The organism is Nocardia sp. NBC_01388, from assembly GCF_045040085.1.
In the GTDB taxonomy this organism is placed as follows: Bacteria; Actinomycetota; Actinomycetes; order Mycobacteriales; family Mycobacteriaceae; genus Nocardia.
Genome location: NZ_CP109553.1, coordinates 2,732,931 through 2,845,368, shown reverse-complemented (window position 1 = coordinate 2,845,368; position 112,438 = coordinate 2,732,931). Strand labels below are relative to the sequence as shown.

112 protein-coding genes, 1 tRNA gene and 6 pseudogenes (2 of these 119 only partly in view) are annotated in these 112,438 nt (G+C 66.0%); 58 read left to right on the top strand and 61 right to left on the bottom strand.

Features of this window, described 5'->3' with window-relative positions:
- A protein-coding gene (locus tag OG716_RS13955; protein WP_405138054.1) for an LLM class flavin-dependent oxidoreductase crosses the window boundary here: on the bottom strand, positions 1-366 show its start. It extends 501 nt beyond the left edge of the window; 366 of the gene's 867 nt are visible here — the first part of the coding sequence; its start codon is at positions 364-366; the stop codon falls past the left edge of the window.
- 15 nt (positions 367-381) lie between these two features.
- Entirely contained in the window at positions 382-1,401 is a 1,020-nt protein-coding gene (locus tag OG716_RS13950; protein ID WP_405138053.1) for an aldo/keto reductase, read from the bottom strand.
- A gap of 103 nt (positions 1,402-1,504) precedes the next feature.
- On the opposite strand from OG716_RS13950, the gene OG716_RS13945 reads away from it, so the two are divergent.
- On the top strand, positions 1,505-2,092 hold the full coding sequence (locus tag OG716_RS13945; RefSeq protein ID WP_405138052.1) for a TetR/AcrR family transcriptional regulator: 588 nt from the start codon (positions 1,505-1,507) through the stop codon (positions 2,090-2,092).
- Between the two features lie 76 nt (positions 2,093-2,168).
- On the opposite strand, the gene OG716_RS13940 is transcribed toward OG716_RS13945, so the two are convergent.
- Entirely contained in the window at positions 2,169-2,372 is a 204-nt protein-coding gene (locus OG716_RS13940) for a cold-shock protein (protein ID WP_355127329.1), read from the bottom strand.
- 180 nt (positions 2,373-2,552) lie between these two features.
- Here OG716_RS13940 and OG716_RS13935 point away from each other — a divergent pair, with 180 nt between their 5' ends.
- The 3 genes from OG716_RS13935 (at position 2,553) to OG716_RS13925 (ending at position 4,456) form a co-directional block, all read left to right on the top strand.
- Positions 2,553-3,005 carry a hypothetical protein gene (locus OG716_RS13935; protein ID WP_405138051.1) on the top strand — a complete coding sequence of 151 codons (453 nt, stop codon included), beginning with the start codon at positions 2,553-2,555 and terminating at the stop codon, positions 3,003-3,005.
- Between the two features lie 35 nt (positions 3,006-3,040).
- A complete protein-coding gene (locus tag OG716_RS13930; protein ID WP_405138050.1) occupies positions 3,041-3,988 on the top strand; it encodes an ADP-ribosylglycohydrolase family protein in 948 nt (315 codons plus the stop codon).
- A gap of 123 nt (positions 3,989-4,111) precedes the next feature.
- Positions 4,112-4,456 carry a VOC family protein gene (locus tag OG716_RS13925; RefSeq protein WP_405138049.1) on the top strand — a complete coding sequence of 115 codons (345 nt, stop codon included), beginning with the start codon at positions 4,112-4,114 and terminating at the stop codon, positions 4,454-4,456.
- 162 nt (positions 4,457-4,618) lie between these two features.
- Here the strand turns inward: OG716_RS13925 and OG716_RS13920 are convergent, their stop codons facing one another.
- The 5 genes from OG716_RS13920 to OG716_RS13900 form a co-directional block, all read right to left on the bottom strand.
- Positions 4,619-4,861, bottom strand: coding sequence for a hypothetical protein (locus tag OG716_RS13920; RefSeq protein ID WP_405138048.1), 243 nt, complete (start codon positions 4,859-4,861; stop codon positions 4,619-4,621).
- 612 nt (positions 4,862-5,473) lie between these two features.
- Complete coding sequence (locus OG716_RS13915; RefSeq protein ID WP_405138047.1) at positions 5,474-6,655, bottom strand: cytochrome P450; 1,182 nt, start codon at positions 6,653-6,655, stop codon at positions 5,474-5,476.
- A gap of 568 nt (positions 6,656-7,223) precedes the next feature.
- A complete protein-coding gene (locus tag OG716_RS13910; RefSeq protein WP_405138046.1) occupies positions 7,224-8,417 on the bottom strand; it encodes a cytochrome P450 in 1,194 nt (397 codons plus the stop codon).
- The gene (locus tag OG716_RS13905) at positions 8,414-9,700 is read right to left on the bottom strand and encodes an FAD-dependent oxidoreductase (protein ID WP_405138045.1); all 1,287 of its coding nucleotides are present in this window, start codon (positions 9,698-9,700) and stop codon (positions 8,414-8,416) included. The genes OG716_RS13910 and OG716_RS13905 overlap by 4 nt, the downstream gene beginning before the upstream one ends.
- Positions 9,701-9,773: 73 nt before the next feature.
- Positions 9,774-10,073 (bottom strand): cytochrome P450, encoded by a 300-nt coding sequence (locus OG716_RS13900; RefSeq protein WP_405138044.1) that lies wholly within the window; start codon positions 10,071-10,073, stop codon positions 9,774-9,776.
- Between the two features lie 824 nt (positions 10,074-10,897).
- Between OG716_RS13900 and OG716_RS13895 the strand changes: the two genes are divergently transcribed.
- Complete coding sequence (locus tag OG716_RS13895; protein WP_405138043.1) at positions 10,898-11,377, top strand: GtrA family protein; 480 nt, start codon at positions 10,898-10,900, stop codon at positions 11,375-11,377.
- Here the strand turns inward: OG716_RS13895 and OG716_RS13890 are convergent, their stop codons facing one another.
- A complete protein-coding gene (locus OG716_RS13890) occupies positions 11,378-12,058 on the bottom strand; it encodes an alpha/beta hydrolase (RefSeq protein ID WP_405138042.1) in 681 nt (226 codons plus the stop codon).
- Between the two features lie 99 nt (positions 12,059-12,157).
- Complete coding sequence (locus tag OG716_RS13885) at positions 12,158-13,636, bottom strand: SDR family oxidoreductase (RefSeq protein ID WP_405138041.1); 1,479 nt, start codon at positions 13,634-13,636, stop codon at positions 12,158-12,160.
- A 404-nt stretch (positions 13,637-14,040) separates the two neighbouring features.
- Between OG716_RS13885 and OG716_RS13880 the strand changes: the two genes are divergently transcribed.
- A complete protein-coding gene (locus OG716_RS13880) occupies positions 14,041-14,322 on the top strand; it encodes a hypothetical protein (protein ID WP_405138040.1) in 282 nt (93 codons plus the stop codon).
- A gap of 191 nt (positions 14,323-14,513) precedes the next feature.
- On the opposite strand, the gene OG716_RS13875 is transcribed toward OG716_RS13880, so the two are convergent.
- The 3 genes from OG716_RS13875 to OG716_RS13865 all read right to left on the bottom strand — a co-directional run bounded on the left by OG716_RS13875 (position 14,514) and on the right by OG716_RS13865 (position 16,450).
- Entirely contained in the window at positions 14,514-15,713 is a 1,200-nt protein-coding gene (locus OG716_RS13875; protein ID WP_405138039.1) for an amidohydrolase family protein, read from the bottom strand.
- 317 nt (positions 15,714-16,030) lie between these two features.
- On the bottom strand, positions 16,031-16,285 hold the full coding sequence (locus tag OG716_RS13870; RefSeq protein WP_405139681.1) for a hypothetical protein: 255 nt from the start codon (positions 16,283-16,285) through the stop codon (positions 16,031-16,033).
- Positions 16,286-16,342: 57 nt separating this feature from the next.
- On the bottom strand, positions 16,343-16,450 hold the full coding sequence (locus tag OG716_RS13865; protein WP_405138038.1) for a class I SAM-dependent methyltransferase: 108 nt from the start codon (positions 16,448-16,450) through the stop codon (positions 16,343-16,345).
- Positions 16,451-16,690: 240 nt separating this feature from the next.
- On the opposite strand from OG716_RS13865, the gene OG716_RS13860 reads away from it, so the two are divergent.
- On the top strand, positions 16,691-17,752 hold the full coding sequence (locus OG716_RS13860; protein ID WP_405138037.1) for a fused (3R)-hydroxyacyl-ACP dehydratase subunits HadA/HadB: 1,062 nt from the start codon (positions 16,691-16,693) through the stop codon (positions 17,750-17,752).
- A 425-nt stretch (positions 17,753-18,177) separates the two neighbouring features.
- On the opposite strand, the gene OG716_RS13855 is transcribed toward OG716_RS13860, so the two are convergent.
- Positions 18,178-19,368 carry a lipase family protein gene (locus tag OG716_RS13855; protein WP_405138036.1) on the bottom strand — a complete coding sequence of 397 codons (1,191 nt, stop codon included), beginning with the start codon at positions 19,366-19,368 and terminating at the stop codon, positions 18,178-18,180.
- A 1,091-nt stretch (positions 19,369-20,459) separates the two neighbouring features.
- On the opposite strand from OG716_RS13855, the gene OG716_RS13850 reads away from it, so the two are divergent.
- Both OG716_RS13850 and OG716_RS13845 read left to right on the top strand, forming a co-directional pair.
- On the top strand, positions 20,460-22,091 hold the full coding sequence (locus OG716_RS13850) for an ABC-F family ATP-binding cassette domain-containing protein (RefSeq protein WP_327146273.1): 1,632 nt from the start codon (positions 20,460-20,462) through the stop codon (positions 22,089-22,091).
- 82 nt (positions 22,092-22,173) lie between these two features.
- Entirely contained in the window at positions 22,174-22,428 is a 255-nt protein-coding gene (locus tag OG716_RS13845; RefSeq protein WP_327146274.1) for a helix-turn-helix domain-containing protein, read from the top strand.
- A 114-nt stretch (positions 22,429-22,542) separates the two neighbouring features.
- Here the strand turns inward: OG716_RS13845 and OG716_RS13840 are convergent, their stop codons facing one another.
- From OG716_RS13840 to OG716_RS13825, 4 genes are all read right to left on the bottom strand, one after another.
- Positions 22,543-23,502, bottom strand: coding sequence for a hypothetical protein (locus OG716_RS13840; RefSeq protein ID WP_405138035.1), 960 nt, complete (start codon positions 23,500-23,502; stop codon positions 22,543-22,545).
- A gap of 11 nt (positions 23,503-23,513) precedes the next feature.
- The gene (locus OG716_RS13835) at positions 23,514-23,975 is read right to left on the bottom strand and encodes a hypothetical protein (RefSeq protein ID WP_405138034.1); all 462 of its coding nucleotides are present in this window, start codon (positions 23,973-23,975) and stop codon (positions 23,514-23,516) included.
- Between the two features lie 170 nt (positions 23,976-24,145).
- Positions 24,146-24,562 carry an acyl-CoA thioesterase gene (locus OG716_RS13830; protein WP_405138033.1) on the bottom strand — a complete coding sequence of 139 codons (417 nt, stop codon included), beginning with the start codon at positions 24,560-24,562 and terminating at the stop codon, positions 24,146-24,148.
- Between the two features lie 130 nt (positions 24,563-24,692).
- A complete protein-coding gene (locus OG716_RS13825) occupies positions 24,693-25,190 on the bottom strand; it encodes a cupin domain-containing protein (protein ID WP_405138032.1) in 498 nt (165 codons plus the stop codon).
- Positions 25,191-25,262: 72 nt separating this feature from the next.
- Here OG716_RS13825 and OG716_RS13820 point away from each other — a divergent pair, with 72 nt between their 5' ends.
- Complete coding sequence (locus OG716_RS13820; protein WP_405138031.1) at positions 25,263-25,766, top strand: MarR family winged helix-turn-helix transcriptional regulator; 504 nt, start codon at positions 25,263-25,265, stop codon at positions 25,764-25,766.
- A 4-nt stretch (positions 25,767-25,770) separates the two neighbouring features.
- Here OG716_RS13820 and OG716_RS13815 read toward each other — a convergent pair.
- From OG716_RS13815 to OG716_RS13805, 3 genes are all read right to left on the bottom strand, one after another.
- A tRNA-Val gene (locus OG716_RS13815) sits at positions 25,771-25,842 on the bottom strand.
- A 40-nt stretch (positions 25,843-25,882) separates the two neighbouring features.
- Complete coding sequence (locus OG716_RS13810; protein ID WP_355127309.1) at positions 25,883-26,449, bottom strand: helix-turn-helix domain-containing protein; 567 nt, start codon at positions 26,447-26,449, stop codon at positions 25,883-25,885.
- A gap of 183 nt (positions 26,450-26,632) precedes the next feature.
- Entirely contained in the window at positions 26,633-29,449 is a 2,817-nt protein-coding gene (locus OG716_RS13805) for an aconitate hydratase (RefSeq protein ID WP_355127308.1), read from the bottom strand.
- Positions 29,450-29,695: 246 nt separating this feature from the next.
- Between OG716_RS13805 and OG716_RS13800 the strand changes: the two genes are divergently transcribed.
- The 4 genes from OG716_RS13800 to ald all read left to right on the top strand — a co-directional run bounded on the left by OG716_RS13800 (position 29,696) and on the right by ald (position 36,023).
- On the top strand, positions 29,696-30,250 hold the full coding sequence (locus tag OG716_RS13800) for a DUF6676 family protein (RefSeq protein ID WP_405138030.1): 555 nt from the start codon (positions 29,696-29,698) through the stop codon (positions 30,248-30,250).
- Between the two features lie 342 nt (positions 30,251-30,592).
- On the top strand, positions 30,593-32,011 hold the full coding sequence (locus tag OG716_RS13795) for an NlpC/P60 family protein (RefSeq protein ID WP_405138029.1): 1,419 nt from the start codon (positions 30,593-30,595) through the stop codon (positions 32,009-32,011).
- Positions 32,012-32,186: 175 nt separating this feature from the next.
- A complete protein-coding gene (locus tag OG716_RS13790; RefSeq protein ID WP_405138028.1) occupies positions 32,187-34,709 on the top strand; it encodes a heterodisulfide reductase-related iron-sulfur binding cluster in 2,523 nt (840 codons plus the stop codon).
- A 207-nt stretch (positions 34,710-34,916) separates the two neighbouring features.
- Positions 34,917-36,023: an alanine dehydrogenase gene (gene ald, locus OG716_RS13785; protein ID WP_405138027.1), complete on the top strand. Its 1,107-nt coding sequence runs from the start codon at positions 34,917-34,919 to the stop codon at positions 36,021-36,023.
- Positions 36,024-36,061: 38 nt separating this feature from the next.
- Here ald and OG716_RS13780 read toward each other — a convergent pair whose 3' ends face one another.
- Positions 36,062-36,562 (bottom strand): Lrp/AsnC family transcriptional regulator, encoded by a 501-nt coding sequence (locus OG716_RS13780; RefSeq protein WP_405138026.1) that lies wholly within the window; start codon positions 36,560-36,562, stop codon positions 36,062-36,064.
- 143 nt (positions 36,563-36,705) lie between these two features.
- Here OG716_RS13780 and OG716_RS13775 point away from each other — a divergent pair.
- Both OG716_RS13775 and OG716_RS13770 read left to right on the top strand, forming a co-directional pair.
- A pseudogene (locus OG716_RS13775) lies at positions 36,706-37,074 on the top strand (cytochrome P450); the annotation flags it as partial.
- 97 nt (positions 37,075-37,171) lie between these two features.
- On the top strand, positions 37,172-38,608 hold the full coding sequence (locus OG716_RS13770; RefSeq protein WP_405138025.1) for a lipase family protein: 1,437 nt from the start codon (positions 37,172-37,174) through the stop codon (positions 38,606-38,608).
- A gap of 42 nt (positions 38,609-38,650) precedes the next feature.
- On the opposite strand, the gene OG716_RS13765 is transcribed toward OG716_RS13770, so the two are convergent.
- The 4 genes from OG716_RS13765 to OG716_RS13750 all read right to left on the bottom strand — a co-directional run bounded on the left by OG716_RS13765 (position 38,651) and on the right by OG716_RS13750 (position 41,664).
- Positions 38,651-39,802, bottom strand: a complete 1,152-nt coding sequence (locus OG716_RS13765; protein ID WP_405138024.1) for an FAD-dependent oxidoreductase — start codon at positions 39,800-39,802, stop codon at positions 38,651-38,653.
- Between the two features lie 138 nt (positions 39,803-39,940).
- Positions 39,941-40,636, bottom strand: a complete 696-nt coding sequence (locus tag OG716_RS13760) for a TetR/AcrR family transcriptional regulator (RefSeq protein ID WP_405138023.1) — start codon at positions 40,634-40,636, stop codon at positions 39,941-39,943.
- 25 nt (positions 40,637-40,661) lie between these two features.
- Positions 40,662-41,081: an NUDIX domain-containing protein gene (locus OG716_RS13755; RefSeq protein ID WP_405138022.1), complete on the bottom strand. Its 420-nt coding sequence runs from the start codon at positions 41,079-41,081 to the stop codon at positions 40,662-40,664.
- Between the two features lie 292 nt (positions 41,082-41,373).
- Positions 41,374-41,664 (bottom strand): GMC oxidoreductase, encoded by a 291-nt coding sequence (locus OG716_RS13750; protein ID WP_405139679.1) that lies wholly within the window; start codon positions 41,662-41,664, stop codon positions 41,374-41,376.
- Here OG716_RS13750 and OG716_RS13745 point away from each other — a divergent pair.
- The 9 genes from OG716_RS13745 to OG716_RS13705 all read left to right on the top strand — a co-directional run bounded on the left by OG716_RS13745 (position 41,607) and on the right by OG716_RS13705 (position 49,480).
- Positions 41,607-42,182, top strand: coding sequence for an RNA-guided endonuclease TnpB family protein (locus OG716_RS13745; RefSeq protein ID WP_405138021.1), 576 nt, complete (start codon positions 41,607-41,609; stop codon positions 42,180-42,182). The two genes, OG716_RS13750 and OG716_RS13745, sit on opposite strands and share 58 nt — an antisense overlap.
- Before the next feature lie 238 nt (positions 42,183-42,420).
- Positions 42,421-43,578: an AAA family ATPase gene (locus tag OG716_RS13740; RefSeq protein WP_405138020.1), complete on the top strand. Its 1,158-nt coding sequence runs from the start codon at positions 42,421-42,423 to the stop codon at positions 43,576-43,578.
- Between the two features lie 32 nt (positions 43,579-43,610).
- Complete coding sequence (locus OG716_RS13735) at positions 43,611-44,579, top strand: DUF58 domain-containing protein (protein ID WP_405139677.1); 969 nt, start codon at positions 43,611-43,613, stop codon at positions 44,577-44,579.
- The gene (locus OG716_RS13730; RefSeq protein WP_355131277.1) at positions 44,576-45,580 is read left to right on the top strand and encodes a VWA domain-containing protein; all 1,005 of its coding nucleotides are present in this window, start codon (positions 44,576-44,578) and stop codon (positions 45,578-45,580) included. The genes OG716_RS13735 and OG716_RS13730 overlap by 4 nt, the downstream gene beginning before the upstream one ends.
- Positions 45,581-45,629: 49 nt before the next feature.
- Positions 45,630-46,349, top strand: a complete 720-nt coding sequence (fabG1, locus tag OG716_RS13725; protein ID WP_327138748.1) for a 3-oxoacyl-ACP reductase FabG1 — start codon at positions 45,630-45,632, stop codon at positions 46,347-46,349.
- Between the two features lie 77 nt (positions 46,350-46,426).
- Positions 46,427-47,266 (top strand): NADH-dependent enoyl-ACP reductase InhA, encoded by an 840-nt coding sequence (gene inhA / locus OG716_RS13720; protein ID WP_297625964.1) that lies wholly within the window; start codon positions 46,427-46,429, stop codon positions 47,264-47,266.
- Between the two features lie 16 nt (positions 47,267-47,282).
- Entirely contained in the window at positions 47,283-48,392 is a 1,110-nt protein-coding gene (locus OG716_RS13715; RefSeq protein ID WP_405138019.1) for a ferrochelatase, read from the top strand.
- A 202-nt stretch (positions 48,393-48,594) separates the two neighbouring features.
- Positions 48,595-49,107 (top strand): DUF664 domain-containing protein, encoded by a 513-nt coding sequence (locus OG716_RS13710; protein WP_405138018.1) that lies wholly within the window; start codon positions 48,595-48,597, stop codon positions 49,105-49,107.
- Between the two features lie 127 nt (positions 49,108-49,234).
- A complete protein-coding gene (locus OG716_RS13705) occupies positions 49,235-49,480 on the top strand; it encodes a hypothetical protein (RefSeq protein ID WP_405138017.1) in 246 nt (81 codons plus the stop codon).
- A gap of 18 nt (positions 49,481-49,498) precedes the next feature.
- On the opposite strand, the gene OG716_RS13700 is transcribed toward OG716_RS13705, so the two are convergent.
- The 3 genes from OG716_RS13700 to OG716_RS13690 are packed head-to-tail and all read right to left on the bottom strand — an operon-like array spanning position 49,499 to position 51,380.
- Positions 49,499-50,191 carry a hypothetical protein gene (locus OG716_RS13700; RefSeq protein WP_405138016.1) on the bottom strand — a complete coding sequence of 231 codons (693 nt, stop codon included), beginning with the start codon at positions 50,189-50,191 and terminating at the stop codon, positions 49,499-49,501.
- A 43-nt stretch (positions 50,192-50,234) separates the two neighbouring features.
- The gene (locus OG716_RS13695) at positions 50,235-51,044 is read right to left on the bottom strand and encodes a hypothetical protein (protein WP_405138015.1); all 810 of its coding nucleotides are present in this window, start codon (positions 51,042-51,044) and stop codon (positions 50,235-50,237) included.
- Between the two features lie 33 nt (positions 51,045-51,077).
- Positions 51,078-51,380, bottom strand: a complete 303-nt coding sequence (locus OG716_RS13690) for a hypothetical protein (protein ID WP_405138014.1) — start codon at positions 51,378-51,380, stop codon at positions 51,078-51,080.
- A 530-nt stretch (positions 51,381-51,910) separates the two neighbouring features.
- Between OG716_RS13690 and OG716_RS13685 the strand changes: the two genes are divergently transcribed.
- Positions 51,911-52,606 carry a 2-phosphosulfolactate phosphatase gene (locus OG716_RS13685; RefSeq protein WP_405138013.1) on the top strand — a complete coding sequence of 232 codons (696 nt, stop codon included), beginning with the start codon at positions 51,911-51,913 and terminating at the stop codon, positions 52,604-52,606.
- A gap of 48 nt (positions 52,607-52,654) precedes the next feature.
- Here OG716_RS13685 and OG716_RS13680 read toward each other — a convergent pair whose 3' ends face one another.
- Entirely contained in the window at positions 52,655-53,290 is a 636-nt protein-coding gene (locus tag OG716_RS13680; RefSeq protein ID WP_405138012.1) for a hypothetical protein, read from the bottom strand.
- Between the two features lie 226 nt (positions 53,291-53,516).
- On the opposite strand from OG716_RS13680, the gene OG716_RS13675 reads away from it, so the two are divergent.
- A complete protein-coding gene (locus tag OG716_RS13675; RefSeq protein WP_405138011.1) occupies positions 53,517-55,988 on the top strand; it encodes a CoA transferase in 2,472 nt (823 codons plus the stop codon).
- Positions 55,989-56,059: 71 nt separating this feature from the next.
- On the top strand, positions 56,060-56,347 hold the full coding sequence (locus tag OG716_RS13670) for a putative quinol monooxygenase (protein ID WP_405138010.1): 288 nt from the start codon (positions 56,060-56,062) through the stop codon (positions 56,345-56,347).
- A gap of 115 nt (positions 56,348-56,462) precedes the next feature.
- On the opposite strand, the pseudogene OG716_RS13665 reads toward OG716_RS13670, so the two are convergent.
- The 3 genes and pseudogenes from OG716_RS13665 to OG716_RS13655 all read right to left on the bottom strand — a co-directional run.
- Positions 56,463-56,621, bottom strand: a pseudogene (locus OG716_RS13665) (zinc-binding dehydrogenase); the annotation flags it as partial.
- Between the two features lie 27 nt (positions 56,622-56,648).
- Entirely contained in the window at positions 56,649-58,367 is a 1,719-nt protein-coding gene (locus tag OG716_RS13660) for a GAF domain-containing protein (RefSeq protein ID WP_405138009.1), read from the bottom strand.
- A 698-nt stretch (positions 58,368-59,065) separates the two neighbouring features.
- Positions 59,066-59,710, bottom strand: coding sequence for a response regulator (locus OG716_RS13655; protein WP_405138008.1), 645 nt, complete (start codon positions 59,708-59,710; stop codon positions 59,066-59,068).
- A 217-nt stretch (positions 59,711-59,927) separates the two neighbouring features.
- Here OG716_RS13655 and OG716_RS13650 point away from each other — a divergent pair, with 217 nt between their 5' ends.
- Together OG716_RS13650 and OG716_RS13645 are read left to right on the top strand one after the other, a co-directional pair.
- Positions 59,928-60,455, top strand: a complete 528-nt coding sequence (locus tag OG716_RS13650) for a hypothetical protein (RefSeq protein WP_405138007.1) — start codon at positions 59,928-59,930, stop codon at positions 60,453-60,455.
- 80 nt (positions 60,456-60,535) lie between these two features.
- Positions 60,536-62,482 carry a potassium transporter Kup gene (locus tag OG716_RS13645; RefSeq protein WP_405138006.1) on the top strand — a complete coding sequence of 649 codons (1,947 nt, stop codon included), beginning with the start codon at positions 60,536-60,538 and terminating at the stop codon, positions 62,480-62,482.
- Positions 62,483-62,496: 14 nt separating this feature from the next.
- Here the strand turns inward: OG716_RS13645 and OG716_RS13640 are convergent.
- Together OG716_RS13640 and OG716_RS13635 are read right to left on the bottom strand one after the other, a co-directional pair.
- A pseudogene (locus OG716_RS13640) lies at positions 62,497-62,873 on the bottom strand (response regulator); the annotation flags it as partial.
- Between the two features lie 342 nt (positions 62,874-63,215).
- Positions 63,216-64,178, bottom strand: coding sequence for an alpha/beta hydrolase family protein (locus OG716_RS13635; RefSeq protein WP_405139675.1), 963 nt, complete (start codon positions 64,176-64,178; stop codon positions 63,216-63,218).
- Between OG716_RS13635 and OG716_RS13630 the strand changes: the two genes are divergently transcribed.
- Complete coding sequence (locus OG716_RS13630; RefSeq protein ID WP_405140316.1) at positions 64,137-64,397, top strand: hypothetical protein; 261 nt, start codon at positions 64,137-64,139, stop codon at positions 64,395-64,397. The genes OG716_RS13635 and OG716_RS13630 overlap by 42 nt on opposite strands.
- A 526-nt stretch (positions 64,398-64,923) precedes the next feature.
- On the opposite strand, the gene OG716_RS13625 is transcribed toward OG716_RS13630, so the two are convergent.
- The gene (locus tag OG716_RS13625; RefSeq protein WP_405138005.1) at positions 64,924-65,310 is read right to left on the bottom strand and encodes a hypothetical protein; all 387 of its coding nucleotides are present in this window, start codon (positions 65,308-65,310) and stop codon (positions 64,924-64,926) included.
- Between the two features lie 320 nt (positions 65,311-65,630).
- On the opposite strand from OG716_RS13625, the gene OG716_RS13620 reads away from it, so the two are divergent.
- Complete coding sequence (locus tag OG716_RS13620; RefSeq protein ID WP_405138004.1) at positions 65,631-65,969, top strand: hypothetical protein; 339 nt, start codon at positions 65,631-65,633, stop codon at positions 65,967-65,969.
- Positions 65,970-66,295: 326 nt separating this feature from the next.
- On the opposite strand, the gene OG716_RS13615 is transcribed toward OG716_RS13620, so the two are convergent.
- Complete coding sequence (locus OG716_RS13615; RefSeq protein ID WP_405138003.1) at positions 66,296-66,931, bottom strand: TetR/AcrR family transcriptional regulator; 636 nt, start codon at positions 66,929-66,931, stop codon at positions 66,296-66,298.
- Positions 66,932-67,037: 106 nt separating this feature from the next.
- On the opposite strand from OG716_RS13615, the gene OG716_RS13610 reads away from it, so the two are divergent.
- Both OG716_RS13610 and OG716_RS13605 read left to right on the top strand, forming a co-directional pair.
- Complete coding sequence (locus OG716_RS13610; RefSeq protein ID WP_405138002.1) at positions 67,038-67,694, top strand: peroxiredoxin-like family protein; 657 nt, start codon at positions 67,038-67,040, stop codon at positions 67,692-67,694.
- Positions 67,695-67,832: 138 nt separating this feature from the next.
- Positions 67,833-68,012, top strand: a complete 180-nt coding sequence (locus OG716_RS13605) for a hypothetical protein (protein ID WP_405138001.1) — start codon at positions 67,833-67,835, stop codon at positions 68,010-68,012.
- A gap of 26 nt (positions 68,013-68,038) precedes the next feature.
- Here the strand turns inward: OG716_RS13605 and OG716_RS13600 are convergent, their stop codons facing one another.
- The 4 genes from OG716_RS13600 to OG716_RS13585 form a co-directional block, all read right to left on the bottom strand.
- Positions 68,039-69,307 carry a lipase family alpha/beta hydrolase gene (locus OG716_RS13600; RefSeq protein WP_405138000.1) on the bottom strand — a complete coding sequence of 423 codons (1,269 nt, stop codon included), beginning with the start codon at positions 69,305-69,307 and terminating at the stop codon, positions 68,039-68,041.
- Between the two features lie 170 nt (positions 69,308-69,477).
- Positions 69,478-70,371, bottom strand: a complete 894-nt coding sequence (locus tag OG716_RS13595) for an NAD(P)H-dependent flavin oxidoreductase (protein ID WP_405139673.1) — start codon at positions 70,369-70,371, stop codon at positions 69,478-69,480.
- A 442-nt stretch (positions 70,372-70,813) separates the two neighbouring features.
- Positions 70,814-71,770, bottom strand: coding sequence for an SDR family NAD(P)-dependent oxidoreductase (locus OG716_RS13590; protein WP_405137999.1), 957 nt, complete (start codon positions 71,768-71,770; stop codon positions 70,814-70,816).
- Positions 71,771-71,870: 100 nt separating this feature from the next.
- Entirely contained in the window at positions 71,871-72,455 is a 585-nt protein-coding gene (locus OG716_RS13585) for a flavodoxin family protein (protein ID WP_405137998.1), read from the bottom strand.
- A gap of 141 nt (positions 72,456-72,596) precedes the next feature.
- Here OG716_RS13585 and OG716_RS13580 point away from each other — a divergent pair, with 141 nt between their 5' ends.
- Positions 72,597-73,397: a TetR/AcrR family transcriptional regulator gene (locus tag OG716_RS13580; protein ID WP_405137997.1), complete on the top strand. Its 801-nt coding sequence runs from the start codon at positions 72,597-72,599 to the stop codon at positions 73,395-73,397.
- Between the two features lie 211 nt (positions 73,398-73,608).
- On the top strand, positions 73,609-73,890 hold the full coding sequence (locus OG716_RS13575) for a tyrosine-type recombinase/integrase (protein ID WP_405137996.1): 282 nt from the start codon (positions 73,609-73,611) through the stop codon (positions 73,888-73,890).
- Here OG716_RS13575 and OG716_RS13570 read toward each other — a convergent pair.
- Positions 73,862-75,004, bottom strand: coding sequence for an acyl-CoA dehydrogenase family protein (locus OG716_RS13570; RefSeq protein ID WP_405137995.1), 1,143 nt, complete (start codon positions 75,002-75,004; stop codon positions 73,862-73,864). The two genes, OG716_RS13575 and OG716_RS13570, sit on opposite strands and share 29 nt — an antisense overlap.
- 68 nt (positions 75,005-75,072) lie before the next feature.
- On the opposite strand from OG716_RS13570, the gene OG716_RS13565 reads away from it, so the two are divergent.
- Entirely contained in the window at positions 75,073-75,666 is a 594-nt protein-coding gene (locus OG716_RS13565) for a TetR/AcrR family transcriptional regulator (RefSeq protein WP_405137994.1), read from the top strand.
- A 95-nt stretch (positions 75,667-75,761) separates the two neighbouring features.
- Positions 75,762-77,240 (top strand): FAD-binding oxidoreductase, encoded by a 1,479-nt coding sequence (locus OG716_RS13560; protein ID WP_405137993.1) that lies wholly within the window; start codon positions 75,762-75,764, stop codon positions 77,238-77,240.
- A 7-nt stretch (positions 77,241-77,247) separates the two neighbouring features.
- Here the strand turns inward: OG716_RS13560 and OG716_RS13555 are convergent, their stop codons facing one another.
- Positions 77,248-77,994 carry a S1 family peptidase gene (locus OG716_RS13555; protein WP_405137992.1) on the bottom strand — a complete coding sequence of 249 codons (747 nt, stop codon included), beginning with the start codon at positions 77,992-77,994 and terminating at the stop codon, positions 77,248-77,250.
- A gap of 103 nt (positions 77,995-78,097) precedes the next feature.
- Between OG716_RS13555 and OG716_RS13550 the strand changes: the two genes are divergently transcribed.
- Together OG716_RS13550 and OG716_RS13545 are read left to right on the top strand one after the other, a co-directional pair.
- Positions 78,098-78,589, top strand: a complete 492-nt coding sequence (locus OG716_RS13550) for a pyridoxamine 5'-phosphate oxidase family protein (protein ID WP_405137991.1) — start codon at positions 78,098-78,100, stop codon at positions 78,587-78,589.
- Positions 78,589-79,437: pseudogene (locus OG716_RS13545) on the top strand (helix-turn-helix domain-containing protein); the annotation flags it as partial. The gene OG716_RS13550 and the pseudogene OG716_RS13545, both read left to right, overlap by 1 nt.
- A gap of 22 nt (positions 79,438-79,459) precedes the next feature.
- Here OG716_RS13545 and OG716_RS13540 read toward each other — a convergent pair.
- Positions 79,460-79,852, bottom strand: coding sequence for a VOC family protein (locus OG716_RS13540; protein ID WP_405137990.1), 393 nt, complete (start codon positions 79,850-79,852; stop codon positions 79,460-79,462).
- A 408-nt stretch (positions 79,853-80,260) separates the two neighbouring features.
- Between OG716_RS13540 and OG716_RS13535 the strand changes: the two genes are divergently transcribed.
- The 5 genes from OG716_RS13535 (at position 80,261) to OG716_RS13515 (ending at position 84,630) form a co-directional block, all read left to right on the top strand.
- Positions 80,261-80,392 carry a hypothetical protein gene (locus OG716_RS13535; protein ID WP_405137989.1) on the top strand — a complete coding sequence of 44 codons (132 nt, stop codon included), beginning with the start codon at positions 80,261-80,263 and terminating at the stop codon, positions 80,390-80,392.
- Between the two features lie 599 nt (positions 80,393-80,991).
- Positions 80,992-81,465, top strand: coding sequence for a roadblock/LC7 domain-containing protein (locus OG716_RS13530; RefSeq protein ID WP_405137988.1), 474 nt, complete (start codon positions 80,992-80,994; stop codon positions 81,463-81,465).
- Positions 81,466-81,518: 53 nt separating this feature from the next.
- The gene (locus OG716_RS13525) at positions 81,519-81,890 is read left to right on the top strand and encodes a hypothetical protein (protein ID WP_355130433.1); all 372 of its coding nucleotides are present in this window, start codon (positions 81,519-81,521) and stop codon (positions 81,888-81,890) included.
- 227 nt (positions 81,891-82,117) lie between these two features.
- Positions 82,118-82,648, top strand: coding sequence for a hypothetical protein (locus OG716_RS13520; protein ID WP_405137987.1), 531 nt, complete (start codon positions 82,118-82,120; stop codon positions 82,646-82,648).
- Positions 82,649-83,121: 473 nt separating this feature from the next.
- Positions 83,122-84,630, top strand: coding sequence for an AMP-binding protein (locus OG716_RS13515; protein ID WP_405137986.1), 1,509 nt, complete (start codon positions 83,122-83,124; stop codon positions 84,628-84,630).
- Between the two features lie 24 nt (positions 84,631-84,654).
- Here OG716_RS13515 and OG716_RS13510 read toward each other — a convergent pair whose 3' ends face one another.
- The gene (locus OG716_RS13510; protein ID WP_405137985.1) at positions 84,655-85,338 is read right to left on the bottom strand and encodes a class I SAM-dependent methyltransferase; all 684 of its coding nucleotides are present in this window, start codon (positions 85,336-85,338) and stop codon (positions 84,655-84,657) included.
- A 358-nt stretch (positions 85,339-85,696) separates the two neighbouring features.
- Between OG716_RS13510 and OG716_RS13505 the strand changes: the two genes are divergently transcribed.
- Together OG716_RS13505 and OG716_RS13500 are read left to right on the top strand one after the other, a co-directional pair.
- Positions 85,697-86,008, top strand: coding sequence for a DUF4190 domain-containing protein (locus OG716_RS13505; RefSeq protein ID WP_405137984.1), 312 nt, complete (start codon positions 85,697-85,699; stop codon positions 86,006-86,008).
- Positions 86,009-86,090: 82 nt separating this feature from the next.
- On the top strand, positions 86,091-86,309 hold the full coding sequence (locus OG716_RS13500; RefSeq protein WP_405137983.1) for a CsbD family protein: 219 nt from the start codon (positions 86,091-86,093) through the stop codon (positions 86,307-86,309).
- Positions 86,310-86,339: 30 nt separating this feature from the next.
- Here OG716_RS13500 and OG716_RS13495 read toward each other — a convergent pair whose 3' ends face one another.
- A complete protein-coding gene (locus OG716_RS13495; protein ID WP_405137982.1) occupies positions 86,340-87,155 on the bottom strand; it encodes a hypothetical protein in 816 nt (271 codons plus the stop codon).
- Positions 87,156-87,176: 21 nt separating this feature from the next.
- The gene (locus OG716_RS13490) at positions 87,177-88,004 is read right to left on the bottom strand and encodes a DUF3097 domain-containing protein (RefSeq protein WP_355130467.1); all 828 of its coding nucleotides are present in this window, start codon (positions 88,002-88,004) and stop codon (positions 87,177-87,179) included.
- Positions 88,005-88,133: 129 nt separating this feature from the next.
- On the opposite strand from OG716_RS13490, the gene OG716_RS13485 reads away from it, so the two are divergent.
- Positions 88,134-88,565, top strand: a complete 432-nt coding sequence (locus OG716_RS13485; RefSeq protein ID WP_355130469.1) for an NfeD family protein — start codon at positions 88,134-88,136, stop codon at positions 88,563-88,565.
- Positions 88,565-89,836, top strand: coding sequence for an SPFH domain-containing protein (locus OG716_RS13480; RefSeq protein WP_405137981.1), 1,272 nt, complete (start codon positions 88,565-88,567; stop codon positions 89,834-89,836). The genes OG716_RS13485 and OG716_RS13480 overlap by 1 nt, the downstream gene beginning before the upstream one ends.
- Positions 89,837-89,876: 40 nt before the next feature.
- On the opposite strand, the gene OG716_RS13475 is transcribed toward OG716_RS13480, so the two are convergent.
- Positions 89,877-91,979 (bottom strand): phosphocholine-specific phospholipase C, encoded by a 2,103-nt coding sequence (locus OG716_RS13475; protein ID WP_405137980.1) that lies wholly within the window; start codon positions 91,977-91,979, stop codon positions 89,877-89,879.
- Between the two features lie 151 nt (positions 91,980-92,130).
- Here OG716_RS13475 and OG716_RS13470 point away from each other — a divergent pair, with 151 nt between their 5' ends.
- On the top strand, positions 92,131-92,298 hold the full coding sequence (locus OG716_RS13470) for a hypothetical protein (protein ID WP_405137979.1): 168 nt from the start codon (positions 92,131-92,133) through the stop codon (positions 92,296-92,298).
- Between the two features lie 66 nt (positions 92,299-92,364).
- Here OG716_RS13470 and OG716_RS13465 read toward each other — a convergent pair.
- The 3 genes and pseudogenes from OG716_RS13465 to OG716_RS13455 all read right to left on the bottom strand — a co-directional run.
- Positions 92,365-92,622: pseudogene (locus OG716_RS13465) on the bottom strand (TauD/TfdA dioxygenase family protein); the annotation flags it as partial.
- A 2-nt stretch (positions 92,623-92,624) separates the two neighbouring features.
- Positions 92,625-92,912, bottom strand: a pseudogene (locus tag OG716_RS13460) (LLM class flavin-dependent oxidoreductase); the annotation flags it as partial.
- A 182-nt stretch (positions 92,913-93,094) separates the two neighbouring features.
- Positions 93,095-93,889, bottom strand: coding sequence for an IclR family transcriptional regulator (locus OG716_RS13455; RefSeq protein WP_405137978.1), 795 nt, complete (start codon positions 93,887-93,889; stop codon positions 93,095-93,097).
- A 534-nt stretch (positions 93,890-94,423) separates the two neighbouring features.
- Between OG716_RS13455 and OG716_RS13450 the strand changes: the two genes are divergently transcribed.
- On the top strand, positions 94,424-94,729 hold the full coding sequence (locus OG716_RS13450) for a transglycosylase family protein (RefSeq protein WP_327146552.1): 306 nt from the start codon (positions 94,424-94,426) through the stop codon (positions 94,727-94,729).
- Positions 94,730-94,820: 91 nt separating this feature from the next.
- Here the strand turns inward: OG716_RS13450 and OG716_RS13445 are convergent, their stop codons facing one another.
- The 3 genes from OG716_RS13445 to OG716_RS13435 are packed head-to-tail and all read right to left on the bottom strand — an operon-like array spanning position 94,821 to position 97,575.
- Positions 94,821-95,645, bottom strand: a complete 825-nt coding sequence (locus OG716_RS13445; protein WP_405137977.1) for an ABC transporter ATP-binding protein — start codon at positions 95,643-95,645, stop codon at positions 94,821-94,823.
- On the bottom strand, positions 95,642-96,700 hold the full coding sequence (locus OG716_RS13440; RefSeq protein ID WP_405137976.1) for an ABC transporter substrate-binding protein: 1,059 nt from the start codon (positions 96,698-96,700) through the stop codon (positions 95,642-95,644). Before OG716_RS13440 ends, OG716_RS13445 begins: the two co-directional genes overlap by 4 nt.
- The gene (locus OG716_RS13435; protein ID WP_405137975.1) at positions 96,697-97,575 is read right to left on the bottom strand and encodes an ABC transporter permease; all 879 of its coding nucleotides are present in this window, start codon (positions 97,573-97,575) and stop codon (positions 96,697-96,699) included. Before OG716_RS13435 ends, OG716_RS13440 begins: the two co-directional genes overlap by 4 nt.
- Before the next feature lie 299 nt (positions 97,576-97,874).
- Here OG716_RS13435 and OG716_RS13430 point away from each other — a divergent pair, with 299 nt between their 5' ends.
- A complete protein-coding gene (locus tag OG716_RS13430) occupies positions 97,875-98,300 on the top strand; it encodes a DUF4189 domain-containing protein (RefSeq protein WP_405137974.1) in 426 nt (141 codons plus the stop codon).
- Positions 98,301-98,382: 82 nt separating this feature from the next.
- Positions 98,383-100,191, top strand: a complete 1,809-nt coding sequence (locus tag OG716_RS13425; protein ID WP_405137973.1) for an alpha/beta hydrolase — start codon at positions 98,383-98,385, stop codon at positions 100,189-100,191.
- Between the two features lie 4 nt (positions 100,192-100,195).
- Here OG716_RS13425 and OG716_RS13420 read toward each other — a convergent pair whose 3' ends face one another.
- Positions 100,196-101,068 (bottom strand): LLM class flavin-dependent oxidoreductase, encoded by an 873-nt coding sequence (locus OG716_RS13420; RefSeq protein WP_405137972.1) that lies wholly within the window; start codon positions 101,066-101,068, stop codon positions 100,196-100,198.
- A gap of 56 nt (positions 101,069-101,124) precedes the next feature.
- On the bottom strand, positions 101,125-101,817 hold the full coding sequence (locus OG716_RS13415; RefSeq protein WP_405137971.1) for a CPBP family intramembrane glutamic endopeptidase: 693 nt from the start codon (positions 101,815-101,817) through the stop codon (positions 101,125-101,127).
- 24 nt (positions 101,818-101,841) lie between these two features.
- Between OG716_RS13415 and OG716_RS13410 the strand changes: the two genes are divergently transcribed.
- Entirely contained in the window at positions 101,842-102,048 is a 207-nt protein-coding gene (locus OG716_RS13410; RefSeq protein WP_405137970.1) for a hypothetical protein, read from the top strand.
- On the opposite strand, the gene OG716_RS13405 is transcribed toward OG716_RS13410, so the two are convergent.
- Together OG716_RS13405 and OG716_RS13400 are read right to left on the bottom strand one after the other, a co-directional pair.
- Positions 102,038-103,759: an amidohydrolase family protein gene (locus OG716_RS13405; RefSeq protein WP_405137969.1), complete on the bottom strand. Its 1,722-nt coding sequence runs from the start codon at positions 103,757-103,759 to the stop codon at positions 102,038-102,040. The two genes, OG716_RS13410 and OG716_RS13405, sit on opposite strands and share 11 nt — an antisense overlap.
- 100 nt (positions 103,760-103,859) lie before the next feature.
- Entirely contained in the window at positions 103,860-104,465 is a 606-nt protein-coding gene (locus OG716_RS13400) for an alpha/beta fold hydrolase (protein WP_405137968.1), read from the bottom strand.
- 32 nt (positions 104,466-104,497) lie between these two features.
- Between OG716_RS13400 and OG716_RS13395 the strand changes: the two genes are divergently transcribed.
- Complete coding sequence (locus OG716_RS13395; protein WP_405137967.1) at positions 104,498-104,950, top strand: hypothetical protein; 453 nt, start codon at positions 104,498-104,500, stop codon at positions 104,948-104,950.
- 20 nt (positions 104,951-104,970) lie between these two features.
- Here the strand turns inward: OG716_RS13395 and OG716_RS13390 are convergent, their stop codons facing one another.
- A complete protein-coding gene (locus OG716_RS13390) occupies positions 104,971-105,798 on the bottom strand; it encodes a TVP38/TMEM64 family protein (protein ID WP_405137966.1) in 828 nt (275 codons plus the stop codon).
- Between the two features lie 169 nt (positions 105,799-105,967).
- Between OG716_RS13390 and OG716_RS13385 the strand changes: the two genes are divergently transcribed.
- Genes OG716_RS13385 through meaB form a run of 3 tightly spaced genes read left to right on the top strand, consistent with a single transcriptional unit; the run spans position 105,968 to position 111,194 of the window.
- Positions 105,968-107,827 carry a methylmalonyl-CoA mutase family protein gene (locus OG716_RS13385; RefSeq protein WP_405137965.1) on the top strand — a complete coding sequence of 620 codons (1,860 nt, stop codon included), beginning with the start codon at positions 105,968-105,970 and terminating at the stop codon, positions 107,825-107,827.
- Between the two features lie 2 nt (positions 107,828-107,829).
- Positions 107,830-110,091, top strand: coding sequence for a methylmalonyl-CoA mutase (scpA, locus tag OG716_RS13380; RefSeq protein ID WP_405137964.1), 2,262 nt, complete (start codon positions 107,830-107,832; stop codon positions 110,089-110,091).
- A complete protein-coding gene (meaB, locus tag OG716_RS13375; protein WP_405137963.1) occupies positions 110,088-111,194 on the top strand; it encodes a methylmalonyl Co-A mutase-associated GTPase MeaB in 1,107 nt (368 codons plus the stop codon). The genes scpA and meaB overlap by 4 nt, the downstream gene beginning before the upstream one ends.
- Positions 111,195-111,295: 101 nt before the next feature.
- Here the strand turns inward: meaB and OG716_RS13370 are convergent, their stop codons facing one another.
- Together OG716_RS13370 and OG716_RS13365 are read right to left on the bottom strand one after the other, a co-directional pair.
- Complete coding sequence (locus OG716_RS13370) at positions 111,296-112,126, bottom strand: DUF5753 domain-containing protein (RefSeq protein ID WP_405137962.1); 831 nt, start codon at positions 112,124-112,126, stop codon at positions 111,296-111,298.
- Positions 112,123-112,438 carry the 3' portion of a DUF6879 family protein gene (locus tag OG716_RS13365; protein ID WP_405137961.1) on the bottom strand. The gene runs 215 nt beyond the window's last position, so only the last 316 of its 531 coding nucleotides appear in the window; the start codon falls outside the window, past its right edge — the gene reads right to left on this strand; its stop codon occupies positions 112,123-112,125. The genes OG716_RS13370 and OG716_RS13365 overlap by 4 nt, the downstream gene beginning before the upstream one ends.

The following is a 112,438-nucleotide window of genomic DNA, read 5'->3' as shown; positions in this document are numbered from 1 at the left end:
GTCGTACTCGCGCCTGGCGAGTGGATGGCTGGGCCGGGAACCCGCACCGATGCCGAAGTCGAGCCGCCCGCCGGAGACGATGTCGACGGTGGTGGCGATCTTGGCCAGCAGTGCGGGCGGCCGGAAGCGATTGCTGGTCACCAGCAGTCCGATGCGCAGGCGCTCGGTCTGTGCGGCGAGCGCGGACAGCAGTGTCCAGCCTTCGAAGATCGGCCCGTCCGGGTCGCCGCCGATCGGCATGAGGTGATCGAAGAGCCACGCGTGCTCGATCTCCGGAATGGCGTCCGCCTCGCGCCAGACCCGCAGGATGTCCTGGTAGTCGACTTGCATCGGGGCGGTGATGATTCCGAAACTGGTGTGGGACATGGGAGTCGATCCTCGTCAGCGGCGGCGCAGGGCCGGATCGAGCAGGGCGGGTGGGGTGTCGGACTTCTCGTCGGCGGCGAGATCGACGCCGGGGGCGACGATGGCATCGATCGCGTCGAGCACGTCGGCGGACAGCGCGGTGTCCGCGGCGGCGAGCTGAGAATGCAGGTGGTCCATGGTGCGCGGGCCGATGATCGCGCTGGTCACGGCCGGGTGCGCGGTGACGAATCCGAGTGCGAGCTGAATCATGCTCAGCCCGGCCCCCTCGGCGACAACGGCCAGCTTTTCGACGGCCTCGAGCTTGGCTCGATTGGCCGGGACGGCGGTGTCGAAGCGCTGCGGCATGAATGCCGAACGGCTGGTGGTGATTTCGCGGCCTTCGCGGATCGCGCCCGACAGCCAGCCCGAGGCCAGCGGGCTCCACACCAGCACGCCGAGTCCGTATTCCTGCGTCACGGGCAGGACATGAGTTTCGATGCCGCGCTGCAGAATCGAATAGCCCGGCTGCTCGGTGACGTAGCGGCTCAGATGATGCTCGCGGGCGGCCCACTGCGCCTGCACAATGCGGTACGCGGGAAAGGTGGAGGAGCCGAAGTAGCGAATCTTGCCCGCGCGCTGCAGATCCGTCAGCGCCGAGAGAGTTTCCTCATCGCTGGTGGCCGGGTCCCATCGGTGGATCTGGTAGAGATCGACATGGTCGACGCCCAGGCGCCGCAGGCTGCTATCCAGCTCGGCGATCAGCCAGCGGCGTGAACTGCCCCGATGATTGCGTTCCTCGCTCATCGGAAGGTAGGCCTTGGTCGCCAGTACAAGATCGTCGCGGCGCCCGGCGATGGCCTTGCCGACCATCTCCTCGGACTCGCCCCGGCTGTACGCGTCGGCGGTATCGATGAAGTTGATCCCCGCCTCGAGAGCGCCGTCGACAATGGCCGTGGCCTCGTCCTGGGTGGTGCGCCCGATACTGCCGAAGTTCATCGCGCCGAGCGCGAGAGTGCTGACCTGCACACCGGTGCGGCCCAAGGTGCGGTACTGCATGACGTCCTCCTGTGGCAAACTGGTCAAACGGAACGATGTTCCGATAACCAACATACGGAACGTTGTTCCGTTTGCCAAGGGAAATGACGGAGGTGGCGGCACAGTGGCCGAAATCGACAGCGGATCAGGGTCGGCAGTACCGCGGAAGCGGGCCGACGCCCGGCGCAATGCGGAGACGCTGCTGGATGCGGCGGCCGCGGCGTTTGTCGCCTCCGGCGTCGATGTGCCCGTCCGTGATATCGCCGCCCGGGCCGGCGTCGGCGTCGGCACGATCTACCGCCACTTTCCGACACGCGCCGATCTGATCGTCGCCGTCTACCGGCACCAGGTCGAGGCCTGCGCCGAGGCCGGTCCGGTTCTATTGGCGGACAATGCTTCTCCGCATGCTGCGCTGGCGGCGTGGATCAACCTGTTCGTCGACTTCCTGGTGACCAAGCACGGCCTCGCCGGTGCTCTGCAGTCCGGCGATGCCGCCTTCGCGACCCTGCACGCGTACTTCCTCGACCGCCTCGTCCCGGTCTGCGCCCAATTGCTCGGCGCCGCAGGTGAAGCGGGGGAGATCCGGCGCGATATCGAAGCCGTCGAACTCATGCGCGGTGTCGGAAACCTCTGCATCGGCGCGGAGAACAGCGCCCATTACAACGCCCGTCGCATGGTCGGACTTCTCATCGCGGGACTGCGCGCTCAGTGAGCCGAGCGGGAAATGTGCGGCAACGCAAAAGCTCCGCACCGAAAACGGTGCGGAGCTTCTATCAAGTCGCGCTGAATCAGATGGCGCGGACGTCCTGGGCCTGCGGGCCCTTCTGGCCCTGCTCTACCGAGAACTCGACACGCTGACCCTCGTCGAGGGATTTGAAACCCGAGCCGCTGACGGCCGAGTAATGCACGAAGACGTCGGGGCCGCCTCCGTCTTGGGCGATGAAGCCGAAGCCTTTTTCACCGTTGAACCACTTCACACTGCCTTGAGCCATGCTGTTTACAACTTCTTCTCTGTAGTGAGCCGAGCAAATTTCTTGGTAATGCGCCCGTTCTCAACAGGCAACTATGCCACGTTTGCCGCCGCCGCGCTGAGACTGTGGGCCAACCGACAGTGCCGCCCGGTCTGCCCGCAGCCTGGATTCGCGATCTGAACCACGGAATATACTGGGCCCGTGTACATTCCGTGTTCGGTCTTCCGGCGCAGCCCTTTGGAACGCGCCGACGAACGCCTGGCCTGGGATCGTGCCGACCAATGGTTTTTCGCAGCCGGGGCCTGTCACATCTTGGCGTTCGCGTTTCTCGAGGAGCATCCGCACGGCTTCGCGGCGATGGGACTGTGGCCTCGCGGCATAGTCGACCCGGGCCATGTGTACATCTCCGACGGCACCTGGGCTTTCGATCATTGCGGGTGGACGCTCGAAAGTGAGCTGATAGCGGTCTCGCGGGCAGCCGAACCTGCGATGGACTATCAATCGCAGCCGCTCGGCATGGATATCGATGAGCTGTGCGCCCGGCACTGGTACCCCACGCGCGCAGAATTCGCGTTCGACCCCTGGTCGCGGGCGCACTCCTACATCAAGCAGTTCGCGTATCCGTGGCGATCCGAGCCCGGGACAACGCCGTAGAAGATATCTACCCGGGCCAACTACGATCGGATGCGATGCATGTCGACTTGATGTTGGATTCGCTGGATGGACTGTCCGTCGGAGACGCGGTGGGTGCCGAGTTCCCCGTGGTGGGGCGCTCTGTCGCAGATCTTCGCAGTGGTGATCTGCCGCCCGGGCGGTGGGAGTGGACCGATGACACCGAAATGGCGTGCACGGTGGTAGGTGAACTTCGCGAACACGGTGCGATAGACCAGGATCGGCTGGCCGCGGCCTTCGCCGCACGGTTCGACAAGCGCCGGGACTACGGCTTCATGACAGTGGACACACTGGGCCGGATCCAGCGCGGTGTGCACTGGCGGAAGGTGTCCGCGGCCGTGTTCGACGGCCAGGGTTCGTGTGGCAATGGTGCGGCGATGCGGGTCGCGCCATTGGGCGCCTTCTATGCCGGCGATCCGGAAAAGGTTGTTGCCGAGGCGATCCGGTCGGCGCAGGTAACGCACCTGCATCGCGAAGGGGTGATCGGCGCGGTCGCGGTGGCGCTGGCGGCCGCCGGAGCCGCACAGGCCCGCCTCACCGGAATGCGGCCCGCACCACAGGAATTCATCACCACTGTGCTGGATCGACTCGACACCGGTGACACGACGCAGCTGATCAGGCGCGCCCGGGCGCTGCTCGGCGCCTCCGCCGAACAGGCCGCCGCCGAACTCGGTATCGGAGTCCGGGTCACCGCGCAGGACACGGTGCCGTTCGCGATCTGGGTCGCGGCAACGCATTTCGACGACTACCGCGCCGCGATCGCCACCTGTGTCGCGGCCGGCGGCGATACCGACACCACGAGTGCCATCGTCGGCGGAATCGTCGCCGCACACACCGCCGGTGTGCCGCACACCTGGCTTACCGCACGCGAGCCATTGCCCAGCTGGCTCAACCAGGTTCGCCCGCAACCGCGCAAGGCCGGAACGCCCGGCCGCCTCCGTCGCTGGTTGTCCGGCGGGGCATAGCGCCGCTGCTTTTGCTGCCGACGGCTCGACGGTCGATCGATCAGGAATCGAGAAGCCGAGGGCAGGGCCGCAGCCATAACGTTGGCGGCGACAAAGTTCGGAACTGTGCGAAGGAGTTTTCTGATGGCAAGGACACTGGACGCGATCCTGTACCCGGTGAGCGATATCGCGGCGGCGAAAGCGCAGTTCACGGCATTGCTCGGAGTCGAGCCCGCCATGGACCAGCCCTATTACGTGCACTTCGAGACGTCGGAGGGGCTGGCTGTGGGGTTGGTTCCGAACGGGCAGCAGCGGGGGATGACCGGGGCCACACCGTTCTGGACCGTCGATGACATCAACGGTGAGGTCAAGGCACTGGTCACGGCCGGCGGGACTGTCGCGGAGGACGTTCATGACGTCGGCGGCGGCAAGCTGGTCGCGATCGTCAATGATGCCCAGGGCAATGTGATCGGCCTCGCCGGAGCCTGATCGGCCGCGGTCGCGCGGTTCGCAACCCCGTTGCGAACCGCACCACTGTCACGGTCGGCAGGTGCCCGTCTGCTGCGGCGAGCCCGCAGTCCTGACGAGGTCAACGATGAACGGCTGCACTGTCATCGCTGGACTCGGCATCGCCTGTCATATCCGCTGGAATTATTGGATCGGGTCCTCGGCGGCGAAGGTTGTGTCGTCCCAGTCGGCGTAGTTCAGCCAGGCCTGGATGTAGTCGGGGGAGAATATCGGGCCGGGTAGACCCGCGGAATAGCAGGTGACCAGCTGGTGGACCATTTCCGTATCGGTCAGCCCGACAGGATGCCGCACCAACCGCGTGGCGATGTCGTCGGCAGGGTAGGCGCGTTTGAGCGTGGTCAGTTCGCGCAGCGCCTTGTCGAGCATCGCGTTGACGGTGTCGGTGTCGACCCCTTCGAACAGTGCGGTGCTGGCCTGGGCGACCTGCTGGCCGATGTGCGGGCGGGCAGCCGATCAGCTCGTTGAGCACCACGAAGACCAGCGGCAGTATGTACCGGCCGATCAGGTCGGCAGACCCTGTCTCGCAGAAGGAATTGACGAGCGGGAGCGCGGCCCGCTCCACCGTGCTGCGGAGGGTATAGAGATTGACCCCGGCCAAAGCGTCGCTCGTCGCGGTGCGGTAGCGGGTGTGCTCAGCGCCGTTGCTGCGCAACGCGTTCGGCCGCCACTCGATCATCGGCATGATCGGCAGATCAGCAGGTACGGTCGCTTGCCAGCGGCGTGGATCGGCGGAAAGCGGTGCGTGTCACCGAGGATCCGGACCGCGGTGTGATAGCCGATGACCAGGGTGGCCGGCACCCCCGCCCATATTTCGACCGGCACCAATGATCTGTAGCCCTCGCGCATCGCCCGGTAGAACCGGTGTGGGTCGGCCGCGAACTCTTGGGTGTAGATAGGAATTCGGGGCCCGACGGCTTCTATCGGCACCGGTGGGGCCGAGATTGCGTTTGCGCGGGTGGACGCACGGTGTCGGTCTCCTTAGACGACGGGAAGTGGTGGAGCGGAAGCGAATGTGACCGGCAACGCCGTCAGCGCACGATGGAACGGATCCGGGCGCCACCGCAGCTGCGTCGCCGGAACCGACAGTGCGATGTCCGGAAGCGCGTCGAGCAATTGCTCGAGCGCGACCTCCACGATGACCGTGGCCGGTGCCTGGCCGGGGCACACGTGGGGCCCTCCACCCCAGGCCAGATGCGAACGGTTACCTTTGCGGTCACCGGCCACCGCGGGGTCGGTGTTGCACGCCGCCAAACTGACGATCACCGGTCGATGTTCCGGCAGCCAGACCTCGCCGACGATCTGCGGCTGCCGCGGATAGCTGATGCACGCGTTCGCTACCGGTGGATCGGTGAACAGCACTTCATCGATCGCATCCCGGACCAGCAATCCGCCGCCCAGCAGGTCGCCGCCGAATCCGTCATCGGTCAGCATCGACAGCAGGGTGTTCGCGATCAAGTTCCAGGTGGGTTCCGCGCCCCTCAGGTACAGCATGACCAGCTGGTGCGCCATCTCCTCTTCCGACAGTTCGGTGGCACGCCGCAGCAGTTGTGACGCCACATCCGCGGCCGGAGTTATCCGCTTGCCCGCCAGCACTTTCCGCATCGCGGCGACGAGCATCTCCTCGGCCCGGTCGGATGCGGGGGTGTCGACCGCGCCGCGCCGCAACATCATTGCCGCGTATGTTTCGTCCCCTGCTTCTGGCGAGAGGCCCAGGACAGCGTCGAATGCTTCGATCGTGAGTGGCAGGGCGTAATCGCTGAGCAGATCGGCGGCCCCCGCCTTGCAGAATTCGTTGATCAGCGAGACCGCGGTCCGTTCGACGGTGTGACGCAACGCGTGTAGGTCGATGTGGTCGAGACTCGCTGTGATGGCGTTCCGGTACCGCGAGTGTTCCTCGCCCGCGGACCGTATCGCGTTGGGTCGCCACTGCATCATCGGCAATGCCGGACAACCGGCCGGGATGGTGGACTGCCACAGCCTCGGATCCGCGGGGAAGTGCGCCGGGTTACCGAAGATGTGGCGCGCCGCGTGGTACCCGGTCACCAGGGTCGCGGGCACGCCGGAGGCCACCTCGACAGGCGCCAATTCACCATGAATACCGCGCATTTCCGCATATGCGCTGTGCGGATCATCGGTGAACTCCGGCGAATACAGCCTCACCGGCAAACGTCCTCGGCATCGGTCGAGAAGAGCGGGCCGGTAACCGGCGCCGGGCATAGTGGCATGGTCAAAGCAGGACTCCTGTCAGCAAATGCGAAAGAAGAGCATTCCAAATAGGCGAGAGGTTCGCGTGCTCGAATGCGACCGCAGGCTATGACCGATTACAGATCGGCGACCCGCTGATCGGAGCGCAGGCTGGTTTCGGTCATCGTATGTATCTGCCGAGGTGATGCGAGGGATAGGGAACCTTGCGAACTAGGGTCCATGGAGCTTGGGTCATGTTCCACTCCGTTGTTCGCTCGGTTTGCGTTCGGCGTGACTCTCGCTAACCCGCACCCGCAGTTACATCAAAAGAGTGCGGCCACAGCAAGTCTCGGGTTAGCCACATAATCATACCCACTCACAGCAATACCTGCTGCCTGAACGAGAGGGCCAGCAACGTCTCCGCAGACCGTCGGGTATGCGATCTCGCCCAGCGGCGATGGGTCGGCGAGATCGTACTGTGGTTGCCAGACAGGGGAATTCGCTGATATCGCGGCCGGTGACCGTGGTTGCGAGGGAGATTTGTTCAGCGGGGAATGCGGACCGGCAGTGATTGCGGGCCGCGCATCGATACCGATTCGCGGTATGGGGGAGTCGGATTGAGGAGGGTGAAATCCGGTGTGCGGCGCATGAGTTCGGTGAAGAGGATCTCGGCCTGCAGCCTGGCCAGGGGAGCGCCGATGCAGAAGTGGGGGCCGTGGCTGAAGGCGAGGTGACGCGAAGTGTGCCGGCCGGGTGCGAATCGTGTGATGTCGAGTGAGTCGGGATCGGTGAATGCGGCCGGATCGCGGTGGGCCGAACCGGCCAGCAGGATGAATCCTGTTCCCCGGGGCAGGGTTCGGCCATCGAGTTCGATGTCCTGCATGGCGACGCGGGTCGGGAACGGGACGGGGGTGTCGAAGCGAAGGAATTCTTCCACGGCGAACCGGCTCGAATCCGGGTCGGCGCGCAGGATTTCGCGCTGCTGCGGGTTACGCGCCACCGCGAGGACTCCGGTGGCGATCAGGTTCATCGTGGTTTCGTGACCGGCGATGAGCAGGAGCACGGCGATATCGACGAGTTCCTTTATCTCCAAGGGTGTTTCCGTCGCGAGAGTGGAGAGCAGATCTGTACCGGGGTCGGCACGCCGGCGCGCGATGAGGTCGGTGAAGTACTCGGCGAAGGCCAGTACGGCGGTGGCCCGGGCCTGTTTGTCGTTGTCGGACAACAGCGCATCCGGATCCAAGCCGCGGCTGATCGCCGATGCCCAGATCCCGAATGTCGCGTGGTCGGACCGGGGGATCCCGAGAATGGTGCAGATCGTGGTCAGCGGCAGCAGGTAGGCGATGTCTGCGACGAAGTCGATCTCGCCCGCTGCCACCGCTTGGTCGAGCAGTGTGATCGCGGTATCCGTGATCTGATCGCGCAACAGGGCGATCGCGCGGGAAGTGAAGGCCGGAGCCACCATTGCGCGCAGTCGGGTGTGATCGGGCGGGTCCATCAGCAGAAACGAACCGGGAAGGTTCCGGGGATCGACACCGGGGCGGAACGGATTGATCCCGGAGAAGTAGCCGTGCCCGAAGGCCGGGTCGGCGAAGATCGCGCTGCAATCGGCATAGTGCGGCACGAGATAAATCCCCGGCCGGTACTCGTGCAGTCTGCCCGCGTCCCGCAATATGCGGTACGACGGCGACGGATCGGCCCGGAACTCGGGGGCGAACGGGTCGGAGACGACGGTCATCGGGCACTCCGTTCCTGGGAGCTCGCACGCAGTACCCGCAGAACGATCGCGGGAGCGAGCAGTGAACTCGGCGGGGCGGTCAGGTTCGAGGCGCGCATGAAGGCGCGGGCCACCTCGGCGTCGTGGTGGGCGGCCATCGGGATTCTCGAGGTGTAGGGGCTCAGGATCCTGCTGCGCAGCGAGCGCGGTCCTGCGACGCCCGGGAACCGCAGGTCCGCCTGCGTGGACATCTGCCACGCGATATCGATGGGCACGGCGGCACGCTGATAGAACTGCGCCGGAACGGGATCGGGCAGGCAGGACCGCAGTGCGAGCGCCTGCTGCGCGGCCACCGTCATACCTTGCGCGTACAGCGGATTGAAACTGCTCATGGCATCGCCCAGGACGAGAAACCCGCGGGGCGCCGCGGAAGTCCGGTCGTAGCGGCGGCGCAGCGAGCCGCGAAAGCGGTGCGGCACAGGGTCGTCCAGCGGTTCGGCCGACCGCACGATCTCGTGCAGATCGGGCACCGGCAGCGTCGCGGCGAACTGCTCGAACTCCATCGGATCGGTCGGCGGGTGGTCACCGAGCATTCCGCTCAGCGTTACATGCCAGCGGTCGCCCTCCAGCGTGATCGCGGACCCGCCGTGGAACCCCGGCGTGGTCGAAACCACCGCGGCCAGATCACCATTCAGGTGATCGGGCTTGCGGCGGAACATGCGCGACGTGTAGCCGAGATCGACGTCGACGCGTTCCTCTGCGGGGCGCTGATAACCGAGGGCGGCGAGCCAATCCGCGGCCCGCGATCCGCGCCCGGTGGCGTCCACCACCAGATCGGCCGGAACTTCCGTACCGTCGGACAGGCGGACGCCGGTGATCGTGCGGCCGCCGAGCAGTCCCGCCGCCGTCCGCCGCTGCCACAGCTGCACACCGGGCATGGCCAGTACCCGGGTGAGGATCGCGTCCTCGAGCATCGGACGGCCGGCGAGTAGAGCGGTCAGCCCGGTATCGGTCGGGTGTACCCGCAATCCCGCTATGTACCAGCGAGATCCGCGCAGTACGTCGGTGGTCGGCGCACCCGCGGCGGCGAGCTCCGCGGTGAGCCCGGGGAACAGCTCCTCCATGATCTGCCGGCCGCGATCCATCAGGCCGTGCACGTGCCGGGCCTGTGGTACGCCCCGGCGCGGCATCGCACCCTCGAGCCTGTCCCGTTCGATGATGAGCACGCGGTCGAAGGCCTCCGCGAGCACCCGGGCGGAGAACAGCCCGGCGATGCCCGTACCGAGCACTACAGCCTGACGCATGGATCGCACCTTTCCGATAGTCGGCGGTCGTCAGTCCCTTGCCGCTGTGCGGCTTTCACCTCGGTCGCCGCGGTCATGGGCGACCTTCGCGGAACCGGACCTGGAGTTCCGTAATCCCGCGAATGAGCACATTGGGCCGGTAGGGCGGATTGTTGTCGAGCAGTTCCATCGAGCCGACCCGCGCGGGAATGGCTTCGAGCAGCACTTCCATTTCGAGAGTCGCCAGCGGTGCGCCCAGGCAGTAGTGGTGGCCGAGGCTGAAGGCCAGATGCTTGGTCACCGGTGCGTGCCCGCCGAACCGGGTGATATCGAACGTGTCCGGATCGGCGAACGCCTGGGGATCGCGGTTCGCGCACGCCAGCAGGGCGACCACGCCGTCGCCGGGTTCGAAGACCTGGCCGCCGGATCGCCATGATCCGGCGCGGGGTGAACGCCTTCGAGACCAGGCCGCGCAGCCGGGTGTGGTCCGGCGGCTCCATCCACATGAACACCGGCGGGAAGACTTCCTCCTGGCCGGAGTGCAGGTGCTGGACTTCCTCGTCGTGGCCCCACTCGGAACTGGTGAGCACCGTGGCGATCTCGTCGTGGCGGGTGAGCAGGCTCAGCCCCAGCGGCGACCGGTGCACCGGACCCAGGTCCTGCAGTTGCCGATAGAAGGGGAACGGATTGTGCCGATTCGCCGGGTTGAATGTCTGCAGCATTAATTGCAATTCAACCGGCAGTTCACCCGGTGCTGGAGTGTGCTGCGTCGGCCTGCTGGCCAGGCTCATGACTGAGTTCCTTCACAGGAGGGAGCTGATCGCTATGTGAGCTGTCTAGTCCGAGCAAGCATGCGGGTATTTTCCGGATTCGCCCGGTGGTGATTCGTTTTTTGATTCGGTCGATGGATAAACCGGCAGCGTCTCGAATTCTCTTGATCCGAACCAGGATTCACCTGCGGCGCGGGCAGGTGGCCGCTGCAGATGAGAAGCCCCAGGCGCCGCCGGATCGGCGATTGCGGAAATCGCCTGAGCGATAGGAGATTCCGAGGGCGGCGCTTCCCGGCACAACAGAGTTGAAGACTGGGGCCATGATGGCTGGGTCGCAATGGGAATGACGACAGCAAGCGGAAAGCCGAGGCGGCCGCATCCCACAGGGTGTAGACGGAGTTGGCCGTGTGCTCATCTGCGCGCCACCTGGTGATGGCAGCGTGGTCGGGTGCGAATAGCGACAGACTCCGGGCCCGCCCGCTCGCGGTCGATTCGTTCGTTTCACCGGTTGTGCGAACGCGTCGTCGAGTGGCTGCCGTTCGGGCTCGATCGTGCCGTGGCCCCGACATTCGTGGGGTATCTGCTGGTCAGCGGGTGTACCTTCACCGCCGACCTGCTCATACTCACCGCCCTGCACGGCGGGCTGGGTGTGCCGCTGCCGATCGCGGTCACCGCCGCCTATGTTGCGGCATTCGCCCTGAGCTACCTGCTCAATCGGACCCTGAACTTCGCCTCGCACGCTGCCGTGGGTCCGCAGATAGCCATCTACATCGGGGTGGTCACGGTGAACTATCTGGTCTTCATACTCGGCGTGACCAGCGGTCTGGCCGGACTCGGCCTCGAATACCACCTGGCGCGGATCCTCGGCGGGCTCGGTGAGGCGCTCTTCATGTACACCTCGATGCGCTGGCTCGTTTTCCGGCGCTGACTAGGGCACCAGACCGAGACGCGTAGCCAGCCAAGACAATTCGCGGTGCAGCGCCGCGGACCATAGGTGCCAGTCGTGGCCGCCGGGGAGTTCGGTGTAGTGCGTGTCCATTCCGGCGGAACGGGTGGCCTGCAGCAGAGTGCGCGCGCCGCTGAGGCCGTCGCGGTCGCGGTCCCCGGCAACGAAAGCGCCCGCGCTGCCGGGGTATCGGGAGGTCTGGAGCAGGCGGGTGGGATTGACCTGCTGGTAGTCGTGTTCATTCCCCGCGAACGCCGCGACGATGGTCTCGTACCTACTGCCGAGCCGCGGTTCGGGGTCGGCGGAGAATGCCAGGAAGGTGGGATACACGGTGGGATAGTTGGTGGCCAGCTGCACCGCACAGGTACCGCCGTAGGACAGTCCGCCGATGGCCCAGGCGCTGGCGTGGTCGTCGACGGTGAGGTGGGCCCTGATCCACGCCGGGACGTCCGCGGCGAGGTAGGTGGCGGCGTTGGCGAGCCGGGAGTCCAGGCACAGCGGGTTCGCGAACGCACGCTGCGCCGGCCGACTCGATCGCGTATCCGGCGTCGCCGCAATGGTTTTCGTGGTCGTCCGCGCGCGGCGTGGCTGGGGAGGGTCCGATTTTCGGTGTGTCGACCGAGTGGACCGTGCACACCTGCGTGGTTGTGCGGGAATCGACACAAACGCACCGCATGGTTCGTTCCGGCCGTGACAAACTGCTCCGCACCCCTGCGTATCGAAATATGATCTGGGTGGGCTGATCCAATTTGGGTCCCTGCGTCAGCAGTGGCTTTGGCGGCCAGCAATATTCGCCTCGGCGGTGCCGGTGATGTTGCGGATCATGCCGCCGAATACCACTGTGTGAAACGGTGCGATCGCTTTCCAGTAGGCGTGTCCGGTCAGGCCGTGGGGTTCGAAGATCGCGCGTTGGCGATACAGTGTGCCGCCATCGGGCTGGGGTATGGCTGATAGTTCCAACCAGGCATCGCCGGGTACTCGCATTTCGGCGCGCAGCCGCAGTAGCCGTGGGCGGTCGAGGTATTCCACGCGCCACCAGTCCAGGGCTTCGCCGGTGTGGAGCCGGTGTGGGTCGCGTCGGCCGCGGCGCAGTCCTGCGCCGCCGGCGAGTTTGTCGATCCAGCCGCGGATCGACCAGGCCAGGGGGAAGGAGTACCAGCCGTGTTCGCCGCCGATGGATTCGATGACCTTCCACACGGTGTCGGGGTCGGCGGTGGTGTGGCGTTCGCGCAGGTCCTGATAGAGGGAGCCGCCGGACCATTCCGGGTCGCTGGGTAGCGGGTCCGAGGGTGCCCCGGGGGTGTCGGCGTCGGACCAGCGGGTCGAGACGTCGGAACTTCGGATTCGGGTCAGCGCGAGCTGTACTGCGTGTTCGAAGCCGATCAGGCCGTCGGGTGGGTCGGGAATGTGCTCGGCGATGTCGTGTTCGTGGCAGATCACTTCGTGGATCAGTGATTCCACCAGCGGTACAGCGATGGCGCGCGGGACCGGGGTCACCAGGTTGACCCACTGCGCTGATAACCATGGCGTGAGGATCGGTACCGGCACGACGGCGCGGCGGGGCAGTTCGGCGATCGCGGCGTATCTGCGCAACATGTCGAGGTAGGTCAGCACATCGGGGCCGCCGATATCGAAGGGCCGGTTCACTTCCGGCGGCAGTGTGGTGGCTCGGGTGAGGTAGTGGAGCACGTCGCGAATGGCGATCGGCTGGATGCGGTTGTGCACCCAGCGCGGGGTGATCATCGCGGGCAGTCGTTCGGATAGGTAGCGCAGCATTTCGAAACTGGCGGAACCGGATCCGATGATCACCGCCGCCCGGAACTCGACCGTGGGAACACCGGAGGTGAGCAGGATTTCGCCGACCTCCGCCCGTGAGGACAAGTGTGGTGAGAGCTTCTCGCTGTCGGGCTTGATACCACCGAGGTAGACGATTCGGGACAATCGCGCCGCCGCGGCAGCGTGCGCGACGATGGTGGCCGCATGCCGATCGAGGTCGACGAAGTCGCGCCGGGTCAGGGAGTGGACGAGGTAGTAGAGGACATCGCTGTCTGCCAGCGCGGTAGCGACCGCATCAGGGTCGGTGACATCACCGGTGATGATATCGACGCTGTCACGCCACGGCACCTCCGCGAGCTTGCCGGGGCTGCGGGCAAGTATCCGCACGGTGTGGCCCATGTCCACCAGTTCCGGCACGAGCCGGCCGCCGATGTATCCGGTTGCGCCGAACACGACACACCGCATATAGCCTCCATGACTTCGGCCGGCGAACTGTGGCGTCGCGATCGCTGAGCCGGCGAGTCCAACGGTCGCGGAACAACCTCCGAATCGATCGGTCACGCCCGACGGCCGGACGCACAGGATCCACCGTACAGCTACCAACCGGCTAATGCGACGGTGCTGGTCCTACGTGCCGGGACATGAGATGCGGACTACGAGCGTTTGCAAACAATAGCCGCAATCAACAAGGTGAATCGAAACCGAAAGGAAATACCGACAGGTCGATATGGCCTGTCGGAAATGCCTCTGCTGCAGGCAATTCGCCCGAAGTTTCGGAGTCATACAGATCGCCCAATCGTGGTGTTTTCTCCTATGCGCCCGCGTACACTTCACCGCGAAAATCCGCTCTATATCAGGGAGAACGATTCATGGCCAAGCTCGATTGGACGACGACATTGACTACAGGCGCAGGTGGAATTCTCACCGTCGAAGCCGGTGTCATAGCGGGTGAGGTTACGTTGCAGACATTCTGGTCCGATTCCGATAACAAGGCATTGGTAACAGTGCGGGACAATCAGATACGCGAGTGGTACACCATATCGGGCAGCCCGGTCGATGCGAAGTCCGAAGAAGTCGGCAAGGCAGTTCACGAGGCTGCCGTCCATGCCGCGCGGCAGGGCGGCGCCGCCGTGGTCGCGCCTACTGGTTAGCGGGCGAAAACGATTGCTTCCTCAATGAAAAGGCCACAGTGTGAGCTCGCGCGGTTTCGTCCGTTGGCCCGACACGCAAGCTCCACCGTATGGTCCTCAGCTGACTACATTGCTGGGTTTGACAACACTCGGATCCGGGCGATCGAGCCGACCGCATTGCCCAATCGCGGACACTTCGTGGGCGCTCCTGGTCAGACGCAGTGTCCGATCTCGTTGTCGCGCACGGCCCGAGAGCGGTACAGGTGTCCTGCGGTCATGACCATAATCGGTGTGGCGAGGGAATGCAGGTGCTGGGTGGGGTTGCCGTGAACGGCGAGAATATCGGCGGACAGCCCGGTGGAGAGTGTGCCGGTGAGATGGCTGATTCCGAGTGCGTCGGCGGCGCGACGGGTGGCGAGTTCGATGATGCTCGCCGGGGTGAGGCCGAGATCGATGTAGGCGCTCAGTGCGTGCCCGAATCGGTCGTGCGGAGTGAGCGTGATTCCGGAGTCGGTTCCGGGTAGCAGATGCACGCCCGCGGCGAGCATGTCGCGCAGGTGCTCGCGCCGGTGTCGCCATGGCAGCCGGCCGGAGGCGGCGCGAGAATGATGATTGATAATGGGGCACACCGGGATTCGGCGTGCCGCGATTTCCCGGATCAGCCCCGGATCGACGTCGAACCCGCCGGGAGCCAGCCAAGTGCAGTACTCGATACTGTGGACGCCTGCCTCGACGGCCTGGCGAATTCCGGCGGTGCCGTGTGCCTGCGCGGCGACCGGCAGACCGTGCCGGTGTGCGATGGTGACAATCGCGGCCAGCATCGTGTCGCTGAACTGCGGCTCATAGGGTGAGCGGCGGCCGCCGCCGTTCAAGCCTCCTGTGACCACCGTCGTGATCCATGCGGCGCCGCGGCGCGCGTTTTCCGCGATGACCTGTTCGACGTCGGCGATGGTGGTCACAGCACCGCCCAGGCTGTCGGCGTGTCCGCCCGGCACTGTGAGAGGGATCGTGGCGGGCAGCACCCGAGGCCCGGGCTGCACCGGCAGTGTGTCGGCGTCGATGTATCGGGGCGCGCCCATATCTCGGACCGTGGTGACTCCCGAACTCGTCAATGCGGTTGCCGCAGTGCGAATCTTGTCGGACACGGCACCGCGGGCGAGGTCGTCGCGCGCGTCAGGCGGCTGCGAGGTGCAGTCGAATGCCAGATGGACGTGGGCGTCGATGAGCCCCGGTAGCAGTGTGGCGTTCGTGAGCGCCAATCGGTTGGCGGCTCGGCGGCTCCACCGCGGCGGGAGATCGCAGGTGGGGCCCACCCAGGCGATCGAGGTGCCGTCGACCACGACACTGCCGGGTGTGTGGGCGGTGCCGTGGCCGGTGAGCACCCGCGCGGCGTCGATGATTCGCAGGGTCACCGCTGCCGCCCCATACCGTGGTGAATCGGATCGTCGACTGTGAGGCGATTCCAGGCCGCCTGGTTGGTGCGCATCGGCGCGTCTCCTTGTGTGGGGTAGGAAAGAGCTTCGACGGGACTCCGGACGCAGCGACCTGCCGGTCGGCTGTGGCAATTGCAGCGCAGGCCCTCGATGAGTTTCGTGCTGCTGCCCGGTCCGGTTGGGTCATCCGGCTGATCACGCTGTGGCCCGAGGACATTCACCCAACGAGAGGTGTAGTCGAACTCCGGATTCGATTCGGGCTCTCCCCGGTCCACGGCCATGGCGGCAGCATGCAATTACGGCGGCAGCGCGGCTACCGGGCCGGCAACCCGCCGATCGATGTGGTCGGCGGCTACCGTGCCCTCGCAGGACCGTGTGCGGGCTCGGAACTCCTCGACCCCGATGGTGTGCAGGAGCATCGTGCCGTCTGCGGGTCGAGGTCGAACCGATCCCGTTGACCCGTAGTGATCCAGGGCCCGCATCATTGTCGAACCCCAGCGGCAGACAACATTTAGCAATATAATTCTGGGCTGTCGATCGCATTTGCGCAGCGCCAGATCGCTCTTCGCGTACCGGACTTGCTCGAGGGTGTCCTCTGGGCTCTCCCGCTATGCGCAGCTGTAGGTGCGCGAGGGGTCCAGGAACAAGGCGAAGAAGTCGTCGGAGGGACCGCAATGCGACTGGACCTCAGCATAGAACGGTGCATGACGAGTCATTTGAGAGCCTCCATTGCGTTCGACAGCGGTGTGGCGCGGGGACACCGGAGCTGAGAACATCGCAGACGACCTAGCGCACGATAACGTTGCGCGGCCCGCTGTGATGTGGGGTATGGCTACCGCATTCCCGTAAGCGGTCAATCTCCACCCTGTAGCCGCACACTCTCAGCAATCCGCACCGGCGATCGCTACGACCAACTACTGCCCACGACACACTGTCGAGAGAATCGAGCCGACTCCATGCACACCCTCACCAGCGCCGATCCCGAGCGTTCGGGGACCGCGGTTGCCTTCGATCCAGTCGCACACGCGCAGTCGATCGCGGGCCGCCGGTACCGGTTGGGTACGGACTATGAGGTCGGCAGCGAGAAGATCCGGGAATACGCGCGCGCGGTGCAGGACTCGCATTCGGTACACCGCGACACGGTGGTAGCGGTCCAGTACGGGTACGCGGGCCTGCTGGCCCCGCCGACCTTCGGCTCATTGCTGGCGGATTCGGTTCAGGAGGCGCTCAGCGAGCTGCTCATCGGCTTCGACCTCACCGCCATGATGCAAACCGATCAGATATTCGATTTCCTGCGCCCGGTCGTGGCTGGCGACCGACTCACCAGCCACATCTCGCTGCGCTCGTTCCGGCAGGCCTTCGGTGGCACCCTGTTCGTGGTCGAGAACGCTGTCACGAATCAGCGCGGGGAGGTCGCACTCACGGCTCAGACGAGTTTGATCGCACGTTCGAACCCGACAGGGTCACACTCCGATGCCGCGCGATCGCTGGCGCGGATCATGCGCCGAAAAGGCAATCCCGTCGGACCCGTGACGCCGGTCGCGCTCACGGTGGAGACGGAATCCGCAGTGCCGCGATCTCTCCGGGCGAGGTCGGTGAGCTCAGTGTCGGTAGGTGAGCTGCTGCCGAGCTCGGTTCTCGAGCTCTCGCTGGGAGACCTGGTGCACTACGCAGGCGTCTCGGGAGACGCGAATCCTATTCACTGGCACAGCCCCACGGCAGAATTGTTCGGCCTCGACGGAACAGTCGCGCACGGCATGCTGACCATGGGGTTGGGCGCTGGCTACGTCACCTCTTGGCTCGATGATCCGGGTGCGCTGCGCCAGTACTGTGTGCGGATGACCAGCCCGGTCCACGTGAACGCGGACCGGCCGAGCGCGATCGAATATCAGGGCAAGGTCAAAAGTCTCGACCCCGACACCGGACTCACTACCATCGTGCTGACAGCAATGCACAACGGCCGCAAGATATTCGGTCGCGCGACGGCCACCGTGCAGCTGTCGGACCGCGCCAAGTAGGCCCGGTGCTCAGAGCGCCGCTCAGGGCAAAGTTCGTTGAGGTAGAAACAAGGCGAAGTGCCGCCGCCGCAGCCGCTTCGCCGAGCACTCGCCGAGACTGAAAGCGCTCTCACCGCGCCAGGATGACCCCGGTAGTCGCCACCCCAACTACGCCTGCCGGAACTACGCGAGCGACCGGCCCGGCAGCGACTTCTGGGGGATCGCACCTTGTTGGACCGCAGGGGCGGAACTTCGTAGGAGGGAGGTTGTCGGGTAAAAGAAGCACAGCGCCTATAGTGATGCCCCGGTCAATTGCACCCCGATTCCCGCCGAATCGGCTGGGGCACTTGCTTGTTCGGCGCATCCACATCCTGGTTCCGGGCAACGGTACGGATCAGTCATCCGGCCTGTCGCGGCCGGAAACGTGTTGCACGGTCCCGGCCGGTTCAGCGAACCGCGCAGCCGGAGGCCACCGGCGCCTTGGCGAAGCGGTCGGCCAGAAATTTCATCGCACCCACGGACCCCATCAAAGCGGCGGGGTTGTGGCCCGATATGGCCGAGTGCGTCGCCGTAACTGCCGCGCCCAGTGCGCAATAGCGGTTCACCAGTGCGGTGAATCCTTCGACGGGGATCATGTCGTCGGCGGAGCTGTGATAAAGGTACAGCGGCATGTCGGGTGCGATGCCGCCGAGTTCCTGGCGTTGTGTGGCGACCTCGAATTGCCGATGCCACAGCAGGTTCGGCTTGTCGGAGTATTTATCCATCCGCCGGTTCAGGTGATGCAGCACCAAATCCGAGCCGCAGGCCGCGGACTCCTGTGCGACCAGTGTGCGACCGTGATCGTTCAAGTCATCGATCAGCCCGGATGCAGGATCATTGCGTGCGAACGCGACCAGCATGAGGACCGCAAGACCGGCCTGTGCCCGGCCGTCGACCCGGCGCGCGATGCTCGCCAGACCAGCCGGCACACCCCCGGAAGCCACGCCCGAGAACATCAGCTCAGGGGCATAGGTAGCGCGCAGTTGCATAGCCCACAGGGTGGAAAACGCCCCGCCCGAATAACCCCATGCTCCGATCGGGCTGTTGCCGGAAATTCCCACCGGCGCAAACGATTTAGCGGCGCGTACACCGTCCAGCACACCCCGGCCCGAGGTCACCCCGTCGAAGAACCGGGACTGCGGGCCCTCATAGTCGGTGACCACGACGGCCCAGCCGTGCAACAGCATCGCGCTGATGAACGGGAGGTCGAGCGCCATATTGCTGATCGACAGATCCTGCCCGCCACCGAGCGCGAACGACGGCGCGCACAAGATGCCGAGACTGTCCTCAGCCACCTGATACGAAACCAGCGGGCGCCCGCCTGTCCCGAGCCAGGGTGTCATCGGCGTCAATACGGTGGCCATATCCGCGATCGCCGTCCCCGCCGAATCCGTGCTCCGGAACTGCAACTGCCACCCGGCAACCGGTAACGGCAGGCCCAGCATCGAGATTGGCCGCGAATTCAGCACTGCGCCGTTGGTGAACGATTCCATGCGCGCCGGCACCGCGTAGAAGGGATCGTCATCGGGCATCGGCACTCCCGCCCAGGTTATCGGCATCGCGGCAGCCGTCGCCAGGGCCGCGACAATTCCGGCCATCCCGACGCGCCGGAGCGCAACACCCCGCTGCACGAATCGTCGCAGCTTCGAGGCCGACGTCTTCGCCCCTGACGGCCGCGCGAACGCGCTCCGCATGAAGGGTTCGAGCATTGCCGAGTCATCGCACCGCATACACGCCTCCAGCATCGAATCCAACGACGCCCGAGGCCCTTTCCGGTCCCGCCACACAGCGCCGACTCACAGCTCCGACGCATCGGAGGTCCCAAAATCATTGCGACCGTACACCCAGTTCAGCGGCTTCCCGCGCACACGCGCCGCAACAACACCTCCGGCTCACCGAACCGGCAATCCACACTGTTTCTCGACCGGCACCGCCACAATTTCCCGCTCTCGTACACGGAGGTGCCAATTGGTGCGTTGCTGATACGCGAAGCCGGACCCGAGCACGATTCGTAGAAGGGGCTGCCGACGATCTGCACGCGGAGCGGCAGGCCGTCGTCGGTCAAGCCCCTCGGCAAGGACATGGCCGGGCTGCCGACGAGAGGTTCCGCGCTGACCGCATTGGGCGAGCACAGGCTGGCGCGGAGGCTGTGTAACCACGTCCTGCACTCGAGGGGCGAACCGCAGCGCGTGCGGAATTGCGGGCGTGGAAGGAGATCAGGAAGCCTGAATCCGATCACTCGCCGATCGTCATGTCCAGCCGCTGTCGGATGATCGCACCGTGCACGGCCGAGCGGGTACTGGTTCGTGTACGCACAGGTACGTCGCCGGCGTGGGTGACGTTCGGCAACCTTCGGGATACGGTTGCCACGCACGTCGCGGGCAAGACAGGGGACCCTCGTCGTGCCGGTGCACAGTTGGGTCTTGCGGAGGGCGCAGGGGTGGCGACAGGGAGCCATATCGACCCGAACGGGTACATCCATCCGGTCGTCGACAACGCCGATGCGCTGGAAGACCTCGAGCCGTCCAAAATTGGAGCAAAGTTGGAGCGGAGCCTGCGGTGACGCATCGTACCGGCCCCTGACCTTTTGGTATGCCGTTCATGAGATAAAATCGGGTTTTCTTGTGTGTCGTGACGGCCCACAATCGAGCAGTTATCCGCCAGCACATCACCGCACGAGGAGACACTTGTGATCACCGCGACCGACCTGGAGGTCCGGGCCGGAGTCCGCACCCTGCTGACAGTGCCCGGCTCGGCACTGCGGGTGCAGGCCGGTGACCGGATCGGACTGGTCGGCCGCAACGGCGCCGGGAAGACGACCACGCTGCGCATTCTGGCGGGCGAGGGCGAGCCGTACGCCGGCAAGATCATTCGTTCCGGCGAGGTCGGCTACCTGCCGCAGGACCCCCGTGAAGGTGATCTCGATGTGCTCGGGCGGGACCGGGTGCTCTCGGCCCGCGGCCTGGACAAGATCCTGCGCGATATGGAAAAGCAGCAGGTGCTCATGGCCGAGGTTGTCGATGAGGCCGAGCGGGACAAGGCGATCCGCAAATACGGTCAGCTCGAGGACAGGTTCTCCTCGCTCGGCGGTTATGTCGCCGAGAGCGAAGCGGCACGCATCTGCAGCAACCTCGGCCTGCCCGACCGGGTGATGCAGCAGCCGCTGCGGACGCTCTCGGGTGGTCAGCGCCGTCGTATCGAATTGGCGCGCATCCTGTTCGCCGCCTCGGACGGCAGCGGCGGCAAATCCAACACCACCCTGCTGCTGGACGAGCCCACCAACCACCTCGACGCCGATTCCATCACCTGGCTGCGCGGCTTCCTGCAGGGCCACGACGGCGGCCTCATCGTCATCTCCCACGATGTGGATCTGCTGGCCGATGTGGTCAACAAGGTCTGGTTCCTCGACGCAGTGCGCGCCGAGGCCGATATGTACAACATGAGCTGGAAGAAGTACCTCGACGCCCGCGCCACCGATGAGCAGCGCCGCCGCCGCGAGCGCGCGAACGCGGAGAAGAAGGCGTCCGCGCTCAAGCAGCAGGCCGCCAAGCTCGGCGCCAAGGCCACCAAAGCCGCTGCGGCACACCAGATGATCAAGCGCGCCGAGCGCATGCTGAACGAGGCCGATGAGGTGCGCGTGGCCGACAAGGTGGCGCGCATCAAGTTCCCGACTCCTGCCACCTGTGGCAAGACGCCGCTGATGGCCGAGAACCTGACCAAGATGTACGGCTCGCTGGAGATCTTCGCGGGCGTCGATCTGGCCATCGACAAGGGCAGCCGCGTGGTGGTGCTGGGCCTCAACGGCGCCGGTAAGACCACGCTGCTGCGCATGCTGGCCGGCGTCGAACAGCCCACCGCCGGTGAGCTGGTGCCCGGATACGGTTTGCAGGTCGGCTATTTCGCGCAGGAACACGACACCCTCGACGATCACGCGAGCGTCTGGGAGAACATCCGGCACGCGGCCCCCGATGCGGGAGAACAGGATCTGCGCGGCCTGCTGGGCGCGTTCATGTTCACCGGTCCGCAGCTGGATCAGCTCGCCGGCACGCTGTCCGGCGGTGAGAAGACCCGCCTCGCACTGGCCGGTCTGGTCTCCTCCGCCGCGAATGTCCTTCTGCTGGACGAGCCTACGAACAACCTGGATCCGATCTCCCGCGAGCAGGTCCTCGACGCGCTGCGCAGTTACGCCGGTGCGGTTGTGCTGGTCACGCACGATTCGGGCGCTGCCGAGGCGTTGAATCCGGAGCGCGTGATCATGCTTCCGGACGGCACCGAGGACCACTGGTCGCAGGATTATCTGGAGCTCATTCAGCTGGCGTGATACCGATCACACGATTTCGTTGATCACCGCCCTCCGAGTCTCTAACCTTGAATGAGGCGCCCACGGCGACTCGGAGGAAGTCATGAGTGACAGGCCCGCACAGGGTAAAGCCGTATTGGGAAAAGGCACACGCGTGACGGGAAAGTCGCGAGATCGCCTGCAATCCCAGCTCAAGAAGCAGTACGAGAGCGGTGCGAGTATCCGCTCACTGGCCCGGGAGACCGGGCGATCGTACGGCTTCATCCACAACGTGCTGGTGGAGTCGCATGTGCAACTCCGCAGCCGTGGTGGTGCCAACCGCCGCAAGGCAGCAAAGGTCAAAGCGAGTAGTAGCTGATAGCGACATCGGCAAGCGGTCGAGGGGCGAAAACCGTTCGACCGCTTGCGATATCGCGCGCTGATCCGGGGCGGCGTTCAGCCGTGCACGATACCGAAGCTCAGGTAGCCACGCTCAGGTGTTGACGGTGCCGTCGCCGAGGACCAGCAGATTCGCCAGACTCTCGAAGATCGGCAGCCCGGTCTTGATTTCGAGATAGGCGAACTGGCCCTGGGGGTTCACCTCCAGGAACCAGAACTCGCCGTCGAGGCCGACCCGCAGGTCGAGCACGCCGAAAGCCAGTCCCAGCGCGCCCATCAAGGTGGTCAGCGACTTGCTCACCGAGGCGGGCAGCCGATCCGCGGTGAAGTCCACCGACGTGTCCAGACGTGAATCGACCCGTCCCACACCGGATTGCGAGTCGATGCGCACCACCCACTCCATACCGTCCACCCACACGATTCGCAGATCGCATTCGGCGTGGATGTAGTCCTGGAAGATGGTGGGGGAGTTGCGGATCGTGTCCAGCCGCGCGAGATCGGCTGCGGTGACTATGCGTGTCTCGGTGAAGGCCCCGCGGCCGGTGCCGGCCCGCTTGTAGACCACCGGACCGGGCCGCGAATCGATGAACGAGCGCGCCTCGTCCACATCATTGGTGATGAGTGTTTCCGGCACCGCGAAACCGGCGCGATAGGCCGTCTCCAATTGCACGAGTTTACGATTCGCGGTGCGATCGGCGCCCGGATCATTGACCCACAGTGCGGGGATGGACCACAGCAGACCTTGGAGGAAGCCGTCGCATTCGGCCTGGCGATAGTCGTCGTCCTCGCCGCGGGCGCTGCCCGGAACCAGGCACGGCTGCGGCCGTCGCCACCAGACCGAGGAGGCGTCGTCGAGCCCCAGAATATGGGAGAGGCTGCGCGAGGTGCCGTCGCGGCTGACGCGGAAAGTGCCGTTCTCACGCGGGAAGTCGCGCATATCGAGCCGAATCGGACTGAGCCCGTGATGTTTCCGCAGTGTGGCGGCGAGTGCATCGCCGTGAAGGTCGTCGGCTTCGGTGACAATGAGTACCGAACCCGTTGTACGGGCGGCCATATCGGGGCCTATCAGTCGAGACTGTCGCAGGCCACGCCGTCGTCACTGCCGTTGAGCGACCGGGTCTGGCAGCAAGTCATGGTGGCGCCGCCGACACCCGGCCCGGCGGTGAGTTCCAGGCCGCGGGCCCAGGCCTCGGTGAGCTCGCGGAGCTCGTCGTCACCGCGGGTGGGGGAGTAGGCGAGCGGGAGGGTCGGGGGGCGTTCGGTGAGTTCGATGCGCCGGCGCTGGGTGAAATCGGCTGTGGCGCCATTGCGTACCCGCACCAGTACCGGGCGTCCCTCGCAAATTCCCTGTGCCGCCGCAACTTCCCAGTCGGTCAGATCGAGAACGTCGGTCCGCCGGAAGGTCCACATGCCGTCTGTGACGCGCAGGCTGATGTGTTTATCGGTGGATGCTACGAGATAGCCAGATAGCGGTGGCGCGGTGGCGTCGATAGGGGGAGACGCGAGGTGATGGAGGGCGCCGGTCATGCTTAACTCCGATCTGCTCGGGATTTGCTGCGGGGCCAAGCTCGATCTGAATCATATCCCGCAAGGCCGCTCGTTCGGTTCGCAACGAAAGATTTCCGCCACCCTGGCAAACCTTGCCGGGGCGACGGAAACCGCTCGGCCTGAGAGTTTTTCGCTACGCGCCGCGCGAACTAGAGCCCGAGCAGTTCGGGCGTTTCGGAGATCTCACGCAATCGCTGCGCCGGATCCGAAACGAGCTTGCGGGCTTTCAGATCCAGAATGCCGCCGACCGCATTCACCTCGGCGGACAGTGTCCCGTCCAGCTTCCGGATCTCCTGGTGCATCCGGTAGGTCTTGCCCCCGCCCCATACGAATTCGCAGCTCACCGTGACTATGTCACTGATGTGCAGCTCGCGCAGGTACTTGATGTTGTTCTCCAGCACCACCGGCCCGATGCCCGACCCCATCAGCTTGTCCTCCTGCACCCCGCACGACCGCAGCAGCTCCCACCGCGCATGCTCCGCGTACTGCAGATAGACGGCCTGGTTCAGGTGGCCGTTGACATCGAGCTCATAGCCGCGAACGGTGACGGAAACGGAAAAAACCATAAAACCTACAACCAGTGCATTTTCCGGACGATTCCGGAAATTCAGTGGTCTGCGGCACATTCCGGCGATTGCCGGGCTACCCGCGGCAATCACCGGTGCGGACGCATAGCCGCAGGTTGGCGCGTAATGCTCAGCGGCGGTTGGCGTTGCGCTCGGCCCACCAATCCGGGCGATCGATGAAGTGGTTGTCGAACTCCTCCTGGGAGTCGAGGAGGTCCTGGTAGATGGATTCGCCCTTCGCGATGCGATCGAGGATGCGGAAGTACTCGAAGCGTTCAACGCCGGACAACAGAGCGATCATGATCCGCGCCGAGCTGTCCGGGCCGGCGCCGAAGGCGTGCGGCATGAGCTTGGGGACGATCACCGAGCCACCGGCGCCGACGGTGACGAAGCGATCCCCGGCGAGCAGTTGGAGTTCGCCGTCCGCCACATAGAACAGCTCATCGGACTTGGTGTGGTAGTGCGGGGTGGCCCCGTCGGCACCCTGGGACATGGTGACCTCGATGGTGCTGGCCGCGCCGCCCGCAGCGTTGGACTCGATGAGGAGACGCACCTGGGCAGTGTCGGTTCCCAGCGTCTCGGCCTCGTGAGGTTGGCAGATGGCGGCCTCGCGGGTGGTGGCGTTCATGACGGTCTCCTAAGTAGTTCGATGAGTTATAGTTCGCTATCGAACTATATGGGAGCGAATAGGATGTTGTCCATGGGTGCGAAGAAGGTTGACGCGGTGGATCTCATCGAGACGCAGTGGCATCGGGAGCGGCCGGATCTGGATCTGGAGGCCATGGCCATCATCGGCCGCCTGGGCCGGCTCTCACTGGTGGCCGGGCGGCAGATCGAATCGGTGTTCGCCGCGCACGGATTGCAGCGCGGGGAGTTCGATGTAATTGCGGCACTACGGCGTTCGGGGGAGCCCTATGAGCTCAACCCCTCGGTGCTTGCGGATACGCTCATGCTCTCGCGAGCCGGCATGACCGGCCGGCTGGACCGGCTGGAACAGGCTGGACTGGTGCGGCGCATCGCCGATGCGGGCGACCGGCGCGCGGTGCGGGTGGCCCTGACCGACCGCGGCCTGCAACTGATCGATCTGGTCATCACCGAACACGTCGAGAACGAAACCCGCATCCTCTCAGTGCTTTCCGCGAAGGACCGCAAGGACCTTGACCGAATCACCCGGCTCCTGCTCGCGGACCTTGAGGGGGAATAGGAGGCCATGAAGGCGGGGATCGAACCCGCGACCTCCCACGTGTCGTGTGAATGCTCGACCGCTGAGCTACTTCATGGCCGAACTGACCGTAGCTGCTACTGGAATCCTGTGTCGCGTCAATTCTTCCGGCGCACTGAGGCTTCCACGAGATCGAGCACCGCGGAGAGATTGTCGTTGGCGTGGCCGGAGGCGATGCGGGCGATGAGGCCGTCGAGGATCAGGTCCAGGTAGCCGAGCAATACGGTGGTGGGGACGTCGTCACGCAGGGCGCCTTCGGCCTTGCGGCGTTCCAGGCGGGCCACGGTGGCGGCGGTGAGCTCCTCGGAGCGTTCCTCCCAGTTGGCGCGGAATTCGGGATCGTTGCGCAGACGGCGCGCGATCTCCAAACGTGTTCCGAGCCAATCGAAGTCCTCGGGGCGCGCGAGCATATCGCGCATGACCTGGACCAGACCCTGGGTGGCGGCCACTTCGGCCATGCGGGCCGCGTCCTCGTGCGCGAGCGCCAGGAACAGCGCGTCCTTGTCACGGAAGTGATGGAAGATGGCGCCCCGCGACAGACCCGTGGTTTCTTCCAGGCGACGCACGGTGGCGCCCTCGTAGCCGTATTCGGCGAAGCAGCTGCGTGCTCCGTCGAGAATCTGGCTGCGACGAGCGGCGAGGTGGTCGTCACTGACCTTGGGCATGGACTCCTCCGAAACGGGGTGTGCGGGACGTCCCCACCGATCATGGACCGGTGCGGACGTCCCGCACTAGCGACGAGCGAAGCGATCCGGCTGGACCGCGTTACCGGCGACGGCGCGAAACCGTTGCCTGCCACCATAACTCGGCCGGGAAACAGCCCTTCCCGGCCGAGCCTTCGAGCAGTTCTAGCCGCGAATCATATTGCGCAGCACGTACTGCAGGATGCCACCGTTGCGGTAGTAGTCGGCCTCACCGGGGGTGTCGATGCGGACGACCGCGTCGAATTCCACCTTCGTGCCGTCGGTCTTGGTGGCGGTCACCTTCATGGTCTTCGGAGTCACACCCTCGTTCAGCTTGGTGATTCCGGCGATGTCGAAGGTTTCGGTGCCGTCCAGCTTCAGCGACGCGGCGGACTCGCCGGCGGGGAACTGCAGCGGGACAACGCCCATACCGATGAGGTTGGAGCGGTGGATGCGCTCGAACGACTCGGTGATGACGGCCTTGACGCCCAGCAGGCTGGTGCCCTTGGCGGCCCAGTCACGAGACGAGCCGGACCCGTATTCTTTGCCGCCCAGCACGACCAGCGGAATGCCCGCGGCCTGGTAGTTCTGCGAGGCGTCGTAGATGAACGCCTGCGGAGCGCCTTCCTGGGTGAAGTCGCGGGTGTAACCACCCGAGACGTCGTCCAGGAGCTGGTTGCGCAGCCGGATGTTCGCGAAGGTGCCGCGAATCATGACCTCGTGGTTACCGCGACGCGAGCCGTAGGAGTTGTAGTCCTTGCGCTCGACGCCGTGACCCTCGAGGTACTGCGCGGCCGGGGTGCCCGGCTTGATATTGCCGGCCGGGGAGATGTGGTCGGTGGTGACCGAATCGCCCAGGTAGGCAAGGACACGCGCGCCCTTGATATCCGTGACGGGAGCCGGGGTCGACGGCATGCCGTCGAAGTAGGGGGGCTTGCGCACGTAGGTGGACTTGGGATCCCACTCGAAGGTCTTGCCCTCCGGGGTCTCCAGTCCGCGCCAGCGCTCGTCGCCCTTGAAGACATCGGCGTAGGACTTGATGAACATGTCCTGGTTGATCGAGCTGGCGATGGTCGCCTCGATCTCCTTCGAGGACGGCCAGATGTCCTTCAGGAACACGTCGTTGCCGGCGGTGTCCTGACCCAGCGGGTCGGTCTCGAAGTCGAAGTCCATGGTGCCCGCGAGCGCGTACGCGATGACCAGCGGCGGGGAGGCCAGGTAGTTCATCTTCACGTCGGGGGAGATACGGCCTTCGAAGTTACGGTTGCCCGAGAGCACCGCGGTGACCGACAGGTCGTTCTCGTTGATCGCCTTGGACACCGCGTCCGGCAGCGGGCCGGTGTTGCCGATGCAGGTGGCACAGCCGTAACCGACCAGGAAGAAGCCCAGCTTCTCCAGGTACGGCCACAGGCCCGCCTTCTCGTAGTAGTCGTTCACGACCTGCGAACCCGGGGCCATGGAGGTCTTCACCCACGGCTTGGAGGTCAGGCCCTTGTCGACGGCATTGCGCGCGAGCAGCGCGGCGCCGAGCATGACCGACGGGTTGGAGGTGTTGGTGCAGGAGGTGATCGAGGCGACCACAACCGCGCCGTGATCGAGCACGAAGTCGCCGTACTCCTCCGAGGAGACCTTGACCGGCTTGCTCGGGCGGCCCACGGCGCCGTTCGCGGCCGAGGGGATCAGCACGGAATCATCGTCGGCGAAGGACAGCACCGCGGGATCGGAAGCCGGGAAGGACTCCTCGATGGCCTCGTCCAGGTGCGTGTGCGGGGTGACCGCGGCGGGGCCGGACTCCGCATCATTGGTGTAGTTGTGAATGTCCTTGCGGAACGCGGTCTTGCTGTCCGACAGCAGGATTCGGTCCTGCGGGCGCTTCGGGCCGGCGATGGACGGGACCACGTCGCCGAGATCCAGCGTCAGGTACTCCGAGTACGCGGACTCGTTCTCGGCGTCGTGCCACATGCCCTGTTCCTTGGCGTACGCCTCGACGAGCGCGAGCTGCTCCTCGGTGCGGCCGGTCAGGCGCAGGTATTCGACGGTGACCTCATCGATCGGGAAGATCGCTGCGGTGGAACCGAATTCGGGGCTCATATTGCCCAGGGTCGCGCGGTTCGCCAGCGGCACCTCGGCGACGCCCTTGCCGTAGAACTCGACGAACTTGCCGACCACGCCATGCTTGCGCAGCATGTCGGTGACGGTGAGCACCACGTCCGTGGCGGTGACGCCCGGCTTGATCTCACCGGTCAGCTTGAAGCCGACGACGCGCGGGATGAGCATGGAGACGGGCTGGCCCAGCATGGCCGCCTCGGCCTCGATGCCGCCGACGCCCCAGCCCAGCACGCCCAGGCCGTTGACCATGGTGGTGTGCGAGTCGGTGCCGACGCAGGTGTCGGGGTAGGCCTGGCCGTTGCGGACCATGACGGTGCGAGCCAGGTGCTCGATGTTCACCTGGTGCACGATGCCGGTGCCCGGCGGGACGACCTTGAAGTCGTCGAACGCGCCCTGGCCCCAGCGCAGGAACTGGTAGCGCTCACGGTTGCGCGAGTACTCGATGTCGACATTGCGCTCGAGCGCGTCGGCCCGGCCGAAGACGTCGATGATGACCGAGTGGTCGATGACCATCTCGGCGGGGGCGAGCGGGTTCACCTTGTCCGGATCGCCGCCGAGGGTGGCGACGGCCTCGCGCATGGTGGCCAGGTCGACGATGCAGGGCACGCCGGTGAAGTCCTGCATGATCACGCGGGCCGGGGTGAACTGGATTTCGGTGTCGGGCTGGGCATTGGGATCCCAGGCCGCGATCGCGCGGATGTGGTCGGCGGTGATGTTCGCGCCGTCCTCGGTACGGAGGAGGTTCTCCGCGAGAACCTTGAGGGCGTAGGGCAGCTTTTCGGTGCCGGGCACGGCCGAGAGACGGAAGATCTCGTAGGAGTTCTTGCCGACCTCTAGGGTGCTCTTGGCGCCGAAGGAATCGATACTCGTCACTGTCAGCTCCACTCGTCTGTGAATGGGAGGGCCACCGGCGGGGCTGTGCCGATGGCTCGTCGAGGCGCTGGCCTCGTCCGTGCTTCACCCTAACAGTACGCTTGTCCTGTGAGCGCATCGGGGCGTGCCCGAGCGGCCCGGGGAGGTTCTCGCGGTGGCTGCGCGAGCTTCACACGGCGGGACCGCTGCCAGCTTACGGCGTGCCGTGGTGAGGTGATGCGACAAGTAGTCGCGTACTGTGCGTCCGTGACCGTCTCGCACACCTCGGTTTTCGCGCCTATGAAGGCGGAACTGCCGCCGAACACCGACTTGAACGCCATTCTGGTGGACTTGGACGACAATCATGTCGCCGCACCCCAGGGTCGTAGTCAAGACGGCTTGGCCGCCATTGCCGCTGCGGCGCGCGATCAGGGCATCGATCTGAACATCGTTGTGGTGCAGGGCAATCCGGGCATGGAGGCGAACCTGCGCGATCTCGCCACCGAGGTCGGCAAGACCGAGCACGGCACCGTGGTGGTGTTCAGCGACGACTGGGTCGGCACCTACAGCGATACCTTCACCCGCGCCCGCCTGGAGTGGGCCGAGGACAAGTCCAAGTACCGCGGCTCGGACCACACTCAGGATGCGGCCCAGACCTTCGTGAACCGGCTCGAACAGCCCGAGACCGTGTCGTGGACCCTGATCACGCTGATCGCGGTGCTCGCGCTCGCCGCGGTGATCGGCGGGCTGTACGCCGTCAAGGTGCGCCGCGCCGCGGGCGAGTCGGCCGGCTCCGGCCGTCCGCGCACGCCCGTCTCCTGAATCTTTCGCTCATTTCCCGGACCGCAGTTCTCGGCATGCCCGAGCTGCGGTCCGGTCTCATTCGCTGAGTCTTCGCTGACATCCGGAAGGTTTTCCCGAGGGTCGGCTGCGGCCTCGTGTGGTATCGCCCGAGCAAACAAGCAAATGGCTGGCTACGTCTGAATTGTCTGCGAGTCATTCCCGCGTGGCTGATTCATCCTGTGTCGGAAGTGTCGTACGGTTTCGAAACGACGCTGTTGGGGATGAAGTGTCAGAAGGGCCTCGAGTTTCCGGTGATCCGGATGGTTCGCATGGGGCTTGTGAGTCGCTCCCCGGGGCCAGGACGGGATCCAGGGAGGTGCGATGCGAATACCGGCGAAACGTGCAGGGCGACCGATTCGGATCGCTACTGAGTTGCTGGTAGCGATCACAGTGGTGACTCTGGGGATAGCCACCGGACACGCTGTGCCCCCACCACCCCCCAATCCCAGCGATAGCGATATCGCCCAGGCCGGTGCGGATGTCGACGCCACCGTGGGCCAGGTCGGTGTGCTCATCAATCAGGTGGCGACCGCCGAACAGCAGTTGCAACTGCTCGACGATGCCGTTGCCGCACGCCGCGAAGCCGTCAACAAGGCCCTGGTGGATCTGCAGGTCGCCCGCGATGCCGCCGATACCGCGGCGCACGCCGTGACCAACTGCCAGCGCGACCTCACCGATGCCGGTGTACAGGTGGGCGACGCGCACAACGAGTTCGACAAATTCGTCTCCCAGGTCTACATGCGCCCCGGATCCACCTCGCTCATCAGCTATATGGCCGCCCCGACTCCGGAGGTCGCGCTCGCCCGCGCCCAGGTGCTCACCATCGCGTCCAAGAGTCAGCAGCAGGTGGTGGACGGTCTGCGCCGTGCGCAGGTCGATCAGGCCAACAAAACCTCCGCCGCCAAACAGGCGCAGCAGGCCGCCGATGCCGCGGCGGCCGACGCCGATGCGAAGAAGGTCGAGGCGCAGGGCGCCGTCGCGGCCGCGAAGGCCGAGTTCGACCAGCAGGCCGCGCGCCGCAATGGCCTGCAGCAGCAACGTGATTCCGCGCAGCAGCGGCTCGATACGGCCCGCTCGCAGGTGGCCGGGCTGCAGAGTCAGCGCGATACCTACCTGGCCTGGGACCAGCAGCGCCGCACCGAGGAGGCGCAAGCCCGCGCCGCCGCCGTCGCGGCAGCGGCGCGCGTCGCGGCCGATCGTGCGTCCAATGACCGTGCCTCGGAAACGGGTTCGGGTCGCCGCCCGCACACCCAGCTGAACAGTTCCCCGGCGCCACCACGCACCGGTCAGCCGCCGACCCGCCCCAGCGGAAGCCGTTCGGATCTGGTCGAAATCGTGGTCGACCGCGCCATGTCCCAGCTCGGGGTCGAATACGCCTGGGGCGGTGGGGATGAGGACGGTGCGACCCTCGGCATTCGCGACGGCGGCGTCGCCGACTCCTACGGTGACTACAACAAAACAGGTTTCGACTGCTCCGGCCTGATGATCTACGCCTTCGCCGGCATCGGCGTCTCACTGCCGCACTACAGTGGCTACCAGTACTCCATGGGTTCCCGTGTGCCCGTGGCGGATCGGGAGCGCGGTGACATGTTGTTCTGGGGTTCCGGCGGTTCGGAACACGTCGCCCTCTACGTCGGCAACGGCAAAATGGTCGAGGCGCCCGAGTCGGGCGAGGTCGTCCGCGTGGCCGCAGTCCGCGAAGGCGGCATCATGCCGTACGCCATTCGCATCATCTCCTGAACTCCCCATCGCCACAACGGAACTGGTCCACGCCCGCATTGGCGAGGTGGCGATGAACCGGGCTTTCCCCCGTGTCGATTCAATGATAGCTTGACATCAGACACGTAAGTTACTGGGCGGTAACATAACTCCTGCTGCCGCCCCGGGGAGTTCTCGGGACCGGGGGGTCAGCACTATGAGCACAGCGACGATCGCACTGGGGGTCATCGGCGCCCTCATCACGCTGCTCAGTTGGGGGTCATTTTTCGGCGGGCTGAGCAGGATGATTCGCCTCTTCCGCGCGGGTCAGCCCGACCGGTCGCGGATGCGCCCGTTCCTGCCCCGAGTGAAAACCGTTGCCGTCGAGGTTGTTGCGCATACGCGGATGAACAGGTTCCGGACCGCGGGCTGGGCGCACTGGCTGGTGATGGTCGGATTTCTGCTCGGCATGATCTTCTACTTCGAGTCCTACGGGCAGACCTTCGATCCGGCATTCCGCTGGCCGATCATCGGCGATACCTTCGGTTACCGCCTGCTGGAAGAATCTCTCAGCGCCGGCACCATTATCGGGATCGTGGCGCTGATTACCGTCCGCCAGTTGAATCATCCGCGCCGGCCCGAGCGCCTCTCCCGATTCGGCGGATCGAATTTCCTTGCCGCCTATGCCATCGAAATGATCGTGGTGACACACGGTTTCGGTGATGTCCTGGTCAAGGCCGGCAGGATCGCGACCTACGGCGGTGGGCAGGCGTCGACCGATCCGCTCACTATGCAGGTCGCCCGGTTGCTTCCGGTCAGTCCGCTGCTGATCTCGATCTTCGCGTTCGTCAAAATGCTTGCGGGAGCGGCGTTCCTGTATCTCATCGGCCGCAAACTCACCTGGGGTGTGGCCTGGCACCGGATTGCCGCGTTCTTCAATATCTACTTCAAGCGCGAGGACGACGGGGGAGTCGCGCTCGGGGCGGCTAAGCCGATGATGTCCGGTGGCGCGGTCCTGGAGATGGAGACCGCCGATCCCGATGTCGATGTGTTCGGCGTCGGCAAGGTCGAGGACTTCAGCTGGAAAGCGCTGCTGGACTTCACCACCTGCACCGAATGCGGTCGCTGCCAATCCCAGTGCCCCGCTTGGAATACCGGCAAGCCGTTGTCGCCGAAGCTGCTGATCATGTCGCTGCGTGACCACGGCTACGCCAAGGCCCCGTACCTGCTGGCCGGTGGCCGCAAGGATATGAGCGGCGACGAGATCGGTCTCGTCGATGCCGAGGGCACGCCGAATGAGGTTGCGCTGTCGAAGATTTCGGCCGAGGCGCGGGCGGAGGCGGAGCGGCCGCTGGTCGGTGGTGCGGAGGTCAACGGCATCATCGATCCGGAAGTGTTGTGGTCGTGCACCAGTTGTGGTGCGTGTGTGGAGCAGTGCCCGGTCGATATCGAGCATGTCGATCACATTATCGATATGCGCCGCTACCAGGTGTTGATCGAGTCGGACTTCCCGTCCGAGCTGGCGGGGTTGTTCAAGAATTTGGAGAACAAGGGCAATCCGTGGGGGCAGAACTCCAAGGACCGCCTGAACTGGATTTCCGAGGTCGATTTCGAGATCCCGGTCTATGGCAAGGACGCTGATTCCTTCGACGGGTACGAGTACCTGTTCTGGGTCGGTTGCGCCGGTGCGTACGAAGACCGCGCGAAGAAGACCACCAAGGCCGTCGCGGAACTGCTTGCGACCGCGGGGGTGAAGTTCATGGTGCTGGGTCAGGAAGAGACCTGTACCGGTGACTCGGCGCGGCGGGCGGGTAACGAGTTCTTGTTCCAGCAGTTGGCGATGCAGAACATCGCGGTGCTGGATGGGGTGTTCGAGGGGGTGGAGGCGTCGAAGAAGAAGATCGTCGTCACCTGTGCGCATTGCTTCAACGCTTTGAACAACGAGTACCCGCAGGTGGGTGGCTCCTATGAGGTGGTGCACCACACGCAGTTGCTGAACCGGTTGGTGCGGAGCAAGAATTTGGTGCCGGTGTCGCCGGTCGCGAAGAACGTCACTTATCACGACCCGTGCTATCTGGGTCGGCACAACAAGATCTACGACGCCCCGCGTGAGTTGATGGAAGCCTCGGGTTCGACCTTGGTCGAGATGCCGCGGCATGGTGAGCGTTCCATGTGCTGTGGTGCCGGTGGTGCGCGGATGTGGATGGAAGAGAATCTGGGCAAGCGCATCAACGTCGACCGGGTCGATGAGGCCCTGGATACGTTGAAGGGTGGTAACGAGCCGTCGTTGATCGCGACCGGTTGCCCGTTCTGCCGGGTCATGCTGACCGATGGTGTGACCGCTCGTAAGGACGGTGGCGAGGTCGGTCAGGGTGTCGAGGTCGTGGATGTCGCGCAGTTGATGCTGGACTCGATCACCCGGGTCGAGGGTTCGGTGCTGACGGAGAATCTGAAGGTGGTGCAGCAGCCCAAGGTCGAGGAGCCGGAACCGGTTTCCGAACCCGAGCCGGTCGCCGAGGCCGTCGTCGAAGAGGCCGCGGCCGAGCCGCAGCCTGCTCCGGACGCACCCGCCAAAGGCCTGGCAATGAAGCGCGGGCTCAAGGCTCCGGGAGCGAAACCCGCTGCAACGGCGGCAGTTTCCACCGAACCCACCGTCGCCTCGGCAGCACCTGTCAAGGGCCTCGCGATGAAAGGTATGGCGAAGAAGCCCGGCGTCAAGCCTGCTGCGGCGGATGCCTAGTTCACGTCGACGGCGGCTGTTCGCCGAGGCGCCGAAGATGATTCGTAGCGTGGGCGCGAATCGTCGCATATATCGAACGTGTCGTTTGAATTTGTGGCTCTTATAGAAATATATTCATCCTTATTGTATGGGTTCCGCAGTTTCTTCACACTCACTCCTGAGGCGCAATGGCCGCGCCGCGAGGTCGAGACGACGTCAGGAGTGCGTGTGAAGATCGGAATCCCGCGTGAAGTGAAGAACCACGAGTACCGGGTCGCGTGTACACCGGCGGGTGTGCACGAGCTGGTCTCCCGAGGCCACGAGGTCTATGTGGAGGCCGGTGCCGGTGCCGGGTCCAGCTTCGAGGACGGCGCCTACGGCTACGCGGGCGGGCGGGTGCTCGATTCCGCCGACGAGATCTGGGGGGCTGCGGATCTGGTGCTCAAGGTGAAAGAGCCGGTGGCCGAAGAGTATTCGCGCATGCGGGCGGACCAGACGCTGTTCACCTATCTGCACCTGGCCGCGTCCAAGGAATGCACCGATGCGCTGCTGACCTCCGGCATCACCTCCATCGCGTACGAAACCGTCACTGCCGGTGACGGTTCGCTGCCGCTGCTCGCTCCGATGAGTGAGGTCGCCGGCCGGTTGGCTCCGCAGGCGGGCGCATATCACCTCATGCGCAGTGGTGGCGGCCGAGGTGTGCTCATGGGCGGTGTGCCCGGCGTGCGTCCCGCCAAGGTTGTGGTGCTCGGCGCGGGGGTGTCCGGGCGCAATGCGATTGCCATGGCACACGGCATGCACGCCGACGTCACCGTCCTCGATCTGAATATCGCCCGCATTCGCGAAATCGACGACCTGTACCGCGGGGCGGTGCGCACCGTCATGTCCAATCGCCTGGAGGTGGAGAACCTGGTGCGCGAAGCGGATCTGGTGATCGGCGCGGTGCTGGTGCCGGGGGCCAAGGCCCCGACATTGGTATCCAATGCGCTTGTGGCGCAGATGAAACCGGGATCCGTGCTGGTCGATATCGCCATCGACCAGGGTGGCTGCTTCGAGGATTCACATCCCACCACCCATGCCGATCCGACCTACCGGGTGCACGATTCGCTGTTCTACTGCGTGGCGAATATGCCCGGAGCCGTACCGCACACCTCGACCGTCGCGCTCACCAATGCCACACTGCCGTACGCGATTGCGCTGGCGGACAATGGCTGGCGCGCCGCCGTCGCCGTCAATCCCGCTCTGGCCGCGGGGTTGAGCACTCATGCCGGGTCGCTCCTGTCGGAGTCGGTCGCCGCGGCCCACGGCTATCTGGTCGACAGTCTGGCGGCCTAGGCGCCGAAAGCGCTGTACCGCAACAGAGTCGCGGATGGCTAGGCGACTCCGCCCGGCTGGACATGCTCGAAGATCAGGATGGTCTGGGTGGACGCGACCGCTGGATGCGCACTGAGGTGCTCCAGCACGAATCCGCGCAGCTCGCCGGAATCCGTGGTGGCGACGTGGATCAGATAGTCGTCCACCCCGGCCACGAAGTAGACGTTCTCCACCTCCGGCAGCGCCGCCATCTGCTCACCGAATTCGGCCAGGTGGCCGCGCGCCCCGGAATGCACCCGCACCGCGATGATGGCCTGCAGATCGCGGCCCAGGGCGGCCGGATCGATATCGGCGTGGAACCCGCGAATCACACCCGACTCGACGAGTGCGCGCACCCGCCCGAGACAGGTCGAAGGCGCGATGCCCGCGAGTGCGGCGAGCGCGTTATTGGTGATCCGGCCGTCCTTGGCCAGCTCGCTGAGCAGCAGCCGGTCGATGGCGTCGAGCGAGCCGCGAGGGCGAGGCGCGGCCGGAACCACGGGCGACGAAACCTTCCTCATGACCCGAAGACTACCGAAGATCCTTCGCCACCAAGGGGTAGAAGCAGAGGAATCTTCGAGGCCCCAAAACATTACGTAGGAGGCTGCTATGCCCCCGAGCATACGAAGCACGCAAACTGATCTCGAAGGGCTTCACCCCGCGGGCGACCCCCGTCAGCCTGTTCCAGCGCACCGCGCTGGTGGACACCGAACTCGGCGGTGTGCGCATCACCGCGGGGGAGCGGGTGGGGCTGGTGTACCGGCCGGCGAATTTTGACGAGGAGGTCTTCGACGAGCCGAACCGGTTCGACATCCTGCGCGATCCGAATCCGCATCTGTCCTTCGGCGGTACCGGTGCGCACTTTTGTGTCGGCGCGAACCTGGCGCGGCTGGAGGTCTCGCTGATCTTCGACGCCATCGCCACGCACGTCTCCGAGCTGACCAAGCTCGCCGATCCGAAGCGATTGCGGTCGGGATGGCTCACCGACATCAAGCAGTTCCACGTCGATTACGGGACCACAGCTGTGAAATGAATTCGGCCCACACGGCAGGCCCTCGGACGGTAACTTTGCGTTCGATATGGGGATGCGGCTCCGGTGTTGTTCGGAGCCAAGGGAAAACAGGGTGAGCATGGCTGGGAAATCGGCGCTGCGGCGCGGTCGGCGCGCATCGGGTCTGTTCGCCATCGTCGCGGTCACCGTCGCTGTCGCGGCGCCGCTGGCCGGGGCGGACGAGCCGGATCCGGGTGCGCCGGTTGCTGATTCGGTGGCCGGAGCCGATGCCTCGGCCGACGCGTTCTACGATCCGCCGGCCGGTTACGAATCCGAGGCGCCGGGCACGATCCTGAAGAGCAGGCCGATCGTCGCCAAGGCGCTGGAGCTGTTCCCGGTGAACGCGCAGGCGTGGCAATTGCTCTATCGCACAACCGATGCCGACGGTAGTCCCTATGCCGCGGTCACCACCGTCCTGATTCCGGACGGACCCGCGAAACCGCGTCCGCTGCTGTCCTACCAGATGGCCTACGACTCCATCGCGCGCGACTGTATGCCGTCCTACTCGCTGCAATACTCGAGTCCGCTCGACCTCCTCGACCCGGCCAAGCAGTCCGGGTACGCCTTGCCGCCGTGGGAAATGGCTTTCGCGGCTTCCGGATTGGCGCAGGGCTGGGCGGTCGCCGTACCCGATCCCGGTGGTATCGACGATCGATTCCTGACCCCGCGTGTCATGGGATACACCACGCTGGACGGGATTCGGGCCGCGCAGAATTTCGCGCCGCTCGGCCTGCCCGGCGCCGATACCAAGACGGCACTGTGGGGTTATTCGGGCGGTGGCATCGCCACCAGTTGGGCGGCGGAACTGCAGCCGGACTACGCACCCGAGCTCAATATCGCGGGAGCCGCGATCGGCGCTCCCGTGGCGGATCTGGGCGCGGCGCTGCATTCGGCGAACGGCCGACTGCTCGGCGGACTGATCCCGATCGGAGTCGCCGCCCTGGAGAAGGATTCGCCCGCGGTGGCGGCCCGGCTGGACAGTTATCTCACGCCCACGGGTCAGGGGATCGTCGCCGCGGCGGGGTATCAGTGTGTGGCCCGCAATGTCGCCGCGAATCTCATGTTGACGGTGCCGACCCTGCTCAATGCGCCACTGGACACCGTGCTCGCCGATCCGGTCATCCATCAGGCGATTGCCGAACGGTCCCACGGCGCGACCACTCCGGCCGCGCCGGTGTACCTCTACAACGGCGTCAATGACGAGGTGAGTCCGATCGGCCCGGTAGACGCACTGGTCCAGAACTATTGTGCGCACGGCGCATCGGTGACCTATACGCGGGACGCCTTCCCCGACGTCATCAGTGACCACACCATTGTCGATGTGACCGGCGCCGGCGGCGCCTTCGCATGGGTGCAGCGGGCGCTGTCGAACCCGCAGCCGGTGCAGCCCGCCGGATGTACGACCACGACGGTCGCTTCCACGCTGCTCGATCCGGCCGGATTGGCCGCGCTGCCGGACTTCGCGGCGGGCACCGTGGAGACGATGCTCGGACAGGCGCTCGGCGCGGGTCGCTGACCCAGGCGGATCCCGCCCTGAGTTCGCCTACCGTGATTCCGCTTATGCCCCAGCGGTTTCGACGGCGGCGAACATCTCGACGAGGGACCGGGGTGCGCGATCGCTGAAGATGCTCGCGAGTGATTCGGCGGAGTCGCGCGCGGCTGCTTCGGCACGCGGGAAGAGCGTCTGCTCATAGGCGCCGAGGGCGGCTTCGATATCTCCGGGGTTGGCGGCGATCGCCAGGGCCAGATCGGCGCCGTCGATCATGGCGAGGTTCGCTCCCTCACCCGCGAACGGGGACATGACGTGCGCGGCGTCACCGAGCAGCGTGACACCCGGAATACGTGACCAGCGGTGATCCACCGGCAGTGCGTGGATCAGGCGCGGCACCAGTGGGCCGTCGGCTTCGGCGATGAGATTGCGCAGCGCGGGAGCCCAACCGGTGAAGTACTGCAGCAGAGCAGCTTTCGCGGCCGCCGTATCGCTGAAATCCAGCGTGGCGAGCCAGCCTTCGGGTGCGCGGCGGGCGAGGTAGATATGCAGGCTGCCGTCGGATTCGCGGTGGGCGAGAAAGCCTTCGGCCGCGTCGATGGCGAAACACATACCGCCGCCGATGAGTTGAGCGGCCTCGGAGTGGCGGCTGTCGGCCTCCGCCAAATCCAGTTCCACGAAAGAGATTCCGGAGTAGGCGGGTTGTGCGCTCGAGAGCAGCGGCCGGATTCGCGACCACGCGCCGTCCGCGCCGATCAGCAGATCGGTGGTCAGGACGGTGCCGTCCGCGAGGGTGACCTCGTGGCGGCCCGCGTCGAGCGGGCGGGCGCTGATCAGCTTGCTGTTCCAGCGCACAGTTGAGTCTGGCAGAGCCTCGAGCAGTAGTTCGCGCAACTCGCCCCGATCGATCTCGGGCCGGCTGCCGCCGCCGTCATCGAACTCCTCGAGCAGCACCCGGCCGTCGCGGTCGAGCACCCGCAGATCCTCGCCGCCGGGATGGACCTTGGCGCGAAACGCCTCGTACAGCCCGGCCGCGCGGAGCGCGATCTGCCCGGTGTCCTGGTGGATGTCGAGCATGCCGCCCTGGGTGCGGGCCTGCGCCGAGGCGTCCAGGTCGAGGATGAGCGTATCGATCCCATGGACGTGCAGTACGCGCGCCAGGGTCAGGCCGCCGAGGCCCGCGCCGATGATCAGGACGGGGTGATGGGTGGTGGTGTTCATGATGGGCCTGCCTTCCTGGAGACGCACTCTCGCTGACTTGATCAGCGTAACGAACATGTTCGTTACGAACAAGTTCGTTGTGAGTCATGGCACGTCCACATGCTGAGATGGGTGGCGGACGCGGGGTGTACAGCGCCCTCAGTGGGTGCGGGCCGTGTCCTGAATACCGGTGATGAGCATCCGGAAGGTCCAATTCAGCCGGTCCTCCGGTGAGCCGGACACCAGATCTTCGCGCAGCGCCGCGATGCGGGGATGTGACCGGTCCGCCGCGGTATCGAGGGCCTGTCGCAAGGCCGCGTCCTCATCGCCGGTGGCAGCGATATCGCGATCACGCACGGACTGCTCGACCGCGGTGGCCGTCGCGACCTGCAGCAGAATGTCGACGCCCCACGCCGCCTGACCGTCCGGCACACCACCCGCGCGCAGCAGTGCGAGCAGGTTCTCCAGGACGGCCAGGTAGTGCGGTCCGGACGGCCGGGTGGTGAGCGCGGACTGCGCCAGCGCGGGGCGCCGGATCAGCACCTCGGTATAGGAGATCAGCACCGCGACCAGCCGGTCACGCCAATCCTGCACTGTGGCAACCGGACTCAGCTCCACCTCGCCGAGAAATACGTCGAGGATCGCCGCATGCAACTCGGCGGTGTTCGCGACGTAGACGTACAGCGAGGCGGGCCCGGTATCCAGTTCGGCGGCGAGGCGGCGCATGGTCAGCCGCTCCAGACCGTCGCTGCCGACCAGTGCCACCGCGGTGCTGACAATCCCGTCGTAGGTCAGCGCGGGTTTGGCGGGCCGTTCGCGCCGGCTCTTGCGCGGTCGCGCGGTCGGTGCATCCATGCACCGACCCTAGCGAACATGTTCGTCAGCGCTCGCGATACGCTGTGAGAATGCGGCGGATCGAGGGTGTCACGGGCAGGTCGCCGTCGAGCGGCAGCCAGCGGTAGCTGCCGTAGTTGGTCAGGCGGATGGGTCCGACCCCGGCCACCTCGGCCGCGAAATGCTCCCGGCGCACCGGTGTTCCGGCATTGGAGAGGTAATCGAACCCGCCGAGGTGGGCCACGATATCGACCACGGTCAGGCCGGTTTCCTCATGCACCGCGCGGGCCACGGCCGCGGCGAGCGCCTCACCGGGACGAACGGTGGTGCCGGGCAGATTGAGGGGGCTCAGGCCCTGCGCATACTCTTCGCGCTCCAATAGCAGTACCGAGCCTTCATGCTCGAGGACGACGCCGATTCGCAGCGCGACTCCGTCGGCAACCGCTTTCTCCTGTAACTCGATCAATACCGGCTCGCCTATCGACTGCCGGGGAGAAACTTCGAAATCCCACACTTCACACCCACATCCCGTACGGCCGGACCGCTTCGACCGGCACACATTCCACGCTACCGCTGCAGAAACGCTGGACGGCAAGGCTATCCGCAATTTCGGCGCATCTTCGCCGAATTGTTGGGCGGGTCGGAAAGTTTTGCGAGTCGGGCATCGGTCGCCTGAGGAGCGATCGAGTCTTCCGTCTCGGAAGACTGTCCTGGGTAATCTACGCCCGGCTTCATGAGCATGCCTGCCCCGGGCCGCATCAGAACACCGTTCCGACATCCTGCGCGACCAGGTGGTCGAGCGCCCGCTCCGCCACGGCGGCAATGGTCATCGATGGATTGCAGGCGGCGGTATTGCCCGGCATGAGTGCGCCGTCGAGGACGTACAGGCCGCGCTGGCCGTGGACGCGGCCGTCCAGATCGCACACCGACCCCATGTTCGCGCCGCCGAGGTCCTGACCGGCGCACAGGGACGCGGCCGTCGCGGCGCTGGATGGACGCCGACGTAAGGCGCAGGCGCTTGCTGTATCGGGCGGCCAACCTGCGTTCAGACGCCTTGCACAAGTTCACGTCCGGAGTTCGGGCCGAATACGGCACCGTAGTGATCGAGAATTTGAACGTGGCCGGCATGCTGCGAAACCCACGGCTTGCGCGGCGAATCGCTGATGCTGGATTCGGCGAGATACGCCGCCAGCTGACCTATAAAGGCGAGTGGGGTGGTGGCACAACAATCGTGTCCGACCGCTGGTACCCGTCATCGAAGACCTGCTCGGGCTGTGGTGTAGTGAAAGCCAAACTGCCGCTACGTGTTCGAGTGTTCGCCTGTGATGCGTGCGGACTCGTCCTGGATCGGGAGGTGAACGCCGCTCGCAATCTGGTCGCCCTCGCGGCGGCACAGTGTTCGGCTGGTACCGGAGTAGCCGGAGACCAGGGCGCGGCAGCGCTGAATCCTCGCCGAGCCGACCGCAAGACCCGCACTACCCATCCCGGCCGCGGGCGGGGCGGGCTGGTGGCGCAACCCCCTATGGGACAGAAGCGAGAGACCGTACTCAGGACACCGCAGCGCTGAGACGCGGTGACACTGGAACGGACTTTCCGGGCTGAAAGGCCCGGATCTCACCACTGAAGCGAAGTCCCCGAGCGTGGATATAAGTTGAATCCATGCGAACCCCGGATCTGCGAGGTTGGATTTTTGTGCGTCCTTCCCGAACCGGGTGCGGCGTTCGCGGCCGATACCTGGAATAGTTGTGGCAGCACGCACAGAGACCAAGGCGAAAGCGGGGATTTTGGTGACTTCGACTGATGGTGTGAGCACGGTAAGTACGGTGAAGGACGCGCCGCCGCCGAACACCCTCGAGCGCGATGTCCAGACCCTGGAGAAGGCGATCTACGAGGTCAAACGAGTGATCGTCGGTCAGGATCGGCTGGTCGAACGACTGCTGGTGGGTGTGCTCGCACGTGGCCATGTGCTGCTCGAGGGTGTTCCCGGTATCGCCAAGACCCTTGCAGTGGAAACCTTCGCGAAGGTGGTGGGCGGCAGCTTCTCTCGCGTGCAGTTCACCCCGGACCTGGTGCCCACCGACCTCGTGGGTACCCGCATCTACCGGCAGGGCCGCGAGGAATTCGATACCGAGCTGGGCCCGGTCGTCGCGAACTTCGTGCTCGCGGACGAGATCAACCGCGCGCCCGCCAAGGTGCAGTCGGCACTGCTCGAGGTGATGGCCGAGCGGCATGTCACCATCGGCGGCAAGACCTACCCGATGCCGAATCCGTTCCTGGTCATGGCGACTCAGAACCCCATCGAGAGCGAGGGCGTGTACGCCCTGCCCGAGGCGCAGCGCGACCGCTTCCTGTTCAAGGTGGTCGTGGATTACCCCTCCGTGGAGGAGGAGCGCGAGATCATCTACCGGATGGGCGTCACCCCACCGGAGGCCAAGCCGGTGCTCGACCCCGCCGAGGTGGTGCGGTTGCAGCAGGTCGCCGCCAATACCTTCGTGCACCACGCGCTGGTCGACTACGTCGTGCGCGTGATCGCCGCGACCCGTAAGCCCGCCGATTTCGGCATGCAGGATGTGGCCGGGTGGATCGCCTACGGCGCCTCCCCGCGTGCCAGCCTCGGCATCATTGCCGCGGCGCGCGCGGTGGCTCTCATTCGCGGCCGCGATTACGTGGTGCCGCAGGATGTGGTCGAGGTGATTCCGGACGTGCTGCGTCACCGTCTGGTGCTGTCCTATGACGCGCTCGCCGACGAGGTTTCGCCCGACGATGTGATCAACCGGGTGCTGCAGACCGTCGGTCTGCCGCAGGTGGCCCCGCAGGCCGTCGCCCCGGGTGGCGCGCCCGCGCCGATGCCCGCCGCACCGCCGTTCCAGGCCCCCCAGGGAATTCAGCAGGCGCCCAACGGGATTCCGCAGCCGCCCAACGGTGTGGCTTCCGGAGTGCCCGGCCAGCCTCAGCCCAAGTGAGGCCGGGTTCGGATTCGGTTGCGCCCGTGACGATGTCGACTCCCAGCGGCTCCTCGCACGCCCCGCCCTCGTTCCGGCAGGGTGATCTGAGCGATCCGCGTCTGGCCGCTGCGCTGAGAACTCTGGAACTCACCGTGCGCCGCCGTCTCGACGGTGTGCTGCACGGTGATCACATGGGCCTGATCCCGGGCCCGGGATCCGAACCCGGCGATGCGCGCATGTATCAGCCGGGCGACGATGTGCGCCAGATGGATTGGTCGGTCACCGCCCGCACCACCCATCCGCATGTGCGGCAGATGGTCGCCGACCGTGAGCTGGAGACCTGGCTGGTGGTGGATATGTCCGCCAGCCTCGATTTCGGCACCACCGGATGCGAGAAGCGCGATCTGGCCATTGCCGCCGCGGCCGCGGTCACCCATCTCACCAGCGGCGGCGGTAACCGGATCGGCGCGGTGGTCGCCAATGGCGAGAAGCTGATTCGCATTCCGGCGCGCAGCGGGCGTGTGCACGCGCAGTCCATGCTGCGCACCATCGCCACCACCCCGCACGCCCGCGACGGTGTGCGCGGTGATCTGCAGGGCGCCATCGAATCCCTGCGCCGTCCGCAGCGCAAACGCGGTCTGGCCGTGGTGATTTCCGATTTCCTCGGGGATATCGACTGGCAGCGCAGCCTGCGCGCCATCTCCGGCCGCCACGATCTGCTCGCGGTGGAGGTGCTCGATCCGCTGGATATGGCACTGCCGGACGTCGGCGACGTGGTGCTGCACGATCCGGAGACCGGGCGCACCCGCGAATTCAGCGTGACCCCCGCACTGCGCGCCGATTTCGCGAAAGCGGCGCAGCGGCACCGGGAGCAGGTGGAGCTGGCGCTGCGCAGTTGCGGCGCGCCGGTGATGGACCTGCGTACCGATCGGGACTGGATCGCCGACGTGGTCCGGTTCGTGTCCACCCGGCGCCATACTTTCGGCGCCTCGAATGCCGGGCGGGTGCCACGACAGTGAGCATTTCCAATTTCACCTCGCAGTACTGGCTGGCTTTCCTGGTCGTAGTCGCGCTGATCGCGCTGCTCTACGTGGTGGTGCAGCGGCGGCGCCAGAAGCATGTGCTGCGCTTCTCCAATATGGAGATGCTGGAGCGGGTCGCGCCCAGCCAGCCCAGTCGATTCCGGCATGTGCCGGTGGCGCTCATGCTGGTCGGCCTGATTCTGCTGACCATCGCCGCCGCCGGTCCGACCGCGACGAAGAAGGTGCCGCGCAATCGCGCCACCGTCATTCTGGTGATCGACGTGTCGCTGTCCATGGAGGCGACCGATGTGCCGCCGAGCCGAATTCAGGTGGCCAAGAAGGCCGCCAAGGAATTCGCGGACGGTCTGACCCCGGGCATCAACCTGGGTCTGGTCACCTTCGCCGGCACCGCGTCGGTGCAGATGTCGCCGACCACCAATCGCCAGGCGGTCAAGGCGGCCATCGACAGCATGAAGCTGGCCGAGCGCACCGCCACCGGTGAGGGCATTCTGACCGCGCTGCAATCGATCGACACGCTGGCCTCGGTGCTCGGCGGTGCCGAGACTCCGCCGCCCGCGCGCATCGTGCTCATGTCCGACGGTAAGCAGACCGTGCCCGATGACAAGGATGTCGACAATCCGCGCCACGGCTTCACCGCCGCGCGTCTGGCGAAGGAGAAAGGCATTCCGGTGTCGACGATTTCGTTCGGCACGACGTGGGGCACCGTCGAGATTCCGGATCAGGACGGCAAGGGTTCGCAGCGCGTGCGGGTTCCGGTCGACGATGACGCCCTGCATCAGATCGCCCAGCTCTCCGGTGGCGACTTCTATACCGCCTCCACGCTGGAAGAGCTTCGTAAGGTGTACGACACACTCGATCAGCAGATCGGGTACGAGCTGACAATGGGCGATGCGAGCCGGCCGTGGCTGCTGCTGGGTCTGCTGGTGACCGCCTCCGGGGTGGTGACAGCGCTGCTCTATCGTCAGCGTCTGCCGTAATTCGGTACCGCGCGCCGAGTCCCGCCAACGAACAGATAGGTTTCCCTCTATGTCGAACATCACATCCCGGTCGGTACTGGTGACCGGCGGCAATCGCGGCATCGGGCTCGCGGTAGCCCTGCGCCTGCTTGCCGATGGACACAAGGTCGCTGTCACGCATCGCGGTTCGGGTGTGCCCGAGGGCCTCTTCGGCGTGAAATGCGATGTGACCGACTCGGAGTCGGTGGATCGCGCGTTCACCGAGGTCGAGGCGCACCAGGGTCCGGTCGAGGTCGTCGTGGCCAATGCGGGCATCGTGGACAACGTGCTGTTCATGCGCATGAGCGAGGAGTCGTTCTCGAAGGTCATCGACGCCAACCTCACCGGTGCGTGGCGAGTTGCCCAGCGCGCCAACCGCAATATGCTCAAGGGCCGCTTCGGCCGCGTCATCTTCCTCGGCTCGGTGGTCGGCCAGATCGGCGCTCCCGCTCAGGTCAGCTATGCGGCGGCCAAGGCCGGTCTCGTCGGCATGGCGCGCGCCATCACCCGCGAGGTCGGTAAGCGCAATATCACCGCGAATGTGGTGGCGCCGGGCCTGATCGACACCGATATGACCCGCGACGAGATGACTCCCGAGATGCGCAAGACCGCACTCGATTTCATCCCGGCGGGCCGGATCGGCCAGGCCGAGGATGTCGCCGGTGTGATCAGCTTCCTCGCTTCCGAGGACGCCTCCTACATCTCCGGTGCGATCATCCCGGTCGACGGCGGTATGGGCATGGGCCACTGAGCGTCTCGCCCGATTAGGCCCTGCGCTCCGAACCCCTTGGCAACCAGTACTTTTCAACGAGGAGAACCAACCAACCCATGAGTGGATTGCTCGAAGGCAAGACCGTACTCATCACCGGCATCATCACCGATTCGTCCATTGCTTTCCATGCCGCCGCCGTGGCGCAGGAGCAGGGCGCCAAGGTGATCATCACCGGTATTCCGGACCGGCTGCGGCTGATCGACCGGATCGCCAAGCGGCTGCCGAAGGAGGTTCCCCCGGCCATCCCGCTCGATGTCACCAATGAGGAGAACCTCGGCGAGCTGGCGGCGAAGCTGAACGAGCTGGCCCCCGAGGGCATCGACGGCGTGCTGCACTCCATCGCCTTCGCGCCGCGCACCCTGATGGGTCCGGGGTCCAAGCCGTTCCTCGAGGGCCCCGGCCCGGATGCGGCCAAGGCGTTCGAGATCTCGGCGTGGAGCTACGCCTCGCTGGCCCGCGCGGTACTGCCGGCCATGAACGAGGGCGGCTCCATCGTGGGCATGGATTTCGATCCGCGTACCGCCATGCCGTACTACAACTGGATGGGTGTGGCCAAGGCCGCGCTCGAGTCGGTGAACCGCTATGTGGCGCGAGAGGTGGGCGAGGCCAAGCGCATTCGCTCCAACCTGATCGCGGCCGGGCCGATCAAGACCCTCGCGGCCAAGGCCATCGCCGGCACCGCTACCGATGATGCGAACCAGCTCACCATGCTGAACACCTACTGGGACGGCGCCTCTCCGATCGGCTGGGACGTCGACGACCCGACGGTGGTCGCCAAGTCGGTGGTCACCCTGCTGTCGGACTGGCTGCCCGGTACCACCGGTTCGATCATCTACGTGGACGGCGGCGCCAGCCACAACACCTGGTTCCCGGCGAACGGGTTTCCCACCAACTGAGCTGAAGGAGTAGGTCGTGGCAGTGCATGACCTCGGCGCTCGCGCCGCGGAGCCCGCTACTGAAAAAGTGGATGCGCTGCTACTGCTGTCCTTCGGCGGTCCCGAGCGCCCCGAAGACGTGATGCCGTTCCTGGAGAACGTCACTCGGGGCCGGGGCGTGCCTCCGGAACGCCTCGCCGAAGTCGCGGAGCACTATCTGCACTTCGGCGGGGTATCGCCGATCAATGCGCTCAATCTCGACATCATCAAATCGGTCGAGGCCGAATTCGCTTCGCGCGGAATCGATCTGCCGGTGTATTTCGGCAATCGCAATTGGCATCCCATGGTCGAGGACACCGTCGAGGGTATGCGCGTGGACGGAATCCGTTCCGCGCTGGTGTTTCCCACCTCCGCCTGGGGTGGTTACTCGGGCTGTCTGCAGTACCACGAGGACATCGCCCGCGCCCGCGCCGACGTCGCGAATGCCCCCGAATTGGTCAAGCTGCGCCAGTATTTCGATCATCCGCTCTTCATCGACGCCATCACCGACGGCATCCGCGCGGCGGTCTCGTCACTGCCCGAGGATCGCCGGGAGCGCGCCCGGCTGGTCTTCACCGCGCACTCGATCCCGGTATCGGCCGATATGGCCGCCGGCCCGCCGGGGGAGCAGCGGCTCTACAGCCGCCAGGTCGCCGAGGCGGCCCGACTATGCGCAGCCGCAACGGGTTTCGACGAATACGAGGTGGTGTGGCAGTCCCGCTCTGGTCCGCCGCAGGTGCCGTGGCTGGAACCCGATATCGTCGATCACCTCGACGCGCTCGCCGCACGGGGAGTGGACGCGGTGGTGATCTGCCCCGTGGGTTTCGTCTCCGATCATCTCGAGGTGATCTGGGACCTCGACAACGAGGCCAAGCAGCGCGCGGCCGAACTGGGCATGGCCTTCGCCCGCGCGGCCACGCCGGGCGGAGATTCCCGATTCGCCCATATGGTCGTCGATCTGGTCGAAGAGCAGCTCACCGGTGCCCAGCCCCGGAAGCTCAGCGAGATGCCGAGCCTGGGGTGCACTCCCAACGGCGCGCCCTGCGTTCCCGGCTGCTGCGCCTTGCCGCCGCGACCGCCCCGCCCGGATACCGTCCGGTCGGCCTGAGCTGCGGCTTTTTGCGGAAATAACCCGGCCGCGGTCTGCCCAAAAGTACTGTGAGACCGTCTATCACGAACCATGACCGGGACGAACTGACCGGATGGCTCGCCGAGCGGTTCACCGCATGAACGCGTAGCCACCGGCCCGGCCACCGATATCGGTGCGGCGGGCGGGAATACGCCCGCCCGCCGTGTGCTTGTATGTCGGCATGACGAGTGCTGATTTGCTGGTTGATGCCTTCGGCCGGATCAAGGAGAACGTGCACGGGGCGGTCGAGGGGTTGACCGAGGCGGAATTGTCGCAGCAGCTGGATGAGGGCGGTAATTCGATCGCCTGGCTGATCTGGCATCTGACCCGCGTCCAGGACGATCACATTGCCGGCGTGGCGGGCCTGGAGCAGGTCTGGCTGACCCAGGACTGGGCGAAACGGTTCAACCTCGCATTCGATGACACCGCAACCGGATACGGGCACGCTGCCGCCGAGGTGGCGCAGGTGACCGGTATCTCCGCCGATCTGCTGACGGGCTACTACGACGCCGTGCACGCGCAGACCATCGACTACGTCTCCGGTCTGGTGGACGCCGACCTTCCGCGCATTGTCGACACCCGCTGGAATCCGCCGGTAACCCTGGCCGTTCGCCTGGTCAGCGTGATCGACGACGATATCCAGCACTCCGGCCAGGCGGCCTACGTCCGTGGCGTACTCCTGCGCCGCCGCTGATTCCTTGACCAGGAACGGGTGGCGGCCCGCCTCGCGGTTCGCCGCCACCGCTTCCTGGTGATCGCATGTCCAGGACCTGCGAACCCTCGGTGCCCGCCGCCGGCGGATGAAATGTATTGTGTCGCAGGTGGACAGGGTCAATGGTGGTCGGTCGGAACGTGACCGAGGCGTAGGTGGCGGGAATCCGCGCGGTGGCGCGGTCGCGAAGAAGCGGGCGCTGGGTGCGCCCGATTATTTCGTGTGGGCTCCGGTACTGAGTCTTTTCCTAGCCGCCGGTATCTGCATGACCATCGGTCAGTCGATGACGATCGCGGTGGTGCTGGTGCTGATCGCCGTGGTGATGGTGGTCCTGGACATGTGGATCAACCGGTAGCCGGGCCGAATTCGCTTCTCACTTCAGCACATTCACGGCGCGGGCGATGACCAGGCTGACGGTGATCAGCGAGATCGCCGACTGCACCATCATGGTCGATTTTGCCCAGCGCGACATCGGCATCACATCGGTGGGGCTGAATGCGGTCGCATTGGTGAACGACAGATACAGGTAATCCAGGAAATTCGGCTCCCAGTCCGGATCCGCCAGGTTCGGATTCTGCATCTGTACGAACAGGAAATCGGGATACGGCTTGCGCGCGTGTGCCCGAGCCGCCGGCCCGCCGCGATCGAGTTCCCAGTACCAGAGCCCGAATACCAGCACATTCGACAGCCAGACCGCGCCGCCGGAGGTCAGCAGTCCGGCGGCATTGTCGCTGACCGCGCCGTCTATCAGGCCCTTCACGAGGTGGTAGACGGACCACACCATCGAGAACGCCAGCAGCGCCATCAGGCTCAGTCCGAGTCTGCGGAGCCACATTTCCTCCCGGTCGATACGGAACGAGCGGGCCGCGATGAGCACGATGACAAGCACCAGCCCGATTCCCGGCACCAGCCAGCGCGGCCCGGGCGTGAACTCCTGGGGCAGGAAGTACTGCAGCACCAGCATGCCCACCAGGGCGCTGGTGGCCCACCACCGTGATTCGCCCGCGGTCCGCCGGGCCCACGCGGGCACCTGGTCGTCGTTCACGTCATTCTCGGAGCCGGTCACCTCAGCAGTATCGCCCGATGTGCGACTTCGATCCAGGAACGACTCAGTTGCTGCTGGCCACCGAATCCGCGGGTTTCGCATCGCCGGCCGCGTGCGCGGCCAGGCACCGGTCGGCGGCCCGGAACATCGCGTCCACATAATCCGCGTACTGACCCGCGAAACTCCGGACACCGTCCGCGTACGAGCGCACCGTAGTGGGCGTCACCGCGGCCGGAGCGGCGGCAGCGGCGGCCTTCAGCAGGTCCAGGCTGCGGAAGCCGACGGCGAGTCCCGCGGGCGTGCCCGGCCAGACGATCGGGCCGAGATAGGTGCGCTCCGGATAGACCTCGATCACGCGCTGGATCAGCCTTTCGGCCCATACCGCCAGCTGTAGCGCGGGCTGGTTCGTCGTGATCTCGTCGCGGACATCCATGCTCGACAGCACCCGCAATTCGTGCACACCTTTCTCGATTTCGGTGCGGCGGCGCTGATCCGGGCCCTCGGTCAGGGTCAGCGCGACGAACAGGCCGGGATGGTTGCGCATATTGCCCGCGTAGCCGGCGAAGTACCGCGCGGGGAACGCCTCCGTCTCGCCGCCGAGGCGCGCGGTCAGCGTTGCGGTTGGCAGCGACTGGGTGCCCGCGGCCGATGCGGGTACGACAACAGGGGTATCGGCCACCGCGCCGATCGCTCCGGCGGTGCGGGCGGCGCGAGCCTCGAGTTCGGCGGACACCCCGCCGGCCTGCACCCTGGCGGATTGAACGCGCCCGATCAGGTCGACGATCGATCCGCGCAGCAGGAAGGTGACCGTCAGGCCGACCACCGGCCACTTGGTCGCATTGATGTACTGCAGGACCATATCGGGTGCACTCACACGCGTGATCGTATTGCCGGTCAGCGACTCTCGCTATGCCACTGCGACTTTCGTCTGCTCTTCCATCTCCGCGTCGAGTAGACGGCGGGCGCGGGGGATGAGGAGGGTGCGATTGGGAAAGAACCACAGTGCGATCAGTGCGACGAGAGGCAGCCCGGACAGCAGTGATGACTTGCCGGCCTGGTCGGGCGGGTAGCTGTAGATTACGAGGACCCGCAGCACCGCGTCCGTGAGCAGGACCAGGCCCAGGGTCGCGGTGATGAACCGGTAGATCCGGCGAAAACCGGCATCCTTGGACCAGACTCGATCGAAGCCCTCGGCGCGCAGCGGGATCACCCTTGGCGGCAACCGGTTTGAGCGCGTCGCGCATATACGGGTGATCCGTCCAGGCGCTGGCCAGCACCACGATTCCGGCGATGGCGATATACAGCGAGGTTCGGGCCAGGACAAAACGTGCGTCGCCGCTGATCGACGTCAGCACGACACCGCCGACGACCTCTGCCAGTACCAGTACCGCGAAACTGTCGATCCGATGTGTCGCATTGCGCCGCAACCGTGTTCGCGCCATATCGCCGACGACGATCAGTGCGGCGACCACCGCGCCGGCCACCATACCGGCTGTACCTCCCGCGCCGGCCAGATAACAGCCGATGAGCGCCACATTCGATGCGACCGCGGTGAAAACCGCCAAACGCCAGCGGAATTCACGGGTCTCGATCCGTCCGACGATTGCTTTCGCGCCCAGGAGTGTGCCGCCGATGGACAGCCGGATCTGCGGCGGGAGGCCGGTCGGCGCGAGCAGCGCGAAGATCACACCGGCCAGACCACCGGCGCGGTGACCGGGTTGGTGGACCGTCTGGTGGGGAGTGCGATTCGACTGGGGTTTGCCGGGCGCGCAGGCGCTCGGGCCGGGCAGTGCGGCGGTGGTGGTGATCGTGGCGGTCGAGGCCGGGACGAAGGTGCTGCCGTATCCGTGGCGGGACGGGACGGCCGCGGAATTCGCCGCTCGGCAGGCCGCGGAGCTCGCGGTCGGGCGGACGGCGATGTCCGCACAGCAGCCGTGGTCCTTGTCGCGCGCCGCCCTGCGGCGTGCGCCTGCCCCGGCCCGCCTGGTGTTGCCGTCGCCGAACGGGTCCGCGATTTCGGCGGCGGTGAGCGGGGCGCCGGTTATCGCGGCCTCGCTACGGAATGTGAATGCGGTCGCGTGCTGGATTGTCCAGCAGGGCTGGGGGACTGAGGAGCAGCCCATCGCGGTGATCGCGGCCGGTGAGCACTGGCCGGGTCAGGATGCGCTGCGGCCCGCGCTCGAGGACTGGCTCGGCGCCGCGGCTCTGCTCGCGGCGCTTGTCGAGAACGGCGCCGGTCCCTTGTCGCCGGAGGCCTGGGTGGCGAAAGTTTGCTACGACAGCATCGAGGATGTCCCCGCACTCATCGCCGACTGCGCCTCCGGTCGTGAGCTGGCGGGAATCGGATTCGCCGACGATGTGGCGGTCGCGACCGAAATCGATGCCAGCAAGGTCGTTCCGGTGCTCATCGACGGCGCTTTCACCGACGCGTCCTGAGTCACGGCCGACCGAGAGGTGCGGCGTCGAATTCGGCGCGCGCGATCCTCACCCCTGGCTGCTCCACATCCCGCTCTGAACAACCCAGATTCCTTGGCCGCCTTGGGTTGCCGGTTGATAGAGGTTCAGGCCGACCTTGCTGCCGTCGCTGTTGGTCACGAAGACGATAGTGGGCGCGTTGCCGCTTGTCTGTACGTCGGACCAGCCGAATCGGCCCAGCACGAAGGTCTTTGCGACCTGGATGCGATCCAGCCGCCACGGCTGATGTCCGCTGTCGACCGCCTTCTGCAGATCGGTGACCTGCTGGGCGCTGAGCCCTTCGCCGCCGAACGGCGTCCCGGACGGCGGATGCGAACTCGAGCCCGGCTGTGCCGGATCCGAGGTAGTCGGTTGCGGCGCAGAAGATTCCGGCGCGCCGGGTGACACCGGGGGAGGGTTCCCGCCGTCACTTCCCGGCTGCGAGGGGCCGGAGCCGTCGCCCGAGGGGGAAGGGGCGCCGGAACTCGGCGCGGCGGATGCGCTGACCACGGTGGATGTCGTCGACGGCTGGCCCGTCGTCGACGACGTAGTCGAGCAGCCGCTCAGCGCTGCCGCAGAGGTGAGAATGCCCAGAACTGCCACCGTGATTCGCCGATTGAGCCGGCCGCGAGTGTGCAGACCGCGAGCGGGGTCGCTGTTGTGCATAGTGGTACTCCGTTGTCGAGGTACTGGGACCGCCGACTGGTGTCGACCACATCCCCGCCGTGTCTATCGCCGCGAACGATTGTGGCGTTTCGAGACAACTCGGCTGCGAACAACGTTGGTTCGTGAGTGGTTTCACCACGTGGCGCGGCCCGGCCTTGCTGGTTGGTCGCTGCCGGGATAACTTACTTTCAAGTAGGTTGTCTCGGCGAGGAGCGCCACTGTGGTTATGCCCGACAGGTCGAAGGATCGGCGCCAGGCCGCCGTGTTGAGCGGGTTGCGAGTGGTCGAATTCGGGCATTACCTCGCGGGGCCGCTGGCCGGTGTTTTCCTGGCTGATCAAGGTGCCGACGTGATCGTCGTGCAGCCGCCGGGCGGTAGTGGTTGCGATCCTGCCACATCGGCAATCCTGCAGCGCGGCAAGAGCGTTCAGGCCGTCGACCTCCGTCATGCCGACGCGGCCGCGCGGGTGCGGGCGCTTGTCGAGGACGCCGATGTGGTGATCGAGAACTTCAGGCCCGGTGTGATGGACCGCCTCGGGTTCGGATATGCGCGGGTGGCCGCGGCGAATCCCGGCGTGATCTATCTGTCCCTGCCGGGGTTCTCGCGCCATGACGAGCGCAGTGTGATGCCGGGCTGGGAGGGTGTCATCTCGGCGGCCTGCGGCTTCTACAGTGATCTGTCGCTGCCGGGTGCGATTTTCGATGCGCCGCCGACGTATACGCCGCTGCCGCTGCCGTCGGTCTATGCCGGAGTGCACGGCGCGATCGCGGTCACGGCGGCGCTGTTCGCGCGCAGCACGCACGGCCACGGCGATCGAATCGAGGTATCGCTGCTGGATGCGGCCATGTCGGCGGCGGCGGGTCTGGTGTACCGGGTCGAGGATCAGCCCGATCGCTACAACATGCCGCCCGCGCCGAAGAAGCTGCTGGACGCGGCGGCCGCATTCCGTATGCCCGCTGTTCTCACGCGCGGCAGGCTCGGGGACGTATTGCCCGGCAGCACAGCGTGGCTCGGCGAGCTGACGAACCGATTCTCGCCGCCATTGTTCGCCAACTATCGGTGCGCGGACGGCCGCAGCCTGTTCGTGTGCGCGATGGACAATGAGAAGCACGTCGCCGGCCTGCTCGCCGTGACCGGTGTGGCGGGCAAAGCCGCAGACCTCGGATTCGTGCAGGGCGATTGCCTGGACGTGCCGCCCTCGTCGACCAATATCAATGCCTACCGCGGGGCTTCTCCGCGATGGTTGTCGCTGCGTTCGGCATTGGCGCGCGCCTTTCGCCGGCGGCCGGCACTGGAATGGGAGCAGCGGCTCACCGAAGCGGGTGTGCCCGCCGCGGTGCAGCGCACCACCGCCGAATGGATCGAGCACGCGCTCGCCCTCGGGAACGGCATCGTGCGGCGGGCAGGCGATCACGTCGAACCGGGGCGGCAGGTGGACGTGACGGCCGCCGGGCTCACCGACCCCGAAATCGCCACGGGCGCTTGGCCGCATGTGCGCACCTTCGGTCCCGTCGGCACCGACTCCAGGCCCGCCACCGGTTGGCTGGACGGCATTACGGTGCTGGATCTGTCGAACGTGATCGCCGGACCGTCCTGCGCCAGGACGCTCGCCGAACTCGGCGCCGGCGTCATCCAGATCGTGCCGCCGGTGCCGAAGATGGGGCCGCGCCAGACGCTGCACTTCGGCCTCGAGGTCAATCCGGGCAAGCGCAGCATCGCCATCGACCTCGCCATCGACGCCGGTCAGGGTGTACTGCGCGAGATGATCGCGCGCGCGGATGTGCTGACCCACAACTGTCTGCCCCATCAGGCGAGCAGGCTCGGGTTCGATCCGGACAACGCCCATCGAGTCGACCACCGCGTGATCACGGTGGCCATGACCGCCCACGGCGGACCTGATCCGGCGGTCTCCGATGTGCTGCCCGGCTACGACCCGACACTGCAGGCTGCGGCCGGCATCATGACCCGCTACGGCGGGCAGCGCACTCCGGCACTGCATGGATTGGCTTCCTGCATAGACTATTTCACCGGATACTCCGGTGCGTTCGCGGCAATCCTCGGGCTCGTCGCCCGCAGCCGCGGCGGGTACGACATCAGTGCGCGAACCTCACTGGCCCGCATGGCGACCTGGATTCAGCTGCCTTTCCTGAACGGCGACGGAAGCGAACCCGGCGGGCTCGATGCGCGCGGCACCGGCCCGGGCGATCAGATCCACCGGGCGCGAGACGGGTGGCTGTTCGTGAGCGCGGGTGCTGACCGCACGCGAACGCCGGGCGCGGGCGTTCCGGCCGATCTGCCCGCGCGCATCGCTCGATACACCGTGGCCGAGGCCGTTCGCTATGCGCTGGAACAGGAGTGGGCCGCGCATCCGATCGTCACCGGCCGCATGATGCGGCGAGCAGCGGTGGCCGCCGCACGGAACCCCGCGAATCCGGCCGCTGAATCAAAGGAAATCCCCTCGGGGCGAGGGGAATTCGTGCAACATCCGAGCGGATTGCGCTATTGGGTACCCGTCGCCGACTGGGTCCGCAGCGACTTCACACCCTGTCGATCGCTGAGCCCCGCGCCGTCCCCGGGCCAGCACACCTCGGAGATCCTCGCGGAACTCGGACATCCACCGCGGGACATCGAAGAGCTGCTCGATGACGCCATCGTCGCCGACCACTGGGCAACTGACGGGGACTACCTGCCGATATGAGCAAATTGTGTGGCCCGATCACCGCAGCCGCCGGCCCCGGCCGGTACCGTCGCACAAAAAGGAGAGAAATCATGATCGCAGTCATCGCCGAGATCACCGTCAAGCCCGGTTCGGGTCCCGAGTTCGAGTCCGTCGTCGCCGATCTGATCGAGCAGATCAGGGCCAACGAACCGGGAAACCTGACCTACCAGCTCGTGCGCTCCAACGCCGATGCCGATAACTACCGGTTCTTCGAACTGTATTCCGACGAGGCGGCTGTCGAAGCTCACGGCCGGTCCGACCATTTCCGCGCCGCCGGCAAACTGATGGCACCGCTGCTGGCGGGCGCACCGAAGATCGAGTACTTCACCGCGGTCTGACCCCTGCGACGCCGGATCTCACCGGCGGCCACGCCAGGAATCGCCTGCGAACGTTCCGCACGGAGCGTTCGCAGGGCTAATTTCGAGGCAGCTCCAAGAGCCGATGCGCACGATAGTGGTCAGCGCTACGACGAACGTGTCCGCCCGCTCGCATGAGGTCTACCGCGAGTTCGAAGGTCTCCGGCGTTCCCACGGCTTCCATGACCGCATCGGCGCCGAGGCCGTCGGTGAGCGCGGCGATTGTGGCGCCCACATGGTGCGGCACGGCTGATCGAAAACCGTTGCCCCGCAGCAGCACTGGTCAGTGTAGTGGCACCGACCAGTGCAGCCGGGTGCCGCCGTATTCGCCGCTGCGCTCCATCGTGAAATGCCCATCCGCCTGTTCGGCGCGGGCGGTCAAATTGTGCAAGCCGCTCGGAGTGATGTCATCGGGGATGCCGCAGCCGTCATCGGTGATGATGATGGTGAGATCATCGGCCACGTCGATCTCGACGGTGAGGACTGCGGCGCCCGAGTGCCGCACGGCATTGCTGACCGCCTCTCGCACCACGGCTTCGGCATGGTCCCCCAATTCGGCGTCGACCACCGACAGCGGTCCGGTGATGCGCAGGGACGTGCGCAGTTCCAGGTCGCCGGTGTGCTGTTTGATCAGTTGCTCGATGCGCTGGCGCAACCGGGTGCTCTGACTGTTGCCGCCGTGCAGATCGAAAATCGAGGTGCGGATCTCCTGCACGACGTCCTGCAGATCATTGATGACATCCGAGAGTCGTTCTCGCACTTCGGCCGAGCGGGCCCGAGACACCGTGGTCTGCAGGCTCAGCCCGGCGGCGAACAGTCGCTGGATGACGTGATCGTGTAGGTCGCGTGCGATCCGGTCGCGGTCGGTGAGGATGTCGAGCTCGCGCACCCGCTGTTGCGCCTCGGCCAGTTTGATGGCCAGCGCGGCCTGATCGGTGAAAGCCGCCGCCAATTCCACGACCTCGTCGGAATACGGTGCCGATTTGGCGGACCGCAGCAGCACCAGCACGCCGAAGGCGGAACCCTGTGCGTGCAGCGGCAGGATCAATGTCGGGCCGGCCTCGGGGATTTCGACGCCGAGGTCGATATCGTCCGTATCCGTGTAGCGCAGCGGCGAGCCGACTCGGAACACCTGACCGATGGCAGTGTCGGTGGTGTGCACCACCGGGCTGCTGAGTTCGGCTCCGGGCGAGGATAATTCGGCGATGGTGAGCTCGGTGGTCTCATCGACCGGGAGTTCCGGATCGTCGGTGACCGCGAGGAAAGACCACTCCGACCGGGTGAGGGTGCGGGCATCGCTCACCACGCGGGCAATCACCTGATCCGAATCGGTTCCGGCCAGGAATTCCGTCGCCACATCGCGGGTGGCCGCGATCCACGCCTGCCGGGTGCGGGCCGATTCGTACAGTCGCGCATTGTCGATGGCCGTACCGGCCGCGGCCGCGAGGGCCTGCACGATCACCTCATCGTCCTCGGTGAACAGTTGCCCGCCGGACTTCTCGGTGAGATACAGGTTGCCGTAAACCTCGTCACGAATGCGGATCGGAACGCCGAGGAAGGTGCGCATGGGCGGATGGTTGGCAGGGAAGCCGACCGAAGCTGGATGGTCGGCCAGATTCTGCAGTCGAATGGTCTTGGGCTGGCTGACCAGCAGGCCGAGCACGCCCCGGCCCTCCGGCAGATCGCCGATGTGGGCGCGCGTGGCCTCGTCGATGCCCTCATAAATGAACTGGTCGAGCAGCAGATCGTGGCCGCGGACACCCAGCGCCCCGTAGCCCGCATCGCTCAGCGTGATGGCGGTATGCACGATCGTGCGCAGTGTCTCGTCGAGATCCAGGCCGGAGGTGACGGTCAGCATGGCCTCGACGAGTCCGTCCATGCGATCGCGCGCGTCGATCATCTGCTCGACGCGATCTTTGACCTCGACGAGCAATTCCCGAAGTCGCAACTGGGAAAGGGTCTCGCGAACCGAGTAGGAACCGCTCGAGGGGTCGCTGGTCACGTCGGCTTTCCTGGAGAGTTGTGCAGGCGCACGGTGTGTGAACTTGCTGCAAGCTCATCCTAGGCGGTTCCCGCGCGGCGTTCTCGAACCTCGGGTGCCGAGGTTTCTCGGTGGTGATGTGGGCGATCGCCTCAGGAGGCGATCGCGGCCGGATGGCGGAGGTTGCAGAGCGCGGTGGCGAGCAGCCGATGTGTCTCGGCGGCAATGGGTTCGAGCTCGGATCGGGCGAGGGTGCGGACCAAGACGGCCGGGTCCGCCGCCTCCCCAGAGGGGTTCCGTGAACCGATTCCCGACGGACGGCTTTGCGGCTCGCATCGCGATCGACCGGCAACGTGCCGAAGCGCTCCACCTACTGGCGGGCGTCTCCTGCGGCCGAGTGGTCTTCACGCGCGATGTCCTGCCGGCGGTTCGCCCGGTCAATCACGAGGTCCTTCGGCCCTGCTGTCGAGAGTGCTTGTCCAGCAGACTTTGTCGTGTGACGAACATACTGGCTGTGGAAGGCCCGATATGGATGAGACTCCGCGAGAGCTCATTCAGCCGGACAGTGGACCGGTTGTGCACGGAATTCGGAAATCAGGTCAGCCGCGAACAGGTGGCCGGCATCATCGCTCGGTGTCATGCCGGAATTGAGTGAGAGCCTCGGCCGGCAGCGACTTCTACAGGTGCACAGGTGAATCGCACCGCGGCGATTCGGGCAGTTATGAATCAGGCTGTGCCGTATGCAGTTTCGAAGCGAAAACGGCCGCCTGGGTCCGACGTTCCATACCGAGCTTGGCCAGCAGCCGTGAGACGTAGTTCTTGACCGTCTTCTCGGCCAGGAACATGCGTTCGGCGATCTGCCTGTTGGTCAGACCCTCGCCGAGTAGATCCAGGAGTTTGCGCTCCTGTTCGGTGAGTCCGGCCAGCGGGCCGTCGGGCTGTGTGCTGGCCCGCAGGCGCTGCATCAGCGCGGCGGCGGCACGGTTGTCCAGCAGTGAGCGGCCCGCGCCGATCTCTTTGATGGCTTTGGCCAGCTCCATGCCCTTGATGTCCTTGACCACGTATCCGCTGGCCCCGGCCAGGATGGCGTCCATCATGGCCTGCTCATCGGTGAACGAGGTGAGGATGAGGCAACGCAGGTCGTCCAGGCGCGAGAGCAGTTCCCGGCACAGTTCGATGCCGTTGCCGTCGGGCAGGCGCACATCGAGCACCGCGACGTCGGGGCGCAGCGCGGGAATCCGGGCCAGGGCTTGGGCTACATCCCCCGCTTCGCCCACCACGGTGAGGTCGGGGTCACCCTGGAGCAGGTCGACCAGACCCCGCCGGACGATCTCATGGTCGTCGACGAGAAAAACCTTGATCATGGCCGCGTCCGATCTGGCAGGGGATGTAGTACTCAACATATCCCGTTCATTACGCCCGCAGGCACGGCCGAAAGTCCCCAATCGCCGCCGAATGCGATCTTGTGATCGGCCCCTGCCATGGGTTCGGCAACAACCGGACTCGTTTCGGGGACAGCGCGCCGGGTAGGCCGGGGATGGGTCGCGAGGAGACTTCGGATCCACATCGGGTCGGAACGAGATGAGCGCGAGCGACAAGGCAAGGAATAGGGCGGGCAAGCTCGCCGGTCTGGCGCGGGAGAAGCGCGGACAATTGATCGGCGACGAGGACCAAGAGCAAGAAGGCAAAGCGGAGAAGGCCAAGGCCGACCTCGAGGATGCGGGGGAGAAGATCAAAGACGCGTTCCGAATGGATCTGGGGCGCACCGCTCATGCTCGCCCTGTTCGCCGCCGGGGCGCTCCTGCCAAGCCATGTCGACGTACTGGCCGGAATAACCAGCGTCAGCTCCGCGCCACGCCACTTCGCCGGAAGCTCCGCGGCGACATACTTTCTCGGTGCGCCGGTGACCGCCGTCCTGCTGCGGCGCACCCACGCGGCCTGCTCGCCCTCGCCGCACCCGCCCTGGGCCTGATCCTGTGGTTCGCGCAGGACAACGCGCACGGCCTGGTGGTCGTCTACGGATTTGTGCTCGGCCCGGCCGTGGCGCTCTGCGGTCGCGCGGCGCTGTCGATGAGAGGAGTGCCGGTAGATCACCGCCAGGCTGGGTAAGCCGACAGCGAGAACGAGCGCCGCGGCGTCAGGGTGTGCGCCCCGGCGCCGCGGCGTCTCAGCGAGGGAGGTCGGGCACAGTGGGAAGCGACGTGGACTCGTCGGAACGATCGGAGACCGAGGCCCCGGATGTGCATCCGGCGGCGCGGTCGAGTCTGGTGCTCGGCGCACTCGGTGTCGTCTTCGGCGATATCGGGACCAGTCCGATCTACACCCTGCGGACGGTCTTCGATCCGGCGGACCCGCATGCCGTGCCCGTCCGCGCCGAGAATGTGTTCGGCGTGGTGTCACTGGTGTTCTGGTCCGTCATGATCATCGTGACGGTGACCTACGTGCTGATCGCGATGCGCGCCGACAATGACGGCGAGGGCGGCATCATGGCGCTCATCACGCTGGTGCGGCACTGGGCCCCGCCGGGGGAGCGGCGAGCGGCGGTAGTCCTTGCGGGACTGGGCATCTTCGGCGCCTCGCTGTTCTTCGGCGACAGCATGATCACCCCGGCCATCTCGGTGCTGTCCGCGGTCGAGGGTGTGCAGATCGTCGAACCGTCACTGGCGCGGTTGATCGTGCCGACCACCGCCCTGATCATCATGGCCTTGTTCCTGGTGCAGCGGCGCGGCACCGCAACCGTCGGCCGTCTGTTCGGACCGGTGATGGTGGTGTGGTTCCTCACCATCGCGGCGTGCGGAATCGGCGGCATCCGTACGGATCCGGCGATTGTGCGGGCGCTGTCACCGACCTACGCGCTGGGATTCCTGGCCGGGCATTTCGGTGTGGCGTTCTTCGCGCTGGCCGCGATCGTGCTGGCGGTGACCGGCGCCGAGGCCCTGTACGCCGATATGGGGCACTTCGGCCGCCGATCCATCACTCGCGCTTGGCTTTTCCTGGTGTTCCCGGCCTGCGTGCTCAGCTATCTGGGCCAGGGCGCGCTGGTGCTCGCCGATCCGGCGCATGCCGCGAGCCCGTTCTTCCTGCTGGTGCCGGGCTGGGGGAGGCTTCCGGTGGTCGTACTGGCCACCGCGGCGACGGTGATCGCATCGCAGGCCGTGATCACCGGCGCGTATTCCGTTGCGTCCCAGGCTGCGCAGCTCGGATATCTGCCTCGACTGCGGATCGTCCACACCTCCGAATCGACCATCGGTCAGATCTACGTGCCGGGCATCAACTGGTTGCTGATGGTCTCCGTACTCACCCTCGTCTTCGCCTTCCGTAGTTCGACCGCGCTCGCGTTCGCCTTCGGCATGGCGGTGACATGCACCATTACCATCACCACGCTGCTGCTGAGCTATCTCGCCCGCGCGAAATGGCAACTGCCGCTGTGGGTGACAGTGCTCGGCGCCGTCCCGCTGTTGACGGTGGACCTGCTGTTCGTCGGGGCGAACCTCACCAAACTGGTGCACGGCGCCTGGTTGCCCCTGCTGATCGGCATCACCGCCTTCACGATCATGACCACCTGGCGTCGGGGCCGTGAAGTGGTTGTCGCCGAACGTGAGCGGCAGGAAGGCTCGCTGCAAGAATTCATCGACGAACTGCGGCAGCACCAGGCGGCGCCCGCAACCGTCGAGGGCACCGCGGTGTTCTTGAACCGCGGCAAGCAGACTGCGCCGCTGGCCCTGCGCGCGAATGTCGAACGCAACCATGTCCGCCATCGGCAGATCGTGATCATGTCGATCGAAACCGAACCGGTGCCGCGCATTTCGCTCGATGAGCACGTGCGCGTCGATCATCTGGGCTACACCGATGACGGCATCGTCCATATCGCCACCAAGGTCGGCTATATGCAGACCCCCGACGTACAGGCCGCCCTGGCCCGGCTCGATCCCGCCGATACCGAGGGCGTGCTCGACCTCGAGAACGCGTCCTATTTTCTCTCCAAGGTCGAGTTGCACGCGGGGCCGGCCCGGACGATGCCGCGCTGGCGCAAGAGGCTTTTCATCGCCATCAGCTACACCGCCTCCGATGCCGTCGATCACTTCCGGCTGCCGCGCGAGCGCACGGTGATCATGGGGTCGCGGATCGAGATCTGATCCGGAGGCTGACCGCGGCTGGGCAATCGGGCGAGCTGGGTGAAGAACTCGTCGATCTGCCTTACCGCAGAGGTGAATTCGTCGAGGTCCGTCGGTTTGGTGACGTAGGCGTTGGCGAACAGACGGTAGCTGCTCACCACATCCTCCTCGGCGGAGGAGGTACTCAGAATGACCACGGGCAGATCGGACAGTTCGGCGTCGGCGCGGATCTTCGCCAGGATCTGGTGACCGTTGTATCTGGGCAGATTCAGTTCCAGCAGCACCAGATCCGGGCGCGGTGCATGCAGGTGCGCACCCCGGCGGAACAGGAAATCCGGGGCTTCCTGGCCGTCGCGCGCGACGTGCAGAGTGTTCGCGATCTCGTGCTCTTCGACCGCTTCCCACGGGTCATGAGCTCATCACCCGGATCGTCCTCCACGAGCAGGATATCGACGGGTCGGGCGGTATGGATCACAGCGAAGCTCCTTCGACAGCCGGTGCGGCCGAATCGCCAGCGGGCGAGCCGACGGGCAGGGTGAACCGGAACCACCGTCCGAACACATTCCCACCCACAGCGCGGCGCGGGCACGCCCGTTCCGCCGATGTCCTGGCCCGTCCGGCACCCAGACGGCGAAAGCAGCGAACTTCAGGGTGATCCGATCGATCACCCGAACGTACTATTTTGCCGAAATATTGTGCCTTGGAGAAGGTTTCCGTCAGTCCGGGGCTCGATCTTCTTTCAGGTGGCGGGTGATCAGCGATCAAGCGTGACCTTGGGGTCAGCGATGGGTTGATCGAGCGCGGTGTTGTCGAGATGCCGGAGGAATTTGTCGAACGTTGCCGCGACGTAGGTGTGGACGAGTGTGGCCGCGTGGTCGGCGCCGATCGAACCGACGAAGTTCACCGATTGGCGGGTCGGGGCCGGTACCAGGGCGCTGAGGTCGGTGAAGTCGTAGTGCGCAGAGTCGTTCAGGATCAGGTGACGTTTCCATCCGGATGAGTTGCGCCAGAACGCGTCCAGGGACGGTTTGGCGTCTCCGACCTGTTCGATCTGCTGGCTTGTCATGACCAGCACCGGCCGGTCCTCGCCCTCGGTGACCGCTCGCCCGTACGCGCCGTCGACACCGATCTGACCGTCGAGGTCAACCGCGACGCTGATACGGCGATCTTCGTGCATCGCCTCGACCGCGACGTAACCGCCCGAGGAATGCCCCACCATGCCTATGTGGCCGAGATCGAGGACCTGGTCCAGGCCCGCGGGCAGGGTGCGGTGTTCGGCGTCGGGATTGCTGCCGTTGTTCAGGGCGGTCAGCGAATCCAGGACGAATCTGGTATCGGCGAGCCTGGCGTCGATGTACTTGGTTCGGAGCTCGGGTGTGAATCCGTCGGCCTGTTGGTGGAGAACCAGTCTCGGGCCGGGGAATTCGACCGCGGACGCCTCGTAGGTGTGATCGATCGTCACCACGACGTATCCCCGACTGGCTAAATCCTCTGCCAGTCCCGTGCCGTAAAGCCTGGTATCCCCGGCTCCAGGTGAGTACAGAAGTACCGGATACCGTGCTCCCCCGAGCGCGGGCGCATCGGTGAACGAACTGGTCAGCAGGCCCGGCAATGAGATACCGAATTGCTCCTCCAGGCTCGGAACCAGCTCGGTGGACAGGTAGTGAGCTCGAGGATGCGGAACGATCTGACCGGCCGGATAAAAGACCGAAACCATAAGTTCGCGCCGCTGTTGCGGCTGAAATGGGTCCGCCCTGGCTTCATCGATCAAATGCAATGTGGTCTGGCCGACCGCGAGATCCCCGCCCGGTGCCGGCAAGACCGTCGCGCCCTGCGGCTCGGCCTGTGCTACCGCACAACCGCCCACGACCACGGAAACCGCAGCCACGACGATAATCGACAATCGACCGAACAATGTACCCCCAAGGTGGAATGACCTGGATGCCACAACAGCAATCCATGCGCCCGACCCCCCGGTGAGAGTAACGCCACATCAGTTGTAAGGCAACCTGATCCGAGCCACAGACCTCGTCGTTCGACAGGCGCTGATCGACCGCCCGCACCACGGATCGAGGCAGTCGTTCCCAAGTGCGGGAGGGGCATCGTGACAAGCCCATCTGGCGCATTCCTCTAGTGCCCCAAACACACTATTCTGCATATCGCGCTGAGAGAGTCGGCCAAAGCGCGACCAGGGGAGCTGTGAAACTCTCCGCGCGAATCAGCCTTCTATGACCAGCTATGTGGCCGAACGTATTGCAGTGCAGTAGATCTGGCGCGAGCCACCACTAGCCGGATGCGCGCATGGCGCGAGTACCGTGGCTTCGTCATCGAGGCAGATCTGACTCTCACCTCGGCGGAGAGTCCGCTCGGAGGGATCATTCTCGCCCGCCGTTCTTGAGATGACCTCTGTGCGTTGATCTTCGAGGCCGCCGAGTGGCCCGCTCAGTGAGCGCGACATGCGGCTACTTGATCGAGGCGTGTACGCGCCTCAAATACCGGTAGAGCAACACCGACAGCGCCGTGGTGAGCTGCATAAGCCAGGGTGCTTCGCATACCCAGCCGACCGCGGTTCGGGCTGTCGATGGGTTCGCCGCGCCGAAAGTCGAGACGGCGATCCATGAGCCGAGGATGAACGGCCACCAGACCACCAAGTACGCCACGAGAAAGGTCAGGCACAGTCCGACGAGCGCGACAATCGGGCCGCCGCCACCGCTGGATCGGTACCGGGTGGTCGGTCGTCGTCCTCCCCACGCTGCGCCGGCTGATAGCGGGCCGACTCCTGCCCCGATGCCACGAGTGGACACTCCGGCGCGGACGCCGAATGCTTTGCCGCCGAAGCCGATTCGCATCGTGGCATTGGAGCACGAGCAGTCGGATTCAGTCCATGGCTGAGTGGTGTTCGGGCACGGGATGTCTCAGGGTTGGCGACACAGCGAGAGGTGGACGGGGCCGCCTGCACGCTGCGCCTGCCCGCGCCCACCCCGAGCACTGAATCGCGACGACTCCTGCGGGTGTGCGGGCAAACCGGGGTTTGGGGACCACTTTTCTGGCTATTGCAAGATCGCCGCACAGAGTTCCGAGCCCGGGAGTGCGTGCAGACCTTGGGAGGGCGAGCCATTGATGCAGGCTTTACCGGGGCAACTCGGCCACTCACGATGGAGGACTTCCGATGCCGTATCGACGAATACGCCGTACTTTGGCGGGCGCGCCGCTGGCTGCAGTACTTCTGACAGCCATGCTGACCACCGGTTGTGAGCAAGCGAAAGAGGCTGTGAACAAGGGCGGCGAAACGCCGTGCAGCGAATTCGTGGCGCAGGACAGCGACAAACAGCACGTCACCGTGCGCAAGTACCTACAGAACGATACGAAACTCACCACCTCTACGCCGAACAGCGACACCGTAGACGGTGCGATCACCGCCATCACTCTCATGTGTCGTGCACAGGCGAACCCCGACACCCCGATCAAAAACGCAGATCTGACCGGTGTGCTGGTGCCGAAGAAGTAATTCGCGTGATAGCCCACGGTGCAGCCCGCCATGGCCTCACTCCTGGTGTGTCGCTGCGGTGACGCGCCGCCGAGTTTTCGCAACCTGCAAACTATTGGCAATCGCTGAGTGGAGCGTCAGTGCCCTCGAACTTCGTAGCCCGGGTCGACGTGGATTGTGAAGGCGATTCAACATCGGTGGATGGCCTGGGCCGGGCGATCAGAGCGGAACAGTCCGGCGCCTAGGCAGCGCGACAGTCTCCGAATTCGGCAGGCGCGGAAGGGGATCGAGCGCCACTACGGCAACTCGGCCCAGTCGATGGTCGACGACTGGGCCGCTTCCTGGTGTCACTCCGCTGCTGCCGCCGCGGTTTGGTTAGGTATGCGGAAGCTGCGGATGAGGGCGAGTGCGCCATCGAGGGCGCTGCGCAGCGCTGCGGGATCCCGGCGAGCCTGTGCGAGGACCAGGCCCCCTTGGAGGCTGGCCAGCGTGCAGGTGGCCAGCCAGGCGACGTCGGTTTCCGTTCGCAACTCCCCGGATTCGGACATGGCCGCGAGCCCCGCGCGGATGCTCGACTCCCAGCGGTCGAAACCCGATGCCAGCACGGTGCGGATATCGTCGTCGCGCTCGCCGACCTGTCCGAGCAGGTTGGCGATCGGACAGCCGCCCTTTCCTTCCCGCTGATGTTGGAGTGCGACAAGGGCATCGGTCCAGCGCACCAACCCGGGCCAGGTACCGAGACCGTCGAAGAGGTCGTGCTGGGCGTCGAGCACCATATCGTTGGTGGCTTCGGCGACCGCGCGAAGTAGATCGTTCTTGTCTTCGAAGTAGTGATACAGCTGGCTGCGCGATGCGGGCGCGCGCGCTCCGACCTCGTCCAGGCTCGCCCCGAGCGCCCCGTTCTCGGCCACGACCTCGAGGGCTGCGGCCACGATCCGGCGGCGGGTGAGGCGTCCGCGCTCGGTGGTCGGTAATGCTCCCATCGACCCAGTATTCCCTGAGTGGACTTGACAGTCCAGTTTGGGGCGTGGTCCTCTAGTTATTGGACTATGCAGTCCAGTCAATCCGATCAACCCACGTGGAGATCCGATGTCACCCAGCATTCGCGAACAGTCCGACCAGCTGAAGGCGGTTGCGGCCGAGCGTCTTCCAGCCGACGTGGTCGCCGCCTTCGACCACAGCATCCGAGAGTTCCTGGATCAGGGAATCCCCGCCGGCGCCATCCAGGCCGGACAGCGGTTGGAGCCCTTCACCCTCGACGACGCCAGCGGCACCCCGACCAGCCTGGATCAACTCGTGGCGACCGGGATCGTCGTGATGGTCTTCTACCGTGGCGGCTGGTGTCCCTACTGCAACCTCGCGCTGCGCACCTACCAGCAAGAACTGTTACCGCGACTGAGTGATTTCGGTGCTCGGCTGGTGGCCGTCAGCCCGCAATCTCCGGATGATTCGCTCTCGACCGTAGACAAAGCCGGACTCGAGTTCACGGTTCTGTCCGACCCGGCTAGCAGCGTGGCCGCTCGGATCGGTATCGACTTCCAGCAAGCCGACGAGGTCCTGGCGGCCCAGCGCAAGATCGGTCTCGATCTGGCTCAGGTCAATGCCGAGGGCTCGACCCGACTTCCCCGCCCCACGGTCCTGATCATCGACCGGGAGCGCGTGGTGCGTTTCGCCGACATCCAACCCGACTACACCGCCCGTACCGAGGTCGCCGACATTATCGCGGCGCTCACCGACCTGCGGTGAGCGATTCCCAGGACCGGGCAGTGGAGTAATCGCTGCACCCGCGACCCACTCCTGAAACTCTGCGGGGGGTAAGTGCTCGTCCGGAGCATCCCCGCACTGAGTGCGTAGGCAATGACGCCACACCGGCGGCGCGTACGAATGTCCGCACACGGCGCACACCGTGATCGGGGCGATCAGGTCGCGGAGTCGGCGCGCGGACTGGAATGTCTTGGCGGCACCGGGAATCAATTCCAGGAGCAACCGGTACATCTGACAATGGGTTTCGGTGCGGGCGCGCCCGAGTTCGTCACGGTGATCGGCGGATTGATCTCGAAGTAGTTGGCGCTCGATCACGTTGATGGAAACTATGATTCGTCGCCCCGCGAGGGCGTAGTCGACGTGATCGACACTGCGGGCCAGTCGCCGAGCCAGTTCCGGAGAGCGCTGTAGACCGCCTCGTGGTTGAGCAGGCTGAAATGGTTCGCGCCGGTCAGGTGCAGGCCGTTGGCGTCGTCGAATCCGAGGCGCCGGGCACGGTTTCGCCCGGACCCGCTGCTGGGCAGGACCAGGCCGTCGCCGATGAGGCGGCCGAGCGGGTGTCGTGGACTGCGGGTGATGGATGCGGTGACGAAATAATGGTCGGCGCCGGACAGGAGCGGAACCTCCTGAATAGCTTTGCGCCGCAGGGTATCCACATCGAGGTCCTGCCAGTCCTCGTCCACCAGTGAGCCCTGGCGCAGATCGCGGATTCCGGCACTGCGCCGGCGCAGCAGGCGGGCGAACGGGCGGGTCTCGGGCACTTGGTCCAGGACTGCGGAAGCGTAGTGGACAAACTGTTCGAGGGGCGCGCCCAGATGCGGGGAACCCAGGCAGACGATCTGGCGGACTCGGCGCACCCAGTCCTGCTGTTCGCCGTCCGCTTCGTGGCACGCGCCGCGTGCGATCAGGCCACCCATCGAATGGCAGACCAGGGCGATCTCCTGCACCTCGACCGGCCAGTGCGCGAACAGTTCCCGCAGGAGTGTGTCGAGCTGGCGGGCGTTCTCGGCGATGCGCAAGCCGCTGTTGTATCGCACCATCAGGGTGGTGCGGTCGAGATCGGAGTCGAGTCGCTCGGCGTAACTGGGCCGTCCGCCGAGGCGCCACGCATGCTCGGTCTCCACCAGCCCATGGAGGAAGACCACGATCCGCGGACGCGGATTCGCCACCACCGCACCGAGGCCTCGCGGGCCGACAGGTTTCCCGTCGACGCGAAAAGTCATGGGCGAGGCCAGGATCGGCCGCTCCTGCTCGAGATTGTCGCCGATCAGCCCCTGGAGTGTGGCAATCAGGCCCGATCCGTACACGGTGCGCGAGGGAGTGGGAAGGCCGGGGAGCTCCGCCGCGAGTTCCGCCACTGAGCCGACCGCGGCCGCGCCTGCGCTCGCCACCCGGTACACCCCCGAGGTGATGGCATCGTGCACAGTCTTGACCGGCCGCGCGGCCGGGCCGATGCCCCACGACACCGCCGCGAATACATGATCGCTGACCGCTCGGTGCATGGTCCCGATCCCGTCGATCGCACCCCCGAGTTCATCGCCAGCGAGATGCGCGAGTGCTCGGATCTCCGCTCGCCGCCGCATCGACTCCACCATGGATTCAGTGTACGAGTGTGCACTGAATGATGCCCGCCGGTGGGAGCTATGTGCGCCACTCCACTGACCAGGGTGAGGAGCGGCTCGATTCAAGCGGTGCTCCCGGGTATTCGGACCTCGATGTCACCGCGGCCGAGGATTCGTCCGCGCTATGTGGCGGCCGACCTCGCTCAGCGGTTGCTCGGCAGAAGTTGCGCGGCGCCGGCGCACAGTCGTTCGATCGCTAACCCTGCTGGTTCGATGTCGATGACCATTCCGACCCCTTGCCCGGCATCCACCGGTGCCACGCGGGGCTGGTCGCCGATGACAGCGGCGGCGAGTTCCTTTTTGGCACGACTGTTTTGGGCTAGTTCCGGTTCTCTGCCACTCCAGCGCGCGGAGAACTCGTTGCGCAGGACTCGGGCGGGGAACTTCGACGGCCAGGGCAATTCCATGCCGATATCGAAAACTCTGGTCACGGTGGTGTCGGTGCCCTGCGCGGCAACCATGGCTTGGCGGGCTCGTGGCGAGAGCAGCGATTCTGAGCATGCGGCCAGGCAGGTGCCGAGCCAGGCGCCACTGGCACCGGCGGCCAGGACCGCGGCCAACGTTGCCGCGGAGCCGATACCGCCAGCGGCCAGCACTGGCACAGAAACAGCGCTTAGGACAGTGTCCAGCAGCGGTAACGTCGCCATTCGCGGTGCACCGTGTCCACCGCCCTCGGTGCCACGGGCGACCAAGACCTCAACACCGGCATCAGCGGCGCGCCGCGCGTCTACATCGTCATAAACCTGTGTCGCCGTGATGATTCCGGCAGCGCGTACTCGCTCGACCCAGGACAGGTCCTCACCGAAGCTGATCGAGATCAACCTCGGCTGTGCTGCGATAGCCGCGTCCAGCAATTGCGGATGCGCGCTCGCCACCCAGTCGACAAGTCCGATTCCGAACGAGGCGCTGACCTCGTGCACATACGGAAGTTCGCGTTCGAGGGCAACGGCCGAGCCGGCGCTTCCCATGCCGATCATCCCTAGGGCGCCAGCGGCCGACACTGCCGCGGCGAGCCGTCCACCGGCTACGCCGCCCATAGGGGCGTTGGCCACCGGTACCCCGAGTCCCAGGCGGCGTGACCATTCGGTTGCCAACGCGGGTGCCGTCGATGTCAGGTTCGTCCCGGTGTGGGGCGTGCTGGAGTTCACGGGAATATCCCAGCACATCGCTCTGCTGAGAACTCCAGTGCCCGTCGCACCACACGGACCGAAAGTGCGCCGGGCCAAGGCGGTACGTTCACGCTCTTTCTCCCGATCGCGCGCCCGGAATTCCAGGAGGGTATCGATGGGTTCGGGTCATTGCACCCGATCCCGCGACCTGTTCAAGTGCCTGTCCCTGCCCCCATGCTCCGAGCTCGGAGACCGCGTGCCCCCAATGCGAGAACCGGCCGCAGCGTTCGGTGGCCCCCTGCCTGGACGTCTCGATGGCGAATAGAGAGTTCGCCGTTTTCGACTGGGTGTAGGCAATCTGTGGGTCGAATCAGGACTGTCTTGCTGATCGTAGGCGGGGCTCCTTCGCGGGCAACGGGAACGGATCGAGACCGGTGAGCGCCGAACTGGCGGACCATAATTCGGCGGCGGTGCCGGGGTCGGTCATGTGCGCTCGGGGCGTCTCCCGGTGTGCTTGTCCGCGAAGGCCGAAAACCCTTGGCCCCCAAAGTTCCCCGCCGTTGATATCGGTGTCCAGGACAGCTCGCGTGATCGCTCGGGCCCCCGCGTGCTTGCCGTGCAACACCATCCCTGTGGGTAGTCCGCGGATTCGCTGGGACGTGGTGCGGACGAACAGCGGTGGCCGCGACGGAGTCAGCGAGTCCAGCGCGCCGCCGGGATGGACGACGATGCTGGCGGTGGTGGCGCCGCGTGCCCCCAGGCGTCGATCCAGTTCGAAGCCGAACAGCATCTGAGCCAGTTTCGATCTTCCGTAGCTGCGCTTGGGCCGATAGTCGTGCTCCGATTGCAGATCCGCAAGTTCGAGCCGCTCCGATCGCGCGGCGAAGCTTCCCACGGTGATCACCCGGCTGTTCTCGGTGGCGGTCAGGACAGGCTCCAGGTGGGCCACCAGGGCGAAGTGTCCGAGATGGTTTGTCGCGAACATCAATTCGTGGCCTCGGGTGTTGACGCGGCGGGCCGGACCCGAGGTCATCACCCCGGCGTTGAGTACGACCGCGTCCAGTCTCTCGACACCGAGGTCGGCCACCGTCCCGGGCATCGAAGAGAGATCCGCCAGATCCAGGCGCACCGATCGCAGCCGAGCGTCCGGAACTCGTGCACGAATTGTCTGTGCCGCGAGCTCGGCCTTGGCCGTGTCACGGCAGCCCAGCACCACTGTGGCGCCACCGGCCGCGAGCTGCTCGGCGACGAAATACCCGATGCCTGCGCTGGCGCCGGTAACCAGAACCGTCTTTTCCTCGGCCCGTCGGCCGATATGCCATGTCATGCTGTCGAGCCTCACTGTCCGCGCTTGCACCACGCTCACATTCCGCTGGCGCCTCACCTCAGGGGGATTGGTGGCTGCCACAACACTTCTGTCCGTAGCTCTATGACGCGACCGGATGCTGGTAGCGCAGCGCTTGGGTTGCGACCCGGGCACCGAGGTGGTGCGCGGTGGTTATGTCGGCGGTGTGGACGGCGTCCGGGCCCTGGTCATTCCAGGTTTGAGCACCCGCGCCCAGGTAGAACCCGAGCCGGTTGTCATCGTGTTCACTGCCGGTGGTGGTATTCCAGCCAGGCAGCAAGCCCAGGCTGACCCAGTGCATGCCGTGTTGCGCCGCCAGCAGTGCCAGGTACTGCAGCGTGTGCAGCTTGTCGCCACTCATCGACCCGGAGTTGGTGAAACCGGACGCGAGTTTGTCCAGCCATTGCTGGGTCATCCAGCGCTTGGAGGTCGCTTCGGCGAATGCGTGGAACGCCCCGGATGCCGACCCCATATAGGTCGGTGTTCCGAAGATGATCGCGTCACCGGCATCGAGGATCGCCCACTTGGCGTCGGTCATATCGGCGACGTCGACCATGTCGGCGCGGGCCTCGGGCACCGACTCGATACCGTCGCGAACGGCCTTGGCGAGCTCGAGGGTGTGCCCGTAACCGGAGTAGTAAGCGATGGCGACATGAACGGATGGCATGTTGGAGCCTTTCGGTGGTCGGCGAGAGAGATCTCTGGCGGGTTGTATGTCACTTCCGGCTCTCGCCGCGTTGACGTTGATAACGGTATGACCGTTACAGTGTCATTGTCAACGTCAACACTTTTCAGTTATCATCGACACATGTCATCAGGCGATCGACGCAGCGGCTCGGACGATCAGCGCGAGCACATCCTGGGCGCGGCGGTGAAACTACTCGGCGACGCCGGGCCATCAGGGCTGTCCACCCGGGCGGTCGCGACAGCGGCTGGAGTGCAGACACCGACCCTGTATCGGTTGTTCGGCGACAAGGACGCACTGCTCGACGCGGTGGCCAGCTTCGGTTTCGAGAGCTACCTCGCCGAGAAGCGTGCGTTCATCCCTAGCCAGGACCTGGTCGAGGATCTGCGCCGAGGCTGGGAGACGCATGTGGAGTTCGGCTTGGCCAACCCCGCCATCTACGCGCTGATGTACGCCAACCTACGACCGGACCACCACCCCACGGCAGTAACGGAAAACCGGGCCATCCTGCGCGGCATGCTCGAACGCGCCAACGAACAAGGGCTGCTCCGGGTACCGGTCGAGGCAGCCATGGTAGCCATCGAGGCGTCCACGACCGGTGCGGTCCTGCACCTGCTGGCCCAGCCGGAACGGGCGCGGGACGCCCAGCTGATCCGGCCACTGCGCGACATCGTGCTCGACGCCCTCACCGAGCAAGACGCACCCCGCGCCGATGACCCCATCGCCGATCGCGCCCAGTCACTACTCGGAATCATCACCCCCGCCGGCAATGCCGACCCCGCGACAGACGCAGGCTTCAGCGTCTTCGAAGCCGGCCTGCTGCGCGAATGGCTCACACGGCTCAACGACGCCTGCCGACCCCGCGGACAGCAGCATCTCGATAACCATTCCGCGTGTCCGACAACAACATCCTCAGGCTCGTAGGCTGAGCTCATCGAAACGCCCCATATCGGCTCCCATGCCGCGCTGTTCGGAAGGGCAGCGCAGCGCCTCGGAAATCAACCGGCAGCCATCTATCTGGCACGGGCCGAACACTGTGCCGTCTGCAGTGAATCCCCAGTGAGTCGGGCCAGCCGCCGCAGGGGTGTCCGTTCACGCCGGAGGTGGACTAACCTACGCGCGGAGAGCGGATGGCATGCCCGCTCTCCGGCACTATTTTGCCTCGGTGTTGCTGTCGATGGGTTGCTCCGTGAAGGAGTTGGCGGAGTTCCTCGGCCACAACGACCCGGGGTTCACCCTGCGCACGTACACCCATCTGGTGCCGTCGAGCCTCGATCGTGCACGGTCGGCCATCGACGCCGCGCTCGGCCGGATCGATCCGCCGACGGCCTGCAGACGGCCTGGGCAGGTGAATCGCGGTAGCGCGCGGGTGCTGCGACCGCGGAGAATCAGCCGTCTACCAGGCTCCTCGCGATGACAAGCCGCTGAATCTGGTTGGTGCCCTCGAAGATCTGGGTGATCTTGGCTTCCCGCATATACCGCTCGACCGGGAAGTCCTGGGTGTAGCCGTAGCCGCCGAGGACCTGGACGGCGTCGGTGGTGACCTTCATGGCGGCGTCGGTGGCGATGAGTTTCGCGACGCTGGCCTGGCGGGAGTAGGGGAGGCCGGCGTCGCGGCGGCGGGCGGCGTCGAGGTAGGTGGCGCGGGCGGAGTCGACGGCGGCGGCCATATCGGCGAGCACGAAGCCGAGGCCCTGATGGTCGATGATGGCGCGGCCGAAGGCTTCTCGCTCCTTGGCGTAGGCGACGGCATCGTCCAGGGCGCGCTGGGCGATGCCGGTGGCGACGGCGGCAATGCCGAGGCGGCCGGAGTCGAGCGCGCCGAAGGCGATCGAAAGTCCTTGGCCGGGTGCGCCGATGAGACGGTCGGCGGGGACGAAGGCGTCGTCGTAGGCCGCGGTGGTGGTGGGGACGGCGCGCAGGCCCATCTTCTCCTCGGGCTTGCCGAAGGACAGACCCTCGGTATCCGCGGGGACCAGGAAGCAGGAGATACCGCGCGAGCCCTCACCGGTGCGGGCGAAGAGCGTGTAGTAATCGGCCTTGCCGCCGTTGGTGATCCACGCCTTGGTGCCGGTGATGCGGTAGCCGCCGTCGGTCTCGGCGGCCCGGCACCGCAGCGCGGCCGCATCGGATCCGGCATGCGCCTCGGACAGGCTGTAGGCGCCGATCAGGTTGCCGGACAGCATCTCCGGCAACCAGCGCTCCTGCTGCTCCGGGGTTCCGTACCCGAACAGCGGATGGCAGGACAGGCTGTGCACGCTCACCGCGACCGCCACGGCGGCCCAGCGCGCACCCAGCTCCTCGAGCACCTGCAGATACACCTCGTACGGCTGCCCGCCACCGCCGAATTCCTCGGGATACGGCAGGCTCAGCAGCCCAGCCCGGCCGAGCGCGCGGAAGGCTTCCTCGGGATAGCGCTCCTGCTTCTCGTAGGCGGCGGCATTCGGTTCCAGCACCTTGTCCGCGATCTCGCGGGTGAGCTCGAGGAGGTCACGGGCTTCGGACGTGGGCAGCAGGCGGTCGACGGGCATGGTCGAGACATTACGACCAGCACCCAATTGCGTGCAAGGCAGCACGCAATTACAGCTAGACTGACGCGGTGTCAGCCGCCCTGCCCCCGAACAAACACCAGGAAAAGAGCCTGCGTACGCGGGCACTGCTGCTGGACGCCGCCATCGACAGCCTCGCCGAGGTCGGCTACGCCAGCGCGTCCATTGCCGATATCACCGCCCGCGCGGGCGTGACGCGGGGCGCGCAGCTGCACCACTTCCACACCCGGCAGGAATTGTTCGCGCAGACCATCGAACATCTGACCCAGCGGCAGCAGGAGGCCTTGCAGCGGCGGGTGCGGACACTGGGCGCGGCATCGGCGGGGGAGATCCTGGTGCAGTTGGTGACCGCACCGTTCGCGGGAAAGCTGGGCAAGGCGGCGGTCGAGCTCTACGTCGGCATCGCCAATGAGCGTGAGCTGCGCCGGAATATGCTGCGTGTGCAGCACGAACTGACGGTCGAACTCCTCGGCGCGTGCGCGCAGCGCATCGATGTCTCTCCCGAACGCCTCGAATCGGCCTTCTGGCTGACCATCAATCTGGTGCGCGGTGCGACCCTCGATGAAATGGTCGGGCGGGATCGATTGCGGCGCAAGCAGGTTCTCGCCGACTGGGCGCGCATGGCCGACGGCCTGCTCGCCTGAAACGGGATGCCTGACGGCCGCGATACACCGGCCGTAAGGACGTTCTGAATACTGCCCGGTGGAGCCCGGGCGCAGCCTCGGGGGAGGGCATCGCCATGGCGATGAATCGGCGGAGCATGTTGCGCGCCACCGCATTGGGTACGGTATGCGCCGGCCTGGGATTACGATCGATATCCGGTGGTGCACCGGAATCAGCTGCGGGACAGGTGGATTGGAATGTGCTGCGGCAGCGACTCACCGGGACACTCACGCTGCCCGCGGATTCGGACTATGCGACCGCGAAACTGGCCTTCAACCCGCGCTTCGACGACCGCAACCCGGCTGCCGTCGTGCGCAGTGCGAACGCCGCGGATGTGCAGGCGTGTGTCGCCGTCGCGGCGGAGTGCGCCCTGCCGATCGCGGCCCGCAGCGGCGGCCACAGTTACGCCGGATACTCCACACCTGACGCCGGACTGATTGTCGATGTGGGAGCGATGAATTCGGTGCAGGTCGCCGCGGATGGCACCGCCACGATCGGCGCGGGCGCGCGCCTGATCGACGTGTACGCGGGCCTGGCTCAGGCGGGGCGCTGCCTGCCGGGCGGTTCCTGCCCCACGGTCGGCATTGCGGGACTGACCCTCGGCGGCGGTCTCGGCGTGCTGGCGGGCAAATACGGATTGACCTGTGACAACCTGCTTTCCGCGCAGATCGTCACCGCGGACGGCGTGCTGCGCAGGGCTGCCGCGGATTCCGAACCGGATCTCTACTGGGCGCTACGCGGCGGTGGCGGCGGGAATTTCGGCGTCGTCACCGAATTCACCTTCCGGACGGTCGAGGCCCCGCAGCTGGCGGTCTTCCAGGTGCGATTCCCGGATGGAGCATTGACCGAGGTGCTGGGCGCCTGGCAATCGTTCACCCGATCGGCCCCGGACGAATTCTGGTCCACCCTGGGCATTTCCGCCGGGAGCCCACCCTCGTGCCGAATCAATGGCTGCTACGTGGGGACCGAGGGCGATATGAACGCACTCCTCGACAAGCTGGTGGCGGCCACCGGATCGCACATCACCAATCGGTACTCCCTATCCCTGGACTACCTCTCGGCAATGAAGTATTTCGGCGGCTGCGCGAATTATTCGACGGAACAATGCCATCCGAGCTGGAATGGCGGCGGTGTGCTCGGCCGGGAATCGTTCACCGCCTCGTCCCGGGTGCTGACCCAGCCCCTGGCGGACCCGAGCCGGCTCACCGATATGCTCACCGGGCGCGAGGGCATGGACATTCTCCTGGACAGTCTGGCCGGGGCCGCAGGCCGAATCGGGGCCTGTGACACCGCTTTCCCGTATCGCGGCGCACTCGCGACCGCGCAGATCTATGTCGGTGCGACCACCGCCGACGCGCGCACGGCGGTGAGCGAGGTCCGGGACGCGCTGGGCACCCTGGTCGGCAATACTGGGTTCGTCAACTACATCGACCACGACCTGTCGGACTGGTCGACGGCCTATTACGGCGGTAATGCGCTTCGACTGCGCCGCATTGCTGGACAGTACGACCCACACTGCGTCTTCGGTTTCGATCAGTCGGTGACGAAGATGTGAGCTGTTCTCAGAACGGCGCGGGCAGCCGGGTGTAGACGCCGGGGAATCCCGCCTCGGCCGCGCCCCGGCCCCACGAGGTGAGTCCGACCAGCTTGCCGTCATCGCCGAGTAGTGGCCCGCCACTGTCGAAGTCGCCGGTATCGGCCTTGGTCGACCCGGCGCAGACCATCTCTCGTGCATCGAACGCACCGGGATAGGCGTGGGCGCAGTCGGCATCGGTCGCGAACGGTACGGTCGCTCCGCGCAGGCGGATATTCGAGCTGTCGCTGTCGGAGGTGCCGCCCCAGCCGAGCACGGTGGCCGAACTGCCCTGCGGCGCGGCGATCTGCACGGCCGGCTGACCCTGCGGCTGAGTCAACGTCAGCACGGCGATGTCGTGGTGATACACCAGCACCCCGTCCACGTCGTCGGTGCGAAAGTCCGGATCGATACGCACCGCGGTCACGGTCGCGGTGACCCCGTCCCCGGACTGCAGATCCGAGCGCCCGAAGGTGACCGTCAGCCATTCCGGCAGTTGCTGCGCGACCTGCACACAGTGCGCCGCTGTCAGCACTTGATCGGGTGCGATGAGCGCGCCGCCGCAGAACTGCCCGGACGGGCGTGCGAGGTGGAACAGCGGGCTGCCCACCGCCGCGAGCCACGGGTACGCGGTGGCCTGCACCTCACCGCCGCCGACCACCGCACCGGCGGACCCGGGGATCAGGCAACCGATGAGTACCGCGGTGACGACCGCGATCCGGCGAGGGAAAAACACCAGCGCACCTTCCGCGATCGAACGACCAGAACAGTTCATTCAAACAGACTCACCGCCGGTGTGCGGACCGGCAGTTGTCGGTGGTCCTGCGTATCGTCGCAATATGACGTCTTGGACCGAGTTCGCCGAGGCCGCGCCGCGCATCGCCGAGATCTTCACCCGCCGTCACGCCGCCACCGGCAATCTGTGCCTGCTGGCCACCCTGCGCGCGGACGGTTCGCCGCGCATCAGCCCGCTGGAACCCCGCGTTTTCGAGGGTGAACTATGGCTGGTCGGCATGCCCGGCACCACCAAATTCCAGGATCTGGCGCGCGATCCGCGCTTCTGCCTGCACACCGCCACCGTCGATACCGAGGTCACCGACGGTGATGTGAAGCTGTTCGGCGCGGTGCACGATGTGCGGGATCCGGTGCTGCATCAGCGCTGGGCGGAGGATCTCTTCGCCGAGTCCGGTTTCGACCTGCGCGGGGAGGTCTTCGACCAGTTCTACGCCGCGGATATCACCGGCGCCTCCGCCGTCGAGGTCGGGAACGGCCACATGGATGTCACCATCTGGAAGCCCGGGCGGCCGGAACATGTGGTGCGCAAGCACTGATGGGCGCGGAAAGGCCGATGGGCACGGCAATGCGGAGTCATGACATGCAATATTGCAGCGAATGCAATACGGCAGGAGCTGCATTCGCGCATGAGGTGCCGAACAAGGCCTCCCACAACGGTTTTCGTGAGTCGCCACCTGCGGATCTACCGGATGCCGCGGATGTGTATGTGCCGCAGGATTATCGGGAACGCCCCTCCGGCATTCCGGGCGCGGTAGTTTGGACGCGTGACATCACGGCCGACTCGACCGCTCCGGTCCTGCCAGACGGCTGTATGGATCTGCTGTGGATCAACGGTCGACTCATGGTGGCAGGCCCCGACACTCGCGCACATCACCCGAGCCTCGGTGGCAACCCGCAAGTGTCCGGCATCAGATTCTTCCCCGGCACGGCTCCGGCATTGCTGGCGATCCCCGCGCCCGAATTCCGCAATGCGCGAGTGGATATGGCTGCCGTCTGGAGTCCCGCCCTGCATCGCCATGCCATCGACCTCCTCACCACCGCGTGCACTCCCACGGCAGGTTTGGAAGCGGTAGCCCGATGGCGCTCTACCGGCGCAGATCCCGTGGCCCCCGCCATGATTCGCATAGTGACCGAACTCCGCGCGGGCACCCGCGTTGCCGATCTCGCCGACACCCTCGGTCTGGGCACCCGCCGCCTGCACCGCATGTCCCTGGAGGCCTTCGGCTACGGCCCCAAAACCCTCGCCCGCATCCTGCGCATGCAACAGGCCTTGGCCCTGGCCCGCTCCGGCACGCCCCTGGCCGTCACCGCCGCCCAGACCGGCTACTCCGACCAGTCCCACCTCTCCCGGGAAATCAAAGAATTGGCCGGAGTTCCCCTGACCCAACTTTTACAGCGGTTAGCCTTCACCCAAGCGCCGCATACAAATCCACCCCATTCCCATCCGGATCGTGCACGGTCGCATACCGCTGCCCCCAGAACGCATCGAACGGCTTCAACTCGCCGTGATATCCCGCCCCCACCAATTCCTCGAATATCGCATCGACCTCACCGGTCGTCCCGCAGCGGAACGCCAGGCCCATCCGCCCGCCGCCGCTCCCGGCACTCCACTCCGGATGGAACGACCGAACCGTCGCCTCCGTATCCAATGCCAGCCTGATCCCACCCGCGAGCACCGCCTCGACATGCGGTTCATTGTCCGAACCCGCCGCGAACCCGACCCCGAGTCGCCGATAGAACGCCAGCGACGCACCCATATCGGCAACAACAATTCCGATCACATCCAATTGAAGAGTCATACCCGAACCGTAGGCCCGCCCGCGCCCCGCTGTCTTGAACAAATCGGACGCAGCGTGTCGGCCGACCACCGCTGTCCGGTCGATCGGCCGTTCCTGCGGTGAACGGGGCGCTACTCCCTCGGGGCACTCGAGATTCCGAGCGAACAGGTCATCGAAATCGCAACCGGCGGGCGAGGGGACTTCCGACAGCGGAACTCGCGACCGGCGGAAATTCGCCGGCGAAAGGTGTTCAGCCGCAGCACTTGCAATCCTCGCCGTTGCTCGGGCTGTTCGGGCCGGGTGCTGGGGGAGCGGGACAGCAGGTGTTCCCGCGTCAGGCATCGAGGCCTTCCTTGGCCGCGATGACCGCGATCACGAGCGCGGCGAGGTGAGTTCGTAGGTGGCCGACAGACCTCCTCGGAGGTCGCTGTGATCGGCAGCACCGAGGTGGTTCGCGCCAAGTTGCGCACCATCGAACAACTCGGCATCGACGAATCCATCGAGGACATCCTCATCTCCCTGTCGAGCCGGTACCACGTCATCCGGCCCATGGCCGGATGACGTTCCCGCGGGATCCTCTACCTGATCTTGGACCGAACCACCTCCAACCTGGCTCCGGCTCGTCACCGTCTCCGCGCCATCGAGCAGACCCTCGAAATCTGATCCGGACGTAGACATCACACCTCGTGCGACAGCCCTTGCGTGCCTTTGGTTTCGACACCACCCGTAGATCGGGGTCATCTGGACTGGATCCGGAAACGGTGACTGCTCGACGCCGGAGTGGGAATTCTGCAGCAGAGTAGCTGCGCATTCGCCATCGCCCCGCTATGCTGTAAATGCCTAGCCAATGTAGCGAAACCATCACTGCCACAGGGGAGCCGGTCGGGACCGAGCTGCCGGTCCAGGTTGCCGAGATCGTTCGGAACCGATGCTGCAGCGGAACTGTCCGGTTTCGGTTCGAATGGAACGGCAGTGCGAGTGCGCGCGAATGGCGCAGCAACCCAGCAGGATTCACCCTCAACGATGGAATGCGCTGCGTGCGATACGGATGACGCCCGCGGCCGAGCAGATCTCATTCACAAGCGGGTTGTCCGAATAGTCGGCGTCGATCGCGGTGGGACGGATGACCTCGGGGAACGGTCCAGGAAGGGGCGATTTGTTTGCACTCTCACCCGGAATCGCCGAGTAGTGACATCGAAGCCCACCTATCGGGATTGCGACAGCGCGTTCCCCACCTGGTCGGCGCGGTCGTGGCGTCGAGTGATGGTTTGCTGATCGCAGCTGATCTACCCGAGACGATCGAGCCCACCGGTATCGCAGCCCTTGCGGCCGCGCAGCTTTCGCTATCGCTGACATTCGTTGCCACGACCCATGGTTCGAACCTGCACGAGGTGACCATCGACAGCGGCGGCGGGCACGTGGTCGTCTACGCCGCGGGACCGGCCGGGCTGCTGACGGTTCTGACCGACACCGACGCCGTCTTGGGGCGGGTGCATCTGGAAGCGCGCCCGGCCGCCCGGGCGATCGCGAATCTGTTGACCCCGGCCTTCGTGCCGGCGGAAGTGATGATGACCGGCAGTGGATTCGCACTCACGTCCAACGGATCCCGTCCCGAGGTTCCGAAAATCCACTGAGCCGCACCACAATTCCCACTGAGCCGCAGCACAATGCGGGAGAGAGGCGAGCGATGTCGAACCTGGATGTGGCATTGAAGGACATGATGACCATCGACGGCGCGCTGGGCGCGGCGGTCGTCGACTACACCAGCGGGATGACTCTGGGCACAGCCGGAGGTTCCCGGACACTTGATCTTCAGGTCGGCGCGGCCGGCAATACCGAGGTGATGCGCGCCAAGATACGCACGATCGAGCAGCTGGGCCTGAACGAGGGGATCGAGGACATCCTGATCACCCTGTCCGGTCAGTACCACATCCTGCGCCCGCTGAGCGCCCAGCGTTCCACCGGCCTGTTCCTCTACCTGGCGCTGGACCGCATGCGTGCCAATTTGGCTCTCGCCCGCCATCACCTGCGCAAAATCGACGGCGAACTGGAGATCTGACCGACGGTCAGCCCAGGGGACACGGAGTCTCGTCGAACTGCTTCCCCGACTACGAATCATGGGGTTTGGGCGGGGCCGGCCCGGGTAGCCGCGAAAGAGGATCGGAAACTGGGTGGTGAGGCTGCTTCACCTGCCCCGCAAGGGTATTGGAGGCGATCGGGATGCCACGGTGCCCGTCGCGGATGACACGGATTCGACGAATGGCGCCGTGGGGCCGCAATCCCCTGATGCGTGCTTCGGACCGATTCGAAGGATCGATCTGCCTCCTGATCGTGATGGTCATGGTGGCCGCGATACCGATCTCGCTGCTTATCGCCTGTGCCACCCACTCATCCGCGGTGGCGCGAATTCGTCTCGACGATGGGGGCAAGGTGCCGGCGACCGCGACGGTCATCGCGGAGCCGCCGCACGGGCCGGTCGTGGCGGGGGTGGCGCCCGGGCGTCCGCAGGCGCCGGTGCGATGGAACGAGCGCGGCCGCCTCATTCAGGTGGTGACGGAGGTTCCCGCGGCGGCGAAAGCCGGTGATCGGATCACGTTGTGGCTCGCGCCGGATGGGCATCCGACGGCTCCGCCGCGGCCGCTGGATGCGGCCGTGATCGAGGGAGTGGGTACGGGATTCGCGACGCTGCTCGGCATGTGGCTCGGTGCGGGCATCCCGTACGTGCTGACCGGCTTTGCGCTCAGCCGGCATCGCAGCGTCGCCTGGGCGCGGGAGTGGTCGCATATCGGCGGTGCGGTCAGACATCGCAAGCAATGATCGGAAACGTACGAGCTGCGTCCGGCCGGGGCATGGCGGCAAATCCTCAGCTTAGTATTGGAGATAGGTCTCCAATATTCCGGAATTGTCCACGCGTTCTTCGCTATTCGCGGGAAGCTCGGGCAGCTGTTCGCCTGGGACCGCCCCGGCTCCGGCGTCGGGACCCGGCTACACACACTGCGCGACAGACTCCCCGCGGACCTGCGTGAGACTCCGCCCGGACCGGACCCGCGCACGATTCCGTTCAGCTCGGTGCATCTCACCGACGACGAGTGGGTATCGGAGAGCGCCAACCGCACCGTGCACCGATTACTCGTTCTGACCTGCAGCCTCTCGAGGTAGCCGCACGCGACGCGGAGAAGTCCGGTGGGCCGAGCTCGATGAGCGGCGGCCTGTGGTGTTGTGCGGAGATCACGGCTCTGAGCCGTCGTAGACTCGAACTCCGCGCGTGCGCAACCGTTCGGAGGACACCTATGCAGTTTCCGCTCACCGTCAACGACTTCCTCGATCGTGCGTTCACCGTGTATCCGGATCGGGTGGCGATCGTCGACGAGCCTGATCAACCGGCGGCGTCCTGGGGTGAGATCACCTATGCGCGGCTGCGTGCGCGGGCCAGGGCGCAGGCGGGTGCGCTGGACGGTTTGGGGGTGCGACCGGGCGCCCGGGTGGCGGTGGTGTCGCAGAACTCCGCGCGGCTGCTGAGCAGTTTCTTCGGTGTGAGCGGGTGGGGGCGGGTGCTGGTGCCGGTCAATTTCCGGCTCGGCGGGGATGAGATCGCCTATATCGTCGAGCATTCCGGCGCCGAGGTGGTGATGGTGGATCCCGCGCTGAAGTCCGTGCTCGACGAGGTCGATTGCCGGGTGAAGTTCGTCTTCGGGGACGATGACGACAAGATCTGGGCGGCGGGCGCCGAACCTGATGCCTGGCAGGAGATTTCGGAGTCGGCGACCGCGACGATCAATTACACCTCCGGGACCACCGCCCGGCCCAAGGGGGTGCAGCTCACCCATCGAAACCTGTGGCTCAATGCGACCGTGTTCGGCTGGCATACCGGCGTGAACGACCGCGATGTGTACCTGCACACCCTGCCGATGTTCCATGCCAATGGCTGGGGGCAGCCGTTCGCGGCGACCGCGATGGGTGTCAAGCAGGTGGTGATCCGCCAGATCGACGGTGCGGAGATCCTGCGGCGCATCGACGAGCACGGTGTCACCTACCTGTGTGCCGCTCCCGCGGTGATCAGCGCGGTATTGGAGGCGGCCCGCACCTGGGACGGCCCGATCCCCGGTCGTGATCGGGTGCGGGCCATCGTGGCCGGCGCGCCGCCGCCCACCCGGGTGATCGAGCAGGTGCGCAGTGAGCTCGGCTGGGAGTTCATCCAGATCTACGGCCTCACCGAAACCGCACCGCTGCTGACCATGTCGCGCATGCGCGCCGAATGGGATGAGCTGCCCCCGCCCCAGCAGGCCCGGCTGCTCGGCAGGGCGGGCGCACCCGCACTGGGTGTGCGGATCGATATCGACGCCACCGGCGAGATCCTCGCACAGTCCAATCACAACCTGCTCGGTTACTGGAACAACCCGGACGCGACCGCGGAGGCGTTGGCGGGCAACTGGTTTCACACCGGCGACGGCGGCACCCTATCCGATGGTTATCTGACGATTACCGATCGCAAGAAGGACGTGATCATCACCGGGGGAGAGAACGTGTCCTCCATCGAGGTCGAGGATGCCCTGCTGCTGCACGATGCGGTCCGCGAAGCCGCGGTTATCGGCATCGCCGACGAGAAGTGGGGTGAACTGGTCACCGCCCTGGTCGTGACCGCCACCCCGGTCACCGCCGAGGAACTCATCGCTCACTGCCGCACCCATCTGGCCGGATACAAGTGCCCCAAGCGCATCGAATTTCGTACCGAACTGGCCCGCACCGCCACCGGCAAGCTGCAGAAATTCAAACTGCGCCAGCAATTCTCGGCCGAGTGATCGGCCACAACCGTGCCGGGCCCGTCAGGATTCGGCGTGGCGGTGGCCGGTCGGAGTCTGGGTGATCCGCCACAGGCGGTGCGGTAGATCGCCCTCTGTCACCGTTCGGATATCGCGCAGGCCCCAGCCCTCGGCGAGGTCGACTACGAGATAACGCGGGAAGAAATGCACGGCGAGGCCGTCGTGTTCGAAAGTGTCGTCCCCGTGGGCGATTCCGACGCAGAAGTCGGGGTCGCCGGTGTGGCGGACCGTGTAGACGAAGGTGCCGCCCGGCCGCAGCACCCGGCGGATCTCGCCGACCAGATCGGTAATCTCACCGGTGGACAACGCCATGCACAGCAGCAGGTGTGCGAACACGGCATCCACGGACGCATCGGCCAGGGGTAATGGCTGTCGTACCTCGAGCACCGCCGTCCGCAGGTTGTGCAGCCCCTCCGCGGCAGCCTGCTCGCCGAGCTGTTCGATGCCGGCATCGCTGAAATCCGTTGCCTGTACCGCGAATCCGAGCCGCGCGAAGTGCAGGCTGTCGCGGCCCTGCCCGGCGCCCAACTCCAGGACGTCATGTGCGCCCGCTGTGCGGAACACCTCGGCCGCATACCGCGCGGGGGCCGACGGCTCGTCGCCGTACATCCGTGGATGAGCGCTGTACATCTGCTGCCAGTACTCGTGCTGGATTCCGGCCAGCTTCCGGTCCTGTCCCTGCATCATCGTGAGGTCATTGTTTGCAGTTGATCGATCCGCTCTTCGGTGCGAGGTCAGGGCCATTCGTTCGGGCCGGGGGCGAGCCTGGCGAAATCGGCCTCGGAGGTGGCGCCGGTAGTGTGCATTGGGCAGTCCTTCTCACGCGACATCGCGGGTCGGGCCCGGAACGCGCAGCGTTGAGCCTCGATCCGCTGATACTTCCAGTACACGCTGCTCGGAGACCAGTGTCAACGATGTAGATCTACAGTGACCGCGAGTCGGTCGGGCGGTCGTGATGATCGTGCGACCCCCGCCCGGCAATCCGCTGGTTGCCACTGGGCGCGGCTCGCTTCGATATGGCCGATTTCCGCTGTAGGTTCACGAGATGTTCGATCCCTACGGTTCGCAGCTCAACGGTCCCGTAATGTGGTCGCGACCGCAGCACGGCCCGCAGGAGCATCCGCACGCCATGATGGTGCTGATCCTGGGTGTGCTCGGGGTGTTCTGCTGCGGGGCGTGCGCGCCCGTCGCGTGGGCCCTCGGCGCCCGATCCCTCCGGGAGATCGATGCCTCCGGCGGTATCTACGGCGGCCGGCACCAGGTCATGATCGGCCTCGTCCTCGGCATCATCGGCACCATCATCATGGTCGCCGGCGGCATCCTGTTCCTCCTGCTCGTCATCGGAGGCCGCAGCTGACCGGCGGCACTGATTCGATCGAGAAGTCCGGGGTAGTTCCCGAGTAGAGGTGTCCAGCACCGATATTCGACAAGGACGGGCGATGAGTAACACCAATAAGATCAGAAACAAGTTCGACCGATTGACCGGCCAGGCAAAGCAGTTCGCCGGAGAAACCCTCGGCGATCGCCGCATGGCCGGAGCAGGTCGCCGCAAACAGCTCGAGGCTGACCTCAAAGACGTGGGTGAAAAGCTCAAGGACGCAATCGGCTCCGGCCGCACCCGCCGCACGAGACGACCACGCACCGACACCAAGCGATAAGAGCCGATGCGTCCGCAGGGCGCTGAGTACTCAGGGGCGGGCGTGGACCGCCGCCAGGCGGGCGGAGCGGATGGCGTTCCAAAGGGGGCGGAGGAGGGATTCCTGGGCGGCTATGGCGGTGGCCGAGGTGGGGGCGGAGGCGGGGGCCCGTTCGGCGACGGTGAGGATGGCCGCCACCTGGTCGGCGGTGTCGAGGATGCGGCGGGCGCGCAGGGGGAGGGAGTCGGGGTACTGGTGCTGGGAGTAGGCGGCCAGTTCGTCTTCGATGAGGTCACGGGGGCTGGGGCCGCCGGCATCGTCCACGCGGGTGGTCTGCAACTGCTGGAGGGCGTCGGCGGCATCCCGGACTGCCTGGCGCATAGTGTATTCGGCTTCGCCCAGCGGCATTTCGGGTTCGACGGTCCGGGGGATGGGGGTGGCGTAGACGCGCCACTGGAGGCTGTCGTCATCGGTCCAGACCGGGACCAGGCCGGTGCCGTCGGCGCCGGGGGAGCCGACGTAGAGCCCCTCACCGGCTTCGGTTGCGGCGGCGGCGAATTCGGTGCCGACCGGCAGACCGCGCACATCTCCGGAGACCGGCAGCACCAGGCGCAGCTGGGCCCCGGGCCCGGCCATGGCTTCGCGGATGAGCTTGAGCAGCACCATGATTCCCGCGCCGCGACTGGTATCGGCGGTTTCCTCGGCGGCCCAGGGCAATCCGGTGTGGCCGCCGGTGACGGGATCCCCGGCGGCGACGGTCTGGCGCTGCGCCCAGGCGCGCAGCGCATCCAGCACATCGTCGGGGGCGCTGCGGCCGGCGAGCCAGGATGCGGCCCAGACCGTCAGCGTGGCGCTCGGGGAACTCATGAACACAGGATAACTGGCGGGCTACTGCGGGTCGGTGACGAAATCGATCAGTCGTTCGACGGCGCCGATCAGCGGGGTCTCCAGGTCGCGAAAGGATTCCACGCCGTTGTAGACCCGCCGCCACCCTTCCTGCGGTGTGCCCCAGCCGAGGCGGCGGCATACGCCGGTCTTCCAGTCCTCACCGCGCGGCACGTCCGGCCAGGCCTCGATGCCGAGTACCGCCGGCCGAACCGCTTGCCACACATCGATATACGGGTGACCGGTGACCAGCACGTGCGGTCCCAATCCGGTGGTGAGGTGCGTCTCCTTGGAGCCTGTCACCAGATGGTCGACAAGTACGCCCACACGACTGCCGGGCCCGGGTTCGAATTCCCCGAGCCGCGCGCCGAGATGATCGAGCCCTTCGAGCTGTTCCACCACGACACCTTCGACCCGCAGATCGTGTCCCCACACCCGCTCCACGATCGCCGCGTCGTGCACACCTTCCACCCAGATCCGGCTGGCCCGCGCGACCCGGGCCCGCGCACCCTCGACCCGCGTGGATCCCGAGGCCGACCGGGTCGGCTGCTTGGGCGCCACCGCCGCCGGCCGCACCAGCGTCACCGGCTGCCCGTCGATCAGGAACGCCGCCTCGCGCAGCGCGAACAATCGCACCCGCCCGCCGCGATCCTCGAGTTTGACGAAGTCACCGTCGTAGGTCCGCTCGAAACCGATTACGGCGCCGCAGAATCCGCTGGCCGCGTCCTCCGCGACGAGATCGCGCTCGGCCACCACCTTCGGTATCTCACGCTTACGCGTCCGCGCATGCCCGGAGTAGATGTCGCCGCTGTAGATGTCACGCCCGCTCACCGCATCGAAGGTACCGGTCGAATAACGACATGCCTCGCTCCGACGCGCGAATTCGGCACGCCGCCCGAAACGGACCGCGCCCGGAGTCGATCTCCGGCCCAGCCGCTCGCGAGCGATTACTGTGGACTCGTGGCGGCAATTGTGTTTCTGGTCGCGGGGTTGCTCCTCGCGGCGGCGGAGATGCTCACGGGTGATCTCACGCTGCTCATGCTGGGCAGCGCGGCAGTGATCACGGCCGGGGTGAGCGGCCTGGCCGGCACCTCGCTGGTGGTGGATGCGGTGATCTTCGGTATCACCGCGGTTGCATTACTCCTGCTCGTTCGTCCACTCTTGTTGCGTCGCTACGCGATTCCACCGCCCACACCGACCGGTGTGGATGCGCTGCCGGGTAAGACGGCCCGGGTGCTCGAGGCGGTCGACGAGAACGGGGGGCGGGTGAAGCTGGGCGGTGAGGTGTGGAGCGCGCGCCCGTTCGAGCCGGGCGACCACTATCCGGAGGGTTCGACCGTCTACATCATGAGGATCGACGGCGCGCACGTCGTCGTGTGGAAGGGGCCCTAATGGCAGTACTCATTGTCGCCGTCGTACTGGTCCTGCTGGTGGTGGTTGTCGTCTTCAAGTCGGTGGCGCTGGTGCCGCAGGCCGAAGCGGCGGTCATCGAACGGCTGGGCCGTTATTCGCGCACCGTGTCAGGACAGCTGACGTTCCTGGTGCCGTTCGCCGATCGTGTTCGCGCCAAGGTGGATCTGCGCGAGCGGGTCGTCTCGTTCCCGCCGCAGCCGGTGATCACCCAGGACAACCTGACGGTGCAGATCGACTCCGTGGTCTATTTCCAGGTCACCAGCCCGCAGGCCGCGGTCTACGAGATCAGCAATTACATTGCCGCCGTGGAGCAGTTGACCATCACCACGCTGCGCAATGTCGTTGGTGGCATGACCCTCGAGGAGACGCTGACTTCGCGCGATCAGATCAACCATCAGCTGCGCGGAGTGCTGGACGAGGCCACCGGCCGCTGGGGCCTGCGCGTTTCGCGTGTGGAGCTCAAGGCCATCGATCCGCCGCCGTCGATTCAGGAATCGATGGAGAAGCAGATGAAGGCCGATCGCGAGAAGCGGGCCATCATCCTCACCGCCGAGGGCCAGCGCGAGGCGTCCATCAAGACCGCCGAGGGTCAGAAGCAGGCCGCGATCCTGTCCGCCGAGGGTGGCAAGCAGGCCGCGATCCTGTCGGCCGAAGGTGAGCGGCAGTCCCGCATCCTGCGCGCGCAGGGTGAACGCGCCGCCGCCTACCTGCAGGCGCAAGGTCAGGCCAAGGCCATCGAGAAGGTGTTCGCCGCCATCAAGAACGGCAAGCCGACGCCCGAACTGCTGGCCTACCAGTACCTGCAGACCCTGCCCGAGGTGGCGAAGGGTGATGCCAACAAGGTGTGGCTGGTGCCCAGCGATTTCGGCAAGGCACTGGAGGGTTTCGCCCGCAATTTCGGCACCAAGGGCGAGGACGGCACCTTCCGCTACGAGCCCAGCGCGGACGGTGGGCCCGCCGAGCGCGCCGAGGACGATTCCGACGAGGTGGCGGACTGGTTCGACACCGCGACCGATCCCGCTGCCGAGCGGGCGGTGCGGGCGGCGGAGGCCGATGCGCGGGTCCCGGCGGACCCGTCGGCGCTGCCCCCCACCACCAAGCCGCGGGAAACCCCACCGCTGCAACAGCGCCCGGATGCGACGCAGGCATTACCGCAGGATCCGCCGCAGCAGCAGTACCGCCAGGAACCGCCGGCCGGTGACCCGCGGTGGCAGCAGCCTCCGCCGCCGCCCCGGCCGCTGGGCCGCTAGCCCCGGAACTACCTGGGGCACAGACGCGAATCGGGGACGGTCAGTCCGAGTTCACGCTCGGGGTGCCGTCCTCGATCCGTCCGGTGACCCGCCGGTAGAAGTCCGGATCGCCCTCGGCGGTGATCTCGAGGTCGTACCACCCGTCGTAGGTCGCCCATTCGAGTCGCTGTCCACCTCCCGCCGCGAGCTCGACGCGCTGCCCATCGCCTCCGTAGCGGCGCGGCGTGATGTGCATGATCACCGCGCTCGCACCGTGATTGGCGAGCACGAGCACGGCGGTCGCCCGGCTCACGGCCTCGGTCCCGACCCGCACACCCGCCGCCGGTCCACCGACCGAGCCGCGCAGTTCGTGCCAGAACCGGTTCGGCCCCTGGATCACCAGATCGTATTTCCCTGTCACCGAGAGTTTCTCGGTGAGCTTGGTGGCGACGTCGTAGTGCCGCGGATCGCCCGGGACGCCCGCGAACGGGTAGATCGTGAAGTGCGCCGACGCTTTTCCGCTGTCGGCGAGCGTCACCGACAGCACCGATCCGTCCAGCGCGCTGGAGACCGACGGTTGATACGGCAGCGGCCGGGACGGTCGCATCTCGAGCTCCTGCACCGGAAGTGCTTGCGCCCCCGGCGGATCGGGCTTCCAGCGCGCGATCGCCGCCGGAATCGGCCCAGGCGCGGCCACATGCGGCCGCTTGCCCGCGGTCGTGAAATCGAAGGCCGAGGTCATATCGCCGCAGACGGTGCGCCGCCAGGTACTGATATTCGGTTCCCGCACCCCGGTCCAGGTTTCCAGGAACCGCAGCACCGAGGTGTGATCGAACACCTCCGAGGAGACGAAACCGCCCATGGTCCACGGCGAAATAATGGTCATGGGCACCCGTACGCCCAGCCCGATGGCCTTGCCGTCGTACCAGTCGTCGCCATTGCCGGAGCTGGGCCGCGGCGGCACCGGCGGCGGCACATGGTCGAAGTAGCCATCGTTCTCGTCGAAGGTCAGGAATATCGCTGTCTTGGACCAGGTGTCGATATCGCCGCCGATGATATCGAGCAGCCGGTGGATGAAGGTCGCACTGCCGACCGGCGTCGATTCGGAGGGATGCTCGGAGTACTGCGCGGGCGGCACCAGCCAGCTGACCTTCGGAAGCCGGTCGGCCGCAATATCATCGGCGAAGCGCTGCAGCAGCGTATCGGGTTCACTGCGGTACATCCCGCGGTCGAACAGGCTGCGCTCGGCAGCGGTCAGCTTGTCCCGCGCGGCCGTCAGCTGCCGCACCATGCGCTGCTGCTCGCCGTAGGACCGGCCCGCCAGGGATTCGTAGAACTTCTCGGTGGTGCGGTACCGGCCGCTCACCTCGTCCAGCAGCTTCCTCCCGATCCGCTTGAACGGCACGAAGTATTCGACCGGATTGTCGGTGAAGTTGTCCCACTCCTGATAGATCTGCCACGAGACGCCCGCGGCCTCGAGCCGCTCCGGATAGGTGGTCCAGTCGTAGCCCTTGTGTTTGGCGTCGTAGGCCGCATTGTCGACCGCGCGCTTCTTCCCGCCGGGTTCGAATCCCGTTGTGCCGGTGAAGAAATAGTTGCGATTGGGATTGGTGCCGCCGAACATCGAGCAGTGGTAGGCATCGCAGGTGGTGAAGGTATCGGCCAGCTCGTACTGCAGCGGCAGATCGCGACGCTCGTAATAGGTCATGGTGGCCGGGCTCTTGGCCTCGATCCAGCGATCCCACCAGCCCTGTGACCAGGCCTGGGTACTGCCGTTCCACTCGTGGTCGAGGCTGTCGAGGTATTGGATATCGCTGTCGGGCCGTCCGGCGAGTGTCGCGGCATCCCGTACCGAGAACGGCAGTACATCCCCGTCCAGCGAGCCCTGCCGCCGTGGTTGCTGAAACGCAGTGCGGCCGTTGCGCAATCGTAGCGGAGAGTCGTCGCCGAACCCGCGCACTCCCGCGAGCGACCCGAAGTAGTGGTCGAATGACCGGTTCTCCTGCATGAGCAGGACGACATGTTCGATAGCACCCAGCCCGCCGGCCGGAACCGGTGCCGCCATGGCGCGTTGCAGGGAAGATGGCAGCAATGAAGCCGCCGCCGCCCCAACCGCGATGCCTGCCATCGAGCCGAGTATACGTCTGCGAGAGACGTTGACCATGCTTAGAAGTAGAGCAGCGGTTCCGGAACGCTGGGTGATCGCCGAATGATCGCCGTATGAAGGTCAGGCGGGCCAAGATGTCCGAAACACGGCCTGCGAGCGGCGGCACGCGGAACACCCGGTGCGAGACCGTACAGAGTAGAAAGAACCGATGGGAAGACAGGCAGCGCTCGCGCTCTACGTGGTGGCGATGGTGGTCGTCGTGATCGGCGTGGATGTCCTGATCTTCAGACACCACTTCTGGCCGCGCCTGCTGGTGAACGTCGGGATCGTCCTGGTATTCGAGGCGTTCTATCTGAGGTTCCTGAAGGCTTCGTAATCGCCCGCAGCGGCCCGAGGGCCTTCGGCGACTACCGAAGGCCCTCGGGACTATTCGCGTCAGCGGTCAGTTGCCGCTGAGCTTCGCACCGGCGATGGAGCGGGACGACTGCCCGTCCACGCCCACCGGAACATCACCCTCGAGCGTGGTGCGGTAGAGCACCCGGGTGCCATCGAGGTGATCGAGATCGCTGGGCGCGAGGTGCGCGGTGGCGCGGTTGTCCCAGAACGCGAGACCGCCCTTCTCCCAGCGGAATCGGACCGTGTAGGACGGAGCGGAGATCTCCGCGAAGAGCAATTCCAGCAGGGCGTCGCTCTGCCGCGGGCCTCCCAGCTGTCCCAGGGCTGAATGGCCACATCGACGAATTCCTCCGCCCGCTCGTAGCGGCGCGCGTGCTCGGGGATGGCGTCGTAACCGAAGTTGAACGCCTCCTCCTCATTTCCGGAGGTGACAATGTTCCAGCCCGCGCGCCCGTCGCTGATGTGATCGAGCGAGGCGAACTTGCGCGCCAGATTGAACGGCTCGTTGTAGGTCGTGGACGCGGTGGCGATCAGTCCCACATGTTCGGTGGCGGTGGCGATGCGTCTGTCGCAAGCGGAGATTAGGGTGCGCGGCGTATCAGCCGCGACATACTCCGGGCGCGACGCGCATCAAATCGACTGCACGCCGTTGCGTCAGAAAAGTGAATGGGATCATTCCAGGCCCTTTGTGAGAGTTCGGAAGTGGTAATGATCAGGTTGTTCATATCGTGCGGTCGCCCGGGTCGCCGGGCAACCGTCTTTTCACGATGTGGAAATCAGCGTGATTCTAATTCGAAGGCGGAATCGGTTGGGCCGCCGTGGGTTTGGAAGAGCGGGCCGATCCGGCCGGCGGTGGCCCGCATGGCCGGAACGATACTGCGCACCAGGTCCGCATCCAGGCGCGCGGACCTGGCCTGCACGGCCAGCGCGACCCGGACTCTTTTGTCCGGCCCGGCGATGGGCACGGCGATCGCCCGGATCGGATCATCGGTCGGGACGAGTTCGCTGGCGAAGCCGGTACGCCGCACCCGATCGAGATCGGTGTGCAGCCCGCCCGTGCGGACCCGCTGCGAGTTCCGTCGTTCGGCGTGCTCCTCGGCGATCGTGCTGATCGGCGAGGGGGCCAGCAGTGCGTGCCCCACCGCGCTGGCGCGCAGCGGCTGCCTGACCGGCGGCACCTGATTGGGGCAGAAGTACACCGGTGGCCTGGCCTGGAACACCGTGACCGCATCACGGTCCTCCACCACGCTCACGCTCACCGTGATGCGGATGCCCGCGGCCAGCGTGTAGAGGTGCGGCGCCGCCGACTCCAGGCCCAGGCGGGCCAGCGCCGGGCGGGCCAGCGATGCCAGTCCGTGACCGATGCGGTAGCGATCGTTGGCGGGGTTCTGATCGAGTAGCCGTCCCCGGACCAGTGCCTGTGCGAGCCGGTGCACGGTGCTGACGGGCAGGTCGGCGAGGTGGGCCAGCTCGCTGACCGAGAGCTCGGGATCGTCGCCCTCGAAGCAGTTGAGCACCTGGATCGCACGATCGACGGCGCGGGCGCCGGAGCGGGGTTCATCGGGGCTCATGGTGCCTCCTGCAGGGGCCGAAACAGTGTCCCCGGAACTATCGCCATTGCTCTGACCGGGGGCAATGATTCGACGCAGCACGATCCGAGCCGGTCGGAGCGGGGGTCCCCAAGTAAAACTGATCGGTTTGTTTCGGGTCCGCTGAACGCACCCATCGTTTGATTTCGCGCTGTATTACGCGATCCGGATCACCATTTTCCAGTGGCGTCGGTCACATATTCGGGGGTGAATTCGATAAATGTAATTCACTGATCCCCCGATGCGATCTGGGGAAAGTCTGCGAGTGCGGCCGAGTCCAATTTGTCAACTGACCGTGATCACCCCGTGATTAGTCGTGATTGTTCCGTTACCGTCGTTCACGGCTCGGATCAATGCCGAGCTCCAACTCGAACCGCCGAACACCGGCAACCCCGTCCCGCGGTTCGAAGCGACACCGAACTCCCTGGGGACGGGGACCCGCAGCTGCTAGCGCGGGCCGGATGGGCGCAGGCCAGGGAATCATCTATGACTCGCAACCGGAAGTTCAGCACCCGCATGATCGTCGCCACCGCGGCCGCCGGCCTGTTCGCCGCCGTCCCGCTGACGCTGACCACCGCGACCGCCTCCGCCGCCTCCGGCGACTGGGATGCCGTCGCCAACTGCGAGAGCAGCGGCAACTGGGGCGCCAACACCGGTAACGGCTTCTACGGTGGTCTGCAGTTCACCCAGAGCACCTGGAACGCCTACGGCGGCCAGGGCAACGCTGCCAACGCCAGCCGCTCGGAGCAGATCCGCGTGGCCGAGAACGTGCTCGCCGGCCAGGGCCGCGGCGCGTGGCCGGTCTGCGGCGCCTACCTGTAAAGGTATCGCCGTCGCCGGGTGACCGGCACCTCAGTATGACGATGGCCCCGGATCGCACTGTCGCGATCCGGGGCCATCGGTCTGTTCGGGACTAGCGGTGTGCGTCGTAGATCGCCTGTGCCAGTTCGGATTTCAGTGCCTGGAACTCCGGTGTCGCGGTGACCGTCAGGTCCCGCACGCGCCCTTCCCCGGACGCCGTGTCACCGGGGAGCGCGGCGTCACCGGGAAGCTCGATACGCCGGTCCACGATGACGCGCCCCGGCCGCGCGCTCATGACCAGCACTCGGGTGGACAGGAACACCGCCTCCTCCACCGAGTGCGTGACGAACACGATGGTCTTGCCCGCTTGCCGCCACAGTCGCAGCAGCTCCACCTGCAATCGCTCCCGGGTGAGCTGGTCGAGGGCCCCGAACGGCTCATCCATCAGGATGATGCGCGGATCGTTGATCAGCACCCGGGCGATCTGCGCCCGCTGCTGCATCCCGCCGGAGAGCTCGTAGGGTCGCTTGGCGCCCACATCGCCCAGTCCGACCAGTTGCAGCAGCCGATCGGACTCCGCTCGCCGTGTCTTCTTGTCGACGCCGCGCACCTTCGGGCCGAACTCGATATTGCCGCGCACCGACAGCCAGGGGTACAGCGTCGGGGCCTGGAACACCACCCCGCGCTCGGCGCTCGGACCGTCGATGGCATCGGCGCCCACCCGCAGCTCACCGGTGGTCGGCGCCAGGAACCCGCCGAGCAACTGCAGCAGTGTGGTCTTCCCGCAGCCGGACGGTCCGACAATGCTCACGAACTCGCCCGGTGCGATGGTCAGATCGGTGGGGGAGAGCGCCACGGTATCGCCTGTGGCGGTCTCGTAGGTCTTCGACACCTCGCGCAGCACGACCTGGTCGCGCTGCGCGACGGCCGAACTCACTTGGCGCTCACTGCTTTTGCCGCATCGGCGTAGACGGCCCCCGCGTACTTCTCCGGCGCGGCCACACCCTGAATCTGCCCCTGGGTCAACAGGAACTGCGCCGAGGTCCGCAGATCAGCACCGAGCTGCTTGCCCAGATACAGCGCACCGGCCTGCGTGGCGGCATCGAGGAAGGCGTAGCCGGTGACCTGCTTGCGCACCGCGTCCACCGGAATGCCCAGCTGCGCGGCGATATGCGTCGCCGCACCCTGCGGATCGCTGGAGAGCTGCTGGACGGCCCAGTTCTGCGCGGCAGTCCATACGGTGAGGAACTTCGGGTTGGCGGCGACGAAGTCCGAGCGCGCACCCTCGAGATCGAAGGTCGGCTTACCGGCCTTGGCGGTCTCGGCGGCCGTGGTCACGGTGTGCCCCTTCTTCAGCAGCTCGGTCAGCGTGGGCTCCCAGATGAACGCCGCGTCGATACTGCTGTCACGCCATGCCGCGGGAATCGCGTCGGGCGTGAGGTTCACGAGAGTCACGTCCCGCTCGATTCCGGCCGCCTGCAGCGCCGCGAGCAGGCTGTAGTGCGAGGTGCTGGCGAACGGCACCGCGATCTTCTTGCCGCGCAGCGCGGCGACCGAGGTGATGGCCGGATCCTTCGCCACCAGCGATTCGGCCGAGCCGATCACGTCATGGACCCACACCACCTTCATATCCAGATTCAACGGCGTCGAAAGCGCCTGCGCCGCAGCGGAACTACCGAGCAGTCCGAGGTCGAGCGAATTGGACCCGAACGCCTGGATGACCGTCGCACCCGAGGCGAACTTGCTCCAGGTGATCTTGGCCTTCGGTAAGCAGGTCTCCAGCAGCCCCGCATCCTTCACCACCAGTGCGCCGTTGGGGATGTCCTGATACCCCAAACGCACTGTCCCGGTGAAGGAGTCGTCCACGGCCACGGGGCAGGCAACCTTGTCGCCTTCGGCGCGGGACTGGTCGGTGCGCCCCGAGGACACGCATCCGGACAGTGCTGCCGCGAGAACTCCGGCCAGTGCCACTGCGACGAGCTTGCGTTTCACGCCTTGCCTTTCCACGGAACGGCGATCCCGCCGATCCACTTGATCGCCGCGTCCAGAGCGAGCGCGGTGAGTCCGATAACGATGATGCAGGCCATGGTCAGGGCGGTGTCGAGGCGCTGACCGGCCACGTAGGCGAGGCCGCCGATGCCGGGGATGCCATTGTCGAGTTCGGCGGCGACCACCGTGGTCCACGCGAATCCGACCGCCACGCGCACGCCGGTGATGACCTCGGGCAGCGTGGCGGGGAGCAGGACGCGCGTGATCACCTGGCGCTTGCTCGCTCCCAGTGATCGCGCCGCATTGATGCGATCGGCCGAAACCCCTTGTACGCCGGTAATGGTCGCGATGACCACCGGCGGAAAGGCCGCCAGGAACAGCAGCCAGATCTTGGAGGTGTCGCCGATGCCGAACCATACGATGAGCAGTCCGATGTACCCGAGCGGCGGCAGTGCCCGCAGGAAATTCAGATAGGGCTCGACAATCGCCCCGATCGTCCGCGAGGTCCCGAGCGCGAATCCCACCAGCGGACCGAGGATCACGGCCGCGCCCGCCCCGACGGCAATGCGCTGCAGGCTCGCGACCAGGTGTTCCCACAGGAAGTAGTTCTGCTCCCCGCGCACCTGCCGGGGCACCCCGGGCGCGATCTCGTGCCAGCTGTTCGCGCGCACGAACGCCCGCCACACCGCCGCGGGAGTCGGAAGGAACTGCTGTTCGACGATTTTCGCGGCGCTGATCGCCCACCAGAGCGCGATCAGCACGGCCAGCGACAGCACGCGCACCGACACCCCGCGTGCCCGAGCCCACCCGCCGGCGCTCCAGGCCCGGCCGAACTCGACTGCGCGTGCGCCGTTTCGGGTCGCCCCGATGCTGATCATGCCGTCCTCCGTCGAATTCGCTGTCCGGATGCCTCGCCCGGGATCGGACCCGGGCCGAGACCGTCCGGTCCGATCCTTTCTTGCGGAAGACATGCAGGACAGATCCACGATCATCGTGATTTCAATGCCCCGGCCCGGCCGGTCTGCTCCGGGTTCGCAGTACCCGTCGAAGGTGAATGGCGCACTCCTGCAAGGAGATCCACGAGGAAAACGATTGCAGGAATGTCGGACCCGGCGGTTATGCTCTGCTGCGTTCGGCGCCGCGAGACAGGGGCGTCACACCAGAAGGGGAGTCTGGAATGCTTTTTTCGAAATCGAGCCGTGTGTCGAAACTGCTCACCACCGCGGTCCTGACGATCGGACTGTCCGCGCTGTTCGCGGCGCCCGCACAGGCACAGTCGGGGGGCACCTGGGGTGCGATCGCCATCGGCAATCACATGCGGGCGTACGCGATCGTCACCGGGTACCCCAGCATGCAGGAGGCCAAGGACGCCGCGGAATCGAAATGCGGCTTCACCGACTGTGCCTGGCGCACCAATTGGGACGCGGACCGATCCGATAATCTCCGCTGTGGCGCTGCGGCAGTGGCCTCCGACGGTCACTGGGGTTGGGCGCAGGGGTCGTCCTCGGATGAGGCCGAACAGGACGCCATCAATATCGCGGGTCCCGGCGCCGGCGCCCAGGTATCGGGCTGCGACACCATCACTCGCGGTCCCCAGAACTGAGGCTGCCCCCGGCGATGTGATCGCGGGCATACCTGCTCAGGGCGCGGCAGAGACCCGATGCCGGGAATGAGAAGGTAGGCGAATGGACTCCTGGCGCTCGCAGATCGATACGGTGCGAGCCCGGGTTGTCCGGGCGGGTCGAGAGGGTGTGCGCGCCAGCGCCAATGGCGTGCGGGAGCGATTGCTGCCGCAGGAGGAGGCCGGGCCGCCGCGTCCCATCACGATTCTCGGGCTGGATTTTGTGGGCCTGGTGTTCGCGCTGTTCTTCTTCGCTTGGAGTCTGAGCCCGTCGCTGCTGCCGCGGGACTGGGTCTTTCAGGGCATCGTCAGTGGATTCACCAGCGTGACCGGCTACGGCGTGGGACTGCTGCTCGCATTTCCGATGCGCCGGTGGGTGGCGCCGCGAATCTCGTGGCGGCGCTTCGAACGCCGGGTCGAGCTGGTGCTGGAGATCGTCGTCGCGCTGCTCGCGGTATTCACCGTGATCAGCACATTGCTGGTGGCGGCGAATTGGCAGGACGATGTCGACGGGCTGATGGGGATGTCCCGCTCGGCCGAAATCGCCTACCTGCGTACGGGTCTGATCATCGTGGTCATCTTCCTGCTGGTGCTGCTGGTCGCCCGGGGACTCCGGCGCACGGCGCACGCGATCGCCCGGGTGCTGTCGGCGCGGTTGCACATCTCCCTGCCGCTGGCGCATGTGATCGCGCCGATCACGCTCGCCCTGGCGGTGGCGCTATTTGTCGACAAGGTGCTGCTGGCCGGAAGTTCCGACGCCGCTCGGGCGGTATTCGCCGGGCAGAACAATGGAACGGAACACGGTGTCGTGCAACCGATCCAGCCAGAACGGTCGGGTAGCCCGGCGTCGGCCGCGCCGTGGGACTCCCTGGGATTGCAGGGCAGGACATTCGTCGCCGGCGGAATCGGCGCGCCGCGGCTGGCGGCGCTCAGCGGAGTCCCTGCGCGAGAACCGATCCGGGTCTACGCCGGACTCGGATCTGCCGCCGACACCGCGGCGCGAGTGCGGCTGATCCTCGCGGAACTGGACCGCACCGGTGCGTGGGAGCGCAAGGTTCTGGTCGTGACCGGTACCACCGGCACCGGATGGGTCAGTCCCGCCGCGGCCGAATCGCTGGAGCTGATGTACAACGGCGACTCCGCCATTGCCGCCATGCAGTATTCCTTCCTGCCCAGCTGGATCTCGTTTCTGGTGGACCGCTCCGCGGCGGCGACAGCGGGCGCCGCGCTCATCGACGGCATCCACCAGCGCTGGGCCCAACTACCGGAGGGGCATCGACCGCGCCTGATCGTCTACGGCGAAAGCCTCGGCTCGCAATCGGCCGAGAGCGCCTTCGGAAGCCTCGCGGATCTCCGCAAATCCGTGGACGGCGCCCTGTTCGTCGGCCCGCCGAACTCCAATCACCTGTGGAACGAGATCAAGGATCGGCGCGATCCCGGCACTCCCGAAGTACTTCCCACCTATGCCGGGGGTTTGATCGTCCGATTCGCCGCCGGGAAGCAGGATCTGCCGGCACCGCAGCAGAATTCGGCACTGCGCGACCCGTGGCCGGAACCACGCGTGCTGTATCTGCAGCATGCCTCCGACCCGGTGGTCTGGTGGAATACCGATCTGCTGTTCACCCGCCCGGACTGGCTCACCGAAGCGCCGGGGCGAGATCGAACATCCGCCATGAGCTGGTACCCCATCGTGACCTTCTGGCAGGTCAGCGCCGATCTGGTCCGAGCGCAGTCGCCGCCGTCCGGCCACGGCCATAATTACGGAGACCTGATGCCCTACGCCTGGGCCGCGGTGACCGCCCCGCCCGGCTGGACGGAGGCGGACAGCGATCGCGTCGCCGCGAACCTGGTGGCACTGCGGGTGGACAGCTGATCGGTCATGGGACCAATGGCCGGATCTGTTCGGCGACGAAGCGGACGAACCCGGCGGGGTCGGGCTCATCGGCGGTGGGCTGCAGGACAACACTGGTGGCCCCGGCTTCGGCCCAGCGGATGACGGTGTCGGCGATCGCCTGAGCGTCACCTGCGATACCGACGTCCGGGATGGTGTCGCGTTCCTTGCCGCGCAACTCCGCGGCGATCCGGTCGGCAGCACCGGGGCCGGTGGCTGTCAGCAGGTAGGCGACCACCGGATACGGCTGTAGCGCGGTCTGTTCCGGCCGCGCGGCGCGAATGATGTCGACGGCCGCGCGAATACCGTCCGCGGACTTGGAACTGTCCAGAATGACGCCGTCGGCGGCCGCACCGGCCAGCGCCAGCGTGCGCGGCCCGGACGCGGCGGCCAGCACCGCCGGCGCGGTGGCGGGCGGCCAATCCAGGGCGACGTCGTCGAGCTGGATATACCTGCCCTTCACGGTGATTCGCTCACCGGCCAGCAATCCGCGCAGTGCATCCAGATATTCACGCAGCAGTGTGACCGGCGAAGTGACCCGCGCCCCCACCTGCCCCATCCACTCCTGCACGCCGTGGCCGACGCCCCAGATCGCCCGTCCGTCGAACATCCGCTCCAGTGTCGCGATCTCCATTGCGGTGATCGCGGCATTCCGTAGCGGCACCGGCAGTACGCCGACCCCGATACGAAGCTGCTCGCTCCAGGCCAATGCGGCCGCGGCGCTCGAGATCCCGCCCTCTTGAAAACAGTCCTCCCACAACCACAATTCGTCGAGCCCCGCCTGCTCGGCCGCCCGAACCACCTCCCGCAGCCGCTCCGGCGGATTGTGCGGACGGAACACGGCACCCAGAGTCGTCATGAGCCCATGACTACCAGACCGCACCGACATCTTGGGGTCGGGCATGTGAACCGGATTTACGTCAGTCCGGCAGTTCTCTTGGCGCCCAATTGGATCCGCGATGCCGGTGCCGCGCCATGATAGAAATGCCGGCCCAGGCCGATGGAGAACACGAGTATTCCGTACACCGAATGCTCGACCGAGGCGGTGAACAGCGACTGCGTCCGCAGATACCGGGTCGCGAAGATCCAGCCGCCCACACCACTCGCGGCCACCGAGAACCAGCTGCCGAAGATGATGTGCACGTAGCCGAAGGCGGCGGCGCTGGCGGCGACCATGCCCGCACCGTCACCGAATACCGGCGCATACCGGTGGAACAGGAACGACCGGAAGATCAGCTCCTGCGGATACACGCTCAGTACCGGGTACAGCAGCATGACCGCAAGCCACAGCAGCGGATTCCGCCGCGGCAGGTCGAACAGATCCTCGCGCCGCAGCAGTGCGGTCGCCGCGGTGAGCGCGAGCGCGCTGGACCCGGCCGTCACCGCCATCGGCCGCGCCTGATCGCGAAATGCCCCGGCCCGCCACAGCGAGTCCCGGTCGAACCCGCGTGCGCGCCGCAGATAGACGGTGGCGGCGGTCCCCAGCACCAGCAGTGCCGGAATCGGCGGCCGCCCGCGCAGCACCGCGTTGTAAGCGGTCGTTCCCCCGAAGAACAATGCCGCGTACTCCGCGGCCAGATATGCCCGCCGCCACCGCCGAATCCTCATGCGCACAACCCTAATTTCCGGATCGTGACCGCGCCGAGCAGCGACGGGATTTCATGTCCGGGGGCCGTCGTCGTCGGCCACCGGAAACACCGCGGCGCGGATCAGATCAACCAGCCCGCCACCGGCATCTTCCTGGACAAACTCACCCAGTGGAAGGGCGCCGACTGCTGTATCCCTGGTGGTTGTCGTTCACCCGCGATGCCTGAAGAACCGGTGCTGATCAGGCGGTGAGGAAGGTGCCCGCGTGCAGCGTGGTGCCGAATCCCGGTGCGAAGGTGCCGTATTCGTAAACCACGTGGCCGCCGACCACGGTGGCCGCGACCGCCGCGTCATTGCGATTGACCATGCGGGAGACGCCGCTGCCGGGTAGTTCCGCCTCGGCGTAGGCGGCGCTGGCGCCGTCGAAGCCCGCCGGATCGATGACGGCGATATCGGCGCGGGCGCCGACGGTCAGCTTTCCGGCATCGAGTCCGTACCAGTCCGCCAGCTCACCGGTCAGCCGGTGCACCGCCTGTTCGATCGGCATGAAGCCGCGCAGCCGCACCCGCTCCAGCATGCGCAGCCCCGAGTTGTAGAAGGCCATATTGCGAAGGTGCGCACCGGAATCCGCGAAACCGATCTGCACCATGGGTGAGGTCTGCAGCCGGTCCAGGACATCATCGCGATCATTGGCGATGGTGGTGCGCCAGCGCAGCGCCGCACCGTGTTCGACGGTCAGATCCAACAGTGCGTCCGGTGCGGTGATGCCGCGCTCGGTGGCCACCGCGGCGAAGGATTTGCCGATGACCGACGCGTCGGGGCAGGCCACGATCTGCGCGTCACCGAGATCGCGATGCCAGACGCGGGGGCCGAATCGTTTGGACAGGTCCTTGCGGAAGCGACGGCGGTACTCCTCGTCCTTCAGCAGTTCACTGCGCTCGAGCACCTGGCGGAAATTCAATGCGGCTGCCCCGGAACCGAATTCCTCGAAGATGACAAGATCGATGCCGTCGGCGTACACCTCGAACGGCACCGGCAGATGCTGCCAGCGAAAATCGCCCCTGCCGAGCCGGTTGGTCACCCAGGCCGCGCCCACCGCGACGCGAGCCACCGTGCGATCGGCCTTGATATCAGCGGCCGACAGCAGCGACGTCTTGAGTGGCCGGCGACCGAGCAGTCGGCCGACACTCTGCGCGAAGTAGCGCGCGATCTCCACACGCGAGGTGAGGTTCGGGGTGCTCTGATGCACCCGGCCGTACTGGCGCAGTACCGAATTCAGCCGCCCGTATTCCGCCCAGCTCGCATAGGTCGAAGGCAATTGGCGGGCCGGAAACCGCGTCCCCTCGAGCTTGGAGAACGAACTGCGAATAGTCGACAGCCCAACGAATCCGGCATCGAGCGCCTCGGCGAGCATGCCCGCCATCCGATCCAGCTCAGCGGAGGTCGGCCGCTCATTCGCGTCCACCGCACGCCCCAGCCCCATCACGGCCACCCGAATATCCGAATGCCCCAGGAAAGCAGCCACATTCACCCCGAGCGGCTTGCCGCCGATGGCCTCCACATACGACTTGGGATCCACCCACGTCTTATGCTCCTTGACCGCGTCATTGACCACTTCCCACGGCAGCGCCTCCACCCGCGCGAACATATCCGCACAGTCCTGCGCCTCGGCGTACACCGTCGACAGCGAGCAATTGCCGAACACCACCGACGTCACCCCGTGCCTGGCCGATTCGCCCAGCCCCGGTCCGGTGAGCACCTCGGCGTCGTAATGCGTATGCACATCGATCATCCCGGGAATAACCCACTTCCCTGCGGCATCGATCGTGCGCCGCCCCTCGGGCAGCCCAGCTTCGACAGCCACGACCCGCCCATCCCGCACCGCCACATCCGCCACCATCGGAGCCCCTCCGGTGCCGTCGTAGACGGATCCGCCCCGGATCACGACGTCATAGTCGGCCATCACGTACTCCCTGCTCACGGGTATCGAATACTCGTGAGTATCAAGCGCTTCGGCCGACCACGTCAACAGCCGTACGGCAGGCCATGATCGGCGACGTGAATTACCTTGGCGCGGCGAGAGTTACGGGCTGATCGGCTCGCAACCGTACCTGATCGTAACTGCTGACGAAGTCCAGGAAGCGGGGGATTATCTGTTCCGGATTCGCCCACAGTAGATCGTGTCCGATGCCCGGATAGATTTCGACGTCGGCCGACGGGATGTGGTTGCGGGCGCGGGCCGCACCGAGTTCGGGATCGCTGACGACCGTATCGGCCCCGAAGAAAATCAGGCTCGGGGCGGTGATGGCGGCCAGTTGTTCGTCGGTGAACGGTCGATCCCACGGCATCGCCATCCGGAACTTCACGGCGGCCAGCGCGAAGGCGGATTCCTCATCGCTGAGTTCGAAACCGGGCATCAGCCACCTGTTGAACTTTCGCATCCGCTCGGGAGTCGGCCGTGAGCCCGACACGATGAATTCGAACAGCAGACTCGAGCGCCCGACCGCGTTCTGATGGCCATCGGCGGTCTCGCGCAGGGCATGCTCCAGGGATACGGCACCACGAAGTCGGCACTCGAACTCGTCGATCACCTTCTCGATCGGGTGCTGGGGGCGAAGACGTGAATATCCGGATTCGATGATTTGGCTGGGCTCGGTTCGTCGGAACACCTATACGTTTCTCGAATCGGAGGGAAGTTGTCATGAGCGTTGACAGGGAGCCGAATCCGTCGCTGGCCGAGTTGGCGGTGCTGGGTGGCGAATGGGTGATCGAGTTGTCAGATGCGGAATTTCTGCCGAGTCCGGACACCAGGGTGCAGGGGCGGGTGACCGCGGAGTGGATCGATAATGCCGCCTTGGTAATGCGGCAGTTCGGGGATGAAGGGGAGTCGGCGACCTGGATCATGGGTCGCGACGGGTCCGAGTCGGAGTACACCGTGCTGTACTCCGACGCTCGCGGCTTCTCCCGCGTATATCGGATGACTTTCGCCGATCGTGAATGGCAGATGTGGCGCAGCACACCGAAATTCACGCAGCGCTTCCAATCGCAGGTGAGCTCGGACGGCGACACCATCACCGGCGAATGGCAGAAGTCCTACGACAGCGGTGAGACCTGGGTGCACGATTTCACGATCGAGTACCGGCGCGAGAGCTGACCCGCGGCGGCTGAATTCGGTTAGTCGGCTACTTCGGGTGCAGGTTCGGGCACCCCGAGGCGGGTATCGACGATGAGCCCGATGATGCCCACGGCCAGGCAGCCGACCGTCACGATGAGCTGGGCGGGGGAGGTGCGGTTGGTGAGGGCGTCGCCCAGCCAGACCGTGCCGATGGTGCCCGGGATGATGCCGACGACGGTCGCGATCAGGTAGGGCGTCAGGCGCACCGATGACAATGCGGCGCAATAGTTCACGATGGCGAACGGCGCGAAGGCGATCAATCGCAGTGATCCGACCGCGAGCCAGCCGCGCCGGGCCAGGCGGGTGTCCACCGCCTGCACCGTGGGATGGGTGAGCCGCGCGGCGACCCGCTCGCGCCCGAGCGCGCGAACCAGTAGCAATGCCAGCACCGCACTCAGCGTGGTCGCGGTGATGGCCAGCGCCAAGCCGAGCACCGGCCCGAAAAGCATGCCCGCACTGAGCGTGAATATGGTGCGCGGGAACGGCACAATGCAAATCAGGGCATGCGCCAGGAAGAAGACGACGGGCAGCAGCGGTCCGACCGAGTCGGCCCATTCCCGGATCTGCTGCGGTGCCGGGTGCGGTGCGAAAGCCGCCAGCCCGAAAAGGACTGCGCAAATGATCAGTACCCCGAGCACCCGGGGCCGCCGTAGCCGGGCCAGGATTTCGGCGACCGCGCCGAGCTTTCCGATATCGCGCGTTTCGGAGACAGCGATCGAAGTTTCGGGTACAGCGCTCGGGGATTCGGGAACTCCGCCGAGCGGCACGGAAACCTCGCTGAGCTGCGCGGACCTCGGCTCGAGCGGTCCGCGGACGGTTGTTGGCACCGCGCCAGGTTACCCGCTGGTAGCGGGACTCTGTGGACAGTAATCACTCTTGTCCAGCTAGCATCAGGAGAAAGACGAGGAATGCTCGTTAACCGAAATGACCTCTGAGCAGTGTTGATGCAGTGCAAACCGGTCGTTCGGTCGGTGAGTGGAAGAAGGAACAGGGGCTATGCCGATTGCTTCAGACCCGGACACCGAGCCGGTGCCCGGGTACGCCGACTGGCGCAAGGGTGTTGCCGGAGTATTGGCCAAGGTCCGCAGGGTCGACGCCACTGAACTCCCGGATGAGCCCGAGCAGCTGCTCGCGGTCAAGACGTACGACGGCCTGACGGTCAATCCCCTCTATACCCGTCGCGACGAGCTGCCCGAGCAGCCGCTGCCGGGTGCTTTCCCCTTCGTGCGCGGCACCGACGCCACCCGCGATGTGCATCGCGGCTGGTATGTCAGCCAGCGTTTCGGCGGCGCCGAGGGTGCGACCGTGAACCGGCAGATCCTCGATGCGCTGGAGAACGGCGTGAGCGCGGTCTGGCTGGGCGTCGCCGAGCGCGGCGTTCCGGTGGCCGAGCTGCCCGCCGCTCTGCGCGGCCTGCTGTTCGAGCTGGCCCCGCTGACCCTGGACGCCGGTCCGGCCGCGAACGAGGCCGCCGCACAATTGTTCTCGGTGCTCGATGGCTATGACGTGGCCGACCGCAAGGACATTCAGGTCTACCTCGGCGCGACCCCGCTGACGAGCCTGTTCGCCGGCTCCACCGCCATCGACCTGGATGGCGCGATCGCGCTGGCCCAGCAGGCCGTGGCGCGTCCGGAGACGGTGCGCGCAATCACCGTGTGCGGCGTGGCATTCCACAATGCCGGCGCCTCCGACGCCCAGGAACTCGGCGCCGCCGTGGCCGCGGGCCTGGAATACCTGCGCGCGCTCACCGATGCCGGCGCCGATATCGCCGAGGCGCTGAGCCAGCTGGCCTTCCGCTTCGCCGCCACCGACGACCAGTTCGAGACCATCGCCAAATTCCGTGCCGGACGGCGACTCTGGGCGCGCGTCGCCCAGGTCTGCGGTGCCCCGGACTACGGCAATGCCCCGCAGCAGGCCATCACCTCCCCGGCCATGATGACCCAGCGTGATCCGTGGGTGAACATGCTGCGCACCACCCTCGCGGCCTTCGGCGCCGGTGTCGGCGGCGCCGATATCGTCACCGTGCTGCCGTTCGACAATGCCCTGCCCGCGGGCGAAATCGGTGTGTCACCGGCGTTCACCGAGCGCATGGCGCGCAATACCCAGCTGCTGCTGCTCGAAGAGTCGCACCTGGGCCACGTGCAGGACCCGGGCGCCGGTTCCTGGTTCGTGGAATCGCTGACCGATGAGATCGCCGCCAAGGCCTGGGAATTCATGCAGGAGATCGAGGCGGCCGGCGGTTATCTGGCGGCGCTGCAGGCGGGCCTGCTCGCCGAGCGCATCGAGGAGACCCGCGTCCAGCGCGATTCCGATGTGGCGCACCGCAAGACGGCCGTCACCGGCGTCAACGAATTCCCGAATCTGGGCGAGGATCCGCTGTCCGACGCGGCCCGCGAGCCCAGCCCGATCGCCCGCTACGGCGCGGCCTTCGAGACCCTGCGCAATCGTTCCGACGCCTACCTCGCCGCCCACGGCGCGCGGCCCAAGGCCCTGCTGGTACCGCTGGGCCCGGTGTCGGAGAACAATGTGCGTATTACCTTCACGGCGAATGTGCTGGCCTCCGGCGGTATCGAACCGGTGAATCCGGGCGCGCTGGCGCTGGACGGAATCGGCGCGGCGGCAACCGAATCGGGTGTCTCCGTGGCGGTGCTGTGTGGTTCCGATTCGCGCTACGGCGCGGAGGCCGGTGTGGCCGCCGACGCCCTGCGCGCTGCGGGCGTCACCACTGTTCTGCTGGCCGGACCCGAGAAGGCGGTCGCGGATCTGACCGGCGCGCAGCGTCCGGACGGATTCCTGACGGCGCGGATGGATGCGGTGACGGCGCTGTCCGGCCTGCTGGAGAAGCTGGGAGCATAGAGATGAGCGATATCAAGCACCTGATCGGCAATTTCGCCGAAGTTCCGCTGGCTGAGCCGAATGCGGCCGAGGTCGCGCCGGTCCGGACCGAGCAGGTCGACGCCTTCGTGGCCGAGGCCGCCGCCGCCAATCACTATGCGCCGGAACAGTTGACCTGGGCGACGCCCGAGGGCATCGATGTAGCACCGGTTTTCACCAAGGCCGACCGCGATGCCATTGTCGCCGAGGGTTATCCGCTCGACAGCGTGCCGGGTCTGGCGCCGTTCGTGCGTGGCCCGTACCCGACCATGTACGTGAACCAGCCGTGGACCATTCGCCAGTACGCGGGCTTCTCCACCGCCGCGGACTCGAATGCCTTCTACCGCCGCAACCTGGCGTCGGGTCAGAAGGGCCTGTCGGTCGCCTTCGACCTGGCAACCCACCGTGGTTACGACTCCGATCACCCGCGCGTCACCGGCGATGTGGGCATGGCCGGTGTCGCCATCGACTCCATCCTGGATATGCGGGAACTGTTCGATCAGATTCCGCTGGACCAGGTTTCGGTGTCCATGACCATGAACGGCGCGGTGCTGCCGATTCTGGCGCTGTACGTCGTCGCCGCCGAGGAGCAGGGCGTCAAGCCCGAGCAGCTGGCCGGAACCATTCAGAACGACATTCTGAAAGAGTTCATGGTCCGCAATACCTACATCTATCCGCCCAAGCCCTCGATGCGGATCATCTCCGACATCTTCGCCTACACCTCCGCGAAGATGCCGAAGTTCAATTCGATCTCCATCTCCGGCTACCACATTCAGGAAGCCGGAGCCACGGCCGATCTGGAGCTGGCGTACACCCTCGCCGACGGTGTGGAGTACCTGCGCGCCGGTATCGACGCGGGTATGCCGGTCGACAAGTTCGCACCGCGCCTGTCGTTCTTCTGGGCCATCGGCATGAACTTCTTCATGGAGGTGGCGAAACTCCGTGCCGGACGGCTGCTCTGGAGTGAGCTGGTCGCCGAGTTCGAGCCCAAGAACGCGAAATCGCTGTCGCTGCGCACACATTCGCAGACCTCCGGCTGGTCGCTGACCGCGCAGGATGTGTTCAACAATGTCCCGCGCACCTGTGTGGAGGCCATGGCCGCCACCCAGGGGCACACCCAGTCGCTGCACACCAACGCGCTCGACGAGGCGCTGGCGCTGCCGACGGACTTCTCCGCGCGTATCGCCCGCAATACCCAGCTGCTGATTCAGCAGGAGTCCAATACGACTCGCCCGATCGACCCGTGGGGTGGCTCGTACTACGTCGAATGGCTGACCCATCAGCTCGCGCAGCGCGCTCGCGCCCATATTGCCGAGGTGGAGGCGCACGGCGGTATGGCGCAGGCGATTTCGGAGGGCATTCCGAAGCTGCGCATCGAAGAGGCAGCCGCTCGTACCCAGGCGCGCATCGATACCGGGCAGCAGGCGGTCATCGGCGTCAACAAGTATCAGGCCGAAGAGGACCAGGCGATCGAGGTACTCAAGGTCGAGAACTCGCGCGTGCGGATCGAGCAGAACGAGAAGCTCGTCCGGCTGCGCGCCGAGCGCGACTCCGCCGAGTGCGAGCGCGCGCTGGCGGAATTGACCCGTGCCGCAGCCTCTTCTGAGGGCGGTATGGAGAACAACCTGATGGCGCTGGCCATTGCCGCCGCCCGCGCCAAGGCCACCGTCGGTGAGATCTCCGACGCGCTGGAGAAGGTGTACGGCCGCCATCAGGCCGAAATCCGTACGCTCTCCGGGGTTTACCGCGAGGAGGCCGGCAAGGTGACCAATATCAGCGAAGCCATCGAACTGGTCGAGGAATTCGCCGAGGCGGAGGGTCGTCGCCCCCGCATCCTGGTCTGCAAGATGGGTCAGGACGGTCACGACCGCGGCCAGAAGGTGATTGCCACCGCCTTCGCCGACCTCGGCATGGATGTCGATGTGGGCCCGCTGTTCCAGACGCCCGAAGAGGTGGCGCAGCAGGCGGCCGACAATGACGTGCATATCGTCGGCGTCTCCTCGCTCGCGGCCGGTCACCTCACGCTGGTGCCCGCCCTCAAGCAGGCGCTGGCCGATGTCGGCCGCCCCGACATCATGGTGGTTGTCGGCGGCGTCATCCCGCCCGGCGACTTCGACGAGCTGTACCGGGCCGGCGCGGCCTCGATCTTCGCGCCCGGCACGGTCATCGCCGACGCCGCCATCGACCTGATCAAGAAGCTGGCCGATTCCCTGGGCCACGAGATCGGCACCGGCGCAAGCGAATGAGCGACGCGCCGCGCGCAGCCGAGGGTGGTTCCGGCCACCCTCGGCTCGGCACCACCTCCGGCACCGGCGTGGCAGGTAACGGGCCCAGCTCCGCGGGCCGCGCCGCCAAGCGGGTCATCGACGTCGATCAGCTGGCCGCCTCGGTGCGGGCGGGGGAGCGGCCGGGCCTCGCCCGCGCCATCACCCTGGTCGAATCCGCGCGCGGTGATCACCGTGAGCTGGCGCAGCAATTGCTGCTGAAGGTCACGCCCGACGCCGATGCCGCGGTCTCGAATCGTGTTGGCATCACCGGTGTTCCAGGTGTCGGCAAGTCGACCTTCATCGATGCGCTGGGTATGAAGCTGCTCGCCGAGGGCCACAGGGTGGCCGTGCTGGCGGTGGATCCGTCCTCGACTCGCACCGGCGGTTCCATCCTCGGTGACAAGACCCGCATGGCGCGATTGTCCTTGGAGCGCGAGGCTTTCATCCGCCCGTCCCCGACCGCGGGCACCCTCGGTGGTGTGGCCAAGGCGACCCGCGAAACCATCGTGCTGCTCGAAGCCGCAGGCTACGACACCATTCTGGTGGAGACTGTCGGCGTCGGCCAGTCCGAGGTCACCGTCGCCAATATGGTCGACGTCTTCTGCTTCCTCACCCTCGCCCGCACCGGCGACCAGCTCCAGGGCATCAAGAAGGGCGTCCTGGAACTGGCCGACCTGGTCGCGGTCAACAAGGCCGACGGCAAGCATGAACTGGAAGCCAAATCCGCCGCCCGCGAATTGGCCGGCGCCATGCGCCTGATCCACCCCCGCCAATCCCTCTGGCACCCACCGGTGATCACCATGAGCGGCCTGGAAGGCACCGGCCTGGAGAAGTTCTGGGACACAGTCCTGGAACACCGCCAAGTCCTCACCGACGCAGGCGAATTCGACGAAAAGCGCCGCCGCCAGCAAATCGACTGGACGTGGACCATGGTCAACGACCACCTCCTGCGCCGCTTGACGGACAACCCGAACGTGAAATCCCTTCGCCCCCAGGTCGAAAAGCAAGTCCGCGACGGCTCCCTCACCCCGGCTCTGGCCGCCGAGGAAATCCTCCGCGTCTTTGATACCGGCTCCCACTGAGCTCAAAGTCGCGACGTTGCGCGTCGGAATCAGGAAGGTCAGTGGTTCGATTCCCCTCAGCTCCACCACACGTACGGGACGGTGGGCAGCCGCAGAACCTGTTAGCCCAGCCGTTTCTCCAATTCAGCGCTGATCAGAGCGCGGGCGGCGGCACCGATCACAGCCTGTTCGGTGAGTGTATGAAATGTCTTCTCGTACAGCACGATCTCGCGTGGCTGAGTAATGGTGAGTTCAGCGCTGATTGTTTCCACGAGCACCTTCCTGCGGTCGAACATGCAGAAGTTCGATTGCGGCACAAGGTATTCGGTGTCTGCGGGAATCACGCCTAGCGCTACGCGTGGCAGTGACATCGCAACGAGTAGCCGGTCGAGTTGGCCGATCATGATGTCGTTGTCACCCACGGTGGTATGCAATGCCTGTTCGGCGATGACGAAGTGGAATCGGTGGTCGCCTCGATACAGGACGTGTTGTCGTTCCAATCGGGCGGCCATCATGGCCTCGAGGTCGGTTCGGGTTCCGTGATAGAAGTCCAGGACGCGGCCCATCAGCGTCTCCACGTAGGCGGGTGTCTGGAGAAGCCCGGGTATCACCCACGGCTCGTACCAGCGCATCAGCTTGGTCTCGGCTTCCCATTTGATCGACTGCCGTTGCCGGACTGGGAGCCGCATTCGCTTGATCTCCAGGTACGCGGCTTCGAGATTGCGCAGGGAGGCAATCAGGTCGGGTATCTGATCGTTGGCCCGGCAGGAACGACACCAAGTGACGACGTCACTCTCGGTCGGCGTCTGGTGTCCCAGTTCGATCTTTGACATCTTTGAGCGCGGCCACCCGTGCATGGCAGCCAACGCCCGCGCGGTCAGCGCCGCGTCCTTGCGGATCTCACGGAGCCGACCGCCGAGTGCTTCTCTGGCTTGCTGTGCGGGGCCGGTCACTGGGCAGCAGTGGTTACGGCGTATTCGGTGTGCGGAATGGCCTGCGGCCACAGTCGATCTCGGATCGTTCTGATGTGCGCGGTGATGGCTGGGTCTGTCGTAGTTGCCAATCCGGCTCCAACACCGGTCGGCGTGAAGACACTGAACGCGACAAGACTGTCATCGAAAATCCACCAGTCGTCAGCACCGAGCAGGGCAGGGTCAACCGTGTGCCGAGGGATGTATCGGACGTCCTCACCGGCCTCGGCGTTGAGCTGCGCGATGTGGAGGGCGAATCGGGTGTAGTCGGTATGAGGTTCGGTGACCACACGG

Bases quoted from the DNA above. Each gene is read 5' to 3' on its own strand.
- OG716_RS13950 (WP_405138053.1), bottom strand. From the start codon at position 1,401: ATGCAGTACCGCACCTTGGGCCGCACCGGTGTGCAGGTCAGCACTCTC.
- OG716_RS13940 (WP_355127329.1), bottom strand. From the start codon at position 2,372: ATGGCTCAAGGCAGTGTGAAGTGGTTCAACGGTGAAAAAGGCTTCGGC.
- OG716_RS13930 (WP_405138050.1), top strand. From the start codon at position 3,041: ATGCATGTCGACTTGATGTTGGATTCGCTGGATGGACTGTCCGTCGGA.
- OG716_RS13925 (WP_405138049.1), top strand. From the start codon at position 4,112: ATGGCAAGGACACTGGACGCGATCCTGTACCCGGTGAGCGATATCGCG.
- OG716_RS13920 (WP_405138048.1), bottom strand. From the start codon at position 4,861: ATGCTCGACAAGGCGCTGCGCGAACTGACCACGCTCAAACGCGCCTAC.
- OG716_RS13910 (WP_405138046.1), bottom strand. From the start codon at position 8,417: ATGACCGTCGTCTCCGACCCGTTCGCCCCCGAGTTCCGGGCCGATCCG.
- OG716_RS13905 (WP_405138045.1), bottom strand. From the start codon at position 9,700: ATGCGTCAGGCTGTAGTGCTCGGTACGGGCATCGCCGGGCTGTTCTCC.
- OG716_RS13885 (WP_405138041.1), bottom strand. From the start codon at position 13,636: ATGCGGTGTGTCGTGTTCGGCGCAACCGGATACATCGGCGGCCGGCTC.
- OG716_RS13880 (WP_405138040.1), top strand. From the start codon at position 14,041: ATGGCCAAGCTCGATTGGACGACGACATTGACTACAGGCGCAGGTGGA.
- OG716_RS13865 (WP_405138038.1), bottom strand. From the start codon at position 16,450: ATGACTCGTCATGCACCGTTCTATGCTGAGGTCCAGTCGCATTGCGGT.
- OG716_RS13860 (WP_405138037.1), top strand. From the start codon at position 16,691: ATGCACACCCTCACCAGCGCCGATCCCGAGCGTTCGGGGACCGCGGTT.
- OG716_RS13855 (WP_405138036.1), bottom strand. From the start codon at position 19,368: ATGGCCGGAATTGTCGCGGCCCTGGCGACGGCTGCCGCGATGCCGATA.
- OG716_RS13845 (WP_327146274.1), top strand. From the start codon at position 22,174: ATGAGTGACAGGCCCGCACAGGGTAAAGCCGTATTGGGAAAAGGCACA.
- OG716_RS13840 (WP_405138035.1), bottom strand. From the start codon at position 23,502: ATGGCCGCCCGTACAACGGGTTCGGTACTCATTGTCACCGAAGCCGAC.
- OG716_RS13835 (WP_405138034.1), bottom strand. From the start codon at position 23,975: ATGACCGGCGCCCTCCATCACCTCGCGTCTCCCCCTATCGACGCCACC.
- OG716_RS13830 (WP_405138033.1), bottom strand. From the start codon at position 24,562: ATGGTTTTTTCCGTTTCCGTCACCGTTCGCGGCTATGAGCTCGATGTC.
- OG716_RS13825 (WP_405138032.1), bottom strand. From the start codon at position 25,190: ATGAACGCCACCACCCGCGAGGCCGCCATCTGCCAACCTCACGAGGCC.
- OG716_RS13820 (WP_405138031.1), top strand. From the start codon at position 25,263: ATGGGTGCGAAGAAGGTTGACGCGGTGGATCTCATCGAGACGCAGTGG.
- OG716_RS13810 (WP_355127309.1), bottom strand. From the start codon at position 26,449: ATGCCCAAGGTCAGTGACGACCACCTCGCCGCTCGTCGCAGCCAGATT.
- OG716_RS13795 (WP_405138029.1), top strand. From the start codon at position 30,593: ATGCGAATACCGGCGAAACGTGCAGGGCGACCGATTCGGATCGCTACT.
- OG716_RS13790 (WP_405138028.1), top strand. From the start codon at position 32,187: ATGAGCACAGCGACGATCGCACTGGGGGTCATCGGCGCCCTCATCACG.
- OG716_RS13780 (WP_405138026.1), bottom strand. From the start codon at position 36,562: ATGAGGAAGGTTTCGTCGCCCGTGGTTCCGGCCGCGCCTCGCCCTCGC.
- OG716_RS13770 (WP_405138025.1), top strand. From the start codon at position 37,172: ATGGCTGGGAAATCGGCGCTGCGGCGCGGTCGGCGCGCATCGGGTCTG.
- OG716_RS13765 (WP_405138024.1), bottom strand. From the start codon at position 39,802: ATGAACACCACCACCCATCACCCCGTCCTGATCATCGGCGCGGGCCTC.
- OG716_RS13760 (WP_405138023.1), bottom strand. From the start codon at position 40,636: ATGGATGCACCGACCGCGCGACCGCGCAAGAGCCGGCGCGAACGGCCC.
- OG716_RS13745 (WP_405138021.1), top strand. From the start codon at position 41,607: ATGGACGCCGACGTAAGGCGCAGGCGCTTGCTGTATCGGGCGGCCAAC.
- OG716_RS13735 (WP_405139677.1), top strand. From the start codon at position 43,611: ATGTCGACTCCCAGCGGCTCCTCGCACGCCCCGCCCTCGTTCCGGCAG.
- fabG1 (WP_327138748.1), top strand. From the start codon at position 45,630: ATGTCGAACATCACATCCCGGTCGGTACTGGTGACCGGCGGCAATCGC.
- inhA (WP_297625964.1), top strand. From the start codon at position 46,427: ATGAGTGGATTGCTCGAAGGCAAGACCGTACTCATCACCGGCATCATC.
- OG716_RS13710 (WP_405138018.1), top strand. From the start codon at position 48,595: ATGACGAGTGCTGATTTGCTGGTTGATGCCTTCGGCCGGATCAAGGAG.
- OG716_RS13680 (WP_405138012.1), bottom strand. From the start codon at position 53,290: ATGCACAACAGCGACCCCGCTCGCGGTCTGCACACTCGCGGCCGGCTC.
- OG716_RS13675 (WP_405138011.1), top strand. From the start codon at position 53,517: ATGCCCGACAGGTCGAAGGATCGGCGCCAGGCCGCCGTGTTGAGCGGG.
- OG716_RS13670 (WP_405138010.1), top strand. From the start codon at position 56,060: ATGATCGCAGTCATCGCCGAGATCACCGTCAAGCCCGGTTCGGGTCCC.
- OG716_RS13655 (WP_405138008.1), bottom strand. From the start codon at position 59,710: ATGATCAAGGTTTTTCTCGTCGACGACCATGAGATCGTCCGGCGGGGT.
- OG716_RS13650 (WP_405138007.1), top strand. From the start codon at position 59,928: ATGAGCGCGAGCGACAAGGCAAGGAATAGGGCGGGCAAGCTCGCCGGT.
- OG716_RS13630 (WP_405140316.1), top strand. From the start codon at position 64,137: ATGCGGAACGATCTGACCGGCCGGATAAAAGACCGAAACCATAAGTTC.
- OG716_RS13635 (WP_405139675.1), bottom strand. From the start codon at position 64,178: ATGGTTTCGGTCTTTTATCCGGCCGGTCAGATCGTTCCGCATCCTCGA.
- OG716_RS13625 (WP_405138005.1), bottom strand. From the start codon at position 65,310: ATGCGAATCGGCTTCGGCGGCAAAGCATTCGGCGTCCGCGCCGGAGTG.
- OG716_RS13620 (WP_405138004.1), top strand. From the start codon at position 65,631: ATGCCGTATCGACGAATACGCCGTACTTTGGCGGGCGCGCCGCTGGCT.
- OG716_RS13615 (WP_405138003.1), bottom strand. From the start codon at position 66,931: ATGGGAGCATTACCGACCACCGAGCGCGGACGCCTCACCCGCCGCCGG.
- OG716_RS13610 (WP_405138002.1), top strand. From the start codon at position 67,038: ATGTCACCCAGCATTCGCGAACAGTCCGACCAGCTGAAGGCGGTTGCG.
- OG716_RS13605 (WP_405138001.1), top strand. From the start codon at position 67,833: ATGTCCGCACACGGCGCACACCGTGATCGGGGCGATCAGGTCGCGGAG.
- OG716_RS13600 (WP_405138000.1), bottom strand. From the start codon at position 69,307: ATGGTGGAGTCGATGCGGCGGCGAGCGGAGATCCGAGCACTCGCGCAT.
- OG716_RS13595 (WP_405139673.1), bottom strand. From the start codon at position 70,371: ATGGGCGGCGTAGCCGGTGGACGGCTCGCCGCGGCAGTGTCGGCCGCT.
- OG716_RS13590 (WP_405137999.1), bottom strand. From the start codon at position 71,770: ATGACATGGCATATCGGCCGACGGGCCGAGGAAAAGACGGTTCTGGTT.
- OG716_RS13585 (WP_405137998.1), bottom strand. From the start codon at position 72,455: ATGCCATCCGTTCATGTCGCCATCGCTTACTACTCCGGTTACGGGCAC.
- OG716_RS13580 (WP_405137997.1), top strand. From the start codon at position 72,597: ATGTCATCAGGCGATCGACGCAGCGGCTCGGACGATCAGCGCGAGCAC.
- OG716_RS13575 (WP_405137996.1), top strand. From the start codon at position 73,609: ATGCCCGCTCTCCGGCACTATTTTGCCTCGGTGTTGCTGTCGATGGGT.
- OG716_RS13570 (WP_405137995.1), bottom strand. From the start codon at position 75,004: ATGCCCGTCGACCGCCTGCTGCCCACGTCCGAAGCCCGTGACCTCCTC.
- OG716_RS13560 (WP_405137993.1), top strand. From the start codon at position 75,762: ATGGCGATGAATCGGCGGAGCATGTTGCGCGCCACCGCATTGGGTACG.
- OG716_RS13550 (WP_405137991.1), top strand. From the start codon at position 78,098: ATGACGTCTTGGACCGAGTTCGCCGAGGCCGCGCCGCGCATCGCCGAG.
- OG716_RS13540 (WP_405137990.1), bottom strand. From the start codon at position 79,852: ATGACTCTTCAATTGGATGTGATCGGAATTGTTGTTGCCGATATGGGT.
- OG716_RS13525 (WP_355130433.1), top strand. From the start codon at position 81,519: ATGTCGAACCTGGATGTGGCATTGAAGGACATGATGACCATCGACGGC.
- OG716_RS13520 (WP_405137987.1), top strand. From the start codon at position 82,118: ATGCGTGCTTCGGACCGATTCGAAGGATCGATCTGCCTCCTGATCGTG.
- OG716_RS13515 (WP_405137986.1), top strand. From the start codon at position 83,122: ATGCAGTTTCCGCTCACCGTCAACGACTTCCTCGATCGTGCGTTCACC.
- OG716_RS13510 (WP_405137985.1), bottom strand. From the start codon at position 85,338: ATGATGCAGGGACAGGACCGGAAGCTGGCCGGAATCCAGCACGAGTAC.
- OG716_RS13505 (WP_405137984.1), top strand. From the start codon at position 85,697: ATGTTCGATCCCTACGGTTCGCAGCTCAACGGTCCCGTAATGTGGTCG.
- OG716_RS13500 (WP_405137983.1), top strand. From the start codon at position 86,091: ATGAGTAACACCAATAAGATCAGAAACAAGTTCGACCGATTGACCGGC.
- OG716_RS13495 (WP_405137982.1), bottom strand. From the start codon at position 87,155: ATGAGTTCCCCGAGCGCCACGCTGACGGTCTGGGCCGCATCCTGGCTC.
- OG716_RS13480 (WP_405137981.1), top strand. From the start codon at position 88,565: ATGGCAGTACTCATTGTCGCCGTCGTACTGGTCCTGCTGGTGGTGGTT.
- OG716_RS13475 (WP_405137980.1), bottom strand. From the start codon at position 91,979: ATGGTCAACGTCTCTCGCAGACGTATACTCGGCTCGATGGCAGGCATC.
- OG716_RS13470 (WP_405137979.1), top strand. From the start codon at position 92,131: ATGGGAAGACAGGCAGCGCTCGCGCTCTACGTGGTGGCGATGGTGGTC.
- OG716_RS13455 (WP_405137978.1), bottom strand. From the start codon at position 93,889: ATGAGCCCCGATGAACCCCGCTCCGGCGCCCGCGCCGTCGATCGTGCG.
- OG716_RS13450 (WP_327146552.1), top strand. From the start codon at position 94,424: ATGATCGTCGCCACCGCGGCCGCCGGCCTGTTCGCCGCCGTCCCGCTG.
- OG716_RS13435 (WP_405137975.1), bottom strand. From the start codon at position 97,575: ATGATCAGCATCGGGGCGACCCGAAACGGCGCACGCGCAGTCGAGTTC.
- OG716_RS13430 (WP_405137974.1), top strand. From the start codon at position 97,875: ATGCTTTTTTCGAAATCGAGCCGTGTGTCGAAACTGCTCACCACCGCG.
- OG716_RS13425 (WP_405137973.1), top strand. From the start codon at position 98,383: ATGGACTCCTGGCGCTCGCAGATCGATACGGTGCGAGCCCGGGTTGTC.
- OG716_RS13420 (WP_405137972.1), bottom strand. From the start codon at position 101,068: ATGACGACTCTGGGTGCCGTGTTCCGTCCGCACAATCCGCCGGAGCGG.
- OG716_RS13415 (WP_405137971.1), bottom strand. From the start codon at position 101,817: ATGAGGATTCGGCGGTGGCGGCGGGCATATCTGGCCGCGGAGTACGCG.
- OG716_RS13405 (WP_405137969.1), bottom strand. From the start codon at position 103,759: ATGGCCGACTATGACGTCGTGATCCGGGGCGGATCCGTCTACGACGGC.
- OG716_RS13395 (WP_405137967.1), top strand. From the start codon at position 104,498: ATGAGCGTTGACAGGGAGCCGAATCCGTCGCTGGCCGAGTTGGCGGTG.
- OG716_RS13385 (WP_405137965.1), top strand. From the start codon at position 105,968: ATGCCGATTGCTTCAGACCCGGACACCGAGCCGGTGCCCGGGTACGCC.
- scpA (WP_405137964.1), top strand. From the start codon at position 107,830: ATGAGCGATATCAAGCACCTGATCGGCAATTTCGCCGAAGTTCCGCTG.
- meaB (WP_405137963.1), top strand. From the start codon at position 110,088: ATGAGCGACGCGCCGCGCGCAGCCGAGGGTGGTTCCGGCCACCCTCGG.